General features: G+C 57.3%; 129 protein-coding genes, 5 tRNA genes and 2 pseudogenes (1 of these 136 cut by a window edge). 40 read left to right on the top strand and 96 right to left on the bottom strand.

What is annotated here, in order from left to right:
• The first annotated feature begins 654 nt into the window (after window positions 1-654).
• Complete coding sequence (locus tag ACM6IQ_RS11485) at window positions 655-864, top strand: hypothetical protein (protein WP_414878799.1); 210 nt, start codon at window positions 655-657, stop codon at window positions 862-864.
• A 49-nt stretch (window positions 865-913) separates the two neighbouring features.
• Here ACM6IQ_RS11485 and ACM6IQ_RS11480 read toward each other — a convergent pair whose 3' ends face one another.
• Both ACM6IQ_RS11480 and ACM6IQ_RS11475 read right to left on the bottom strand, forming a co-directional pair.
• The gene (locus ACM6IQ_RS11480; protein WP_414878798.1) at window positions 914-1,915 is read right to left on the bottom strand and encodes a S1 family peptidase; all 1,002 of its coding nucleotides are present in this window, start codon (window positions 1,913-1,915) and stop codon (window positions 914-916) included.
• A 97-nt stretch (window positions 1,916-2,012) separates the two neighbouring features.
• Window positions 2,013-2,150 (bottom strand): annotated as a pseudogene (locus ACM6IQ_RS11475) (lysis protein); the annotation flags it as partial.
• A gap of 130 nt (window positions 2,151-2,280) precedes the next feature.
• Here ACM6IQ_RS11475 and ACM6IQ_RS11470 point away from each other — a divergent pair.
• Window positions 2,281-2,805, top strand: coding sequence for a hypothetical protein (locus ACM6IQ_RS11470; RefSeq protein WP_414878797.1), 525 nt, complete (start codon window positions 2,281-2,283; stop codon window positions 2,803-2,805).
• Window positions 2,806-2,849: 44 nt separating this feature from the next.
• Here the strand turns inward: ACM6IQ_RS11470 and ACM6IQ_RS11465 are convergent, their stop codons facing one another.
• The 10 genes from ACM6IQ_RS11465 to ACM6IQ_RS11420 all read right to left on the bottom strand — a co-directional run bounded on the left by ACM6IQ_RS11465 (window position 2,850) and on the right by ACM6IQ_RS11420 (window position 12,510).
• Entirely contained in the window at window positions 2,850-3,365 is a 516-nt protein-coding gene (locus tag ACM6IQ_RS11465; protein WP_414878796.1) for a DUF2514 family protein, read from the bottom strand.
• Window positions 3,362-3,913 carry a glycoside hydrolase family 19 protein gene (locus ACM6IQ_RS11460; protein ID WP_414878795.1) on the bottom strand — a complete coding sequence of 184 codons (552 nt, stop codon included), beginning with the start codon at window positions 3,911-3,913 and terminating at the stop codon, window positions 3,362-3,364. The genes ACM6IQ_RS11465 and ACM6IQ_RS11460 overlap by 4 nt, the downstream gene beginning before the upstream one ends.
• Before the next feature lie 75 nt (window positions 3,914-3,988).
• On the bottom strand, window positions 3,989-4,678 hold the full coding sequence (locus tag ACM6IQ_RS11455; RefSeq protein ID WP_414878794.1) for a hypothetical protein: 690 nt from the start codon (window positions 4,676-4,678) through the stop codon (window positions 3,989-3,991).
• A 296-nt stretch (window positions 4,679-4,974) separates the two neighbouring features.
• Window positions 4,975-8,064, bottom strand: coding sequence for a phage tail protein (locus tag ACM6IQ_RS11450; protein ID WP_414878793.1), 3,090 nt, complete (start codon window positions 8,062-8,064; stop codon window positions 4,975-4,977).
• Between the two features lie 58 nt (window positions 8,065-8,122).
• Entirely contained in the window at window positions 8,123-8,638 is a 516-nt protein-coding gene (locus tag ACM6IQ_RS11445; protein WP_414878792.1) for a KilA-N domain-containing protein, read from the bottom strand.
• A 368-nt stretch (window positions 8,639-9,006) separates the two neighbouring features.
• Entirely contained in the window at window positions 9,007-9,582 is a 576-nt protein-coding gene (locus ACM6IQ_RS11440) for a tail assembly protein (RefSeq protein WP_414878791.1), read from the bottom strand.
• A gap of 37 nt (window positions 9,583-9,619) precedes the next feature.
• Window positions 9,620-10,054: a hypothetical protein gene (locus ACM6IQ_RS11435; protein WP_414878790.1), complete on the bottom strand. Its 435-nt coding sequence runs from the start codon at window positions 10,052-10,054 to the stop codon at window positions 9,620-9,622.
• Window positions 10,055-10,123: 69 nt separating this feature from the next.
• A complete protein-coding gene (locus ACM6IQ_RS11430) occupies window positions 10,124-10,978 on the bottom strand; it encodes a hypothetical protein (protein ID WP_414878789.1) in 855 nt (284 codons plus the stop codon).
• Between the two features lie 81 nt (window positions 10,979-11,059).
• Entirely contained in the window at window positions 11,060-11,824 is a 765-nt protein-coding gene (locus ACM6IQ_RS11425) for a C40 family peptidase (protein ID WP_414878788.1), read from the bottom strand.
• A gap of 2 nt (window positions 11,825-11,826) precedes the next feature.
• Window positions 11,827-12,510: a phage minor tail protein L gene (locus ACM6IQ_RS11420; RefSeq protein ID WP_414878787.1), complete on the bottom strand. Its 684-nt coding sequence runs from the start codon at window positions 12,508-12,510 to the stop codon at window positions 11,827-11,829.
• Window positions 12,511-12,609: 99 nt separating this feature from the next.
• Here ACM6IQ_RS11420 and ACM6IQ_RS11415 point away from each other — a divergent pair, with 99 nt between their 5' ends.
• Window positions 12,610-12,873: a hypothetical protein gene (locus ACM6IQ_RS11415; RefSeq protein ID WP_414878786.1), complete on the top strand. Its 264-nt coding sequence runs from the start codon at window positions 12,610-12,612 to the stop codon at window positions 12,871-12,873.
• Window positions 12,874-12,880: 7 nt separating this feature from the next.
• On the opposite strand, the gene ACM6IQ_RS11410 is transcribed toward ACM6IQ_RS11415, so the two are convergent.
• From ACM6IQ_RS11410 to ACM6IQ_RS11340, 15 genes are all read right to left on the bottom strand, one after another.
• Window positions 12,881-13,240 (bottom strand): hypothetical protein, encoded by a 360-nt coding sequence (locus tag ACM6IQ_RS11410; RefSeq protein WP_414878785.1) that lies wholly within the window; start codon window positions 13,238-13,240, stop codon window positions 12,881-12,883.
• A complete protein-coding gene (locus ACM6IQ_RS11405; RefSeq protein ID WP_414878784.1) occupies window positions 13,240-15,177 on the bottom strand; it encodes a hypothetical protein in 1,938 nt (645 codons plus the stop codon). Before ACM6IQ_RS11405 ends, ACM6IQ_RS11410 begins: the two co-directional genes overlap by 1 nt.
• Window positions 15,174-15,512 (bottom strand): phage tail protein, encoded by a 339-nt coding sequence (locus tag ACM6IQ_RS11400; protein WP_414878783.1) that lies wholly within the window; start codon window positions 15,510-15,512, stop codon window positions 15,174-15,176. Before ACM6IQ_RS11400 ends, ACM6IQ_RS11405 begins: the two co-directional genes overlap by 4 nt.
• Window positions 15,513-15,556: 44 nt before the next feature.
• Window positions 15,557-18,595 carry a phage tail tape measure protein gene (locus tag ACM6IQ_RS11395; RefSeq protein ID WP_414878782.1) on the bottom strand — a complete coding sequence of 1,013 codons (3,039 nt, stop codon included), beginning with the start codon at window positions 18,593-18,595 and terminating at the stop codon, window positions 15,557-15,559.
• A 27-nt stretch (window positions 18,596-18,622) separates the two neighbouring features.
• Window positions 18,623-18,895, bottom strand: coding sequence for a DUF1799 domain-containing protein (locus tag ACM6IQ_RS11390; RefSeq protein WP_414878781.1), 273 nt, complete (start codon window positions 18,893-18,895; stop codon window positions 18,623-18,625).
• A gap of 47 nt (window positions 18,896-18,942) precedes the next feature.
• Window positions 18,943-19,326: a phage tail assembly chaperone gene (locus ACM6IQ_RS11385; RefSeq protein ID WP_414878780.1), complete on the bottom strand. Its 384-nt coding sequence runs from the start codon at window positions 19,324-19,326 to the stop codon at window positions 18,943-18,945.
• Window positions 19,327-19,335: 9 nt separating this feature from the next.
• Window positions 19,336-19,983: a phage tail protein gene (locus tag ACM6IQ_RS11380; protein WP_414878779.1), complete on the bottom strand. Its 648-nt coding sequence runs from the start codon at window positions 19,981-19,983 to the stop codon at window positions 19,336-19,338.
• Window positions 19,984-20,052: 69 nt separating this feature from the next.
• The gene (locus tag ACM6IQ_RS11375; protein ID WP_414878778.1) at window positions 20,053-20,469 is read right to left on the bottom strand and encodes a phage tail terminator-like protein; all 417 of its coding nucleotides are present in this window, start codon (window positions 20,467-20,469) and stop codon (window positions 20,053-20,055) included.
• On the bottom strand, window positions 20,466-21,062 hold the full coding sequence (locus tag ACM6IQ_RS11370; protein ID WP_414878777.1) for a hypothetical protein: 597 nt from the start codon (window positions 21,060-21,062) through the stop codon (window positions 20,466-20,468). The genes ACM6IQ_RS11375 and ACM6IQ_RS11370 overlap by 4 nt, the downstream gene beginning before the upstream one ends.
• Entirely contained in the window at window positions 21,059-21,427 is a 369-nt protein-coding gene (locus ACM6IQ_RS11365) for a hypothetical protein (RefSeq protein ID WP_414878776.1), read from the bottom strand. The genes ACM6IQ_RS11370 and ACM6IQ_RS11365 overlap by 4 nt, the downstream gene beginning before the upstream one ends.
• Window positions 21,428-21,479: 52 nt before the next feature.
• Complete coding sequence (locus ACM6IQ_RS11360; RefSeq protein ID WP_414878775.1) at window positions 21,480-21,656, bottom strand: hypothetical protein; 177 nt, start codon at window positions 21,654-21,656, stop codon at window positions 21,480-21,482.
• A gap of 34 nt (window positions 21,657-21,690) precedes the next feature.
• Window positions 21,691-22,194 (bottom strand): DnaT-like ssDNA-binding protein, encoded by a 504-nt coding sequence (locus ACM6IQ_RS11355; protein ID WP_414878774.1) that lies wholly within the window; start codon window positions 22,192-22,194, stop codon window positions 21,691-21,693.
• Between the two features lie 62 nt (window positions 22,195-22,256).
• Complete coding sequence (locus ACM6IQ_RS11350) at window positions 22,257-22,829, bottom strand: hypothetical protein (protein ID WP_414878773.1); 573 nt, start codon at window positions 22,827-22,829, stop codon at window positions 22,257-22,259.
• A gap of 49 nt (window positions 22,830-22,878) precedes the next feature.
• On the bottom strand, window positions 22,879-23,826 hold the full coding sequence (locus ACM6IQ_RS11345) for a major capsid protein (protein ID WP_414878772.1): 948 nt from the start codon (window positions 23,824-23,826) through the stop codon (window positions 22,879-22,881).
• 11 nt (window positions 23,827-23,837) lie between these two features.
• Window positions 23,838-24,554 carry a hypothetical protein gene (locus ACM6IQ_RS11340; protein ID WP_414878771.1) on the bottom strand — a complete coding sequence of 239 codons (717 nt, stop codon included), beginning with the start codon at window positions 24,552-24,554 and terminating at the stop codon, window positions 23,838-23,840.
• A 22-nt stretch (window positions 24,555-24,576) separates the two neighbouring features.
• Here ACM6IQ_RS11340 and ACM6IQ_RS11335 point away from each other — a divergent pair, with 22 nt between their 5' ends.
• Window positions 24,577-25,179, top strand: a complete 603-nt coding sequence (locus ACM6IQ_RS11335; RefSeq protein ID WP_414878770.1) for a hypothetical protein — start codon at window positions 24,577-24,579, stop codon at window positions 25,177-25,179.
• On the opposite strand, the gene ACM6IQ_RS11330 is transcribed toward ACM6IQ_RS11335, so the two are convergent.
• Genes ACM6IQ_RS11330 through ACM6IQ_RS11310 form a run of 5 tightly spaced genes read right to left on the bottom strand, consistent with a single transcriptional unit; the run spans window position 25,173 to window position 30,107 of the window.
• A complete protein-coding gene (locus tag ACM6IQ_RS11330) occupies window positions 25,173-26,267 on the bottom strand; it encodes a minor capsid protein (protein WP_414878769.1) in 1,095 nt (364 codons plus the stop codon). The genes ACM6IQ_RS11335 and ACM6IQ_RS11330 overlap by 7 nt on opposite strands.
• Window positions 26,242-27,705 (bottom strand): DUF4055 domain-containing protein, encoded by a 1,464-nt coding sequence (locus ACM6IQ_RS11325; RefSeq protein ID WP_414878768.1) that lies wholly within the window; start codon window positions 27,703-27,705, stop codon window positions 26,242-26,244. The genes ACM6IQ_RS11330 and ACM6IQ_RS11325 overlap by 26 nt, the downstream gene beginning before the upstream one ends.
• Window positions 27,702-29,003 (bottom strand): terminase large subunit domain-containing protein, encoded by a 1,302-nt coding sequence (locus ACM6IQ_RS11320; RefSeq protein ID WP_414878767.1) that lies wholly within the window; start codon window positions 29,001-29,003, stop codon window positions 27,702-27,704. Before ACM6IQ_RS11320 ends, ACM6IQ_RS11325 begins: the two co-directional genes overlap by 4 nt.
• Complete coding sequence (locus ACM6IQ_RS11315) at window positions 28,990-29,451, bottom strand: DUF2280 domain-containing protein (RefSeq protein ID WP_214382215.1); 462 nt, start codon at window positions 29,449-29,451, stop codon at window positions 28,990-28,992. Before ACM6IQ_RS11315 ends, ACM6IQ_RS11320 begins: the two co-directional genes overlap by 14 nt.
• A 32-nt stretch (window positions 29,452-29,483) precedes the next feature.
• Window positions 29,484-30,107 (bottom strand): putative metallopeptidase, encoded by a 624-nt coding sequence (locus tag ACM6IQ_RS11310; RefSeq protein WP_414878766.1) that lies wholly within the window; start codon window positions 30,105-30,107, stop codon window positions 29,484-29,486.
• Between the two features lie 72 nt (window positions 30,108-30,179).
• Between ACM6IQ_RS11310 and ACM6IQ_RS11305 the strand changes: the two genes are divergently transcribed.
• Window positions 30,180-30,380, top strand: a complete 201-nt coding sequence (locus ACM6IQ_RS11305) for a hypothetical protein (RefSeq protein WP_414878765.1) — start codon at window positions 30,180-30,182, stop codon at window positions 30,378-30,380.
• A 31-nt stretch (window positions 30,381-30,411) separates the two neighbouring features.
• On the opposite strand, the gene ACM6IQ_RS11300 is transcribed toward ACM6IQ_RS11305, so the two are convergent.
• The 14 genes from ACM6IQ_RS11300 to ACM6IQ_RS11235 all read right to left on the bottom strand — a co-directional run bounded on the left by ACM6IQ_RS11300 (window position 30,412) and on the right by ACM6IQ_RS11235 (window position 38,039).
• A complete protein-coding gene (locus tag ACM6IQ_RS11300) occupies window positions 30,412-30,666 on the bottom strand; it encodes a hypothetical protein (protein WP_414878764.1) in 255 nt (84 codons plus the stop codon).
• Window positions 30,663-30,854 carry a hypothetical protein gene (locus ACM6IQ_RS11295; RefSeq protein ID WP_414878763.1) on the bottom strand — a complete coding sequence of 64 codons (192 nt, stop codon included), beginning with the start codon at window positions 30,852-30,854 and terminating at the stop codon, window positions 30,663-30,665. The genes ACM6IQ_RS11300 and ACM6IQ_RS11295 overlap by 4 nt, the downstream gene beginning before the upstream one ends.
• A gap of 53 nt (window positions 30,855-30,907) precedes the next feature.
• Complete coding sequence (locus ACM6IQ_RS11290) at window positions 30,908-31,240, bottom strand: phage holin, lambda family (RefSeq protein WP_414878762.1); 333 nt, start codon at window positions 31,238-31,240, stop codon at window positions 30,908-30,910.
• Between the two features lie 447 nt (window positions 31,241-31,687).
• Window positions 31,688-32,227, bottom strand: a complete 540-nt coding sequence (locus tag ACM6IQ_RS11285; protein ID WP_414878761.1) for a hypothetical protein — start codon at window positions 32,225-32,227, stop codon at window positions 31,688-31,690.
• A gap of 164 nt (window positions 32,228-32,391) precedes the next feature.
• A complete protein-coding gene (locus ACM6IQ_RS11280; RefSeq protein ID WP_414878760.1) occupies window positions 32,392-32,937 on the bottom strand; it encodes a hypothetical protein in 546 nt (181 codons plus the stop codon).
• Window positions 32,934-33,509: a recombination protein NinG gene (locus tag ACM6IQ_RS11275; protein ID WP_414878759.1), complete on the bottom strand. Its 576-nt coding sequence runs from the start codon at window positions 33,507-33,509 to the stop codon at window positions 32,934-32,936. Before ACM6IQ_RS11275 ends, ACM6IQ_RS11280 begins: the two co-directional genes overlap by 4 nt.
• Window positions 33,506-33,976, bottom strand: coding sequence for a hypothetical protein (locus ACM6IQ_RS11270; RefSeq protein WP_414878758.1), 471 nt, complete (start codon window positions 33,974-33,976; stop codon window positions 33,506-33,508). Before ACM6IQ_RS11270 ends, ACM6IQ_RS11275 begins: the two co-directional genes overlap by 4 nt.
• The gene (locus ACM6IQ_RS11265; RefSeq protein ID WP_414878757.1) at window positions 33,969-34,310 is read right to left on the bottom strand and encodes a hypothetical protein; all 342 of its coding nucleotides are present in this window, start codon (window positions 34,308-34,310) and stop codon (window positions 33,969-33,971) included. The genes ACM6IQ_RS11270 and ACM6IQ_RS11265 overlap by 8 nt, the downstream gene beginning before the upstream one ends.
• An 88-nt stretch (window positions 34,311-34,398) precedes the next feature.
• A complete protein-coding gene (locus tag ACM6IQ_RS11260; RefSeq protein ID WP_414878756.1) occupies window positions 34,399-35,184 on the bottom strand; it encodes a hypothetical protein in 786 nt (261 codons plus the stop codon).
• Window positions 35,171-36,142, bottom strand: a complete 972-nt coding sequence (locus ACM6IQ_RS11255) for a phage replication protein (RefSeq protein WP_414878755.1) — start codon at window positions 36,140-36,142, stop codon at window positions 35,171-35,173. The genes ACM6IQ_RS11260 and ACM6IQ_RS11255 overlap by 14 nt, the downstream gene beginning before the upstream one ends.
• Before the next feature lies 1 nt (window position 36,143).
• On the bottom strand, window positions 36,144-36,866 hold the full coding sequence (locus ACM6IQ_RS11250; RefSeq protein WP_414878984.1) for a Rha family transcriptional regulator: 723 nt from the start codon (window positions 36,864-36,866) through the stop codon (window positions 36,144-36,146).
• Window positions 36,867-37,017: 151 nt separating this feature from the next.
• The gene (locus tag ACM6IQ_RS11245) at window positions 37,018-37,443 is read right to left on the bottom strand and encodes a phage regulatory CII family protein (protein ID WP_414878754.1); all 426 of its coding nucleotides are present in this window, start codon (window positions 37,441-37,443) and stop codon (window positions 37,018-37,020) included.
• A 167-nt stretch (window positions 37,444-37,610) separates the two neighbouring features.
• Window positions 37,611-37,808: a hypothetical protein gene (locus ACM6IQ_RS11240; protein ID WP_414878753.1), complete on the bottom strand. Its 198-nt coding sequence runs from the start codon at window positions 37,806-37,808 to the stop codon at window positions 37,611-37,613.
• 27 nt (window positions 37,809-37,835) lie between these two features.
• A complete protein-coding gene (locus ACM6IQ_RS11235; protein WP_214382183.1) occupies window positions 37,836-38,039 on the bottom strand; it encodes a hypothetical protein in 204 nt (67 codons plus the stop codon).
• 360 nt (window positions 38,040-38,399) lie between these two features.
• Between ACM6IQ_RS11235 and ACM6IQ_RS11230 the strand changes: the two genes are divergently transcribed.
• The 4 genes from ACM6IQ_RS11230 to ACM6IQ_RS11215 all read left to right on the top strand — a co-directional run bounded on the left by ACM6IQ_RS11230 (window position 38,400) and on the right by ACM6IQ_RS11215 (window position 41,890).
• Window positions 38,400-39,260, top strand: coding sequence for a LexA family transcriptional regulator (locus tag ACM6IQ_RS11230; RefSeq protein ID WP_414878983.1), 861 nt, complete (start codon window positions 38,400-38,402; stop codon window positions 39,258-39,260).
• Between the two features lie 4 nt (window positions 39,261-39,264).
• A complete protein-coding gene (locus ACM6IQ_RS11225) occupies window positions 39,265-39,477 on the top strand; it encodes a hypothetical protein (protein WP_414878752.1) in 213 nt (70 codons plus the stop codon).
• A 743-nt stretch (window positions 39,478-40,220) separates the two neighbouring features.
• The gene (locus ACM6IQ_RS11220; RefSeq protein WP_414878751.1) at window positions 40,221-41,048 is read left to right on the top strand and encodes a HipA family kinase; all 828 of its coding nucleotides are present in this window, start codon (window positions 40,221-40,223) and stop codon (window positions 41,046-41,048) included.
• An 11-nt stretch (window positions 41,049-41,059) separates the two neighbouring features.
• Window positions 41,060-41,890: a DUF3037 domain-containing protein gene (locus tag ACM6IQ_RS11215; protein WP_414878750.1), complete on the top strand. Its 831-nt coding sequence runs from the start codon at window positions 41,060-41,062 to the stop codon at window positions 41,888-41,890.
• Window positions 41,891-42,236: 346 nt separating this feature from the next.
• Here the strand turns inward: ACM6IQ_RS11215 and ACM6IQ_RS11210 are convergent, their stop codons facing one another.
• A complete protein-coding gene (locus tag ACM6IQ_RS11210) occupies window positions 42,237-42,395 on the bottom strand; it encodes a hypothetical protein (RefSeq protein ID WP_414878749.1) in 159 nt (52 codons plus the stop codon).
• 137 nt (window positions 42,396-42,532) lie between these two features.
• Here ACM6IQ_RS11210 and ACM6IQ_RS11205 point away from each other — a divergent pair, with 137 nt between their 5' ends.
• On the top strand, window positions 42,533-42,943 hold the full coding sequence (locus ACM6IQ_RS11205; RefSeq protein WP_414878748.1) for a superinfection immunity protein: 411 nt from the start codon (window positions 42,533-42,535) through the stop codon (window positions 42,941-42,943).
• 48 nt (window positions 42,944-42,991) lie between these two features.
• On the opposite strand, the gene ACM6IQ_RS11200 is transcribed toward ACM6IQ_RS11205, so the two are convergent.
• The gene (locus ACM6IQ_RS11200) at window positions 42,992-43,303 is read right to left on the bottom strand and encodes a DUF1654 domain-containing protein (RefSeq protein ID WP_414878982.1); all 312 of its coding nucleotides are present in this window, start codon (window positions 43,301-43,303) and stop codon (window positions 42,992-42,994) included.
• A 1,161-nt stretch (window positions 43,304-44,464) separates the two neighbouring features.
• On the opposite strand from ACM6IQ_RS11200, the gene ACM6IQ_RS11195 reads away from it, so the two are divergent.
• From ACM6IQ_RS11195 to ACM6IQ_RS11155, 9 genes are all read left to right on the top strand, one after another.
• Complete coding sequence (locus tag ACM6IQ_RS11195) at window positions 44,465-44,713, top strand: hypothetical protein (protein ID WP_414878747.1); 249 nt, start codon at window positions 44,465-44,467, stop codon at window positions 44,711-44,713.
• Entirely contained in the window at window positions 44,710-44,943 is a 234-nt protein-coding gene (locus tag ACM6IQ_RS11190) for a hypothetical protein (protein ID WP_414878746.1), read from the top strand. The genes ACM6IQ_RS11195 and ACM6IQ_RS11190 overlap by 4 nt, the downstream gene beginning before the upstream one ends.
• On the top strand, window positions 44,940-45,134 hold the full coding sequence (locus ACM6IQ_RS11185) for a hypothetical protein (RefSeq protein WP_214382175.1): 195 nt from the start codon (window positions 44,940-44,942) through the stop codon (window positions 45,132-45,134). Before ACM6IQ_RS11190 ends, ACM6IQ_RS11185 begins: the two co-directional genes overlap by 4 nt.
• Before the next feature lie 126 nt (window positions 45,135-45,260).
• A complete protein-coding gene (locus ACM6IQ_RS11180) occupies window positions 45,261-46,451 on the top strand; it encodes a hypothetical protein (protein ID WP_414878745.1) in 1,191 nt (396 codons plus the stop codon).
• A 57-nt stretch (window positions 46,452-46,508) separates the two neighbouring features.
• Window positions 46,509-47,498: a RecT family recombinase gene (locus tag ACM6IQ_RS11175; RefSeq protein WP_414878744.1), complete on the top strand. Its 990-nt coding sequence runs from the start codon at window positions 46,509-46,511 to the stop codon at window positions 47,496-47,498.
• The gene (locus ACM6IQ_RS11170; protein WP_414878743.1) at window positions 47,498-48,160 is read left to right on the top strand and encodes a lambda exonuclease family protein; all 663 of its coding nucleotides are present in this window, start codon (window positions 47,498-47,500) and stop codon (window positions 48,158-48,160) included. The genes ACM6IQ_RS11175 and ACM6IQ_RS11170 overlap by 1 nt, the downstream gene beginning before the upstream one ends.
• 2 nt (window positions 48,161-48,162) lie before the next feature.
• Entirely contained in the window at window positions 48,163-48,405 is a 243-nt protein-coding gene (locus ACM6IQ_RS11165; protein ID WP_414878742.1) for a hypothetical protein, read from the top strand.
• A complete protein-coding gene (locus ACM6IQ_RS11160) occupies window positions 48,402-48,863 on the top strand; it encodes a hypothetical protein (protein ID WP_414878741.1) in 462 nt (153 codons plus the stop codon). The genes ACM6IQ_RS11165 and ACM6IQ_RS11160 overlap by 4 nt, the downstream gene beginning before the upstream one ends.
• Window positions 48,864-48,944: 81 nt before the next feature.
• A complete protein-coding gene (locus ACM6IQ_RS11155) occupies window positions 48,945-49,274 on the top strand; it encodes a hypothetical protein (protein ID WP_414878740.1) in 330 nt (109 codons plus the stop codon).
• A gap of 97 nt (window positions 49,275-49,371) precedes the next feature.
• Here the strand turns inward: ACM6IQ_RS11155 and ACM6IQ_RS11150 are convergent, their stop codons facing one another.
• Both ACM6IQ_RS11150 and ACM6IQ_RS11145 read right to left on the bottom strand, forming a co-directional pair.
• A complete protein-coding gene (locus ACM6IQ_RS11150; RefSeq protein ID WP_414878739.1) occupies window positions 49,372-50,196 on the bottom strand; it encodes a hypothetical protein in 825 nt (274 codons plus the stop codon).
• 164 nt (window positions 50,197-50,360) lie between these two features.
• Complete coding sequence (locus ACM6IQ_RS11145) at window positions 50,361-50,612, bottom strand: hypothetical protein (RefSeq protein ID WP_414878738.1); 252 nt, start codon at window positions 50,610-50,612, stop codon at window positions 50,361-50,363.
• 94 nt (window positions 50,613-50,706) lie between these two features.
• On the opposite strand from ACM6IQ_RS11145, the gene ACM6IQ_RS11140 reads away from it, so the two are divergent.
• Window positions 50,707-51,576: a DNA adenine methylase gene (locus ACM6IQ_RS11140; protein ID WP_414878737.1), complete on the top strand. Its 870-nt coding sequence runs from the start codon at window positions 50,707-50,709 to the stop codon at window positions 51,574-51,576.
• A 45-nt stretch (window positions 51,577-51,621) separates the two neighbouring features.
• Here ACM6IQ_RS11140 and ACM6IQ_RS11135 read toward each other — a convergent pair whose 3' ends face one another.
• Window positions 51,622-51,981 (bottom strand): hypothetical protein, encoded by a 360-nt coding sequence (locus tag ACM6IQ_RS11135; protein WP_414878736.1) that lies wholly within the window; start codon window positions 51,979-51,981, stop codon window positions 51,622-51,624.
• A complete protein-coding gene (locus tag ACM6IQ_RS11130; protein ID WP_414878735.1) occupies window positions 51,978-52,508 on the bottom strand; it encodes a hypothetical protein in 531 nt (176 codons plus the stop codon). The genes ACM6IQ_RS11135 and ACM6IQ_RS11130 overlap by 4 nt, the downstream gene beginning before the upstream one ends.
• A 94-nt stretch (window positions 52,509-52,602) precedes the next feature.
• On the opposite strand from ACM6IQ_RS11130, the gene ACM6IQ_RS11125 reads away from it, so the two are divergent.
• Together ACM6IQ_RS11125 and ACM6IQ_RS11120 are read left to right on the top strand one after the other, a co-directional pair.
• Window positions 52,603-53,115 (top strand): DUF4406 domain-containing protein, encoded by a 513-nt coding sequence (locus ACM6IQ_RS11125; protein WP_414878734.1) that lies wholly within the window; start codon window positions 52,603-52,605, stop codon window positions 53,113-53,115.
• The gene (locus tag ACM6IQ_RS11120) at window positions 53,112-53,783 is read left to right on the top strand and encodes a hypothetical protein (RefSeq protein WP_414878733.1); all 672 of its coding nucleotides are present in this window, start codon (window positions 53,112-53,114) and stop codon (window positions 53,781-53,783) included. The genes ACM6IQ_RS11125 and ACM6IQ_RS11120 overlap by 4 nt, the downstream gene beginning before the upstream one ends.
• 44 nt (window positions 53,784-53,827) lie before the next feature.
• Here the strand turns inward: ACM6IQ_RS11120 and ACM6IQ_RS11115 are convergent, their stop codons facing one another.
• Both ACM6IQ_RS11115 and ACM6IQ_RS11110 read right to left on the bottom strand, forming a co-directional pair.
• Window positions 53,828-54,046: a hypothetical protein gene (locus ACM6IQ_RS11115; protein WP_414878732.1), complete on the bottom strand. Its 219-nt coding sequence runs from the start codon at window positions 54,044-54,046 to the stop codon at window positions 53,828-53,830.
• A 146-nt stretch (window positions 54,047-54,192) separates the two neighbouring features.
• The gene (locus ACM6IQ_RS11110) at window positions 54,193-54,444 is read right to left on the bottom strand and encodes a hypothetical protein (RefSeq protein ID WP_414878731.1); all 252 of its coding nucleotides are present in this window, start codon (window positions 54,442-54,444) and stop codon (window positions 54,193-54,195) included.
• A 92-nt stretch (window positions 54,445-54,536) separates the two neighbouring features.
• On the opposite strand from ACM6IQ_RS11110, the gene ACM6IQ_RS11105 reads away from it, so the two are divergent.
• Entirely contained in the window at window positions 54,537-55,154 is a 618-nt protein-coding gene (locus ACM6IQ_RS11105) for a hypothetical protein (protein WP_414878730.1), read from the top strand.
• A 63-nt stretch (window positions 55,155-55,217) separates the two neighbouring features.
• Here the strand turns inward: ACM6IQ_RS11105 and ACM6IQ_RS11100 are convergent, their stop codons facing one another.
• The gene (locus tag ACM6IQ_RS11100; protein ID WP_414878729.1) at window positions 55,218-55,361 is read right to left on the bottom strand and encodes a hypothetical protein; all 144 of its coding nucleotides are present in this window, start codon (window positions 55,359-55,361) and stop codon (window positions 55,218-55,220) included.
• Between the two features lie 65 nt (window positions 55,362-55,426).
• The gene (locus ACM6IQ_RS11095) at window positions 55,427-55,648 is read right to left on the bottom strand and encodes a hypothetical protein (protein ID WP_414878728.1); all 222 of its coding nucleotides are present in this window, start codon (window positions 55,646-55,648) and stop codon (window positions 55,427-55,429) included.
• Between the two features lie 100 nt (window positions 55,649-55,748).
• On the opposite strand from ACM6IQ_RS11095, the gene ACM6IQ_RS11090 reads away from it, so the two are divergent.
• On the top strand, window positions 55,749-55,961 hold the full coding sequence (locus ACM6IQ_RS11090) for a hypothetical protein (RefSeq protein ID WP_059404374.1): 213 nt from the start codon (window positions 55,749-55,751) through the stop codon (window positions 55,959-55,961).
• Window positions 55,961-57,073, top strand: a complete 1,113-nt coding sequence (locus tag ACM6IQ_RS11085) for a phage integrase Arm DNA-binding domain-containing protein (RefSeq protein WP_414878981.1) — start codon at window positions 55,961-55,963, stop codon at window positions 57,071-57,073. Before ACM6IQ_RS11090 ends, ACM6IQ_RS11085 begins: the two co-directional genes overlap by 1 nt.
• An 89-nt stretch (window positions 57,074-57,162) precedes the next feature.
• Here ACM6IQ_RS11085 and ACM6IQ_RS11080 read toward each other — a convergent pair.
• From ACM6IQ_RS11080 to thrS, 9 genes are all read right to left on the bottom strand, one after another.
• Window positions 57,163-57,239 (bottom strand) — tRNA-Pro (locus ACM6IQ_RS11080).
• 89 nt (window positions 57,240-57,328) lie between these two features.
• Window positions 57,329-57,685, bottom strand: a complete 357-nt coding sequence (locus ACM6IQ_RS11075; protein WP_003179985.1) for a MerR family transcriptional regulator — start codon at window positions 57,683-57,685, stop codon at window positions 57,329-57,331.
• Window positions 57,666-57,968, bottom strand: a complete 303-nt coding sequence (gene ihfA, locus ACM6IQ_RS11070; RefSeq protein ID WP_002553164.1) for an integration host factor subunit alpha — start codon at window positions 57,966-57,968, stop codon at window positions 57,666-57,668. Before ihfA ends, ACM6IQ_RS11075 begins: the two co-directional genes overlap by 20 nt.
• Before the next feature lie 3 nt (window positions 57,969-57,971).
• Window positions 57,972-60,353, bottom strand: a complete 2,382-nt coding sequence (gene pheT / locus ACM6IQ_RS11065) for a phenylalanine--tRNA ligase subunit beta (protein ID WP_414878727.1) — start codon at window positions 60,351-60,353, stop codon at window positions 57,972-57,974.
• Window positions 60,354-60,379: 26 nt separating this feature from the next.
• A complete protein-coding gene (gene pheS / locus ACM6IQ_RS11060; RefSeq protein ID WP_017337673.1) occupies window positions 60,380-61,396 on the bottom strand; it encodes a phenylalanine--tRNA ligase subunit alpha in 1,017 nt (338 codons plus the stop codon).
• Window positions 61,397-61,505: 109 nt separating this feature from the next.
• Window positions 61,506-61,862 carry a 50S ribosomal protein L20 gene (rplT, locus tag ACM6IQ_RS11055; protein ID WP_007905879.1) on the bottom strand — a complete coding sequence of 119 codons (357 nt, stop codon included), beginning with the start codon at window positions 61,860-61,862 and terminating at the stop codon, window positions 61,506-61,508.
• A gap of 28 nt (window positions 61,863-61,890) precedes the next feature.
• Window positions 61,891-62,085 (bottom strand): 50S ribosomal protein L35, encoded by a 195-nt coding sequence (gene rpmI, locus ACM6IQ_RS11050; protein ID WP_002553160.1) that lies wholly within the window; start codon window positions 62,083-62,085, stop codon window positions 61,891-61,893.
• Window positions 62,086-62,145: 60 nt separating this feature from the next.
• Window positions 62,146-62,697 carry a translation initiation factor IF-3 gene (infC, locus tag ACM6IQ_RS11045; protein WP_172435341.1) on the bottom strand — a complete coding sequence of 184 codons (552 nt, stop codon included), beginning with the start codon at window positions 62,695-62,697 and terminating at the stop codon, window positions 62,146-62,148.
• Window positions 62,697-64,619, bottom strand: a complete 1,923-nt coding sequence (gene thrS / locus ACM6IQ_RS11040; RefSeq protein WP_008023971.1) for a threonine--tRNA ligase — start codon at window positions 64,617-64,619, stop codon at window positions 62,697-62,699. Before thrS ends, infC begins: the two co-directional genes overlap by 1 nt.
• Window positions 64,620-64,991: 372 nt before the next feature.
• Here thrS and ACM6IQ_RS11035 point away from each other — a divergent pair, with 372 nt between their 5' ends.
• Window positions 64,992-65,294 (top strand): hypothetical protein, encoded by a 303-nt coding sequence (locus tag ACM6IQ_RS11035; protein ID WP_414878726.1) that lies wholly within the window; start codon window positions 64,992-64,994, stop codon window positions 65,292-65,294.
• Between the two features lie 292 nt (window positions 65,295-65,586).
• A complete protein-coding gene (locus ACM6IQ_RS11030) occupies window positions 65,587-65,799 on the top strand; it encodes a cold-shock protein (protein ID WP_003179963.1) in 213 nt (70 codons plus the stop codon).
• 72 nt (window positions 65,800-65,871) lie between these two features.
• Here ACM6IQ_RS11030 and ACM6IQ_RS11025 read toward each other — a convergent pair whose 3' ends face one another.
• The gene (locus tag ACM6IQ_RS11025) at window positions 65,872-66,192 is read right to left on the bottom strand and encodes an I78 family peptidase inhibitor (protein ID WP_414878725.1); all 321 of its coding nucleotides are present in this window, start codon (window positions 66,190-66,192) and stop codon (window positions 65,872-65,874) included.
• Between the two features lie 165 nt (window positions 66,193-66,357).
• Window positions 66,358-66,663 carry a hypothetical protein gene (locus ACM6IQ_RS11020; protein ID WP_017337670.1) on the bottom strand — a complete coding sequence of 102 codons (306 nt, stop codon included), beginning with the start codon at window positions 66,661-66,663 and terminating at the stop codon, window positions 66,358-66,360.
• 131 nt (window positions 66,664-66,794) lie between these two features.
• Between ACM6IQ_RS11020 and ACM6IQ_RS11015 the strand changes: the two genes are divergently transcribed.
• Window positions 66,795-67,007: a hypothetical protein gene (locus ACM6IQ_RS11015; protein WP_017337669.1), complete on the top strand. Its 213-nt coding sequence runs from the start codon at window positions 66,795-66,797 to the stop codon at window positions 67,005-67,007.
• A gap of 32 nt (window positions 67,008-67,039) precedes the next feature.
• On the opposite strand, the gene ACM6IQ_RS11010 is transcribed toward ACM6IQ_RS11015, so the two are convergent.
• From ACM6IQ_RS11010 to ACM6IQ_RS10975, 8 genes are all read right to left on the bottom strand, one after another.
• A complete protein-coding gene (locus ACM6IQ_RS11010; protein ID WP_017337668.1) occupies window positions 67,040-68,068 on the bottom strand; it encodes a nucleoside hydrolase in 1,029 nt (342 codons plus the stop codon).
• A gap of 43 nt (window positions 68,069-68,111) precedes the next feature.
• On the bottom strand, window positions 68,112-68,516 hold the full coding sequence (gene rbsD / locus ACM6IQ_RS11005; RefSeq protein ID WP_414878724.1) for a D-ribose pyranase: 405 nt from the start codon (window positions 68,514-68,516) through the stop codon (window positions 68,112-68,114).
• On the bottom strand, window positions 68,513-69,430 hold the full coding sequence (gene rbsK / locus ACM6IQ_RS11000; RefSeq protein WP_414878723.1) for a ribokinase: 918 nt from the start codon (window positions 69,428-69,430) through the stop codon (window positions 68,513-68,515). Before rbsK ends, rbsD begins: the two co-directional genes overlap by 4 nt.
• 58 nt (window positions 69,431-69,488) lie before the next feature.
• Window positions 69,489-70,508 (bottom strand): LacI family DNA-binding transcriptional regulator, encoded by a 1,020-nt coding sequence (locus ACM6IQ_RS10995; protein ID WP_017337665.1) that lies wholly within the window; start codon window positions 70,506-70,508, stop codon window positions 69,489-69,491.
• A 3-nt stretch (window positions 70,509-70,511) separates the two neighbouring features.
• Window positions 70,512-71,489, bottom strand: a complete 978-nt coding sequence (locus ACM6IQ_RS10990) for an ABC transporter permease (RefSeq protein ID WP_008028232.1) — start codon at window positions 71,487-71,489, stop codon at window positions 70,512-70,514.
• Window positions 71,486-73,039 (bottom strand): sugar ABC transporter ATP-binding protein, encoded by a 1,554-nt coding sequence (locus ACM6IQ_RS10985; protein WP_017337664.1) that lies wholly within the window; start codon window positions 73,037-73,039, stop codon window positions 71,486-71,488. The genes ACM6IQ_RS10990 and ACM6IQ_RS10985 overlap by 4 nt, the downstream gene beginning before the upstream one ends.
• A 55-nt stretch (window positions 73,040-73,094) precedes the next feature.
• On the bottom strand, window positions 73,095-74,051 hold the full coding sequence (locus ACM6IQ_RS10980; protein WP_017337663.1) for a sugar ABC transporter substrate-binding protein: 957 nt from the start codon (window positions 74,049-74,051) through the stop codon (window positions 73,095-73,097).
• A 184-nt stretch (window positions 74,052-74,235) separates the two neighbouring features.
• The gene (locus tag ACM6IQ_RS10975) at window positions 74,236-74,685 is read right to left on the bottom strand and encodes a hypothetical protein (RefSeq protein ID WP_017337662.1); all 450 of its coding nucleotides are present in this window, start codon (window positions 74,683-74,685) and stop codon (window positions 74,236-74,238) included.
• 351 nt (window positions 74,686-75,036) lie between these two features.
• Here ACM6IQ_RS10975 and ACM6IQ_RS10970 point away from each other — a divergent pair, with 351 nt between their 5' ends.
• From ACM6IQ_RS10970 to ACM6IQ_RS10960, 3 genes are all read left to right on the top strand, one after another.
• A complete protein-coding gene (locus tag ACM6IQ_RS10970) occupies window positions 75,037-76,125 on the top strand; it encodes an asparaginase (RefSeq protein ID WP_017337661.1) in 1,089 nt (362 codons plus the stop codon).
• 176 nt (window positions 76,126-76,301) lie between these two features.
• Entirely contained in the window at window positions 76,302-76,571 is a 270-nt protein-coding gene (locus ACM6IQ_RS10965; protein ID WP_193393007.1) for a DUF1654 domain-containing protein, read from the top strand.
• Between the two features lie 4 nt (window positions 76,572-76,575).
• Window positions 76,576-77,265: an endonuclease gene (locus ACM6IQ_RS10960; RefSeq protein ID WP_017337659.1), complete on the top strand. Its 690-nt coding sequence runs from the start codon at window positions 76,576-76,578 to the stop codon at window positions 77,263-77,265.
• Between the two features lie 93 nt (window positions 77,266-77,358).
• Here ACM6IQ_RS10960 and ACM6IQ_RS10955 read toward each other — a convergent pair whose 3' ends face one another.
• On the bottom strand, window positions 77,359-77,724 hold the full coding sequence (locus tag ACM6IQ_RS10955) for an SPOR domain-containing protein (RefSeq protein ID WP_414878722.1): 366 nt from the start codon (window positions 77,722-77,724) through the stop codon (window positions 77,359-77,361).
• Window positions 77,725-77,974: 250 nt separating this feature from the next.
• On the opposite strand from ACM6IQ_RS10955, the gene csrA reads away from it, so the two are divergent.
• Complete coding sequence (gene csrA / locus ACM6IQ_RS10950; RefSeq protein WP_017337657.1) at window positions 77,975-78,166, top strand: carbon storage regulator CsrA; 192 nt, start codon at window positions 77,975-77,977, stop codon at window positions 78,164-78,166.
• A 177-nt stretch (window positions 78,167-78,343) separates the two neighbouring features.
• On the opposite strand, the gene ACM6IQ_RS10945 is transcribed toward csrA, so the two are convergent.
• Complete coding sequence (locus ACM6IQ_RS10945; protein WP_414878721.1) at window positions 78,344-78,799, bottom strand: DUF2214 family protein; 456 nt, start codon at window positions 78,797-78,799, stop codon at window positions 78,344-78,346.
• A gap of 177 nt (window positions 78,800-78,976) precedes the next feature.
• On the bottom strand, window positions 78,977-79,312 hold the full coding sequence (locus tag ACM6IQ_RS10940) for a hypothetical protein (RefSeq protein ID WP_414878720.1): 336 nt from the start codon (window positions 79,310-79,312) through the stop codon (window positions 78,977-78,979).
• A 514-nt stretch (window positions 79,313-79,826) separates the two neighbouring features.
• Here ACM6IQ_RS10940 and ACM6IQ_RS10935 point away from each other — a divergent pair.
• A pseudogene (locus ACM6IQ_RS10935) lies at window positions 79,827-80,036 on the top strand (hypothetical protein).
• On the opposite strand, the gene ACM6IQ_RS10930 reads toward ACM6IQ_RS10935, so the two are convergent.
• The gene (locus ACM6IQ_RS10930; RefSeq protein ID WP_414878719.1) at window positions 79,999-80,829 is read right to left on the bottom strand and encodes a hypothetical protein; all 831 of its coding nucleotides are present in this window, start codon (window positions 80,827-80,829) and stop codon (window positions 79,999-80,001) included. The pseudogene ACM6IQ_RS10935 and the gene ACM6IQ_RS10930 sit on opposite strands and share 38 nt — an antisense overlap.
• Window positions 80,830-81,147: 318 nt before the next feature.
• On the opposite strand from ACM6IQ_RS10930, the gene ACM6IQ_RS10925 reads away from it, so the two are divergent.
• Window positions 81,148-81,408: a hypothetical protein gene (locus ACM6IQ_RS10925; protein WP_414878718.1), complete on the top strand. Its 261-nt coding sequence runs from the start codon at window positions 81,148-81,150 to the stop codon at window positions 81,406-81,408.
• A gap of 127 nt (window positions 81,409-81,535) precedes the next feature.
• On the opposite strand, the gene ACM6IQ_RS10920 is transcribed toward ACM6IQ_RS10925, so the two are convergent.
• Both ACM6IQ_RS10920 and ACM6IQ_RS10915 read right to left on the bottom strand, forming a co-directional pair.
• Window positions 81,536-83,572 carry an acyltransferase family protein gene (locus tag ACM6IQ_RS10920; RefSeq protein WP_414878717.1) on the bottom strand — a complete coding sequence of 679 codons (2,037 nt, stop codon included), beginning with the start codon at window positions 83,570-83,572 and terminating at the stop codon, window positions 81,536-81,538.
• A gap of 220 nt (window positions 83,573-83,792) precedes the next feature.
• The gene (locus ACM6IQ_RS10915; RefSeq protein ID WP_414878980.1) at window positions 83,793-84,089 is read right to left on the bottom strand and encodes a lysis system i-spanin subunit Rz; all 297 of its coding nucleotides are present in this window, start codon (window positions 84,087-84,089) and stop codon (window positions 83,793-83,795) included.
• Between ACM6IQ_RS10915 and ACM6IQ_RS10910 the strand changes: the two genes are divergently transcribed.
• Entirely contained in the window at window positions 84,006-84,584 is a 579-nt protein-coding gene (locus ACM6IQ_RS10910) for a tyrosine-type recombinase/integrase (protein WP_414878716.1), read from the top strand. The genes ACM6IQ_RS10915 and ACM6IQ_RS10910 overlap by 84 nt on opposite strands.
• A gap of 98 nt (window positions 84,585-84,682) precedes the next feature.
• Here the strand turns inward: ACM6IQ_RS10910 and ACM6IQ_RS10905 are convergent.
• A tRNA-Val gene (locus ACM6IQ_RS10905) sits at window positions 84,683-84,759 on the bottom strand.
• Window positions 84,760-84,942: 183 nt separating this feature from the next.
• Between ACM6IQ_RS10905 and ACM6IQ_RS10900 the strand changes: the two genes are divergently transcribed.
• The gene (locus ACM6IQ_RS10900) at window positions 84,943-86,226 is read left to right on the top strand and encodes an NAD(P)/FAD-dependent oxidoreductase (protein WP_017337654.1); all 1,284 of its coding nucleotides are present in this window, start codon (window positions 84,943-84,945) and stop codon (window positions 86,224-86,226) included.
• A gap of 119 nt (window positions 86,227-86,345) precedes the next feature.
• On the opposite strand, the gene ACM6IQ_RS10895 is transcribed toward ACM6IQ_RS10900, so the two are convergent.
• The 5 genes from ACM6IQ_RS10895 to ACM6IQ_RS10875 form a co-directional block, all read right to left on the bottom strand.
• Window positions 86,346-87,317 carry an XdhC family protein gene (locus ACM6IQ_RS10895; protein WP_414878715.1) on the bottom strand — a complete coding sequence of 324 codons (972 nt, stop codon included), beginning with the start codon at window positions 87,315-87,317 and terminating at the stop codon, window positions 86,346-86,348.
• Window position 87,318: 1 nt separating this feature from the next.
• Window positions 87,319-88,554: a c-type cytochrome gene (locus tag ACM6IQ_RS10890; protein ID WP_414878714.1), complete on the bottom strand. Its 1,236-nt coding sequence runs from the start codon at window positions 88,552-88,554 to the stop codon at window positions 87,319-87,321.
• A gap of 2 nt (window positions 88,555-88,556) precedes the next feature.
• Window positions 88,557-89,096 carry a (2Fe-2S)-binding protein gene (locus ACM6IQ_RS10885; RefSeq protein WP_414878713.1) on the bottom strand — a complete coding sequence of 180 codons (540 nt, stop codon included), beginning with the start codon at window positions 89,094-89,096 and terminating at the stop codon, window positions 88,557-88,559.
• Window positions 89,089-91,920 carry a xanthine dehydrogenase family protein molybdopterin-binding subunit gene (locus ACM6IQ_RS10880; protein ID WP_414878712.1) on the bottom strand — a complete coding sequence of 944 codons (2,832 nt, stop codon included), beginning with the start codon at window positions 91,918-91,920 and terminating at the stop codon, window positions 89,089-89,091. The genes ACM6IQ_RS10885 and ACM6IQ_RS10880 overlap by 8 nt, the downstream gene beginning before the upstream one ends.
• Window positions 91,921-92,104: 184 nt before the next feature.
• Window positions 92,105-93,046: a LysR family transcriptional regulator gene (locus ACM6IQ_RS10875; RefSeq protein WP_414878711.1), complete on the bottom strand. Its 942-nt coding sequence runs from the start codon at window positions 93,044-93,046 to the stop codon at window positions 92,105-92,107.
• Window positions 93,047-93,169: 123 nt separating this feature from the next.
• On the opposite strand from ACM6IQ_RS10875, the gene ACM6IQ_RS10870 reads away from it, so the two are divergent.
• Genes ACM6IQ_RS10870 through aldA form a run of 4 tightly spaced genes read left to right on the top strand, consistent with a single transcriptional unit; the run spans window position 93,170 to window position 97,923 of the window.
• The gene (locus tag ACM6IQ_RS10870) at window positions 93,170-94,465 is read left to right on the top strand and encodes an MFS transporter (RefSeq protein WP_017337648.1); all 1,296 of its coding nucleotides are present in this window, start codon (window positions 93,170-93,172) and stop codon (window positions 94,463-94,465) included.
• A gap of 17 nt (window positions 94,466-94,482) precedes the next feature.
• The gene (rhmD, locus tag ACM6IQ_RS10865) at window positions 94,483-95,667 is read left to right on the top strand and encodes an L-rhamnonate dehydratase (protein ID WP_414878710.1); all 1,185 of its coding nucleotides are present in this window, start codon (window positions 94,483-94,485) and stop codon (window positions 95,665-95,667) included.
• A 14-nt stretch (window positions 95,668-95,681) separates the two neighbouring features.
• A complete protein-coding gene (locus ACM6IQ_RS10860; RefSeq protein WP_414878709.1) occupies window positions 95,682-96,482 on the top strand; it encodes an aldolase/citrate lyase family protein in 801 nt (266 codons plus the stop codon).
• A 16-nt stretch (window positions 96,483-96,498) separates the two neighbouring features.
• Window positions 96,499-97,923 carry an aldehyde dehydrogenase gene (gene aldA, locus ACM6IQ_RS10855; protein ID WP_414878708.1) on the top strand — a complete coding sequence of 475 codons (1,425 nt, stop codon included), beginning with the start codon at window positions 96,499-96,501 and terminating at the stop codon, window positions 97,921-97,923.
• A 118-nt stretch (window positions 97,924-98,041) separates the two neighbouring features.
• Here aldA and ACM6IQ_RS10850 read toward each other — a convergent pair whose 3' ends face one another.
• From ACM6IQ_RS10850 to purF, 9 genes are all read right to left on the bottom strand, one after another.
• On the bottom strand, window positions 98,042-100,459 hold the full coding sequence (locus ACM6IQ_RS10850) for a TonB-dependent siderophore receptor (protein WP_414878707.1): 2,418 nt from the start codon (window positions 100,457-100,459) through the stop codon (window positions 98,042-98,044).
• Window positions 100,460-100,526: 67 nt separating this feature from the next.
• On the bottom strand, window positions 100,527-101,471 hold the full coding sequence (locus tag ACM6IQ_RS10845; RefSeq protein ID WP_414878706.1) for a FecR domain-containing protein: 945 nt from the start codon (window positions 101,469-101,471) through the stop codon (window positions 100,527-100,529).
• A complete protein-coding gene (locus ACM6IQ_RS10840; protein WP_017337643.1) occupies window positions 101,468-101,977 on the bottom strand; it encodes a sigma-70 family RNA polymerase sigma factor in 510 nt (169 codons plus the stop codon). The genes ACM6IQ_RS10845 and ACM6IQ_RS10840 overlap by 4 nt, the downstream gene beginning before the upstream one ends.
• Before the next feature lie 250 nt (window positions 101,978-102,227).
• Window positions 102,228-102,304 (bottom strand) — tRNA-Asp (locus tag ACM6IQ_RS10835).
• Window positions 102,305-102,392: 88 nt separating this feature from the next.
• Window positions 102,393-102,469 (bottom strand) — tRNA-Asp (locus tag ACM6IQ_RS10830).
• Between the two features lie 54 nt (window positions 102,470-102,523).
• Window positions 102,524-102,599, bottom strand: a tRNA-Val gene (locus tag ACM6IQ_RS10825).
• A gap of 115 nt (window positions 102,600-102,714) precedes the next feature.
• Complete coding sequence (locus tag ACM6IQ_RS10820) at window positions 102,715-103,491, bottom strand: SDR family oxidoreductase (protein ID WP_017337642.1); 777 nt, start codon at window positions 103,489-103,491, stop codon at window positions 102,715-102,717.
• Window positions 103,488-104,699 (bottom strand): O-succinylhomoserine sulfhydrylase, encoded by a 1,212-nt coding sequence (locus ACM6IQ_RS10815; protein ID WP_017337641.1) that lies wholly within the window; start codon window positions 104,697-104,699, stop codon window positions 103,488-103,490. Before ACM6IQ_RS10815 ends, ACM6IQ_RS10820 begins: the two co-directional genes overlap by 4 nt.
• 64 nt (window positions 104,700-104,763) lie before the next feature.
• Window positions 104,764-105,611, bottom strand: partial view of an amidophosphoribosyltransferase gene (gene purF / locus ACM6IQ_RS10810; RefSeq protein ID WP_007905939.1) — the 3' portion only. 658 nt of this gene lie beyond the right edge of the window; the window shows 848 of its 1,506 coding nt (coding positions 659-1,506); the start codon falls outside the window, past its right edge; it ends in the stop codon at window positions 104,764-104,766.

Raw genomic sequence — 105,611 nt, 5'->3', positions numbered from 1 at the left:
AGTGATTCGAACACTCGACCCCTAGCACCCCATGCTGGGGACTGTAGCGACCTAAGCAATTGTTCTATAAGGATAACAGCCCCTTTTTAGGGTGGCAAAACATCCGCTTTTTTGTGCTTATGCAAACGGAAAGCCGTGGTCTGTAGCGGTGGTTTTGCGCAAGCTGATTTGCAGTTGTCCGGAATTTTGTCGACGTCCACGCCTCAAATTTGTAGGGCGCACCGTCCTGCACATAGAGGCCATAAACAATGCCACAGTCGAAGCAGAAACCAGCTAAAGCAGAGCAGCCGAAGGTCGAAAACCTGCCGAGCAAAACCGGTAAGGTTTCCGGAAAAAAAAGGGGAAATGCAGATCCCAAGCAGAAATAATTCTGGCGCGACCCCGCCCAAGCCAGGCACGTAGTTGATGGCTTGGGTGCAACAACCCTTGATAGGATGCCACCATGTCAAGGTGACCGGTAGTCAGTTGTACCTATTGATGTAAAAGGGAAATAGGATGATTTTCGATACTCTCAAAACCCGCATATCACCCTATAAGAATCAATAACTTAGCGTTGTATATTCCTACAGTAGTACCCCCATTCTCCGGCGTTCTGCCGAACGAATCCCAATCCTTTTTTGCCTGCTACGCTTTCCTCTTCCACGGAGGAATCTCATGCCAAATTCAGACCTGCTCCCTTCCCTGCTCTTCAAAATCAACGAAAACCAGTTGGCCCTTGAGGCCGCCATCCTTGAACTGTCCAACTGGGTCGAGCAGCAAGGCGCCGCGGAAGTCGCGGACAACGTGCGCGGCGCCCTAGACACCATCGACAAGAACGAAGAGTTCATCAAACTGACGCTTGCGGTGCTCATGACGCCGGAGTGAGCGCTGGGGGCTACTTTTGGCCAAAAATTGCGCTTTCGAGAGTCTCGTCCTAAATCGATACACGGTCGATAACTTCGCCATCGACGTTTTTCCGAATCAGTTCTCCCGCAACGAATTGGGAAAAAAAGGCCTCATAGTGCGCATTAGGTATGGGGGCATGGAACGGCATTTCGCCGTTGCGTGCACTGGCAGTCAACTCTCGAAGAGTTTCCACATGCCAGCACTTGCCTAAAGCCACCTCGGCCAAACGCGTGCTGCCGATCGTACCCGAGTACACACCCAAAAATTTGAAGCATTTCTCGGTTTCATTTGTTAACGCTTGAGTGTCGAGTCCCGCGAACGCATCAAGCGCTCCAATATTTCCTCCAAGCATTTGCTTGAACAAGTCATTGTTCGCGTTGTTTCCTGCTCCGATACGTTTTTCGTCTTGCGCGATCAGAACTGGCGCGCCAGACATCCCAGCTCGTGATAAGGAATCAATGAGCAACACTCGTCCGCCAAGTCGCAAGGCCGGTTCGGTTGCGATGCTGCCTCTCTTCCAAACAGGAAGGAAGTACGGTGCATCGTCACCAAAAGTCTCAATCATGTCTTCGCGACTGAAGGGATAGCCGAGAATAAACACGTCCTTTGCCACCGCCTCGTTTATATGCGTGTCATCTTCAGCCGAATGGATATCAACAAACTCAAAATGGTTTTCGAGAGTTATCGGCAAGCGATAGATCACGATGTCAACGTCCCCGCCTGCGGGATGCTCTTCCCACAACGGTTCCATCGCGGCGTTGTAAAGCGGAAGGGTCAACTCGATCAGACCTCCACTGTTGCTAACCACAGTAACCTTGAGTAAGTGTGGCGGCGTTCTGTTTGATCCCATGACAGACGGAGCAGCAGGATCAAGGCCCGTAACGACGTGCCAGTTTGTAACCAACAATAGTGTTTGGCTTGCCCGAATAAAGAAGCCCGTCGCATAAGAGAGTTGTATCTGCTGACCTGTCTCAGGGTGGATAATGTAGGTCTGTATGTAAGTGGTAGCGCGCGACAGCTGATGAATCACAATACACTCCAGATACAAAATATCGGCCGATGTGTAGATGATAGCGATACCGCTGCAACAATCCTTGTCATTTCGTACCGACCTTGACGCAGCTAACCTATCGATTCAACTCCCTCACATAAGCCTGGCATGCCGCCAACGCAATCAATCCTTGGTCGCCGGCGTCGGTGATGGCGACAATTCGTTGAGCATGCGCTGGGTCAAGTCTGACGCGCGTTCCTCCATGAACCACGCCGCTTATCTCGAACAGTGCAGAGATATCATGCAGGAGCGGTCCGATCTTGTGTCGCCGTCATCTGCTGCCCCGCACGTACTGACCACCAAATTGATATCATCGCCGGATTCGACTAAGTCAGGACCGACTCGTGGCGTCAGACATACAATACATTTTGATAAATTCAGTCCCTGAGTCCCACTGGACTGATGACGTTCCTGCTATAGCATCCGTTTTCATCGCGCTTCTTGCGCTTTTTGTGACCCTATACCAGTCTCATTTGTCACGAAAACACAATCGTCTCTCCGTCAAACCTCATCTCGCAATACATAGCGAAGAAGATGACGACACATTCAAGATCATTATAAAAAATGACGGGCTAGGGCCAGCAACAATAGATATGTTCAACATTTTCGCAAATAGTGTCTTGGTGGATGGGGCTGGTGAAAAGCTCCTCATGACCGCGTTTGAAAACCTCACGCGATGCACGGTCATCGCAATAGAGGCAATCAACACTCCATTCGTATTACCCACCAACCAGCAGATTCAGCTTGTCACATTGAAATTTGACAAGAACCTAAATTCCATTGAGGACTATTTGGAAGAAAATTTGCGCCTAGAAATCAAATACAAATCGATATACGAAGAAACCTTCATCCTAGACAGCGATTCATAGCATTTCAAAAACATCTTCTCTGACGTTCTACCAACCAAAAATCCCTACTTCGAAATACCGTCATACACCTGTTCGCAAGTCACTCCGCGCCCGTGGCTTTGATCAGCATAGACCGCCAGATTTCCCGATCTCTCGTCAGAGCGCTTGAGCAAGTCGGCGAGCACCAGGGCGGCACGGGAAGCTGCCTTGCTTGCGGCGGCAGTGCAGGAATGGCCGCCGGCTTGACTGGCTGCGAGTCGAGCGGCAAGGGCGTCGGCTGCCCCGCGCAGGCTGTCAGCAGAAGCGCGAGCAGCGACAGCATCAGCCGTGGCTTGATCGATCGTGCGTTGACCATCTTGGATCGCCTTGTTGATGGAGAGTTGACGGGCTTGCTCTTTTGCTCGCTCGGCGGCTTCGTTTGCGGCGAGAGCCTTAGCGTCCAATGTGTTTCGGTCATTCCACCGGACTTGCCATTCAGCATCCTTTACCGACAACCCATGGTGATAGATGCCAAATGCCGCACCGAGCACCAGCAGCACCGCGGCTATATAAGGAAGGAGTCGCAGTAGGAGCGGATTCATGGCAGCACCTTCATAGCGGTTTCGTAGAAGGCGAGGCGTTCATCAAAACCATTCAGGCCGCCATTGATGCGGCGAGTGACCGTTTTGAGGTCGCCGATATCGGCCGGCGCGTTCAGGTTGCGGGAATTCCAGTACCACGCCGCCGACTTGCAGGCCCACTCGGCTTGCTCGAGCAGTTCAGGCGTACGCAGTAGGCGGTCATCGCCGAACAGTGCCTTGCTGCAGGCGAGGTAGTTGTCGTGGCCCGTGATTTGAATCAGGCCGCGACCGCGGTACTTCTGGCCGTCGCCGTCCGCATCGGGCGTGTTGCCCAGCCGTTTTGCCAGCGTGCCCGTGTCGTACTTGCTAAGGTACTGGTCGCCGCCGAGCTCGCGCACATAGCGGAACTGGCCAGACTCATGACCCACCTGGGCAATGAACGCCGCCATGCGCAACCGGGTGTTGATCTGGAAGCGCTCCATGGCCAAATTCAGCGCAGACGCAAAAACGCCCGCTTGGCTGCGGGCGTTCGGGAGTATCTGCAGCAACTGCTGCTGAGTAATGGGCATGGTGAACTCCAGGAAAAAAAATACCCGCTCGATGGCGGGTGGCAGTGATCCGGATGATTGAGGTCAAGGCATCATTCAGTAACCGGTGACGTCCAGAATCAGAAAGCTGTAGTTGTAAAACTCATATGAAAGAGTTGGCTGAGTGCCTGGCGTGGATGACGCGTTTATTGTGTCCAGCGTGTATTGCCATGATCCGCCTGAGCATATCCCCCTGCCACCCTCTACCACCACTGTGACAACTGGCTGGCCCTGGCTTACGGTTCTCCTCAGCCAAAAGTAAGGCCGCATCTGGACGGCCACAGCGATAGTCTTTCCGCTCACGCTGCCGCTGATAACATCTCTGCGGCCTAGGGCGCCAGACCTCCTGTCTAAAATTTTCATGTACCTGCGCTCGGAGCTGTAGGCGATGTTTCCGGTGGCCGGATTACGTACCCGCAGCCCTATGATTCCGCCCGCGCCGCTACTGGTTGGTTTGGGCGTGCCAAAAACGTAATAGTTTATGGGCGGGGATATGCCTCCGGACACGATGGCGTAAACCCTGCACACGGTGTCGCTAATCATCACTGACCAGCAGGAATATGCCCCCGCCAGCGCTACGACAGGGAACAGCTCTCCGGATGGCAAAGAGAAATCCGCGTAGCGCCCTTCGGTCCCTCCTGACGTAAGGTAGATGGTCCCCGACGCCACGAGCTCGAAGTTGCTGTAGTTGGAGTCGATTTGCGCCGTACCTAACGCCCCTTTTACCCTGAATCCTGCATTTGCCATTTACTAAACCCCGTAGGTTATCCAGCAGCCGACCGGCAGATTTCCTGTGCCGGTTCCGGGGAATGACCACGACAAGCCTGACAACGAAGTGACGATCAATGGCGCGGGCGTAGGTCTGATCGCGGCCTGCTCAATCACCAGCGGAATAGCCCATCCGGTGCCGCCTGCAAACTCGGGAACGCTGATGCCGCCCGGACCTGTCCCCGTGTAGACGCGGCCAATGATGCGAGTAATCCTATCGGTGATCTCAAGGGTTACGACGCCCGTAACCCTATCCCTGATCCTCAGCCCGACAGTCAACTCAGCACCCCCAATTCCACCACCACAACATTGGTTGTCGTATCGGTGAGGTAAAAGCCCTGGTTGTTGAGCTTCAACCTGTACCCGACGCCAGTGCCGTTAAACTTCAAGGTGCCACTCTTGTCGAGCTGCCAGCCTTTATCGTTTTCCACGTAATCGGCCGATTGAATGACGTTGCCAATCTTCGCGTTCGTGATGGAACCGTCCTCGATAAACGCCGCCTTGATATAAGCGGTGTTGTTCTGGACCACGAACGGGTAGAAGATTTCTGACGCATTTGGATCGACGATCGCAAACCGACTGGCCGCGATCAGCACCTGGCTGGTGATGATCCCCTCGTCGTTCTCCACGCCCACACCGATGCCAGCCAGATAGGGTTTCCCATCCACGGTGAGCTGGGTCTTGATGCTGTACATCGCCGCCAGTTCGGACTGGATCTGCTCGATCAGGACAATCGAGCCATCCCCCGCCTCGATCTTCTCCAGCAGCATCTGGCTGAGCTGGGTTTCGGTGATCTCGCCATTCAGGTAGTCCAGAATCGGACCGGCGTCCGCCGAGGACTGACCAAAAACCGGGCCGAAGAACGCGCCCACGTTGCCGATCCGATCCACTAGGCGCGCCCAGAAGAAGAACGTTTTGCCGGAGGCCAGGCCCATGATTGTCAGGTCGGTCTGCGGATAGGCGTAATCCCCGAACTTGATGGCCTCGGCGATCTGGTTGGTTTCGCTGTACCAGATCTCGGTGCGCTGCAGGTCGGCGGTGCTCAACTCCTGGGGGATACCCCACTTGAGCTTGATGCCGAACACAATCGACTCGGCGGTGAACGATGAAACCACTGGCGGCGGCGTAGTCTTGCCGTTCAGCACCGTCTCCGCGGAAGTCGCGAACACCGATCCGATGTCGAGCGAGTTGATTGCCCGGACCTTGGCCACGTAGCGGCCGGCATAAATCCCGCTCACATCGATCGAGGTTGTGCCGGTGCGGCCCGCAAAGATCCAGTCCCCATCGTTCTTGCGCCAGTAGACCTCGAAGGCAATCGCGCTTGGCGGCCGATCCCATTCGATGGTCATCACGCTGATGGAGCTGCCCTGGTCGACAAAGTGGTCGTTGCTGACGGTGACTGTCGACGGCGGGCGCTGCACGCTCGGCGGAATGACCGTAATCGGTGGTCGCTCAATGCGGGTGCCGTTGTCGATAGAGCCGTATTTACTGGAGTTGTGGCGGACCGCGCTGATCGTGAATTTGATTTCAGAGTCCGAGAAGTCTTCCGCGACGGACATGACGCGAAACTGCTGAACAGCCAGGGTCGGCGAGTCAATCGCCCACATCGAATGGCGCGGCGGCAAGTCGTCGAGGTCTTCGGTCAGCACTACCTGTTGCACTTCAGCGGGGAAGCCCGTGGTGTCAAAGGTGACATTGCCGTTATCCCAGGTAATGCCGGTGCTGTCCCATGTCAGCGGATAGCCAGAAGACTTGATGATGCGCGAGACCGCTTTGCCGTTGGGCATGATCAGCGTGATGGTGTCGCCCGGGTAGGCCGTCACGTCAGCATCAAGAACCAGGGTGTCGAGTGTCGACGAACGCAGGCGGCCACCAATGCGACGGCCTGCCCGGTCATTGTCAGCGATTCGAATGATCTGCCCTGGGCGCGCCAGCGTGCCGTCCAGTCCCACCGAGAAGCCAACACTCTCCGTCTCCAAGCGGTTGGTGAGCAATGCCCACTTGCCGATGCGGTGCGCTTGGGCTTGGGACGTGCAGCCGGTGGCGGTGATTTCAGTCTGCTGGATACCGTAGCGGGTGATCCCTGCCTGGTCGCCGACGTACTCCACCTTCTGCCGGTAGAAGTCGGTCGGATCATTCCAGCTCACCAGGGCGACGGTATAGCGCGTCTTCTTAGCCGAGCCGAAGTAGCCGAACTTCCCGTCGATCACGTTAGCGTTCGAGTAGGTGTAGACCGGGTCTTCAGGAATGTCGGCCACGGCCATGACAGAGCCGGCCGCCCAATAAACCATGCCTCGGAAGGTGGTGGCCAGATCCTGCAGCACCTTCAGCGCATCGGCTCGTACCGATAGATACAGGTTGCAGGTGAATCGCGGTTCAGTGCCGCCCTTCCCATCAGGCACGGGCTGATCGCAATACTGGCCGATCCGATACAACTCCCACTTATCGACCTGGCCGGCGTTCAGCAGATGGCCAAGGCCATAACGGAAGTGGAGCAGCAAGTCGTAGAAGATCCAGGCAGGGTTATCGGTCCAAGCACTCTTGAAGCTGCCGTCCCAAACTCCGGTGTAGACCCGGGTTTCCGGGTCGTAGTTGTTCGGCACCCTGATGATTCGGCCAAACAAGTCAAACGAGCGCGAAGGAATCGACTGAAACTGCGAGGCGTCGAATTGCAGGCCAATAAGGGCTGAACCCGGGTAACGCAGTTTCGCGTCGATGACCTCTGTGATGGCTTCGACGTTGATGGTGTCTGCGATCGCGCCACTGGTGGAGTTCGGAGTCAGACGAACAACACGCACCGTCCAGCTACTGCTGGCCTCGGGAAGGTCAATGCGGTGAGACCTTTCGTACTTCGTTGAGGTTTTGCCAGTGAAGGCTGGAGACAGGATGGGAACGAACGGGCCGCCGTCAGTCGACAAGTCAATCCGATAGGCAACGGTGAAGCCGCCAGTGTCGCCGTTTGAGGTATTGGTCTGAGCCAGGCGCGGGGTGGAAAGCCTGATACGGACTGCCGACAACTGCAGGTTGCTTAGGGACCGTACCCACGGCTGGCTGCTGGTCAGTTCAACACCAATGGCGGTTTCACTTTCAACAGCAGGAAAGCCGGCGATGTGCGTTTGATCTTGGCTACCAGTGCGAGCGTCGAGCGTCACGCCGCTGAAGTTAATGCTGCCGTCAGCATTCGCCAGTGTGGTTTCGTCGAGAAAAACCGAGCGCATGCCACTGGCCAATCCGCGGATCTCTCCTTCACTTACCAAATCCAAAATACGGGCGTAGGCGATGCTTTGAAGGCTATCCGGAGCCTCAACTGAGGGGCGCGGTTTCGACTCCCCACCTTTGCTGCCGGCGATGGCTAGATTGGTCATGGCTTTCCTTCATGCAAAAAAAAGCCCGCTCACGGCGGGCACTTCGAGATCAGGTTTTTCAGGCCGCATCCAACCCCAGTGTCAACTGGAGCTGATCGCGCCAGTACTCGACCTGGTGAACGAGTCCTGGTTTTTTCCATCTGAACTTAGCGAGTTCTTTACCGCTAAGACTGGCGACGGCTTGAGCCTCACCAAGCATCTTGCATGCTCTATCAAACTGCTGTTTTTCGTTCAGCTCACCGCGTAACAAGGCGTCGATGTGCAGGTCGCACCAAACAGAAAACTTCATATCCAGCCAGCGAGCGAAAACAACAGCTAGCTTTGGATGAAGCCATGTCCCGGGAGCTTTACCTCCGCGCGAAGTCCTTACCAGACCAAAGTGATCCTGAGTCACTTTGGTTTCGAGACCTAACGCCTCCGCCATAACAATCATGTATAGCTTCGTCTCATCTTGCTTGAGCCAGTCCACTGGTCGTTTGCTGAAACGCTTGGCGACATCAGTCGCGTTGATCCATCCGTCGCTATTGAAGCGGACAGCCTGGCCTTCGTAGTGAAATGGGATGACGTTGTTCATGGTGAGCTCCTTCCGCCTGAGTAAGATGTGCAAGCAGGGGCGTAGGCGGAGCGAAACCGACCCTTTTCGGTAGCGAACCTAGCCTGCACGGGGTATCCCCAAAGGGGATTCGCGGGCACAAAAAAGCCCCGAGACGCAGGAGGCGTTCGAGGCTTTGGCATTTCGTTGGGCACAAAAAAAGCGCTCAAGGCGCTTGGGATACTTCTGTCACATCATCGGGAAAGATTGTCATTTCTCCCTCCGTTGTGTCTAGCACCTGATTAGACGCGGGTTTCAACAGGCACAAAAAAAGCGCCTTCAGGCGCCCTACTTACTAAAATGTCCACAATGGCTGAAAAGTACGGCCAAAGGGTCACGCAGTCAAGCGATTACATCTGATCTTCGGAATAAATCCCAGCACTGATCACCGCGCTGCCGACGATCATTCGACCGTAGAGAAGCGGAACGCAGCCACCTTGAACGCTCGTGTTCACGGCTCCGTTGAAGCTGTAACTGGGGCGATTGTTTGGACTGTCTTGAGTGCCGAGCCCTTTGGCTTGAGGGCTCAGCATTTGAATAACGCCCCCAGCAACGAGAGCAATCCCAGGCGCCAGTGTCGCACCGTTGGTGAATGGAGAAGCAATGATTAGTGCGATTCCAATGATTGTCTGTAACAGCCCTGCTCGCTTGGAGCCGGCGATTACCGGAACGATACGAAGTACGTCGCGGCCCGTAGGTTTTGCAAGATCATCTTCTGAAAGGTTTTCTTTCCCGTTGAATATGGCGTATCGAAGACCTTTGCTTGAGGTTTCCATCATGTGCCGCTCAAACCCGGGAAATTGCTTGAAGTAGCCCACTACATCTTTAAATCCCGAGCCGGTAGTCATTCGGTGTCGGCGCCCGAATTTTCTGCCCAGAGACCCCGATAATAAAACGGTTTGCATTTTTTCCGCCGTTGCAGCCATTCGTAGTCTCCGAACATAAAAAACCACCAAATGGTGGTTAGTAAGAAGTTGGCGTGATCGTGAATCCGCCAGTTTGATCACCCAGTATTCGAAACCTCTTCACGACTCCAGGAGTTAGAGTTGCATTGACCTCTCTTAGTGCCACTGACGAAATTGCACAAAGCCCATTTCCCTTAGGGTCAGACCCCATTCCCAGAAGACGCTCTCCAGACGGCACATAGAATTTTGCTGTTTCGCCCGGCGATAGTCGTGCGGACAGTTTTCCATCAACAAAAAAACCAAGATGACAGCCCCCGCCCATCATCAGTCCGCTATCGCGAGTAACAACCACTGTCGCGTCATTTTTTGCGCTCTTTTCTTGGTACTGAAGAAGTCTTTCAACTGGAACAGCCTTGGCATTTTCCGACGATAAAGGCGAAGTCGAACACCCTGTGAGCACCGCCAGCGCGAACACGCCAATCAAGATCCGCATGTCATTTCCTCGTTTGGTTTGCCGGGACTGTTGGACTGGGCTTTGTATATACCCTGTAGCTGAGTGGAATTAATTTTTGTAATTACGTAAAAGACGCTCTGTCCATTCGGAATCCAGCAATGCCAATCGTTTCTTGTCCACACCAATCCAGCGTCCAAGGCGTCGGTATTCAGCATGCTTGAGATACCGTACTAAACGCCAAGCACTGAAGAAGCACCATCTGCTTCTCAGCCGATAAAACTCGTGCTTAAGACGCTGCCTATTCAATCCTCCGGTGGACCGCTTTGCATCTGCTGCACTTGCAATATCTGACGGCGGCAAATCTTCAAGACGCGTCGCCTCCGCCCATAGCATATCGATAAGGATTAGCCCTCGCCGGCGAATTCCATCGTGATAGATGAGCCAGTCTTGCATGTGATTACGAAGATCAATATGCAACCTCTCTTGTTGATCGGGACCAACCAGACCATAGTAACTGGAGTTTCCACGCCCATCCAAAAGAGATCGTAGAGGGCTACTATGTCGCAGAAATTCTGTTCCAAAAATTGGGTAAGCGTCGCTAATTCTTATTTGCCCCTGCAGTATTCGAAGCGTCACATCGCTCAATATAGAGCTGATTGTCCGCACCGCATGAAGCGCCCAGATATCTTGCGCGTACACACTGCTTTCGTTAACTGCATTTTTAAAGTTTGTTAACTCTTCTTTTCCAGCAACCTGATAGAACTCACCGGGTTCTCGGCCTAGAAACACTACTGCCGCCCATTGGTTAGCACTCTCACTCCACCGACGACGATAGACCTCAGCTAGATCTAATCGTTGCTGCCGGCGCTGCGCATGCAATACAAACAGCTGTGCCGCTCCCACAATTACCAGCAGGCCTGTTGCCGCTGCTGTTAATACCGCCGACCATTCCGTTTCCGTCATTCACGTTGCTCCATCGAAAGGCTGTGAAAGGGTAATGGGTTAAGGCAGCAGATGCTAGCGAAAGGATATCACCGCCAAGCCTCACAGCGATTTGTGCCTCCAATTGCTGACCGTGACCTCCGCAAAGTAACCGCCGTACACATCGCGCTTGCTGTCCCGGTTGTACAGGTGGTGCAAGATCGAACCGGGCGCTGGGTAGTGCTCCGGCTCGGTCTTCAGCACGCCGTCGGCTAGGTAAATCGCGGCATGGTTCGGCACCGGTGAGCGGATCTGCATCAGCACCAGGTCTCCATGCTGCAGGCTCGAGACTTTCTCGAAGCCGGCCGAGGGCAGATTCTCCAGATAAAGATTTCCGCCCTTGTCCCACCAGCCATCTTCGCGCTCGTAGTCACCTAGATCGATGCCCATCTCGCGCCGGTAGAAGTCCAGGATGATGCTCAGGCAGTCGTGCACACCATGGGCGAACTTCCGGCCAATCAAAGGAGCTTCGTAGCCGACGGGGGCAAAGCTCACCAACTCACCGGCGCGCACCTGGTCGTCGTCACCTTTCCTGACTTCGAGAATGTGCCAGGACAGACCGGATGCTTCGCAGGAAACCCGGTCGGCTTCGCTCGGCGCCGCCGGATAGTCCGGGTGACTGTGCACGACCGCCAGCACCGGGCCGCGGTCCTCTGCCGCTGCATAGTCCTCCGGCGCCAGCCTGAAATGCTCGCTGGGCGTCGAAGCCGTGTTGCGGCAAGGGATATAGATTTCCTCCCGGCCTTCTCGCACCAGCAGCCCGCAACATTCCTTCGGATACTCGGCCAAGGCGTGACGCTCGATCGCAGCGCGATTTGCTTTGTTCATGGTCAGTTCCGAATCAGGCCGGCGGCCGGGAATGAGCCGTACGGCAGAGGGTTGTTTTCGCCGAAGCGCAGCTTGCAACTGGTCAGGCGCCCGCCACATTTGTCCTTGGCTGCGTCCGTGACAACGATGTCGTTTTCATCAGCCACCGGCGGCCCGTTGTAGCCACAGTAAGGACCACGGTATCCGCCGCAGCTAAGCCACCAGCAGACGTTGGCCACGATCTGCCGGCGCGGCAGCTGCACGCCGGCGAAGTCCAGCGCTGTGGCTAGCTCGAACTGGACCGTTTCGTTGTCCTCTGCAGCTTTTCGCTCGACATACCAGATATCTGGCGGCAACTCTTCGTCGGGATCCGCCTCCGGCTGACCATCAAGGTACTTGCCGAGCGTGCGGTGGCGAATCAGCTTCGCCCCCACCAGATCCTCGAAGTACAGGACCAGCGCCGTGATGAAGCCGCCGACGTTGCCCACGGAAAGCGTTGGTGTTGGCTGGGCGCCCTGCCCGGTCATCTCGAAGCCCTCAGCCTTGATTGGCCACGGCGAATACTCCTCGCCCTGCCAGAAGATCAACGACTGCTGCGGGTAGCCGTGGAAGCGGTACAGCTCGGCGCCCAGCATCGTGGCATCGAGCTCAAAAAGCTCCACCCACGCGCCAGGCTTCAGCGTCTGGATATCGGCCGTGATCGGCATCGTGTTTCCTCAAAAAGAATTCGCCAAAGGCGGTTGGCAGATCAGGAGGTTTGACAGTTATGGGATGTGAGCTAAGTTCATCGAAACTCAGGAGATCCTATGAACAACGCCGATGAAGTGCAGCTTTCCAAACAGTTAGTGGATGCTTTCGACGCCCACATAAAACCGTCAAATATTCCGCGGTGGATCAGATGGCGTCATACCGACGGATCGAGTGACATTGTGAGCGTCATGAATTTGAAGCTCACAGCTGTGGGACCTTTCGTCAAAATTGAAAATTCGCAATCGCCATCGGAAGTCTGGTTAATACGAGCAATCTATATCGACTCGATCAGCACAAAAGAATTGAAGCCGAAGCTTTAGCAGAAGTTCAGCTCGGACGAATCGGTCGCTTCGTGAGGTCCGGGTAGTCGGGATTGCCTTCCTTCCAGTTACGCAGCGCAATCCAGTAAGCCTTCCATTCGGCTTCCGTACCAGGTAATGCGTCGGGGTCCTCAAATTGGATTGCAGTCACATTATCCTTGGCGATTGGCAACTCAGAGTCACGCCACACGTCTTCCGCACGGCGAAGCTGGGAAGGGCTCGCTGTCCATCCGGGAAACAGCCAAACTTGGTCGGCGTATTCAGGCGGGTTATCGCCAAGATTAATCAAGCCCACATCATCAGGGGTTGCGCCATCGCCAAACCCGCCAACGTAAATACCTTCAGTTGTAATGTAGTGGGCAGTCATTATGATTTGCTCGCTTTGACTCGGAAGCGCCAGTTGGCAGGAGTGATTACACCGCCCGCGTTAGTCGTGGCGTTCCACAGTTGGATACCGTTACTGATCACTCTAATGTTGATGTTTGTCGCTGTTACGTACGTCTGGAAGCCGTAACCGGTGGCTCCCGACACGGCAAATTGGGTCGGCCCCATAGGTAGTACAGAACCCGCAGCGTAATTACCTTCCGTGATCACACAAATCAGGTCAACAGAGACACGGCTGGGTGCGCTACCAAACCCGTGAGATAGGGTGACAGTCCCGCCGTTGGTCCAACTTTGATCTCCTGACGTGTACGCGTATTCCAAATCGGTTATCCGGCTGGATTGCGCCGTAACAGTTCCCGCCAGCGCCATTACATCAACGCTGCCGATGTTCGTTGCGGTGTTGGCTGCGACGGTGCACCAGATAACCGTTGCGCTGACTGGGCGGGTTTCGGCGCCTACTCGCGGCGTTCCGTTTGTGCCGTCCGTGATGGTGCCGCTACTGGCAACCTGCGGCCCCGTACGAGCCGAAAATCCCGAACTAAAATACCAGCCGGCAACAGTAGGCCCGGTGCCACTCGGCGCGGTTAGGGGGAAAGGGTTACTGCTCGCACTGGTGGCGCCATGCTCATGCCCTTGAGACTGATCTAGCTGGAACAACCCCGGTGTACCCGCCGAGTTCTTGCCGTAGCCCCGAAGGAACGCCGCGGCAGGCGTATTGCCGTCCGCGTGCTTGCCGTTGGTATCGGGCATACGGAACGTGGTTGTGCCATTGCCCTTGGACGGCAGCCCCCGGCTCAAATACGGAGATGCCAGCCACACCGAGTCATCTACCGCGACGGAGGCGTACAACGCCCACAATTCTGGGTAGGTAGCTCGATCAACGATCTGGCCGTTTTCGGGAAGCAACCCGCCGGGAATGCTCGCCTCGGACAGTTTCCAAGCAATGGTTTGACCGATGTACGCGCCGCCGCTGGCGCCGCCTTCAGTCGCGATCATCTTGCCGGTGCACCGCCAGTTGCCGCCGCCCAAGGAAGTGAACTGCAGTACATCGCCTGCCGCCGTTGTGATGTCCGCGCCTTTGGGCAGAATCAACGACGCGGCGTTGTGGGTCAGCGTTACTGCCCCGGCGAACACCAAAGTCCTGACCGCGCCGCTCGCGATGGAATCGAAGCCGGTGATGCCCGTTGTTCCCGTGATCGTGATCGTGTTCGCTGCGGCGGCGCCGATGGCGGGTGTCGCAGAGCTGGCTAGGGAAACGATGTCGGCGTTGTTCAAAGCGCCGGTCAGCTTTCCACCGATCTTGTCGAACTTTCCTGAGATCGTGGATACAGCAGCGCTCACTTGCGCCTGCAATTTGCCAATACCGGAAAGTACGCTGTCGGTAGCAGCCACGGCTTCGTTGAGCGACGTGCTGAGGCCAGTAAGCGTAGTTGCCCGGACACGCGCGGCGGTATGGTAGAGATTGATCGACCCTTCCGGCACCTGGTCGGTAGAGCCTGGGGACGAAGGGATCATCACGTAGGCAGTACCACTCCAGCGATACTGCCGGGTTGGGTTGCTTGGGCTGTCACCGGCGTTGATCGCGATGTAGATCTTTCCCGTCTCGCCTTCTGCCGGGAAGTCGGCCAGGGTCGGAAACTCCAGCACGTCGTCGACGTAGCTCGGCAGTTGAGAAGACGGGACTACCCCCTCCACGAGCTGAGCAACAGTCACCCCCACCGCACTACCGGGAATCGCCTCATCAGCTTTCGCCTGGGCAGCTGCTGCATCTGCGATACCCTGCTCTGCTGCCTCCTGCGCCGCGGCGGTGCGGGTATCAAGCTCGACGAAGTTGGCGTTGATAGCCTGTCCGCCCGACCGCAACGACTGGCCATTACCATCGTTCGACGCTCCGCCAATATTGATTGGGACAATGCTCATGGGTGGAATGCCTGTTCGAAGGTTGCGGTCAGCATGTAGACGTCACCGCCTGCGTGCCGGGGCTGGTATTCGGCGCACTTGAAAAGCGCTGTGTCCCCCAGCGGCTCAGTCCAGTAAAAAGGGGTCGCGCCTCTTTGCCTGTCGAGGAAGGCCGCGATCTCCCTGATCCTGGCCTTTGGACCCGAGAAGGTCAGTGGCCACGACTGTGTTTTGTTGTTGATACCGTCCTCCGCGGTCTGCTCGTAGCCATCGCCAAATTTGGCAGACTTGGTGCGAAAGGTGACCGTGCCGGCGGGCTCCTTGTTGGGCACCCAGGTAAAAGTTTCCGTTGCCATGCTTTTCCCCGGCAAAAAATAACCCCGCCGAAGCAGGGTCTGGATTATCCGCGGCCGTTGATGGCCGCCCATATTTGGCCGCCAGGCCGCAAGTCTCTGGCGATCTGCTCTTGTGCGCCCTGTTTGGCGGCACGCGCATATGCCTGCGCAACTGCTTGGCCGCCGCCATCGTCAGTGGCTCCCCCCTGACCTTCAGGTACGGCGAACGTCTGCTGGATTACCACCTGGTTGCTGCTTGAGCCCTGCTCTCCACTGCCGCCGATTGACATGACGCCCAGCTTGCCATTCGCAGTGCGGGTCAGTGGCATGATGGCCTCGTCCCCCGCCTCACCCATCACCCCTGTCTTGCCGTTGGCCATGCCGAACGCCGTCGGCTTGCTGACGATGGAATTGGTGAAGGCTCCGCCCTCCGCAAACATCTGCACGCCAGATGACCAGGCACCACCTTTAGCTTGAATACTGCTGGGAGTGAAACCTGAAAGGTCTCCCGAGTACCCACCCTGCGTAGACCCCGCCGACGATGCTCCACCACCGAAGTAACTGGTAGCGGCGCCGAACAAACTGCTCAGGAGTGCCGAACTTGCTTGCCGTGTGGCAATCCTCGCCATATCCGCTAAGATCGACTTCGCAAAATCCGCGAACGACAGCTTCCCGGTCATGGCGAAGTTGACGACCGCGTCTTCCATCGAGCTGAAGGCATTGGCAAACAGGCTTTTCGTCTGCCCTGCAACGTCTCTCGCCGATTCCAGGTAGTTCTGCCATGCCGAAGATGCGCCGGCGCTCCAGTCACCCTGAGCCGCCGTCATGTCGTCGTAGTTGGCCTGTACCGTGTCATGCAGATCCTGCTGTGTGGCTTTCAGCGCATCCAGCTTGGCGGTGTACTCCTCGAGGCTCATACCGCGCGAACCATCGCCATACTGGTTGGCCAGTTCAAGGCTTTGCTGGTTGAAGCGATCGTCGATGCCGTTTTGCTGATCCGTCAGCCCGCGCTGTCGATCACCCTGGCCAAGGCCAGAAGCCGCACGCAACCCCTGCTGACGGAGCGTATCGACCTGCTGCTTCAGGGCGCTGGTGTAGGTATTTACGGCCAGGGTCTGCTTACGCAGGCGGCCTTCTTCGTTCGTGGCAATGATCGACAGTTCACTGTCGCTATCCTGCTGCGCCTTGACCATAGCGCTGCGGGCGTCGGCAATCTTCTGGTCGATCTGTATCAGTTGCGCTGCAGTCGTGCCTTTTTTTGTCTTGGCAGCTTCCAGCGCTTCGATTTCTGACTGGTAGCCGTGGGCAACTTCCTCGGCCTGCTGTTGCAACAAACCGACGCGTTGTTCGGTGTAACTCGCTTGCGAAATGACGCCGGCGCGCTGTGAAGCTTCGAGCTCCTTGTCTGCGTTTTTGTAGTAGGCCAAGGTTTCAGCCAATACGTTCTTCGCGCTGTTGAAGCCGGTCAGGTCGACGCTGCCCGCAGCACCCTTTGGATCCTTGAACTTATCGTTGATGTTCGCCAGGTTCTTGTCGATCGCGGACTGATTAAGCCGGGAGTCGTTCGGGTCGACCTTGCGAATATCGTCGAGCTGTTTCTTGTAATCCTTGATGGCCTCGGCGCGTTTCTGCTCATTGGTCAGCGACGACTTGGTGAGCGCGTCGATCTTCGACATCGCTGTAACTGCATCGCGCTGTACCTTGGCCTGCTCACCATCGTATTTGGCGATGTCGGCCGCCGCGGCCTTCTGGTCCTCCAGCATGTTGAGCTGGTTGCTGTACAGCTCAATCATCTCTTTCTGGTTTTGGAAGGCGCCAATATCGCCAGCCTGAGCTGACGCCAAATTGCGCCGGGCCTTCTCGATATCCCCGTCAATATCGGGACGACCGATATTCTTCAGGTTGTCCGCAGCACGTGCTACAGCGTTGTAACCCTTTTCCCAGAAACTCAGGTTTTCGAGAATCTTCGGCGTGCGCTCATTGATTGCATCCGCATATTCCTCGGTCGCGAGCTTCACCGCGCCGGCATGATCGCCCTGCTCTTCTAGCGCCGCGATTTGCGAGTACACCGAGGCTGTCAGGTAGTGGTACTGCTCGTTTAGCGCAGCCGATGCTTTGACCGGCTCATCAGCAATTTTCTCGAACTCAGCAACCGTTTCCTTGATGGCCCTGCCCGTAGCCTCCTGCATGGAGACAGCCGCTTGGGCGATGCCAGAAAAGCTTTCTCCTGCGATCTTGCCATTGCCGGCGAGCAGTGCGAGCACTTCGGCTGCTTGCCCGGTTGCGCCCACAGTTGCGCCGACTTGCCGGGCCATTACGCCTAGCTGCTCCGCGCTCACTCCCGCAGAATTGCCAGTCAGAATCAGGCCCTTGCTGTACGCGTCTTGCTCCTCGCTGCCTTTGTAATAAGCGTATGCCAATGCGCCCACAGCAGCGGTTGCTAGGGCGATTGGACCGAGGACGGCAAGCAAGCTTGCGGCGGAAGCGCCAGCTCCGGCCCCCAACTGTGCGACCGCGCGAACACCGCTCCCCCAGTCCCCTGACGACAGAGCGTTGCCCAACTGAACGACATTTTCCTGCGCCTGGCGGCTGCCGAGCTTCAGCCTGTCGAAGCCTGTGGCTGTTTTTTCGAGAGCTGCGTAATTGCCGTTCAGCTTACCCAGTGCCGAGTTGTACTGGTCCTGACTAATGCGGCCGGCATCGAGGTGCTTGCCCAGCTGCTCGACCTGGCCATCTAACTTCGCCATGGCTGCGCGGGCGGGATCAATCGCGCCGAGCAGGCTGTTCAGCGCCTTCTGTTCGTCCAGGGTGGACTTGGCCAGCGCCACGTGTTGCTTGTCGAGCTGCGCGGTGATTTTGGTAAATTCGGCTTCGCCATAGGCGCCGGTCTTTGTGAGCTTCGTCAGACTCTCGCGCTGTTTGGCCAGTTCCTGTGTAGTGGTCGCGCCTTTCGAAAGCGACTTTTCCAGCGCTTCCATCTCTTTCATCAGGCCGACGGCGGATTGCTCGGCGCGATCACCAGCCTTGGTTAGCTTGTCGAGATCGGTCGCAGCGTTGGCGGCATCAGCCGAATCGACCTTGATGCCGAGTTCTGCAATGTTCATCGACTCACCTTGAATAAGTGCCCGCCATCACGGGCTGTTGTCGCGTGCTTCGGCCATGACCGCGATGGCTTCCGATTCCATTACGCGGATGTCCTGGAACACGCGCGGGCGATCCTTGACAGGAACGCCGACGAGTTTCATCACATCTGGCAGTACGCCGTAATCGAGGCCGGTCGCGCCGCATGCGCCCGTGCGCCACTGAGTCCACATCGAATCCATGACGAGGAACGACTTCCAGTTGTCCGGCCAGACTTCGAAAGTTTCGTCGTAGTCCTCGGGCGAGAATCCGAACATCGCCATTTGCTCGGCAGAACTATCGGCCTCATAAAGGGCACGGGCAGCGGCAGTCAGTTTCCCAAGCGGGCCTTGCCGAATGCTTCGCTGTACGCCTTCACGACAGCGTCCGACACACCGATGCAGCTCTTCACCAGAGCTGTTATTGAGTCATCGTTGAGCTTGTCGCCAAAGCCCCACGACACCACTAGATCCTTGATTTGGTCGACGCCCTGCTCTACCTCTACCGCGGTAATTTCCGAGAGGGTCGGCTCAGTACCCTTGAAGCGTTCGTCGATGGCCGTTGCTTTTTCCTTCCAAGAGTCGAACAGTTCGGCCAGCGCGGTGCGGTCGCGGTACTTGAACGTGAATGGCACCATTGCCGGTTTACCGCCGACCTGCGGAATAGCCACATCGGCGGTGAACGTCGGCTTTGGCGCGATGGAAAACTTTGCCATGGGAACCCCTTAGGTGTTGTAGCGGGTTGGGCGGGAGGCGAACGACAAGGTGATGGTCCGCGTCATGATGTTGTTGCGGCTCAGTGTCGGAGTCGCAGTGATCGACACGTACGCGTAGTAGTAAATGCTCGCGCCACCCGGCAGGTTTGCGCGCACCAGGCGCGGCTCTTTGTCTTCGTCGGCCGCCTCAACGATCGCGACATACGCCTGAGCCGGATCATCAGCGACTGGCAGCGTCATGCTACTGGCCGACTTGTTGGTAGGCAGTTGACGGTCGTCGTCGTCTTCAAGGAAGCCGTAAGTGAGGAACTGCTGCTCGCCGCCGTTGGCTGTGGGCTCAGTGATCTGTGCGATCTGCGTCCAACCAGAAGCCGCACGCACCTTGCCCGCACCGGAGCCAGCCGGGTAGTTCTTGACGCTGGTGGTGTCCACGCCTTCAGCCGCGAACTCGCCGGCTTCCGAATCGATGACGCGGGCCGGGCGGCCGTTCAGTTTTGCCCAGGCAGAGTCGATGACAATTACATCGCCACCACTGAGACCGTGCGCTGCAGCAGTGAGGACCGCTGGCTTTGCGTTGCTGATAGCGGTGAAAGGTTTTGCAAGGCTCAGCGTTGCCGCGATCTCGAACGTGGTGCCGTTGGGAATCCTGACGCTCATGGTTTTTCCTCTTTGTAGAATGACAAAACCCGCTCTATGGCGGGTTCTGGGTTTGCCCAACGGGCTAATTCAGTTGGTGTCGGCGCGGTACAGGAACGACACGGGCACCGTGAACGTGGTGTCATCTGGGATACCGGGCCCAGGGTCGACCGGACTCATCGTCACCACGGTCAGCGCGCCCTTCGTGTTGCGCTCGTACAGCGGGAACAGAGCGGCGATCCGGTCAGCCAGCGCGCCGGCCGCGCCGCGGTACTTGCCGGAAGGCGTCACGATGCTGACCTGAAACACGCCGGTGTACAGCTTGTGGTCACCGCCGAGAGTGTTGCTTGCGGTGTCGGCCGGCAGCGTGAACGCCTTCAGGTAGGTTTCGCCATCGACCGGCTTGTAGACCTCGTTCTCGACGACAACCTTTAACGGGGTCGGCAAGGCCTTTGCCCAGGTGATCAGCTTGGCCTCGTAGATCGAGGCGATAATGTTGTGGCTCATACCTGGTTGCTCCTGATGGCCTCCTGCACTATCTGCTGGAAGCGGGCCACGGTGATGCGGACCATGCCGCCGGGGGCCTGGGTCGAATGTCCGAACTCAAGCGGAATCGCGTATGGCAAATTGTTGATTAGGTAGGCGGTCTGCCCGGCAGTGAAGTCGCTCACTGCCGAAACCAGCGCGGCAATCGTCTCGTGGCCACCCGGATCAACCTCGTCAAAGGTGACTTTCTCGACGACATCAATCGATAGGTGCCAGTTCGCCCGGAACCGCCCGCCGACGTAGCCTTCGGGCGCGACAATGTCCATGCCGTCATTCAGCTTGCGCCTGGGCTTGAGCCTCCCCGCGTTTGTCAGGTTGGCCGGATCGCTACGCAATTCGCTGTTGTGATCGTCCACGGCTTTGTTGTACTGGCTGGCCACTGCGTTCTGCGCCCAGATCTCGGGATTCCCCACCGGTGACATGCGGATCACGCTGCTGCCAACCTCGATAATGATCTCGCGCAGACTAGCGTCGATGGCTTCCGTGGCCTGGGCCGCAAACTCGGCAAGGCTCAGTGCGAAGCTGCCGGACTGGCCGGAACCGGCGCGGCTCATGACCTCACCTGCAGCTCATAAAAAATCGGAGTGCCGGCCGGGTTGATCTCTTTCAGCGGCGGGACGATGGACCAGGTACGACCCTGGACGATGACCTTGTTCAGCAGCTGCGGCGCCCACGCCAAACCCTGCGCGGCGATCTTGAGCTTCTTGTCGCCCTGTTTGATGAGGCTGTTGTTCTGGAATTCTTGGCCGGTGAAGTCGAGCAGGATGCCCTGGGCGGTTTGATCGGTGACGGTGTCGGGCGGCGCGGTAGCGGTGTCCGGATCGTACTCGCCGACAGTAAATGCCCGGATGGTCACGGGCTGGCCGAATTCTGTGATCATCTCCAGAGCCATCACGGCCATTTCGTCGTAAAAGGCCATGGTGGCTCCAGATGTGAAAAGCCCAGCACGATGGCTGGGCCTTTGATTACTCTTACAGAAGCTCTTGAGCCTTTTTTTCGTAAGCTATTAATGCATAGTCGGCGATATCAATCGCCTTACTCACCACGCCAGTCGGAGATCCAGTGGCGTCTGCTGCAGTTCCTGAGAGAGCTGATACCAAAGCCTCCCTCCAAACGTCCAGCCGATGTTTTTCTAAGCTTTCATTCATTGGGATTATCCTAGGCAGAGCTTAAAAGCTAGCACTACGCTCTCACCGCAAACAAGCCCCGCTTCTGTAGGTAGTCAGCGAACTGCGTAGCGCTCGGCCGATCCGGCGCCGCCGGCAACAGTCGGCCGCTGGTGTTGGAGATCGTCGCGTACTCGCGAGTCACTGCGCCTTCGACACGCTCCAGAGTCACAGCACCTTTGCGCTTGTCGATCGGGTCGATGTCATCGGCGTGGATCTCGGCGGCCAAAGCCATCTGGCCGTACTGGATGCGCGCCGGCAGGTAGTTGTCGGGCTTGATCTGCTGATCGAGTTCAACCCCGCGGCGCGGCCAGGCTAGGGCCTGATCGCTGTCCGTCTTGCGACCCTTCCAGGTCATTCCATCCATCGCCAAGGCGGCCCGGCGCAGCAACGCTTCCTGCGCAGGCACTTCTGCGGGAATGACCACGCCGAACTTCACGGCGTACATGACCAAGTCCGCGGCGCTCGCGTAGCTTTCGGCGTCAGGCTTGCCGGTGCCGTCCTCAATGATGAGTGTCATGGATCAACTCGCTGGAATGAGCTTTGAATGATTGGGTGTCAGTGTTGATGACACCCGCAGTATTACGCCTTGGGCAGATCAGCGACGAGCTTTTCCAAAGATTCTTTCGAGGCGTTGGCCCGGTACGTTACACCGGCCGCTTCGAGCTTGGCCTTCAGGGCTTCGACTTCTTGCACTTCGCCAGCCTTCAGCGATTCGATCTCGTCACGCAGTTTTTCGTTTTCGCTGGCGAGAGAATCGCGACGGGAAGCGAGCTCATCTACTTTGACGTGGATGTGATCCAGGGCGTGATAGAGACGGGTCGCCAGTTCGCCGCATTCTGGCTTCTCAATCTCACCTGCATCAAGACCATCAATGACGGCGCGGACCATGTCGCTCTCAACGCGCAGCTTGCCGATCAGCGCTTCCAGTTCAGCCTCGTTATCGCCGGAACTAACAACCAGCAACTGGCGCGACTCCGCTTCTATCGCCAAAACTTCGACGCCGACATTCTCGTAGGCGTCAACCACGTTCGGCCACTCGCCAATCACAAGCACGCTCGTCACGCCGGCTTCTGGCCGTTCGAAGTGCTCCGGGTTGCGGTAGCGCTTTTGCGGATCAAAATCCGTCTTCTGCGCGGAATAGATGAGTTCCATGAGTATCTCCAAGGCGACCACTGAAGGCCGCCCGTTACGAGTGAGCCGATTAAGGCGCGGACAGATCGATCAGGACGCCGGCCGTGACCTTGTCGCTGGTTGCATACTTGGTCCAGTTGGCACCGGCACCGATTGCAGCTAGGTTCGGGTTCACGCCGCCCGTGGAGTCCTTCCAGCTGTAACCCAGCAGGTCCAGGTTAAAGGTGCCCTCGGCGCGGAAGCCCATCGCCAAGTTTTCTTGGTTGTCGATGTTGTACGAACGGAAGCCCGGAGCCTGGGACTCGGTGATTTTGATCGCGCCCGCCTGCAGGCCGAAGATGGTTTCCGCAGGGATGGTGTCCGATACCAGAACCGGCTTGCCCATGGTGCCCGGCTGACCACCGTAGATGACCACGCCAGCTTCTTCGTACACCTTCTCGGTGATGGCTTGATCGACCATGTCGAAGTAGGTGGCCGAGTCCATGGTCCAGAGCGCAATGCGACCGAAACGGTCACCAAATTTGCGCATGCCCTTGGTCAGCGCCTTCTTGCCGTCTGTGGCAAAGCTGGCTGTAGCAACCATGTTGGTGTTCGCGCCAATGGCAGCCTTCAGCGCAGCCATGGCGTACTGGATGTAGCCTTCCAGCACTGCGTCGGCGTAGTCGACACCAACCAGTTCGGAGAATTCTTCTGGCGAGCGCGCGCGGCGCTTGAAGGCTTCTTCGGTTGTTTCGTAAGGACCGTACTTGAACGGCACCTTCACACCGACCATTTCGCCGGAACCAATTTTCTGGCCGGTAACAGCTGCGACCGAGTTGACATCACGGTGAGCAATCGCGCCGCCGAGCTTGTAGAAAGCACGCTTGCGCAGATCGCCCTCGATCAGTTCGTTGTCCAGAATCAGCGCGCCGTTCGAAGAAGCGTTGAACACATCGATCACATCCTGGATACGCTCCAGGTAGGCGGTTTGGGCAAGGTCGTTGTAAACGATCATGTCTGAGTTGACGGTAGTCGCCATGGGTTACTCCATTATTTGGGCAATTTCAGGTAAGCGTCCTGGCCGTTAGCAGTGATGAACTCACGCTTGGCCACAGACGTCATTTCAGAGCGTTTCAGAGCGGCCCCACCGCCATTTCCAGCACCACCGGCCCCGCCGCCAGATGCTTTGCTACCCGCGATCAATGGCGCGAACGCCGTGTTGTTTGCAAATTCTGCTTTCAGCTCGTCCAGCGTGGATGCGGAGAGCTTGCCCTGCTTGTCGAGCACGACCACAACAGGCTTCCCGTCACGCTGCTCGACACTCAGACGGCGCTCAATGTGGGGCAACAAGGCTTCTGCGCTGCCTGGGATTGCCAGGGCGGATGCGATATCAGTAGCGGTACGACCCACAGTCAGGTCCCGGATCTGAGTGCTCAGCGTTCCACGCTCCTGCTCCAGCATGCCGTTCAGCTCAGCTTCACGGCGGTTGTATTTTTCGGACCAGGATCGTTCGAGCTCTTCGACGTTGCCCGATTTACGGGCAGCATCTTCACGCTCAAGGCGTGCAGTTTCCTCAGCCTCTTCACGCTTACGCTTTTCGGTTTTCTTTTCGTCCAGCAAGGTTTGAACCTGAGCCTTCAGGCCAGACACATCTTCTTGCTGTGGCAGACCTTCAATGCCGAGCACGAACTTGCCGTCCCTCTCGGTGTAAAGAGCGCGCACGGCTTCGTCGACACCATCAAGGCTGTCCAGTTGGAATTTCAGCATTTGTTGTCTCCCAGAGACGTTGGTGCAGGCCCTGCCTGCAGAAAGAAAAAGCTGTAAAGTCCGCCAACTCAAGGCAGATCAAGGACAGGCTCAAGTGAGCAATCAAAACTCAACGGAAAATTCAGATTCGAATGCAGCGAAGACAAGATCGTTTCCGCTAAATGCGATTGCTACAGCTGCTATTGCCGCACTCACCGGCATTGTCGGTGCTGGAATTGGCGCTTATGCGACATTGGCCTCATCCGAAAAAGTACGAATAGAAAGTTGCATAAAACGGATTGACGACCGGGAGCAGAAAACCCGTGAAAAGGCTGAGGCGTTGCTGGGAAACATAGGCCGCTTCATCGGTGTGACAGCAGGAGTAGGCGACGACTACAAGATGGCCGAGCCAGGTCAGAAAATAATTCAATCCGCATTCGAGTTAACCGCATACGGCCCACCCGAACTCAACCTAATTTCGATCCATTTGGCCGTAGTGATCCATCAAGGCCTGACTGCGAAAACACCAGAACAAAAAATGGAGGCAATTAAATCTGCCGGAACAGCACTCAATGGCTGGTCGCCAAATTACTCAAAACTTATGGTCGCATTCGAGAAAAGCAGGGTGGACTGCTTGACTCAGTAAATCTTCAAACCCGCCCGCTCGAACGCAAGAGGCTCAAGCGCCTTCATCTGCACCAGGGTCAGCGGTTTGAAATTGCGATCAAGCTGTAGCTCGGAGAACCGCTCAATGCTCAGGCCGCCTTCGCGAAACAGCTTGGCGCGGACCGGACCGATGGCCCTGTCCTGAAACGCAGCCGGCTGCTGCTTGAGCCAGTCGTAATAGCTGAGGTCTGCCCTGACCTGCTGGGGCCCACCGTCGCCGATGGATGCCCGCGTGGCGTCCTTGGCGAACAGAGCGCTGAAGCGGGTAACAGCAACAATCGTCGATCGGCAGTTGATGTGGATCGGCGGCCGAGGCCCTTCGGTCAGCTTGAAGCGCTGCTTGTCGAGCGATCGGCATTGGCTGGTGGTCTTCGTATCCAGCGTGCTGACCCACTCCACCGCCTGCACAACGTCGGAGTTTTCCTTCAGCGTCTCCATGCGCGCTTGGGTGGCGACGTGCTGAACTGCTGTCCGCACCACGGCGCCGGCGTTCCGGTTGGTCGTGGCCAGAATCCCGTCGTTGTACTGAAGCGCCTTGGTCCCGCGAATGTTCTTGATGATCTGGAAGTTGGTTTGGCCTTCGAAGAAGCCCTGCCGGATCGCGCCTGTGAGGCGTTGTCGCTCGGTGGCGGTGAAGCCATCAATGAAGGCCTTGAGCAGCTTGCCGCCGTCCGCACCGCGCACGCTGAGCGGGTTGGAGAGGATAGCCGCCCGAATCGCAGCAGCACCTGGAACCGCGGCATCGAACGAGACGCCCACCGGAGCCGCCCGGGTCAGGCTGGTCGCCTCGAATTCAGCCTCGTAGTTCGCAATGTCGATCAGATCGAGGTTCAGCTTTTCGCTGTAGCGGTCGAAGATTCCCAGCAGCAGGCTATCGACTTCGCTCAGCAGCCGTTCCAGCCTGGCGACGGTGTAATCCGTCAGGTCGGCACGGGTCAGTCGCTCACGAATCGAGCGGTCAATCTCCTTGAAGAAAGGCCCGAACTTGGCGACCTCCCCCGACTTCAGCTGCTCGAGGAAAACGGCGTGCCGAATCGTGGCGTCAAGGATCGCTTGGTTTGCCGCCATTCGGTTTCACCTCGTCGTCATCGTCCAGGTCGAGCGCTGGAGACTCAGTCTCTAACTCGTCGCGGATCTGGTCGTCGGTCTTCTCGGGATCAATCACCCCGCGATCGCGCAGGTACTGCCAGAAGTCAGACGACGGCAGCTTGCCGCCCTGCACCGCGTTGAACAAACCGGTGAGGATCGTTGCGTCCAGGGTGATCTGGCTGAAGTCCTGGTTGAGCTTGTAGAGCGTTTCGCCGGTGGCGTTCACGAACTCAGCCATCCAGACCAGGCACTGGCTGTAGGCCTCGCTGACGTTGCTCACCACCAGTGACAGAACGCTGTGTTCGGCGGCGCTGTCGTTGTCAGCCTGGGTCGCGGTCTTCACCGCACTGCCCCGTTCGATCAACCGGGCGCCGAGCGACACCATGTCCTCTTTCTTGCTGTCCATGGCCTCTTTGGCGACCGTGTTGGGCTGAGCCTGCCACACGCCGCACGCGCCATTGACCGGAAGCAGCCACGGTGCACGGGAGCCGAGGAAGATGCCTTGGGCTTCCATGTGGTCGCGCCACTGTGTATCGAGCCCCGCCATCCACGGCTGAGGCTGGCCCACCAGGTAGGCTGCTTCTTCGTAGTCCGCGCTGTTGCGGTAATGGCCGATGTTTACCTCGGCCATGTCGTACAGCGGTGAGTCGTCGATGCTGGTGTCGTTGTTCTCACTACCCAGGAACTGAAACGGGATCACGCGCCACGGTTGGCCGAGGCCATTCAGCGGCGTAAAGGGCGGAACGGTCATCGCTGTCTTGCTTGAACCCTCTTCCCACACCTCCTGCGTGTAGACGCCGGCGTCATCCAGGCGTAGCACCCGGTATTGAACAACCTGCTCGCTGCCGAAGCCGTCGTCAGTATCGACATCGACGGTCTCACGCAGTACCACCAGGCTCAGCAGATGTTGGCCGCCGACTTGGCGAGTCTTCCAGTTAATAATGGACTCGGCCGGGTAACTGGCGACGCTCGCTCGGGCGCGACCGGACAGTTCGTCGGCCTTGCTAACGGTGCCCGCTTCAACAGCCGCGTAATCCACCAGCAGCCCATGACGCCCGACTTCGAGCAGATGCCCGATCACCGACTGCGACTGCTGGTAAACGCTCACGCCCTGTCCATCGATATCCTTCGACACGTAGCCGAGTGCACCGGGAACAGTCAGCGTCGGCCAAGTACGGAATACCGCACCGACCAAGCTGTGTTTCGTGCGGCCAGTGGCGTTGTAGAACACCGCGCGTTTTTTGTACGCGTCGTAGCGATCCTTGTTGTCCTGACTGGTGTCCGAGGCATTCGGCCGGGGAAGGTACTTGTCGCCGGCCGCCTTGATGGTTTCCGAGCCCTTGCAGACGTCGCGGACCAATTTCCAGCGGTACTGCGCTGCCTTGTAATCGTCCCGAGTAAAAGTGACGTCCGTCATCGGGCGACTCCCATTTTCATTGAGGTGACCGGTTTAATGATCGGGTACTCGCGATGGATGAAGTAACCGCCGCCGTCGTTGGCGTGGTCGTTGCCTTGGCTCTTGTCCGGTTCGCCGTTGGGCGCCCAGATCTGCTGCTCAAGGCCGTCGGCGTAAGTCGGGCAAGTGAACGGATTGACCAGGTATCGCCGCTCACCCTGTGCATTGCAGAACATGGCGTTCATGGCGTTGATCCGGTCCTTCACTGGCGGGTTGGCGGCCGGCGCGATGACTTCGAATCCTGCCTGCTTGAGCAAGGCGAGGTCGGTTTCGCTGGCATTGACCGACTTGCGCGAATTACCGGAGGCGTCCGGGTAAATCCGGATTGCACAGGTTTTCGTGTAGTCGTTGCCGTTGTGCTCCCAGTAGCGTTCCTTGATGCGGCGGATCATGTCTGGCGTGTCGTAACCATCCATCAATTCATCAACCGCGCGAGGCAGACCCTGCTCACGTTTGACGTGAGTGACTGCCGCCATCTTGCCGACGTTGAAGTCCATGCCGATGAACAGCGGCTCGCCCGGCTGCACAGTGTCGAAGCACTGATTCAGCTTGCGGTCGTACGCGTGATAGATCGATCCAGACGTCAGGTTGACGAACTGGCCGTTGAGGTAAGCGAGGATCAGCTGGGGCGGATACGACTCCATGAGCGACTGGATGTAGTCGTCAGGCAGGTTCAGTTCGTTGTCGAACGTGCTGGCCTGCACCAGGCCGTACATCTCATTCAGCTTTGGCTTGTCGCGCAGCTGCTTCACGAACTGCAGGAAGACGAACTTGAAGCCTTCCGGCGTCGTGGTTACGTCAACTCCGTTCTTCAGCCCGGGCAGGTTGTAACGCATCCGGGCAATGATCTTGCGCCAGGCCTGCTGCGCCTTGATCGACGTCAGCACGTCCAGCTCATCCACCAGGGCGTGGCCGATCTTGAAGCCGACGATCGTCTGCGGCTTCTCCATCGACCGGCAAATCACTGTGCCGCGATACTGCCGGCCGCTGTAAATGTGAACCTCATGGTTCGCCTGGTTGATCTTGGTCTTCAGCCCCCAGTCGTAGGCCACTTCATCCATCGTCGGATAGAAGATGTCCCGGATCTGGGGGTAAGTCGGTGCGAAGTAACCAGCGTTGACGCCGGGCCACTCCATGAAGTGCTTGCTCAGCGCCGAGCATCCGACCCAGGTCTTTCCTGAGCCGAACCCTGCGACGAATGCGCGGAATTTGTGGGGCAACGTGAGGAAGTGAGCCTGCGGAACGTTAAGGCTCGGCATTCGGCTTCCTCGCATCCACCACGTCTACTTGAATGCGGGTGGGGATTGCCGGCTCATCGTCCGGCTCATCTTTGCGGTGCCGGTTGACGTAGATGTCACCGACTTCCTTGGCGGCCTGCTCCAGCAACTGGGCAGTCAGCGCCATGTTCTTCATGTTCTCGGCCTTCTCAGCCATACGGCCAAGTGCCCGCAGTCGATACGCTCGGTTGGCGATCGGGATGTCGACGGTCTCTTCGCGGAATCGCTTACGGGCAGCATGAAACAGCTCGACCCACTTAGAGCCAAGGCCCTGCCCTGCAAACTTCGTAGGGTCGTGAGACTCGCACTGCTGCCGGCTCATCTCGATCCCGAATTCCTTCTTGACCGATTCGACCACCTGAGATGGCGTATCAAAGCAGGCTAGAGCCTGAACGATGAAGGCTTTGACCTCGCTTCGTAGCACTGCCATATGGTTGTCATCCGTCAAAACCTGTCATGGGTTCAGGCCGACTTGAGCAGACAGGTTCCGCAGGCCCTCGATATATTCAGCTTCCCTACCTCGGCAGGACTGTTTGCAGCATCAACAAGAGCCTGAACGTCAGGGCTCGCACCGTAGCGGCGAACCACACCAACGAACTCTTCGACATCGTGGCCGCGCATCTCAAGCTTGGGCGCCCCGTCCTTCGTGAAGGCAGGCTGACCGTACTTATCGTTGGCGTGGGCAATGTGATAAAGCTCGTGTTCGACCAGAGCGCAGAAGTCAGCGTCGGAGCACTGTGCGCAGTAATCGGCAGCCAGGGTGATGATGTAGGCAGGCACGTCGCCGAACCAATCCATCATCTGCTGCTCCATCCGCGCCTTCTGCCAACCGCCCGCTCGGAACGCTACCTGCTCAGCCTGGCCGACGACTGTGCGACCCTTCTTCGTGAATGCAGCAGACGCCCACATCACACGGATGTCAGCGTCGATCAGGTGAGCATGGTCTTCGTTGTGGATGCTGCCGGTGTTGGCGAGGATCTCGGTTTGGAGCCACTCCCACACTTCGGGAGCAGGGACAAGGCGGATACCGAAGCTGGACAGGTCTGACAATTCAAGTAATGACGCAGGCGGGTACGGCCTGTCCATGGGGCACCTTGAGCTTGAAATAGTGGCGCGTTGCCGGTATTGGTAAGGATCAATTAATGCAAGGAAGTAGTTATGTCTGAAACATTCGCCCCAATTATTGCCAACAACTCAGCCTTGAAAAGCGAAGCAAAGCGCGCTGCGGCGGTTGCTGCGGCACTAGATTTGATCCATGCATATGCAGGGAGCGGCAATCAGAAGTTCAGCCTGAGTGCTCACATGAAGATGCTCTCGACTTACGCCGACCAGATCCAGGCAGCACTGAAAGTTAAGTGATCCACCCGTGCCGCACTCACCTGCGGCACACCTACTGCTCTCCGCCATCGAGCAGCACATCGATCAGCTTCTGCTCACCCAGACGCATAGCACCCAAGCACTGAAGATCATCACACTTCGGCCCCAACCCGAACACCGTGACCTCACCTCTTGGTCCGATCAAGGTTAAGGCGCCAACAGTACAATCCGGATGCACACCGGCATCGAGATCATCAGCAATCTTGCGTAGGGTCTTGGCGGCGTCTCGCCAGTCCTCCCGCTTGAACTCTAGAACCTTGACGGTCATGCGGTCACCATGATCGTGGTCTGCATCTGGGCGTGCCCGTGCAGGAGTGATACGACCAAGCCTTGAGGGAGTCCGTCAGCCTTGGCAGCGTCAACCGCTTTGGCGATCGCGCTATCCAGTTCAGTGATCGCCAAGTTGATGGCGGGACTCAGCGGCAATGCGTGGTGCAGGCGAGTGACATTGGTCATGCCCTTCTCCAGTGTCGCGACACGATTTGATGACTCGCGAAACGTGTCGCGGATTACTCAGGCTTGCGGCTTGGCAGCTTGAAGTCAGTCACTCGGTCAGCGATGGCGCGGATCTTTTCCACACCCAGGAAGCCAACCCAGCCACCGGCAAAGGTGGCCATGCTCTGGGGTAGACCGAAGAAATCCAGACCACTGATGATCGTCAGGGTCAGGCCTCCGCAGATCGCACCCTCCACCAGCATCTGGCGTCGAGTGCCACCACCGTATGTGATTCGAAGCACAGCCATGGCACAGGACAGTCCAGCGGCGAAGAGGATCGGCGAATGCTGGCTCAACCACGCAAGCGCAATCGCCCAGGTATCTGGTTTGTCTGGCATGTTTGGCATCTCGGTTCCTCCCCGTCAGGGAGTTAGGAATACGGCAGGCCGTGACCTGAAGATTTGAATCAGCTCCCGCAACACTCCCAGCTCGGAGCAATGGGCGTGGTGGAACTGAAAACGAAAAAGCCCCAGCAGATGCTGAGGCTCGAAATAGGTGTGAGGGTCTTTCCCCTCCTGTCCGCCGAAGACCTTCACTGTGTCGACGCCCCTTTGCATCGATCTCACAGTCCAGTCTCGCGCCACCCCGGAGCATGTAGGCCCAGGGTTCGCGGGCTGCCGGTGTTTTGTCGTAGCACTGCACTTGCCGGCTTATCAGTGTCCAGGCCTTCCGTAAGGCTGCCCTGGCTGCGGTGGATTTAAAATCAATTCCAGAGGAAGTCCCACCTTAGAGCGGTGGGAGTGGCTGGCCGATAAACAAAAAGCCCAGCTGGTTTAGGGCTGGGCTATGGACGATCAAGCTACAGTTTTTGCCGGGAAGTGCCTTCGCAAAAACTCGGCAAATGTTTCAGCACCATGGTCGAAATCGATCATCCGAATCACGGTAGCTCCGCGCTCAACAGCCTTGTCCATCAAGACCTTGTTACCAAGCCTTGGCTCGGCGGTTAGAACCGCGAACACAATGGCATGAGAGAGCAACTGCTGATCGGTAAAGTTCTTAGGATTGCCCGAGGGCCTTTCCTTACCCAGCTGATCCTTGGTCGACTCGATGAATTCGATTTGTGAGAGGTCGGCCAGAATTCCCCTGCCGAAACCATAAGAATTTGAGCCGAAACCAAAATAGCCCACTTCGGGTATTTCTCCGCTCCTCGATATCCGATCTGTGAATGCCTTTTTGCCAGGCTCTTCCGGTCGCTCAGGGATATCGTTGAGTTCTTTTAATACGTCACCCGTCACAAACAATTTGAATTCGTCGGGATCAATATCTTTCGGCTCGATGCCGTGCTTGAAAAGCGCATCGAACGCGCAGCTATCAACGAAAATCGACCTAGCCATTCAGACCACTCCCTGACCCATCATAGAAACTACTTGGCGGGCGATCATAGTCTAAAAGTTAGCACCCATAAAAAAGCCCGATGCAGCGCCGGGCTTTTTGGATCACTCCTACACACGCAGGAAAGACATGATGGGTGGATAATGGCTCACTGGCTCAATGCCAGTCAAGCGACTTCTGACATCACCAGGCCTTCATGCTCAAGAATGTGCTGAGCCTCGATCAAAGCCAAGTCGACACTACCCTCCAACGCCTTGCGGATGTCACGCCGCCACCTCTCTTGAGTCTTGATTGGGTGAGGCTCGTTGGACCAGTTGTCCATCTCATACCACCCGGCCGGCAACACATTCGTCGAACGCTTCCCATCCACACCAGGGAGCTTCGGCAATGCCCAGGTGACCACGGCGCAGTGCAGGAACCGTTCCGGCGCCGGCGAACGCATCACCTTTGTCAGCTCGGTGATAGCGGCGTGCTTCCGCTCAGTATGGGTGGAGTACTTCGCGACCAGTGCCCGCCAGTGCGCGGCAGACAACGACTTGTGCAGCCGGCCAAATACCCAGCAGTCCGTCAGGAACGCAGCCTCCTTGCCGACGATCTCCCCCTTCTGCTTGGCGCACTGCACCTTCGGCTCGAAGTCGCAGCCGCCTGCGGTATTGATGGTTTCGGCGGCGAGCGCCCGAACAACTGCGGATACAACGTTGCGATAGGTCATGCTGCTCTCCCCTTCAGCTCTCTTGTCTTTGCCCGGTATTCGGCCTTGATGGCCTTGATCTCTTCAATGGTGTAACGCTTCGGGTCGTGTGGCCCCTCAAGCCATTCCACCTTGTCGGCGCCGATGCGCCTCACCAACTCGATGCGGTAATTCACAACGTTGCCGGACTGGTGGTTGTTGCACGGTGCGCATTGGCGCCAGACATTCAGCGGTTCGAAGCGAAGCTCTGGGTTACCGCCGACGGTGCGGTAATGCCCCGCGTGCCATTGTCCGTTGTGGTGCCGGCCGCAACTCACACACGGCAGTCCGGCGTCACGATGGCGGACCCATGTGTTGAAGGCAGTCTGAGCCTCGCTCATATGCTTGGCGCGGGGCTTGACCTTCTCCTTGGCAGCGCGTAATTCCTTGCGACCGATCTCGGCCAGCGACTTGCGCGCCCTCTCCCGGTTCACGTCCTTGATGGCCAGGCCGCACTTGGGACTGCACACAGCCTGACCCAGGCGCTGCGGCGGAAAGCTGATGCCGCATGCCGGGTTCTTGCACTTCTTCGGTCGTGGCGGTTTGGCGATCATGCAGCCTCCTTGCTGAGCAGATCGGTAAACACCACACCCTGCGCAGTGAAGAACGCAACCATGCGGTCGGTGTAAGCGATGCCCTGGGCGCGGTTGAACAGACTGGTCACCGGGAACCCGTCAGGGCCGAACAACTTGTGCTCGCCCATCAGGGCCAGCTTCTCCTCGTAGGGCAGATGGCGCATGACCCGATACCAGGCTGCCTGAAAACCTGAGTCTTCATTCAGCAGGATCTGCACGCCGAAGTGCAGCTTGCAATAACGGCGGGCGTCCGCCGCGTCGCCGATCTGGGTCATCTCAGCGATGCGCTTGTACATGGCGAACCACAGAGCGTTCTGATCGAGCGTGCGGTCCTTGCCCGGGCGCAGGGAGACCACGACGAACTTCTTGTCGCGGTACATGGTGGTCAGGCTGGTGATGGCCTCAGTGAGTTTGGCCTGGCAGTTGACGCTGATCTTGTCAGTCATTGCCGGCCTCTTTTCTCAGCGCGGCAAACTCAGGCGCAGCGCACACCATTGCCCTCCATTGAGCAGAAGGGCACTTCGGCACGCATACTTGGGCAAAACGAACCATCTCTGCCGTCGGCTCCTTTGGCACCAGTGCCCAGCCGGCGGGAATGGGCTTCGCGGCTTTGCGCAGCGCCTCGTTCTCAGCGATCAACTCCAGTGTCACCTCCTCGACGGTCTTCTTACCCAGAAACTCGCCAAGTGCTTCTGAGCTTCTTTGCCACGACTCACAATTCAGGCTCCAGGCGGCGACCTCTGACCAGAGAAGCTTTTTCAATTCGCTGTAATCGCTCATGACGTCACCGCCAATGTGATCAGGACGCAGAACACGCCAATGCCGTAACCGGCAAAGGTCCAGACCAGTGTCATTGCTGATTTAGGGATCATTGCGCAGCCCTCTTGATTTGAAGTTCTTCGGCCTGCTTGATGAGCAAGGCTCGGCGATCAGCCAATTCATTAGCCGCTTCGATGCGCATCTCTGTCTGCCTTTCAGCCGTGGCGTTGCGCATTTCCAGCATCGAATTCTTCACAGCTTCAAGTTTGTCCCGGACCCTTGTTGATGGCCTGGTAACCTCGCCGGTGATCAAGCCCGCCAACGCGCGGCCGTCCTCTGTAACCGGAACCACACTCAGGTCTGCCAGATACAGCCGCCCCCGCTCTTGGGGAATACGCTGCAACTGCACAGCCTTCGTGATGGCTTCCACACGGCGGTTGGCATCGAAGCCAACAGAGACGTGCCAATTCACCGGCTTGACGTCGTCACGCGCCTGGCTCACGAACCGCTCGTATGCGCTGATGAACGCCATGCGCGCGCCGATCTTGTCGCCGGCGTCGAGAACGGGCTTCGCGGCGGCCAGCGCCAGTTGGATTTCATCGGTCAGCACCACGGTTTCGAATTCGTCGTTCGTGGTCATGGCGATCGCCCAGGCCTCGTCCCGACCTGGGCGGCCATCTTCTGCCTGGATGCGCTGCAGGACTGCCGCCAATGTCAGCTTGCCGGTCAGCTCCCGGCGGCAAGCCTGCAGTGCTTTGCGGATGTCGGCCTGGGCAAATACGGCAAGATCTTGAGCCATCAATTCGGCAGCCGCGGCGCTGATGGTCTGGCCCAGTGTTTCAGCGGTTGCGCAAATGGCGCCGGCCAGTTGTGCGCGGTCTTCAGAGGAAAGCATTGCGCGGCCCTCCCTCACGAATGTTGCGCGCAGCGTCCTGTGCGGCGTTGATATTGGCCTGGGTGTCTTCCAGTTGGCGGGCGGTACGGCCGTTGATCTGGGTTTGGGTCACCCATTGGGTGTGGTAGCTCTCGGCGTTGGCCAGAAGCTCGCTGACGCTGTGGCACTTGCGGATCAGTTGGGCGTCATTGATTCCGAGGTAGTACGCGGCCACGCTGTGGGCGACGTCGATACCCAAGCGGCCGATCAACGAACCGATCTGCCCTCCCACCTTCGCGTTCCACACCGGCCAGGCCTTGTACCGTTTGCGGTAGGACATGGCGTAGTTGGCCCAGGTCTTGAACGTCTTGCAGGTCTGGTCCTTGGGGCCCGGCATATCGGCTGGGATCTCAACCCGGGGCGCTTCAGTGCGATCAACAACCAGCACCAAACCGCCGGACCGGTTCGGCTTGTCCGAGCCGTCCTGCAAATCCTGATTACTGGTTACCTGATTGGTACCCTGATTATTGGTACCCTGATTTGTCGGAGATTTATCCGACCCTGCATCGGATTTTTTTCCGACCTTGCTCGGAGATTTATCCGAGGTAGATCGGATTTTTTTCCGACCATCGAGCGCATCAGAGGTCGGATATTTTTCCGACCCATCCAACTTGCGATTCCACTCTTTCGCTTTCTCGGTGAGACGGATCAACGTGATGCTGGAAGTGCTGGAAAGCTCGATTAAACCGGCATCCCTCAGGGCTTTAAGAAGTCGGTAAGCGGTGTCCGGTTTGTCAGTGAGCAGCGGCAGCTCTTCGACGATCTTGCTCTTGCTCAGCGCGAAGTAGATCCCGGTGTCCGTCTTGATTGGGTTGGCCCAACTCGGGCTCTCGTAGACGAAGGCGAACAGCAGGGCCTGCTGAGAATTCAGCCCCCACTCCAGCGCCTTCACCTGGTTGATCGTGACGGTGTATTGCATGTCAGGCCTTCCCGACCAGTTTGGCCAGTTCGAGGAAGCGATCGACGTACCAGTGGGGCTGCGTCTCGCGGGGTGATTGAGGATTGGTCAAATTCTTGCCAAAACGAAGGCCCTGCTCAGTCACTGACCAGAAGTCGACCATCTCCTGCTTGGAGTTTTTGCGCTGGAGTTGCTTGAGGAAGCCCTTTGCAGCCAGAGCGCGGTTGAATGCCGCCGGAGCGATGCGGATGCCGCTGTCTTTCAGCAAGGCCGTGGCAGACTTGGTGGGCATCGAAGAGCCGCCGGCGGCATCAGGTGCAGAGTCGACGGCGTAGCCTGGGAGAAACTTCGGATCGAGCCCGTTGTTCTGGGCGATCTTCGTGAGCATGGCCATCTGACAAGATGGCGCGGGCTTCAGCAGTCGCGTGAAGCACTCCATAATGGCGATCTCGCCGACGACCTTGGTGCCATTGAGCAGAACCTGCTCGCGGGCGCCCTGCTGCTGTTCCAGCTCGCGCCACCGGCGAATCACCTTCATGCGCAGCGGAGCGCTGTAGCCGGTGAGCAGGCAGTCGGTGTGCTCGCGATCGAGCATGTACTCGCCCTGCTCGCGGTTCTGGCCATCCAGATAGATGTGCTCAAAGCTGAGTACATCTAAATTAAGTTCTTTTAGCATCGCCGTGATGTCGCGCTTCACGTTGGCGTGCCGCTTACCGGTGACGTTTGCGATCTCACGGGAAGACATCGTGGTACGCGACACGTTTTCGGAATTAACAAAACGTGTCGCGACCTGTCTGGTATTGTCCTGCTGTGTCTGTGCGTGCATAATCTTCTCCACTTGCTTTACCGCTATAGAAAAAGCCGACCTCGACCGTCGGCTTTTTTGTGTCTGAAATTCAGGCGGTCTTCACCGACTGCTTAAAAACTTCGAGGCTGACGATCACCTCCTCCGCCTCCTTAAGCAGAACCGACTTCTCGCGGGAGCAAACACGGCCATCGGCCTGGGCGTCGAACGCAAGACGGGTCACGTCTGCCAGATCGGCGTGCAGTCGAAGCAGCGCGGTGTTCAAGTTGATGCCTTCCGGCTTTTCCTTCGGCACCAGGTCAAAACCGAAGGACTCGGCCCATGCTTTCAACGGACGGAAGTCCTGGGTGAACTTCATGATCCGGTGCAGCTCTTCCACGTTCATGCGGTGAGTGTCGTAATCAGGGTTGGCTTTCTGCGAAAGCAGAGTTCTGGACTTGAAGTCGGCGCCCTCGGCAATTTTCCGGGTGCCGTGGTCATCGACCACTTCGTAAATCGCCTTCATCAACTCCTGCATGTCACACCTCTGAAATTGTTACGTGGCTGGATGCCATCAGTTCCGCGATCCTTGACTCATCAACTGATCAGGGATGAACCCATGACCCTTTCTGCTTCCAGTCCCGAATTAGGGACCGGTGGTGTCACCACCCAAACCGCCTTGCAGTCCTCAATAAAGGACCCGTATTACCGCTTCAAAGGGAGCCGAAACACATTGCCCGGCGGCGAGCGGTTGACCTTCTGGGCTTGCTCAAGGGAATCAAGAACTCGCTTGAGCGTTTCCCTGACGAGCTCTTCGCCCGTGATGCCTGCGTTGTTCGCCACTCGCTCAAGTACGTCCATCTGTTGCTGGTCCAGCAGTACTGCCGGTTCTAGAAAATTCATTGCCCGTCCTCTGGTGAGCGGGATTGGCTAGGCCCGTTTTATTTCGATCCATTCGGGCAGCTCACCCGTTTGCTCGATCACTTCGATCACAGCTTTGAGAATCACTCGGCTAAGGGCGCTGTGTTGTGTGCCGACGCTGTGCGCGTATTCCCGGAGCCGAATGAACTCTTCGTCATTCAGCAAAACCTTCACTTGGCGTGCGTGGCGGTGTTCTTTTTTTCCGTAGGCCATGGGGTTCACTTCCGCTTTCGGGGTGACAGGGCTTGGGTTATGCGGCGACTTTCTTTGGGTGGGCTTCTGCGAGAAGCCAAGACGCTTCGAATGGTTTGCCTTTGGCCTCGGCCAAAGCTGCAATCCGCTCCGCGTAATGCGTCTCGCCGGTGTACTCAGTGCGCGGAAGGCAGTCAGCTGCAAGCCACTTGTAAACAGCCCGCGGGGACTTGCCACAAGCCAGTGCAACGACTGGAACGCCGCCAGCGTCTTCTATCGATTTCTTGAGCGGCCGCATAAGGCCTCCGGGTCATTTATGAACTTACAGTACATATTATGTCGGAACTGAAAGTACATGCAAGGGCATGCGATGCTGAACCTATGGTTCATATAGAAGATATTCGCGCTGCTTTTGTTACCCGGCTTAAAAAAGCCTTATCCGCCCACGGTATAGATCAGTGGGGCGCTGGCGCTCGTCTGGCCGAAATTGCCAAGGTCACACCTAAAGCATCTAGCAAATGGCTAAACGGTGAGTCCTTGCCGGGCCCCGCCAAGATGAGCGCTATCGCTGATGCGCTAGGCGTGAAAATCGAATGGCTCCAGCATGGCGCCGGTAATGAGCCAAGTTTTTCAAAACATGCTGACGTGGAGCCTGCCGCGGGCGAAACCGCTTCAAATTCGGCAGCCGACATCGTTCGGCAGATGCTTTCCAAGCAGGGGAAAGGCCTCTCAGCCGAGGCGCGGAGCCGACTGCTAGCTGCTGCCGAAGAGCCAAGCAACGTCATCACCGTAGATTTCTCTCGACCAGGCCAGGTCGGTGATGAGGTGTGGATAGCCCACTACGACGTGCGCGCTGCGATGGGCGGCGGGCAGATCCCTCACGAATACCCAGAAATGCTTCAGGACATAAGGGTCAGCCCCAAACACCTGCGCGAGATGGGCGTTACGTTCAAAGAGCACTTCCATCTCAAGATGATCACTGGGTGGGGTCAGTCGATGGCTCCGACTATTAAGGATCGCGACCCCCTCCTCGTCGATATCACGATCAGGGAGTTCACCGGGGATGGTATCTACCTCTTCTCCCACGACGAAATGCTGTATGTGAAGCGCCTGCAGAAGAAAGGCAAGGAACGCTTCAAGATGATTTCGGACAACAAGCACCACGACCCTGAGGACATCCGTGTGGATGACACTCACATACTGGCCCGGGTGCTTTACGTGTGGAACGGGCAACCGGTTTGAAGCCATGCCCACCTCCACGAAGAATCAGCCGGAAAGCAAAGTCGCAGCAACTGCTGCAGACATTGAGAAATCGATCCAGGCTCTGAACAAAATGGCTGAACGCCTGTGGGGAGATGGACGAGAGGCCGAGGCGAAAGCCCTCCTCGATGCCTTGGATTCTCTAAACCGGGCGCTAGACCGGATCAGGATTGGAGAGAGCCGCAGGGTTCTTCATTGAAACGTACACGCCCCAGCTGAAGGCTGGGTATATAAATAGCGAGGCAGATGGCTGATGGGATTGCTCGAATTTTTATCCGACCTTTTCGGTGGTCTCGCTAATCTCCAGCCTTACGAAAAACCTCGCAGGGCTTTCACGCGAGGATTTGTCGCATTCTGTGTGATGGTGGCTGTGCTTGAGCTGATGACGCTGAACCATTTCTACAGTGCTCGCTAGAAAGGCATGGCCGGGTTTAAGAGTTAACGCCGCTAACTGTGCTCCGGAGAACCATTAGAGTTACGGCGGATCACCCGGCGCACGGGATTCCCAGCCGATCTGGAACGAGGGTTGACGGCATGGCGCACTCACTTCAATACCAGATAACCGAATCCGTTCGCGTCGTTGAAATCGAGGTTGGGAAGCTGCTCGATTTGGCAGCGATGCTGAAAGACGCTAGGAATGATGTCTTGGCGACAGCTGTCTCGAACCAGGCGAATAAGCTGCTAGAGGCTGCGGTCGCTCTGAGAATCGCGATGGCAGGCTGAATGATTACGCTGATGAGGCGGGATCGGCTGACTGCTTACGCCGGCAAGGTAAAGGCATGACGGATTGCGTAGGTGAAAGCTTTAACTGCTCGTGAACCTTCGTCTTTTTTCTGAAGGGTTTTCCGAGCGCATCGATAGGGCTGGCTCGTTGATGCCAGTCTCAACTAGACTGCAAGCAATTCCACCTTAATAGCATTCATCATATTTTTGGACGGACCCATGACCGATGAGATTCTCCCTGGCAGTGACAGCGATCCAACCCAAGAGCCGGGAAAGCGGCTGCCAGTAGAGGCTCGGTATCAAAAGACATTAATTCCTGTGGATGCGATTACGACGTTCACAAGTGCTCTGGGCACTGCTGACCTCAAGACTATCGTCGAAGGTCGTGACGGAAAACACTACGCGGTAAAAACGACCAGCGATGGCGCTGGCAAAATCCCTGCGTCAGAGCTCTTTTGCTATGAACTCGCTTACCGCGTGGTAATCCCCACTCCGTCCTATTCCTTAATCAAATTGCCAACTGGAGAGTTGGCTTTCGGATCCGCGTGGGAGGGAGGCGTAATAAATGGCAATAGCCAAATTGACTACCCTACTTTCATCGACAACGTTTTACGCGGAAACGTAAAGGTTACCAACCTGCAAAGCTTTTTTAGCAGATTGTATGCCTTCGATTTATTTGTAAACAATGTCGATCGCCACTGGAACAACTACTTATGGCGCACCAGTTTTGGCGATTCTCTTATCGCACTGGCTTTTGACTTTAGCAAAGCTTGCTTTGAAGTTGGACACTCTGGTTTTGAGGCTACCCATCCCAGCACTAAGACACAGCTAATATTCTCCATGCTTAACGTTTCAAAGAACTATATTCGCGCAGAAGCGGTAGCTTGCCTTGAAGAGATTCGAGTTATAAGTAGTGAGGACGTTTCGACTATTCTAGAGAACTTTCCATCGTCTTGGATGTCAAAACATGATCGAAAGTCATATATTGACTGGTGGAGCTCGCAAGCGCGACACGACAGAATCGACTCTTTAATGAAATTATTGTAGGAGGTAATAAAGTGATTACCTTTAAATATTCAATAGTTAAGTACATGCCTGACCCTAAGCGGGGCGAGGTAGTGAATGTTGGCTTGGTCGTCTTTACAGAGCAAAAGGTCGATGTTCGTGTACTGAACGCTTCCGCGAAAGTTCGGGTAATTGATGGCACCTCAAGCGTAGCTGATTTGGACTCCCTTAAAAAAGGTCTTGAGTCGATTGCAGCCTGGGCGACCAATTCAGAACAGGCGATTAGTTTTCTAAAGACGTTTGATTCTTCTAATTCATTTATGGGCGAAATCTCCTATTTTATAATTGATGACATTAATCAATATGAAAAAAGAGTTTCAAACTTATTCAATGAACTAGTGAAACCGTATGCATCTAAAGAAAAAACTGTTAGAAGCTCAAGAATCCACACCTATGTAAAAAACATATTCGAAGGAATGGATATGCTAGGAAAAGACTACGACGACCTAAGCAGGCACAAGGTGGTTCACAATTACCCCCTTAGTGACAAGTCAGGCTTTACGGCTGACTTTCTTTTAAAAAATGGTAAATTTCATATTACAGAAGCCATTGATTTTAACTTAAATGATCCAAGCGCAAAGTTTAAAGAAACAACAATGAAAGTAATGACTTTCATGGAGGGAAGAAAGTTTCTTGGCGATGACTCAGCTAGATACTTTGTGTACTCCGCAAGTGCATCAAGAGAAAAAGATGTGCTTCCGCACATCAACCTAGCCGAAGAATATAGCGACAGAATTTTCAACTTAGAGTCAAAGGCTGAACATACGGAATACTTTAATTTGATGTCTTCGTTGGTAGGCCGAGACCTTCTCAGCATCCATTGAATGCGGCATTACCGTGTAAAGCACGAGATCAGCACCGGGCTTTTCGTATCCGCCTGTCACGCCTTCGTCACACCTACCAAGCACAGTGCAGTCAGCCAAAGGGATTTGGCCCGTCTTCAGAGAGCCCGGCCAAGTGCCGGGCTTTTTCGTTTCGGCCTTTCACAAGTTTTTCACGGGCTGCAGCCTATGGTGATTTCAGCTCCTAATGAAACCTTTAGCCCGCGCTCCCCCTCGCGGGCTTTTCTTTGTCTGTAATTCGGTATGAGTGACGATTTACGTCCCATCTTCCAGCCCTTCATTGGCGTGTGCATAAAAGGCGTTCGCCTCCCTCATCATCTCCCGTCATTCACCGCCATTCACCGCCGTCTATCACACCGGTGCGATTTAGTTCGTCCACCATAATCACCAAGGCTTGAAGCTGCTCCTCGACGTCCATGCGGATCTCCGGAGCCTCCCGCAGCTTGCGCCAACCAACCACGGATTTGTCTTTCTGGTCTTCATTCATTGCTGCTCACCTGGCTGACTGTGAATCTGTAGAGATGCGCCAGGTACGGGTGTTCAACGAAAGCGACGTTCGACGCTGTTCCATGGTGGCCGTGCGCCACGAATGGTAGAGTGCCATCCCCACATGGAGTGCTCGTGATGAAGATTCTTGGATTGGCCCTTCTTGCCTTGGTGTGCTTAGTCAGTTACCTAATCGGAAGTGGAACCAATAATATTGCACTGATAGCCAGCATCGTGTTTTTTCCAAGCGCGATTGCGCTGTATTTTTATCCGACCATCTGTGCTGCCGGCGAGCACCCAAAGATCACCCCGATATTCGCACTCAATCTGCTGGCGGGTTGGACCCTTTTGGGCTGGGTTGGGGCTTTCATCTGGGCACTGAACAAGCCAGTCCGACAACCGCTGCACTCCGTTGAAACGACAACGTACGCCGAGGATGTCGCTGCCTCTAAAGCAAACAAAGAATGCCCGTACTGCGCTGAGACCATCAAAGCTGCTGCCAAGAAGTGTAGATTCTGCCAATCTGAACTTGGCGAGCAGCCAGCCTAGCTTTTCCCAAATTTAGAAGCCCGCCGAGTGCGGGCTTTTTTACGCCTGTCAGAAAGGCGCCGGTTCCTCTACCGGTTCAAACACTTCTACCGGCCGATCCTCCGCCGCACTCGCCTCCCACTTCAGCGTCACCGACTCATCGTCGTTGAGCGTCATGTCTATGCCCTCCGTCTCGTTTAACAGCCCAATCACCTCCTCCCATTCCCGATCTCCGTCCGCGTCCAGGCGATGGATCGTTACCCAGCGCTGAATCTGCGCTACAGGGTGATTGATCATCTCAGAAACCCGCAGGCCGAGCCTTTGAATCCCGGTCATCTCATGCCGCCCTTCCGGCTTTTCTTGTTTTTTCGCCTTCGCCATTTCGCCCCCAAGTGCTGTATATGCATCCAGTATCGAGCGACTATATCGAAGCAATCCACCCCGGTAAATCACTAAACCGCTTCCCGGAAATTTTTCCCGGTTTGTGTACTGACGAGAAAAATATGTACTTTTGGTACTTGACTCAATGTGAACTGATGGTTCATATTTCATCCATCGCAACCCAGTCCCCACATCGGGACCGCAGCGAAGGGCCTCAACAGACCCGCCGCTCTTTAACAGTCTGGAATCTTCGCGGATCGATCCCCGGCAACGGGAAGCCCTTGTGGCATCGCTGGCAACAGCGAACAGCGCGAAACACAAATTTCGATCTCCATGCCAGCTCTGGAACTGGCCGTCCTCCCCTCATGGGAGGACGCCAAACCATGCAAGACAGCCGGCGAATAACACCGAACACGAAATGTGTGACGCCGGCCAGGTGGGGAAACCGCGGCGACGCGTATGGGGCGGATAGCAACACGGAATTTTTCACTGATGCACCCAGCTGCAGTCCGGTCGGGTGCATTGGGAAAACAACCGGAGGCAGAAAGATGGCCTGCAAGATTTGCGATTCAGGTAACACAGTCTCACTGGGAATGCGTACCCCGCACATTTACTGCCGGTCGTGCAGCGCCCACGAATATGAGGGGCAGGTGATCGACAAGAACGCCTGGAACTCATGGATCAATGGCGACACAGAACGACCAATAGGAGATTCGCATGCTCCACATAATCTTGATCGGCGCAGCGCTCAGCCATGCGCGGCCAGAACCGCAATCTGAAAGCGGCCTGCTAACCGATCCATTGCGCCTACATCGTGAACGCTGGCGATGTACCAACGGGGTCGCAGCGTTCTGGCGCTGACCTCCCCGCCCATAAACCCCGTGTGGCGCAGCAAGCCTGAAGGCTGCGCCCAACACTCATACAGGCAGCGGACAGTAGGTCGTCGATGTCACCGCGCATCGGCCGGGTTTCCGGTAGGCCACCCCATCGCGCCAGGACAACTTGATGCTGCAAACCCAGGCCGTCGCCAGCAGCGGGCCTGGGCACCCTGCCCCCGACACCACCCGCATGCACTCCCCTCCGCGCCCAACGGCAACCAGCGGAACGGATGAGTGCAGCCGAGTTTTGTTGGATCAGCACCGCCACTCTGGAGGCGACACGATGGCAACCAGTTATGCAGACAGTGCGCAGGCCCGAGAGTGGGACAGGCGCTATGACGCTTGGGGGCGGGAGAAGAAATCTCAGCCTGATGAATTCCACGACTACGAAGCTGCCGAGCAGATTCGCACCCAGGCGCTGGCTGATCGTGCTGCTCGTGCAATTGAAGAGCGTAAAAGCCTGAAGCGCCGCATTGGCCTGGCAATGGCGCAGATGGAATTGGTTTGTCCGCCAAAAGGAGGCGCAGCGTGAACGTTGAAGAGCGCGATCACCAGACAGCGGTCACCTGGATCGAAGGCGAGATCAACAACATGATCCGCGACCTCGGCAAGCCCAACGCCAGTTCAGCGGCGACATCAGTCATCACGTTGGCCTACCTACTGGGCGTCATCGACGACGCAGAACACCGCCACTACCGGGCTCGCATCGACCAGATATACGCCTCCTACAACAACTCAATCAAGCAGGGAGCCGCAGCATGACCACCCCGCCAGTTAAATCGCTGATCGACGATCAGCTCGATGAGATCGAATCGAAGCTGATCATGCTTGGTTTCGGCCTTCCGTTTAATGAAGTGATTGGCCAGCCCCGTGAACGCGCCGTCGCCAGCCTGCCGCAGCGCTTGGCGGCCACCATGAAGGGTGGGCGAATCGCGGTGAGGGTCAGGCCATGACCTCCTACCAGCGCGCCAAGCGTTACTGGTTTTGGCGCGGCTCGGGCTTCGCCCTGCTCTTCTTCACTGTCTGGATGCTGGCAAGCGCCTACTCCGGCCAGATCACTCAATAACTCTCAACCCTCAATGCTGCGCACCGCGCGGCAAGGAACTGTCATGTCCGCAAATACCAAACAAGCTTTCGCGCAAGACTCGCTGGAAATGAGCGACACCGACGACGCGAAAAAAACTGTAGTACCTGCCGTTGCCGTCACCGACATCGTCGAATACCGGCCGCACGAGGAGCAAATCGTTCGGTTGGAAACCACCTACGCGAAGTTGGTCGTTGACTGCTCGACCAGCGAGGGATTGGCGAATGCGAAGGAAGTTCGCGTCGATATCCGCGATGTGCGCTACGCCTTGGCGAACACCACGAAGACTGCGCTCGTGCCTTATCAGCAGGTGGTTAAAGACGCCCAAGCTCGTGTCAACCAGGTGAAAGAATTCGGCGAGGTGCTGAAGGATCGAGTTTTGGCGATCGAAGCGCCGGTTGACGAAGCAATCAAGGCCGAAGAAAAGCGCGTAGCTGATGCCAAGGCCGAACGCGAACGAGTCGAAGCTGAACGTGTAGAAGTCATCCGGACGAAGATTACCCGCTTCAGTTCTGTCGCTGCAGCATACGCCAGCCGCAGCGCTGCTGATGTCGCACTCGTTCTGCAAAGCGTCAAGGAGTCGGTGATCCTGCCCGGCGAATATGCCGAGTTCGAAGCTGAAGGCACCATCGCTCGAGACAACGCTATTGAGCAGCTGGAAACGCTGCACAAGTCGGCCGTCGAACGTGAAGAGGCTGCCGCCAAGCTTCTGGCCCAACAGAAAGAACTCGATGAGTTGCGCGAAAAGCAACGCATCGCCGACGCCGAAGCCGAGGAGTTGCGCAAACAACGCGCCGAAGAAGACCGTCTGCGTTTGAAGAAGCAGCAGGACGATCTGGACCAGCAGCGCCGCGACATGGAAGCACAGCAACGCCAACAGCGTGAGCAGCAGGAAGAACAACAGCGCCAGCAGCGCGAACGTGACGCTCAGTATCAGCGTGACCAGGAAGAACTGGCTCGCCTGCGTGCCCAAGCTGCCGCACCGGCCCCGGTCATTGCCGCGGCCGCGCGACTGATCGAAGAGCAGGCCGACGTCACCCCCGTCAGCACCAGCGGGATCGCCGCCGACCTCGACGATGTGACCGTCGATGCACCACCGGTTGAAGACATCGTCGAGGTTGTAGCCCTGGGCTTCGACGTGGATCTCGAAACTGCCCGCGCCTGGCTTCGCGCCATCCGCTTCTAACCATCCTTTCCATCTGAAGGCCGGCCGACCCACTCCATGTCGGCCACGGAGAGCGCAATGACCGACTCAGACACCCAAGCACCAACGGGCCTCACCACTTACCACGATCCATCGCACAACGCGGCCGCGCTCATCCTCGACCCAGGCACCATGAAGTCAATGAGCGACCTCGCGCTGATGATGTCGAAAGGCGTGACAACCGTCCCAAAGCATTTGAAGGGAAACCAAGCTGACTGCATGGCTGTTGTGCTGCAAGCGATGCAGTGGCAGATGAACCCATTTGCCGTTGCGCAGAAGACGTTCATCGTCAACGGCGGTGCGTTGAGCTATGAGGCGCAACTCGTCAACGCAGTGATCACCGCCAAGGCGCCAGTCAAGGGTCGCTTGAACTTCGAGTGGTTCGGTGCGTGGGAAAACGTCATCGGCAAGATGCGCGAAGTTACCAGCAGGACCAAAAAGGACGAGGACACTGGCGAGTTCAAAAAGTACCGCGTGCCGGCTTGGAGCTTTGACGACGAAAAAGGTCTCGGGATCAAGGTCTGGGCAACTTTCAAAGGTGAAGACGAGCCACGCGTTCTGGAGCTTCTGCTCACCCAGGTCCGCACACGGAACTCTACGCTTTGGGCGGAAGATCCAAAGCAGCAGATCGCCTATTTGGTGACAAAAAAGTGGGCGAGACTCTTCTGCCCTGACGTCATCCTCGGCGTCTACACGCCAGACGAGTTCGAAGACTCATACGGTGGCGAAATCGACATCACCCCTGTGAAGCAGGCTGCGAACACTGCTGCCGCCTCTAGCGTTTCGTTCGGCCCGAAATCCCCGTCACCGGAAATCGACGGTGTATTCGCCGATCTTTTGGCCGTCGCGAAACAGCAGGACATCGAAGCCTATGCGGCAGCTTGGGCCGGTCTCAAGCCGAAGCAGCGCGCAGCGATCGGCCTGGAGTGCCATGAAGCGCTCAAGGCCATGGCGGCAACTGTTGATGGCGACTTCACCGAAATCACTGGCAACCACGAAGGCCTGTCTCAGGCCGAGGAAGCGGCGTAGTGAGAACGGAACTTCAGGGCACTGAAAAGTGGCATGCGGACCGATCTGGCCGAGTGACAGCCAGCCGGTTTAAAGATGTGATCGCCTGGGGGAAGCCTGACAAAAATGGGAAGCGCGAGCCGATGGGGGCTCGCACCTCATACATGCGCGAGCTTTGCTTCGAGCGACTGGCGAAGAAGTCCAAGCACAACGTCAGCAGCGCATCCCTGAAATGGGGTCACACAGAGGAGCAGAAGGCTCAGGACGCCTACGAGATGTTGACGGGCAACATCGTCGTGCCGTCAGAGTTCATCGTCCACCCGAAGTACGACTGGCTCGGTTGCTCACCAGACGGCCTTATCAACGATGACGGAGGCACCGAGTCGAAGTGCCCATTCAATGAAGCGATTCACGTCAGGACATGGCTCGAAGGAATGCCTGAGGAACACATGCCTCAGGTTCAGGGCTGCATGTTCGTTACGGGCCGGAAATGGTGGGACTTCCTGTCGTTCGATTCTCGACAAGATGAAGAGTGTCAGCTCTACATCGAGACGATTTACCGCGACGAAGATTACATCGCCAACCTGCACAGAGAGTTGGTCCAGTTCAACCTGGAATTGAATCGCATGGTTGATGAGGTAGCGGACAAAGCCAGGGCGCAGGCCCACCGTTTAGGAGCTTGAGCATGATCAGCAACCACACCAATCTAGTCGAACAGCACCGGCCACAAGCTGAAGCGATATCGGACAAGATTGCGCAGTACCTCGCCGCCGGCGGGCGAATCGATGAACTCAAAAGCCCGCCACGCAAACCTCTGCCACCTCCCCGCTCGGAAAAAATAGACCCTGAAACGGTCCTCAGGCGGCGCCCAAAACCGATATCGGCTGCTGACCGCAAGGCGCTGCGCAAAATGGCGGACTCACTATGAGCAAGCGGAAGCCTAACAACGGATTCGCCCGCGCCGAACGCAGCTGTCGAGCGCTGCTCCGGACCAATCACGTCGCGGTCGTCAACATCGACCCGAGCGGCGTGCAGATCATGGCCAACTGGAAAAGCTGCCGGCAGATTCGGAGCCTGGCGATCGCCAATGCCTTGTTCGACTTCGCCTACCAATGGACGATCTACCTCAGCGCCATGTGTCGAGACGACCGCGGCGTTGAGTACGTCAAGTCGGTGGAGATATCGCCCGATGGGATCTACAAGGTCGAGCGCCTCACGGATGCTATCGAGCATTACTACCTGGAGCTGCGAAACAGCTGCAACCCGAACCATCTGGTTGCGTCGGGCTGGATCGCCGTTCCCGCGGAGGTATCGCTTGATGAGGCGCAGGCCGCAAAGCTGTTCTATGCCGCCGGCGCCTGGCATCAGGTAAAGGTCGCCGCATGAGACGAATCAGCAACCAGGTGCGCCAGCGCCGACGACAGACATGGCTGGATATACCGGCCCACGGAATTGAAGAGGCAGGCCATGGCCAAGAGCAATGCAGATCGCTCAGCGAAAGCCGCGGCGAAGAGGAAGGAGCGCGGCGAAGAGGAAATAAGGTTGCACTGCCTGCCGGGGACTCGCCAAGCCTTGGCTGAGCTAATGGCCTGGAGCGGCATAGAGGAACAGGGTGAGGCGATCACGCTGATGATTCATCACTTACATGCGCTAGGTCGTGAGCGGGCGGTGCTGTTCCTGACTCCGCCACGCCACAAATACGAGGTCTCACAATCTGTGGCGTTAGAATTCAACCGCAAAAGCATGTTGATGGTTCAGCAAGATCCGGGCGATGAGTTTGTAGCGCCGGGTCAGTAGCCTTGCCGGATATGCTACCTCTGAAGGCTACCATACACCTTGGGTGCACTCTAAATTGCTCCTGACCTCACGAGTAATAGGTGGCTTTGCACTTGCATTATAGTTTTATGAACTGATTTATATACGACTTTACTCGATCATCAGGGTCGAACGCACGAATGCTAAACATAGCGCCGCCAGCTGAAGAATGGTCGAAAACCACTTCGCTATAGCCAGGATCCAGGGACTTAACGATTGATATGAAGGAGTTTCTATTTGTAGTGGATGCTTCAGCCAATCCTCGAGCGGCTGAATAGGCTAGCACGTCTGCTAGATCTAAAAACAATGGCTTTAAACCATGAACTGGCTTGGGAAGAAATCTTTCATTGTTGTGTTCAACTGGAAAAAAACTCCGAAGGCTATCCACTTGTCGATTTCGGTTTAAATAAAGAATTTTAGTTTTATCACCATCAACATAAGACTCAACGCGTGAGTGCGGAAAAATATGAGTTAATGGCCCAATCGCCGCTTGGAAACAAAGGTGCATTTTCGTCTTCAGATTACCAAGATCCAAAGTGAGCGGCTTTGTGAGCTCCTCGGACTCAAAAAGAAGGGTAGCTGGTGCCTTCCTAGTATCCAAATAGCCAACCCATCCGCGAGCGCCAGCCAAGAAAGATTGGATCATTATCTCATCGAAAAACTTTAGTACTTTTTCGTCCGTGAATTCTGAGAATTGCGTCTTCGATCGCGCGTACTTATTAAAAAGCTCTCGACAATGAATTTTGGCGCCCTCATCTAACCCGTATATTTTTTTAACTTTACTTACGGACGCTTCAACAAGCTCATGATTTTTCTGCGGAATTATTATAAATGCATATGTAACAATTTCATTGAAATGACTTTCATCTCCATACAGTGCAACATCTTTTTTTTCCTGAGTCATTCTCTTCTCCGTATGTGTCCCTGTTTGACTTCCCATTCTTACCCCCTGAGCTAGTACCCTCTCCAAATACAAATTGCCACCATGCCGCATCCGGAACGGAGGGCGGCACCTACTTCGCGTGGACTCCCAACACGGCCGAGTAGTTTGAGCGCGCAGTCGGATGATCAATCAGAACGCCCTGCCTTCATAAAGGCTGACAGCCAAACGGACAGGGCACCGAGCAAGAGGGGTGGCCAGACAATCAACGCAGCATCTTCAACACTGAAGATGCCATCCATAAACCTTTCAAACGTAAACCTTTGGTTAATGGCAAGCCTGATCATGCCCCACGTCATGAGGCCAATAAAGATCGCTATCAGGCACAAGCCCAGACGGCGCAGCGATCGTTCAATAAGAAATTTCTGAGCACTATTCATAAGCTTCCTGCTACCGAATCAAAGTCGAACACAAATACCCCACTTCAACGAATCACGCCAGCCAGCGAGGCAGGCGTCTGCCTGGAAATCACTTATGACCATCACCGCACCGGTCATCCGTTACCACGGTGCCAAGTTCCGGCTTGCGCCGTGGGTACTGCAACATTTCCCACCACACACGTGCTACGTCGAGTCATTCGGCGGCTCAGCCGGCGTGCTGATGAAAAAGCCTCGATCGTATGTTGAGGTGTACACCGACCTGGACGGCGACATCGTGAACCTGTTCCGCGTTCTGCAGGATCCGGTTTCGCGATCGGTGCTCACCGAGCGCCTAGTGTTTACACCCTACTCCCGCGAAGAGTTCGAATTGTCCTGGGCGCCGAGCACCGAGCCGATTGAGCGGGCACGACGGACGATCATCAGAGCCCAGATGGGCTTCGGGTCAGCCGGTGCAACGAAGGGCGTCACCGGTTTTCGCATCGATACGAAGAGGCAGTACGGCACGGCGCAGTCACTTTGGGCCACGTATCCGGAGCAACTCGCCGAAGTTGGCCAGCGCTTGAGCGGTGTGCTCATCGAGAACAGACCGGGGATAGAGGTGATCAAAGCACATGATGGGGTGCAGACACTGCACTACGTTGACCCGCCCTACGTGCATGACACCAGGTACAAAGGGGCATCGAACGGCCGCTACTACAAGCACGAAATGAACGACGCTGCGCATCGCGATCTTCTCGGCATTCTACTCGAGCTGGAAGGTATGGTCGTGCTGTCTGGATACCCGAGCGACCTATATGCGGAGCTGTTGCCGGGCTGGAGGAGCTACAGCACCTCGGCGCGCATATCTGCCGCACGAGGCACCGCAAGTCGAATCGAATGCATCTGGCTAAATCCTGCCTGCTTCGTTCGTATCAGCCAAATCAGTCTGGATTTATGTGAACGCACCTGCCCCCCTCAAACGTAAACCCGCGTGCCTACCTGGATACGCCCTGCCAACTAATATGAAATATTATCTGAAATAGTCTAAAAGCTTGTCTACGCCCGCTACTTTCCTCTTAACATCGGAAAATAGTTCATATATTTCAGGAATATCAGTCACAGTCCAGAGAACTCTATCTCGATCATCCAAAACCGCAAAGTTCACATAATCAACCCAATAAAAATCATCTTCATCTCTATAATTCTTCGAGCGAACTTCGTACATACAAAACCTGGTTCCGCGAAATTCAGTCTCCACAAACAAAGAGTATATATCGTCAGTACCGAGAGTCATAGATCGAGGAGCATCGCCTATCTTCCAAGCGACACGACCTGTAACAGTTTCCTCTATCAACCTAACAATCATATTTACTATTCTTGGATCATTCATACCCTTTCCACCTCATTATCCTGGTGTTTGGCTTTAAGCAAAGTTACAAAATTATGAAGTTCGCGTTGTATTTTCCAACCTTCGACTTCAGTTATATCCCGCCTGAAAACATACCAAATGCTTGTCCTAGAGATAGAAGACGCCAAACTATCAGCAGACCTTTTCTCAATACCATCTAATTTTTGGCTAACGTTTTCAAGATGTCCGCGAATTTGATGAAGAAGGTCGATAACGTCATTTTCCCTTCCATTCCAATCCTTCAGCCCTTCCCTAACGTGTTTGAGAAGTATGACTAAATCGTCATGAGTCTCAGGAATCCTGTGTTTCTTTTTAAGACGATCACCAAACATCCCGACATAACAAAATGTTCCAAAAGCGAACAATGTACCGATCAAAGTAAAAACAATGCCGTACTTATTGGCTTCGCTCCAAAAGCTATCACTCGTCCAAATTCCGATCGACCACAATATCGCAAACAAAACAGCAAAAAGGCCAGCCCCGCAGTAAAAAGCTATTTTGTATCCCATTATCTGCTCCCACTCCATAACGGGATGATACCACTCGTTTCGTAGTTCCTCACGTCACTCTACCGCCCGGGCATGACCCGGCATAGGACGCCCCATGCCCACAGAAAACCGCAAGCCTGATCTTCGCTCGATCGTCACCGAATCGCTGATGGGCATGATTGCCGCGGTGACTCAGATGGTTCCGCCGGCGAACGAACCACCACCGCCTTTCATTCAAGGCCCGATTGACCGGGCAGTTGACCGGATCAGCGCAGTAGTTGCGCCTGGTGTGACGCTCGCAGCCACCCGCACCAGGCGCGTGTACGTCGCCGGGCCCATGACCGGGATTGAGGACTTCAACTATCCAGCCTTCAACGCCATGGCCGACCAATTGCGCGCCCGGGGTTACGAAGTCGAGAACCCGGCAGACCACGGCATCGTCGCAGGCGCCCAGTGGGCAGACTACATGGCCTACGACCTGACCCGCCTGGGCCTGTGCGGCGTGATCGCCCTGCTGCCCGGATGGGAAAGATCGGAGGGCGCGAAACTCGAAGTTCAAATCGCCCACCGCCTCGGCATGACGGTTGTGAATGCCAATGATCTGGTATCAATGGAGATTGCAGGATGAACAATCAATGGAAATTGGTGCCGACTGAGGCGACCCGAGAAATCCTTGTTGCCATGCTCAAGGCCAACGGGCACGTCAACGCATACCGGGACGCAATCGCCGCCGCTGTACCGCCGCAAGATTTAAAGCCTTTCATGTACGGAATCATGCAGCCAGATGGGAAGCCGCACTACAGCGAGCTTTGCGTATCTGACGAGGCGCATCACCTCGACGATGAAGTCGATTCAATGAACGATGGCGAAGAGCTGGGCTACCGGGTTGTCGGGCTCTACGCCCAGCCGGATGCAGGCAAGGTCCAGCGCCTTAGGGCCGAGCGTGACGCCCTGCAGCTTCGCTTGAACGAAGCGGATCAGCGGATTGATGAGCTGACGCATGGCCATGGTGAGCATGTGGCGCTTATGTCCGTGGAGCGCAGCTACGACGTTCGAGCTCAGCAGATCCTTGCCTTCAACACGTCCAAGCAGGGTGGCGGTGATCTGGATGATGCGCTGGGTGCGGCATACAAAGCAGCACTTCGTTACATCCCTCACCCAGGCGAGCAGCCCGCGCCGGGATCGGTAGTGCGGCCCGTTGATCCTGAGCGCGAGCGCCTAATTGAGATCATCGAGCGTTACCCAAACAGCGATCCCCTCGAATACGACGCAGCCGTTCGCAAACTCCAGCAGTAACTCCCTCCCCCTTCAAAGTCAGCTTCACTCGCTGAATTAGACATTCAGATAGCAGGCGGAAGGACGTTGGTACCGGCGATGAGCGGCGCATTCATAAAGGCATCCCAGCATTTATAGGCTTCGTGCTGCCTCTTGTTTGCAGCATCCCACTCGGGACCTGAAACACACCTTGATGAAACCAGCGTCATCATTCCCAAGGTGGCAGCGTCAAGCTCTAACAGAAGCTGGTGCGACTCAAATCTGAAGTCGTCGATAGAAGCCATTGCCTTTCTCCTGGGCGGAACTCACCGCCATTGAGAAACAGCCGCTCCTCGAACGGTCGAGTACGGTCACCTCAGATAATTCATACCGTCTGACCACCGGTCAGCTTTATCCCTCCCTTCAAAGTCAGCCGCTATAGCGATGGCTGTTATTGGCATGGCACAGGTTCAAGGGTCTTATCAATCACCCACATATCCTTGCCATTGTACGAACCGTTGCTCACCCAATTTTCGGTCACCTTGGAACAGTTGCCATTTTTCGCCACTACGTATGTGCGCGGAAAACCTTGTGGCTTTTCCCCAACGCGCAACTGGGAGGTGTCAGTAGAAAACACTTTTGACTCATGAGAAGCACATGCCGCCAAGGCTGCCGCTGCCATCACCAAGATAACTTTTTTCATAAATTGCCCGATCAAGCCGGCAAAGCGCCGAGCCACTATATTGCCACCAAACTCGATTTTTAACCGCCCGATTACCGGGTAAGGACGAACAAATGCCTGAAATAAAGGAACGGCCGATCTTGTTCTCGGCCCCGATGGTGCGCGCCATTCTGGAAGGCCGAAAGACGGTCACGCGGCGCGCAGTGAATCCACAACCTGTGCTTACCGATGGCACTGGCTTTTTGTGGAAAGGTCATCTGTTCGGTAGCGGCTCAGACTCACGCGAGACATCTCGCAACTTCTCCCGCCATTGCTGCCCCTACGGCAAGTCCGGCGAACGGCTGTGGGTGCGCGAAACTTGGGCACGCGCGGGGAATGGGGACCCCGGTTATCTGACCTACCGAGCAACATACCCAGCGTGCCTGCCGCCAGGGTTGGAAAACGTTCCGCCGGCGAGCTACATCCGCTGGAATCCCAGCATCCATATGTTCCGGCGGGACAGTCGTATCCTGCTGGAGATCACCGACGTGCGCGTCGAGCGGTTGCAGGACATCAGCAACGAGCAGGCCGAAGCCGAAGGTGTCGACTTCCTGCGAGCGGCGCCAGACCTCGACGAGACATTGACCGCGGCGCAACTGTTCGACTGCCTCTGGACGTCAATCAAAGGCGCCGAAAGCTGGGACGCCAACCCCTGGGTCTGGGTCGTCGAGTTCAAGCGGGTCACGCCATGATCATCCCAGTCTATGCCTCGCCTACATGGCCTGGCTCATCTATTCGGGGCCACGGCGATAACCTCAGGTCTGTTTCTTCCCTGCTGCCAATCCGCACACCATCAACACCAACCCCGGAATCCACAATCCGGGCGCTGTAACCACAAAACCACAGATGGCCAACGGTATCCCTGTCAGAAACAACGGATTTCGAAACGCCTTTTCCATAGCAAATCCTCCTTGATAATTGCTTTCATTAAACCATAACAGTCTGCCGGTGAACGGCGATCCCTTCACGAGAGTCCGTTGAACCAGCCCAGCACGCGCAATACCCTCGCAAACGTTTTTTCATTGGCAAAAGACACCAGCAGCAATAAGCCACTCCCCATAACGGTGAAAAGCACACCACCAACGGCCTCGAAGACAATCAGAAATATTCCCAATGCCATGAATGCGGCGCCAAGCGCCCCAAGCCACCTTCGGCTCCGCTTCTGCTCGGGATACCTGTTGAACATTCAGTTTTCCCCATCAATTAGCGCATCGATCAACAGTAGATCAGGCGCCCCCACAAACTATCAATCACCTTCTGCCGCCACGCGCGGCATGGAGCACCCAATGAAACGAGAGCTGATCAAAATCAGTGAGTTCCAGCGCCGGCGCTGGGGCGAGAACGGCACCCCGCAGTGCCCGCAAGCTATCCGCAACCACATCCGAAACGGCGCGGTGCCCGGGGAGCAGATAGGGAAACTCTGGTACGTTGACTGGACCGCATTCACCCGCTCGGACGGTAACGACCTGGTGGCAATGGTATTGAAAGGAGCTGCATGATGGTCCCTCGGCCGCGGAACAAGGCGAATAAGAACCTCCCGCAGAACCTGTACTTCGATGCGCGGCGCTCGACATACCGCTATCGGCGGCCAACAGATGGGAAGTGGTTTCAGTTCGGCGCCGATCGCATCAAGGCAATCGACGCCGCGAAGCAGTTAAATTTGGAGTTCATGCGCGGCGCTGACCTGGTCGGCGCTGTGATGAACCAACCCACCGATTCGTTTGCCGGTTTCCTCGACACCTACGAACGCGACGTTCTACCGCCGCGCGAATTGGCCAAGGGCACCCTCGGCTTATACGCGGTGCACTTCAGGCGCTTCCGCAAGCAGTTCGAAGGCAAGGCCGTTGACCAAATCACGATTCGCATGGTCGCCGAAATGCTGGACGCACTCACGCCTCGTACGGCGAACCAGTGCCGCGCGCTGCTGACAGACATATTTAACCACGCCGCGGCGAAAGGGCTCTGCCCGGACAACCCGGCGGCCAGCACCATCAACCGCATCGAGAAGAAACAGCGCAAGCGCCATACCGTCGAGGGACTGAAAGCCATCCGGGAGAAATCACCGGCCTGGCTGCAGAACGCCATCGACTTGGCCCTGATCACCGCGCAACGCCGAACCGACATCCTCGATATGCGCTTCGATGGGGTTCGGGAGGGATTCCTGTACGTCGTGCAGAAGAAGACGGCCAAGGCCAGTGACGCGGCATGGATTCGCTTCCGCGTTACGACGGAGTTGCAGGCGGTGATCAGCCGGTGCCGCGACGATGTGGTCTCGCCATACCTAGTGCACCGCAAGCCCGATCGCCTGAAACAGAAACAGGCACAAACCAAGGACCACTGGACGAAGATTGAAGAGAGGTATTTGACTCGAGCATTCAAGGACGCCCGGGAGGCGGCGGAATGCTACAAGGGATGGAAGGAGGAAGAGATGCCGGGCTTCCACGAAGTGCGAGCGCTGTCGCTGCATCTCTACAAGAAAGCCGGTAAGGATGGGCAGAAAATTGCTGGCCATGCGAGCGAGGGCATGACCAAAAACTACCAGCGGGACCATGAGGAAATCATTTGGTCAGAGGCGATTCCGGACCTGAATATCAGCGAAATCACCGGGTAGTTTTGCGCCAGTTTTGCGCGGGTTTTGCGCAGGCACAAAAAAGCCGATCCATCTGATCGGCTTAAGTGACTGATTTTACTCAGTAAATATGGTCGGGACGGAGTGATTCGAACACTCGACCCCTAGCACCCCATGCTAGTGCGCTACCGGACTGCGCTACGCCCCGACTAGGCGTGAAACCCGTTCTTCATCTCGAAGAACGGTCAAGAATATATCGCAAGCTTTTGAAAACTGGAAGTATTCAAACGCATGAATTTATTTCTTGAGCACCACCAGCACATCTTCCAGTTCGGCAATCATCTGCCGAATCATCTGCTTGTATTGAGTGGTGTCGTCTTTGGCTTCATCGCCGGACAAACGCAAGCGCGCGCCGCCGATGGTGAACCCTTGATCGTAAAGAAGCGCGCGGATCTGCCGGATCATCAGCACGTCCTGTCGCTGATAATACCGGCGGTTTCCGCGTCGTTTGACGGGGTTGAGTTGAGGAAACTCCTGCTCCCAATAGCGCAGCACATGCGGTTTTACCGCACACAGCTCGCTGACTTCACCAATGGTGAAGTAGCGTTTGCCTGGGATGACGGGTAGCTCGTCGTTATGACTTGGTTCCAGCATAAGCCTCAACTCGGGCCTTCAACTTCTGCCCTGGACGAAAGGTGACCACACGGCGAGCCGTGATCGGGATTTCTTCACCCGTTTTCGGATTGCGGCCGGGCCGCTGGCGTTTGTCCCGAAGGTCGAAATTGCCGAAACCGGACAATTTGACTTGTTCGTTGTCTTCAAGAGCGTGCCTGATTTCTTCAAAAAACAGTTCGACCAATTCCTTGGCCTCCCGTTTGTTCAGGCCCAGCTCTTCATACAGACGTTCCGCCATTTCAGCTTTCGTCAGAGCCCCCATACGTCACTTCCTTAACGTGGCGTTCAACCTTTGTTCGAGCGAGGTGAGGATGTTTTGCGTCGCGGTATTCACCTCATCGTCATTAAGAGTGCGCGATGGATGCTGCCAGGTCAAGCCGACTGCAAGGCTTTTTCTATCAGGATCAATGCCTTTACCCTGATATACGTCAAATAGCCTGAGGTCCGTCAGCCATTCCCCTGCATTTTCACGGATTACGTCCAGTACAGCGCTAGCCGCGACGCCTTTTTCGGCAATCAACGCGAGATCACGACGCACTTCAGGAAAGCGCGATAACTCCTGGAATTTAGGCATTTTGCCCAACGCCACTTCAGCCAGAACCAGCTCGAAAACGAAGACCGGACGATCGAGACCGAGGGCTTTCGACAATTCAGGGTGAATCGCACCCACGAAACCTACCAGCCGACCTTCGCGTTCGATGCGCGCGGTTTGACCCGGGTGCAGCGCTGGGTGCTTGCCCGGCACAAACGTGAACGAGTCCAGCGCACCGGCGAAGCCCAGCACCGCTTCCACGTCAGCCTTGACGTCGAAGAAATCCACGACATCGCGACCTTGCGCCCAGCCTTCCGGCAGACGGCTGCCGCACACCACGCCAGCCAGCATCGGCTCTTGCTTCAAACCTTCCAGCTGACCGACGAAACGCAGGCCGCTTTCGAACAGACGGACGCGATCCTGTTGACGATTCAGGTTGTGCTGAAGCGCCTTGACCAGACCTGGCCACAGGGACGAGCGCATGGCCGCCATGTCGTTGGAAATCGGGTTGGCCAGCAGCAGCGGCTCGACACCCGGATTAAACAACTCGAATTGTTTCGGATCGATGAAGCTGTAGGTGATCGCTTCCTGATAACCACGGGCTACCAGCAGACGACGCAGCTCAGGCAGGTCGCTACGCGCTTCAGCCTTGGCTTGCGGCGCCAGACGGGCTTGCGGGTAACGAACCGGCAGACGGTTGTAGCCGTACAGACGGGCCAGCTCTTCGATCAGGTCAACTTCGAGGCTGATATCGAAGCGATGGCTTGGCACTTCAACGCGCCACTGCCCTGCCCCGTCCGCCGAAACGGTGAGGCCCAAGCCGTTGAGCAAACGCTCGACTTCGGCCGGTTCCATTTCCATACCCAGCATCTGGGTGATGCGCTGGGCACGCAGGGTGACCGGCGCGATCTTCGGCAGATGCTGTTCGTTGACGGTTTCGATGATCGGACCGGCTTCGCCCCCGGTGATTTCCAGCAGCAGGCCAGTGGCGCGCTCCATGGCTTCACGGGCCAGTTGCCAGTCCACGCCACGCTCGTAGCGGTGCGAAGCGTCGGTGTGCAGGCCATAGGAACGGGCCTTGCCAGCGACAGCGATCTGATCGAAGAACGCGCTTTCGAGGAAGATGTCGCGAGTGGTCGCGGTGTTGACGCCGCTGTGCTCGCCACCCATGACGCCGGCGATAGCCAATGCACGGGTGTGGTCGGCGATCACCAGCGTATCGCTACGCAGGCTGACTTCCTGACCGTCGAGCAATACCAGCTTCTCGCCTTCTTCGGCCATGCGCACACGGATGCCGCCATTGATTTCGGCGAGGTCGAACGCGTGCAGCGGTTGACCCAACTCCAGCATCACGTAATTGGTGATGTCGACGGCAGCGTCGATGCTGCGCACATCGCCACGACGCAGACGCTCGACCATCCACAGAGGCGTAGGTTTGGACAGGTCTACGTTACGGATCACACGCCCCAGGTAACGCGGGCAAGCGGCTGGCGCGAGCACTTCAACCGAACGCACTTCGTCGTGCACGGCTGGAACGGTGGCGATGACCGGGCGGGTGACTTCAGCGGCGTACAGCGCGCCAACTTCACGGGCCAGACCCGCCAGGGACAGGCAATCGCCGCGGTTCGGGGTCAGGTCGACCTCGATGCTGGCGTCGTCCAGGCTCAGGTATTCACGGATGTCCTGGCCCACCGGCGCATCGGCCGGCAATTCCATCAGGCCATCATTGCCTTCGCCGATTTGCAGCTCGGCTTGCGAGCACAGCATGCCGTTGGACTCAACGCCACGCAGCTTGGCTTTCTTGATTTTGAAGTCGCCCGGCAGTTCGGCACCGATCATGGCGAACGGGATCTTCAGGCCCGGGCGCACGTTTGGCGCACCGCACACAACCTGGAAAGTCTCCGAGCCATTGCTGACCTGGCAAACACGCAACTTGTCAGCGTCCGGGTGCTGCTCGGTGCTCAACACCTCGCCCACCACTACGCCAACGAATTCACCGGCGGCCGGCGTAACGCTATCGACCTCAAGACCGGCCATCGACAGACGAGCAACCAGCTCGTCGCGACTTACCTGCGGGCTTACCCAGCCACGCAGCCATTGTTCACTGAATTTCATCCTGCTCTCCTAAGAATTCGTTACGACTAGCGAAATTGCGCGAGGAACCGCAAGTCGTTGTCGAAGAACAGACGCAAGTCGTTCACGCCGTAACGCAGCATGGCCAGACGTTCAACGCCCATGCCGAAGGCAAAGCCCGAAAACTCTTCCGGGTCGATCCCGGACATGCGCAGCACGTTCGGGTGAACCATGCCGCAGCCCATGACTTCCAGCCAGCCAGTCTGCTTGCAGACACGGCAGCCTTTGCCGCTGCACATCACGCATTCCATGTCGACTTCAGCGGATGGCTCGGTGAACGGGAAGTACGAAGGACGGAAGCGCACGGCCAGTTCTTTTTCGAAGAACACACGCAGGAACTCTTCGATGGTGCCTTTCAGGTCAGCGAAGTTGATATCGCGATCGACCAGCAGGCCTTCGACCTGGTGAAACATCGGCGAGTGAGTGATATCGGAGTCGCTGCGATACACACGGCCTGGACAGACGATGCGGATCGGCGGCCGTTTCGATTCCATGGTGCGGACCTGTACCGGCGAGGTATGGGTGCGCAGCAACATGTTGGCATTGAAATAGAAGGTGTCATGCATCGACCGGGCCGGGTGATGGCCTGGGATGTTGAGCGCTTCGAAGTTGTGGTAATCGTCTTCGACCTCAGGGCCTTCGGCGATGCCGTAGCCAATATGGGTGAAGAACTGTTCGATACGTTCCAGAGTACGAGTAACCGGATGCAGGCCACCCGAGGTCTGGCCACGGCCAGGCAGGGTCACGTCAATGGACTCGGCAGACAGTTTGGCGGCCAGGTCGGCCTCTTCAAACAGTGCCTTGCGGGCATTGAGAACCTCTGTGACACGCTCCTTGGCAACGTTGATCAGCGCGCCGACTTGCGGACGCTCTTCTGCCGGCAAATTCCCCAGGGTCTTCATCACCTGAGTCAATTCACCCTTTTTGCCAAGGTAGTGAACCCGGATTTGCTCCAGGGCATTGATATCTTCAGCGCTTTGCACAGCCTCTAGTGCTTGAGAGACGAGCGCATCCAGGTTTTCCATGTACAGACTCCAGATACAAAATAGGGGAAGAGCTTGAAGGCTCTTCCCCTATTTATGACGTTTAACACCTGGCCCCACAGAGGTGAGGCCGGGTGACTGTCGGGGGTACTTAAGCCAAGGTGGCTTTAGCTTTCTCGACAATCGCAGCAAACGCCGCTTTTTCGTTCACTGCCAGATCAGCCAGAACCTTACGGTCGATCTCGATGGACGCTTTTTTCAGGCCGGCGATGAAACGGCTGTAGGACAGACCGTTGATACGTGCACCAGCGTTGATACGAGCGATCCACAGAGCGCGGAACTGACGTTTTTTCTGACGACGGTCACGGTAGGCGTATTGGCCTGCCTTGATTACCGCTTGCTTGGCAACACGGAATACGCGCGAGCGAGCGCCGTAGTAGCCTTTAGCAAGTTTCAGAATTTTTTTGTGACGTTTACGGGCAATGACGCCACGCTTTACACGAGCCATGAGTTACTTCCTCTATTCTTGACTAAAATTAACGAAGGCGCAGCATGCGCTCGACTTTTGCCACGTCAGACGGATGCAGCAAGCTGCTACCGCGCAGTTGACGCTTACGCTTGGTCGACATTTTAGTCAGGATGTGGCTCTTGAAAGCGTGCTTGTGCTTGATACCGTTAGCAGTTTTCAGAAACCGCTTAGCAGCACCACTTTTCGTTTTCATTTTTGGCATGTTCGGATACTCCGCATTCAGTTGATAAACATAATCAGAAGGCCTGCCGTGCCCTGATGATTACTTCTTCTTTTTCGGGGCGATGACCATGATCAGCTGGCGTCCTTCCATCTTAGGATGCTGTTCGACCGAACCGTACTCGAGCAAGTCACCTTCAACTCGCTTGAGGAGTTCCATCCCCAGCTCCTGGTGGGCCATCTCACGGCCGCGGAATCGCAAGGATACCTTGGCCCTGTCCCCATCACTCAGGAAACGTACCAGGTTGCGCAGTTTTACCTGGTAATCCCCTTCCTCCGTCCCTGGACGAAACTTGATTTCTTTAACCTGAATCTGCTTCTGGTTTTTCTTGGCCGCGGCAATCTGCTTCTTCTTCTCGAAGATCGATTTGCCGTAGTCCATCAGTTTGCAAACAGGGGGTACTGCATCGGCGGAAATTTCCACCAAATCCAGTTTGGCCTCTTCAGCCTTAAGAAGCGCGTCTTCAATTGACACAATCCCAAGCTGTTCACCTTCAGCCCCAATTAACCGAACCTCGCGTGCCGAGATATTCTCGTTGATCGGGGCTTTCGGTGCAGCTCGTTTATCTTGTCTCATTTCACGCTTAATAATAATTACTCCGAATCTGGGCGACCACGCCGGGAAACCGCTTGCGCGAGAAACTCAGCGAACTGGGCGACGGGCATCGAGCCCAGGTCAGCACCTTCACGAGTACGCACAGCGACAGTCTGCATCTCGACCTCCCGATCTCCGATAACCAAGAGATAGGGAACCTTGAGCAAAGTATGCTCGCGGATTTTAAAGCCGATCTTTTCATTTCTCAAGTCAGACTTGGCACGAAATCCGCTTTCGTTGAGAGTTTTTTCAACCTCGGCGGCAAAATCGGCCTGTTTGTCAGTGATGTTCATGATCACTGCCTGGGTCGGAGCCAGCCACGCAGGGAATGCACCCTCGTAGTGCTCGATCAGGATGCCGACGAAACGTTCGAAGGATCCGAGGATCGCCCGGTGCAACATCACCGGGTGCTTGCGACTGTTGTCTTCGGAGACGTATTCGGCTCCCAGACGGACAGGCAGGTTAAAATCGAGCTGCAGGGTACCACACTGCCAGACACGACCGAGGCAATCTTTCAGCGAGAACTCGATCTTCGGACCGTAGAACGCACCTTCGCCCGGCTGCAGATCATACGGCAAGCCAGCGCTGTCAAGGGCTGCAGCCAGTGCAGCTTCGGCGCGATCCCACAGCTCGTCGGAACCGACACGTTTTTCCGGACGAGTGGACAGCTTCATCTCGACATCTTTGAAGCCGAAGTCGGCGTAGACATCCATGGTCAGCTTGATGAACGCGGCGGATTCGGCCTGCATCTGTTCTTCGGTGCAGAAGATGTGCGCGTCATCCTGAGTGAACGCCCGCACACGCATGATGCCGTGCAGCGCACCCGATGGCTCGTTACGGTGGCAGGCACCGAATTCGGCCAGGCGCATCGGCAACTCGCGGTAGCTTTTCAGGCCCTGATTGAACACTTGCACGTGACAAGGGCAGTTCATCGGCTTGATGGCGTAGTCGCGGTTTTCCGACTGGGTGGTGAACATGTTGTCGGCGTAGTTGGCCCAGTGCCCGGATTTCTCCCACAGGCTGCGGTCAACGACTTGCGGAGTCTTGATCTCCAGGTAGCCGTTGTCGCGCTGAACCTTGCGCATGTACTGCTCGAGCACCTGGTACAACGTCCAGCCGTTCGGGTGCCAGAACACCATGCCCGGCGACTCTTCCTGGGTGTGGAACAGGCCCAGGCGCTTGCCGATCTTGCGGTGATCGCGCTTTTCAGCTTCTTCGATGCGCTGGATGTAAGCCGCCAGCTGCTTCTTGTCAGCCCACGCGGTGCCGTAGACGCGCTGCAATTGCTCGTTCTTGGCATCGCCGCGCCAGTAGGCGCCGGACAACTTGGTCAGTTTGAAGGATTTCAGGAAACGCGTGTTCGGCACGTGCGGACCGCGGCACATGTCGACGTATTCTTCGTGATAGTACAGGCCCATGGCCTGTTCGTTCGGCATGTCCTCGACCAGGCGCAGCTTGTAGTCTTCGCCGCGGGCCTTGAACACTTCGATCACTTCGGCGCGCGGAGTGACTTTCTTGATCACGTCGTAATCTTTTTCGATCAGTTGCTGCATGCGCTGTTCGATGGCGGCCAGGTCGTCCGGAGTGAAGGGACGTTCGAAGGCGATGTCGTAATAGAAGCCTTCGTCGATGACCGGGCCGATGACCATTTTGGCCGTCGGGTACAGCTGCTTGACCGCGTGGCCAACCAAGTGGGCGCAAGAGTGGCGAATGATCTCCAGCCCCTCTTCATCCTTTGGCGTAATGATTTGCAGCGTCGCGTCGGCGCTAATGATGTCACTGGCGTCGACCAGCTTGCCATCGACCTTGCCGGCCACGGTGGCCTTGGCCAGACCTGCACCAATGGATGCGGCGACCTCGGCTACGGAAACCGGGTGATCGAATGAACGTTGACTGCCGTCGGGAAGAGTAATAGTTGGCATGGCGCCTCCTCTCCTAGTGGTGACCCCTACCAAAGGTCACGTGGGTTGGGATGAGCCAGTACAAGATCCGGTCCAGGCCATTCAATGACGAACGCCTGCCTTACAGCGGCAGGAGCCTTGCGGCCAACCGGAAAACCGAACCAGAGTGACTGGGATTCAAATCAGGGTTATTCGAACATCTGCCGCCACCGGGACTGAAGGTCATCCGGAGCCTGCAAACGCCCGAGCGAGGCATGCTAGCACAGATGAACGGTCGTCGCGGTGCCGGCTTTTCTGCAAGGGCAAATCAGCTGTTTTTATGCCAGAGTGCTGAACTGAACCCGGTTTTACCCCTCAGATAACAAGACATTGACCCACAAGGAGCATCCCAGCATGCGTCTGAATCGTTTGTTCGCAGTAGTCGCCCCTATCGTCCTGCTGCTGCCACTGACCGCTCATGCCGATTGGCCGAAGGGCGAGCGCGAGAAATACATGGCTCAATGCACCCAGGCAGCGACTCCGCAGATCGGTGCAGCCGCGGCAAAATCCCACTGCGCTTGTGGCGCCGATGCGATCAAGTCGTACCCGGCCAGTGACATTCAGGCATTGATGGACAACAAGGCCAGCGACGCACTGAAACAAAAAGCGCTGACCAAAATCGCGGCGTGCAAAGCCGATCCCAACGCAAAAAAATAAGCCTCAGAGGAGTCTTAGAAGGCCTCAACAGCCGATGAAAAGCCCCTGAAAAGCTGTTTTTCGTACAATTTATGCAGGTTTTACAGCTTTTTTTATCGTCTTTACTTTCGGCTGAAAGCCTTTTAAATCGGGGCTTTCAGCCACATCAAGCAACAAAGCAAGCGTGACTGTAGGGCAAACAGCACGTCCGGGGGGCTCCCAAAGCGAACATTTCGACTATGATACCCCGGTGTGCCCAGTTGGCCTGAGCAGCACAGTACTACTGAAAATATATGTTTCTTGGAGATACACCATGTCTAATCGCCAAACCGGCACCGTTAAATGGTTCAACGATGAAAAAGGCTTCGGCTTCATCACTCCTCAAGGTGGCGGTGACGACCTGTTCGTACACTTCAAAGCTATCGAAAGCGACGGTTTCAAAAGCCTGAAAGAAGGCCAGACCGTTTCCTTCGTGGCTGAGAAAGGCCAAAAGGGTATGCAAGCTGCTCAAGTTCGCCCAGAGTAATTTCCAGGCGCACTAAAAAAACCCCGTCCATGTGACGGGGTTTTTTATGGGTGAAGCAAAAGCCTGACGCTGTCAGCCGCAGTTGATGCGCGTGATCACCAGCTTGTCATCGGTGTTCAGGTTCAGGCGATCGGAACGGTACTCCAGGGTCACCATATCGTTAGGCTTGAGGATACGGGCATTCTGTGCACCGGCGCGGATGCGCGCCTGCTCGAGCAGTTCGGGCGAAGCCTTTTTGCCAATGGTGAATTCGGCAGCCTTTGCTTCGCAACGGCTGTGACCGGTATCAGTCGTCGTGACAGGGTCTGTTGCCGATTCGGTGGACGTACTACTGCAACCGGCCAGCAGGCTAGCGGCCAACAAAGTACCCAATGACGCGAGCTTCCAAGGCATGAAGCCTCCTTTTTTCAATAGTTAAGCTGAGATCGTGCGACCGCCAATCTGGCGTTTGGTTTCACAGGCAGCGCTTTCACCCTGCCCTCGATCCGGACAATCGGCGAGTTTGCCTGAGCATTCCCGGTCGTTCACCCCGCAATCGTGACTTTATATGACCTGCGCTCAATAAATGTCGATGTAATCGAACGGTGGCGTTGGCCAGTTGCCTTTCAACGCATTGAAAATCTGCATGACCCAGACTTCGTCACTGGCCGCGACCAATCCCACATACCCGGAGCCTTTGGCCCACGTCTCCAGACGAAACAGGAGACCGTCGATGTCGGTGCCGCCCACGACGCCCGATGAAATGTAAGCGATGCCGCCCTTGGTCACCCGCAATTGGGCGTGCTCATCATCACTGGCAGAGGCTAGCAGCTGGCGCACGGCCTCAAGCGTCAAGCCGTCAGGAGAGTTCAAATCGATCTGCACAGCACGGTCCTTGATAAATCTTCAAAGACCAAGTGTCGCATAGCCCTCCCCTCATGCCTAAGTCGGAGTGCCAAACGTCCGGCAAAATGGTTAACTCACACTCAGACTTTCCCGAATTCACGAGCCCCATCATGACCACCGTAAGCATCGACGCCGACATCAAAGCCAAATGGCCGCAAGGTCATAGTTCATACAGCCCGGGCAGCCCGGAAGAGTTGGCAATCATTGGTATCGATCTATTGGTCAAGGAGCTGGGGACTGAAGCGGCGCAATCCTTCATCGCGCAGGTGTTCGAGAAGTACCCGACCGACTACAAAGGCGCCGAATACAACGAAAGGGAGTGAAACCCGCAGGCGGGCACCTGCGGGTGTGAAACTTACTTCAGACGCGCCAGACGCTGGGTCAGCAGGTCGAAGAAACCCTGAGCGTCGCCGCTTTCAACCCAGAAAGCGTTCTTCGGCGCTTTCAGGCCGTCATACCAGTCGACGATGGTTTGACCGAATGTCGGGCCCTCGTCGCTATCAACCACCACATTGACCGAACGGCCAGTGAACAACTCGGGCTTGAGCAGGTAGGCAATGACCGTAGCGTCATGTACCGGGCCTCCCGGAAGACCGTAGTGCTCCATGTCGCCTTTGACGTATTCGTTGAGAATATCGCCCACCAGCTTGCTGGCGTTGTTGTTCAGCGCGGCGATCTGCTTCAGGCGCGCCTCGCTGGTGAGGATCTTGTGGGTCACGTCCAGGGGCAGATACGTCAGCTTGACGCCACTTTTCAGCACCACTTCCGCCGCTTGCGGGTCAGCGAACAGGTTGAATTCCGCCACCGGGGTGATGTTGCCGCCATTGAAGTGCGCACCACCCATGATCACCACTTCCTTGATGCCCTGAACGATTTCAGGTTCCTGGATCAGCGCCAGGGCCAGGTTGGTCTGTGGACCGAGCATGGCGATGGTGATGCTGTGGGGCTTGGCAGTTTTCAAGGTATCGATCAGGTAATTGACCGCATTGCCCTTGGCCAGGCCTTTCTTCGGTTCATGCACGGTCACACCCGACAGGCCTTCCTTGCCATGAATGTTCTCGGCATAGATGGGCGTGCGCATCAGCGGCTTCGGCGCACCGGCATACACCGGAACGTCTTCGCGCCCTGCCCACTCGCGGGCCAGCCGCGCATTACGCGAGGTCTTGTCCAGGCGAACGTTACCGGCGACGGTGGTCAGCGCGCGGATGTTCAACTCTTCCGGTGATGCCAGGGCAAACAGCAAGGCCACCACGTCATCGGCACCCGGGTCGGTGTCGATGATCAAGTCGATCTTTTCCGCCGCCTGGGCGCTTGTTGCGGTTATCAAGGACAAAAGCAGCAAACTCCGGAGCAGGTGGCGCAGTTTCTGAGCATAGCGGTGCATGGCGCACTCCTTGTGCGTGGGAAAACAGAGAGACAATGGCGAATCAGAACGTGACCCCGGCCACCAGCACGATGTTGCAGTACGGCTGACATTCGCCTGTACGAACAATCGCCCGCGCCTGTCGGCTCAAGACCTTGAATTGGTCATGACTGAGCAACTCACGCTGACCCAGCGCACCTTCGGCATTCAGTTCGTCCAGCGCGAACAGCGCCGACGGTTGCTTGTCCAGGATCTCCTGGGCCAACACGTGGCTTTCGACCTGCATTTCGCTGAGCACGACTTTCAACGTGCTGATGAAATCAGGAATGCCGTGGGTCAGGGCCAGATCGATCAGCTCGACGCCCGGCGGCACCGGCAGACCGGCATCGCCAATCACGACCTTGTCGCCGTGGCCCAGGGAAGCGATCAGTCGCGACAACGCGACGTTGAGCAATGGTGTTTTCTTCATGGTGTTTTAAAGCCCTGTACATCGGACAAATCGGGAATCGAGGGCTGCGCGCCGGCACGGGTCACCGACAGCGCGGCGGCCACCTGGCCGAAACGAATCGCGTCGCCCTCGTTTTTGCCGGCCGCCAACGCGGCGGCGAAACCACCGACAAAGGTGTCGCCTGCCGCCGTGGTATCCACAGCTTTTACCTTTGGCGCCGGAAAGTGTTCGAAGCTTTTGCCATTGGCAAACAGCGAGCCTTGGGCCCCCAGGGTAATGATGACCTTGCCCGCCCCCATGGCAATCAACCGGGTCGCAGCGGTTTCAGCGGTTGCCAGGGAGTCCACCGGCAAACCGCTCAGTGCCGAGGCTTCGCTCTCATTTGGAATCAGGTAATCGATGGCGGCATACCAGTCTGCCGGCAGTGGACGACTGGCTGGCGCCGGGTTGAGAATCACGGTTTTTCCTAGCTCACGACCGCGCTTGAGCGCATGTCCGACCGTGGCATCCGGCACTTCCAGCTGACAAATGATCACATCTGCCACCTGCAATACCGCGTCAAAGCGATCGATCACTTCTGGCGTCAGCGCGCCATTGGCACCGGCGACGATAACGATCGCGTTCTGGCTGTTGTCATCCACCACGATCAACGCCACGCCGCTGGCACCGTCGACGGTGCTGACCGCCTGGCAATCGATACGGTCGGCCAACAACGCCCCGCGCAGTTCCTCGCCGTAGGCATCGCTGCCCACGCAACCGACCATCGATACCTGCGCCCCCAGTCGCGCTGCCGCAACCGCCTGATTGGCACCCTTGCCGCCGGAGACTGTGGCAAACGACTCTCCGATCAGCGTTTCACCGCCGCGGGGCAACCGCGACGCGCGGGTCACCAAGTCCATGTTCAGACTGCCTATCACCACTACTTTTGCTGGCATACATCACTACTCATAAATGCTGTTTCAACGGCGCTTTTGATTTAACGGCTTTCCATATTCAACGGAAGTGGTCAAACACACCGGCCAGCGGCGCGGTCGATTCCCGCAGGACGATACTGGGCGTCACGATCCGTTGATCGGTGGCCATGTCCGGTGTGGCGATCCTGCGCAAAAGCACGCCGGCCGCCATCTCGCCGAGTTGCAGGATCGACTGGCCCACGGTGGTCAACGCCGGATAGACATAACGGCTCATCTGGATATCGTCGAAACCGATTACCGACAGCTCGCTCGGCACACGAATATTTCGCTCGGCGGCGGCTCGCAGCACGCCGATGCCGATCATGTCGTTGCCGGCAAAAATCGCGCTGGGCGGGTTCTTCTCCAACAGGATGGCGGCGGCGCTGTAACCGCCGGTGCTGGTGAAATCGCTTTCCAGCATGCGTTCGTCAGGCACTTCGACGCCCGCCTCTTTCAAGGCGCGGCAAAAACCTGCAAGACGCATCTGCGCCACGCTGGTACTGGCAGGCCCGCCAATGGTGGCGATGTCCCGATGCCCCAGTTCCAGAAGGTGTCGGGTCGCCAGATAAGCGCCGTACTCATGATCGATGCGCACCAGATCGGCATTCACCCCTTCCAGCCCGCGGTCGACGATGACCATCGGCGTGCGCACGCCTGCCAGACCTTCTGCCAGCCCCGCGTCGCCACCGGCCGATGCCACGATCAGCCCGTCGATGCGCTTTTCCAGTAGCACGCGCAGGTAGCTGCGCTGCTTTTCCGGGTTGTCGTCGGAGTTGCAGAGGATCACGCAATAGCCATTACGCTCGCAGTAATCCTCGATGCCGCGAGCCAGTTCGGCAAAGTACGGGTTGAGACTGTTGGGCACCAGCAGACCGATGGTCGCCGTGGTCTTGGCCTTCAATGAGCGGGCCACGGCGCTGGGCACGTAGTCGAGAGTTTTGATCGCGGCCTCGACCTTGATCCGCACCTCCTCACTGACCGGCCGGGTCTTGTTCACCACGTGGGACACCGTGGTGTAGGAAATCCCCGCGAGCGCTGCCACATCCTTGATTGTTGCCATGACTCAGGTCCGCCGGCTTGCGCGCTGACTGCGATAGGTATCAAGCACCACCGCCACCACGATGACCGCGCCGGTGATGATGCGTTTGGTCGGTTCGGTTGCGCCGATCTGCGCCAGGCCGGCCGCCAGTACGGAAATGATCAGGACCCCGAAAAAGGTGCTGATGACCGAACCGCGGCCGCCCATCAGGCTGGTTCCGCCGATCACCACGGCGGCAATCACTTGCAGCTCCAGGCCCGACCCGGCATTCGGGTCCGCCGCTTCCAGGCGCGAAATCTGGAACAGCGCGGCGATACCCGCCAGCAGTCCCATCAGGCTGAACACCAGGATCTTGTAGGGCTTTGGATTGATCCCTGCCAGACGTACCGCTTCTTCATTGGTGCCGATGCCGATCAGGTAACGACCGAACACCGTGCGGGTCAACACCGCCTGCGCAATGAAGATGATCAGCAAGGCAATGATGAACGATGGCGAGATACCGAAGGCGATCGGGTTGGACAGCCAGGCAAAGGCATCACCGATGTAGGCCGTGCGCGAACCGGTCATCTGATACGCCACGCCGCGCGCCATTTCCAGCACGCCGAGGGACACGATGAACGACGGAATACGCCAGGCTACGGTGATCGAACCGGTGATGGTCCCGGCCAACGCAGCCGCCGCCATGCCGAGTAGCGCCGCCGGCAGTACGCTCCAGCCCCAGCCGAGAATCGCCACGCTGACCGTCGACGCTGCAAGCGCCAGCACCGAGCCCACCGACAGGTCGATGCCGCCGATGATCAACACGAATGTCATGCCGACCGCGAGCACCATCAAGTCCGGAATCTGGTTGGCGAGTGTGCTGAAGGTGTCGTAAGACAGGAAATGGCTGCTCAGGACAGAGAACAGCGCGACCATCGCCAGCAAGGCACCGGCCAGGCCCAGATAGGTGCCGAGGCCGTAAAAATTGCCACTACGTTTACCGGCGGACGTTGCAGTTTTCATTGAGGGTCCCTAGGCGCTGCTTCATTGAGCAACGCATCATGTTTTTGGTAACCGGCGAAAGCGGCGGCAAGCAAGTCATCCTGGGTCCAGCTATCGCGTTCGAACGTCTCGATCAGGCGCCCCGCCGACAGCACGCCGATGCGGTCGCAGATCAGCATCAGTTCGCGCAGGTCGCTGGACACCACCACCAGCGCCTTGCCCTGACGGGTCAGTTCGCCGAGCAGTGCATAGATGTCGAATTTGGCGCCGACGTCGATGCCACGAGTCGGCTCGTCGAACAGCAACACCGAACAATCGCGCTCCAGCCAACGGCCGATCACGACTTTCTGCTGGTTGCCGCCGGACAGCTCCGAGACCAATTGCGTCGGGCTGGAACTGCGGATGCGCATGGCGTCGATCTGACGCTGGGCCAGGGACATCTCGTCACCGGTGTTGACGAAACCACCACTGGAAATCTCTGGCATGTTGCCCAGGGCAATATTCGCGCTGATCGATTGCGTCAGCAGCAAGCCCTCGCCCTTGCGGTCTTCAGTGATCAGGGCAATGCCATGATCAACTGCATCAACCGGTGAACGAATACTCACGACCCGTGCGGGCGATCCCAGTGCGACCGTGCCGCTGTCCGCCGGGTCGGCGCCGAAGATCAGGCGCAGCAACTCGGTACGCCCTGCCCCGATCAAACCGGAAATCCCGAAAATCTCGCCAGCGCGCACTTCGAACGACACGTCGCGCACCTTGTCCGAGCGAGTCAGCCCCTTGACCGTCAACGCCGGAGCGCCAATCTTGCGTGGGCCCATGTCGATGTGTTCACCGAGCTCACGGCCGACCATCAGGGTTACCAGTTGCTCGCTGTTGTAATTGGCCATCGGTTCGACGCAGACCAGATTGCCGTCGCGCAACACCGCAATGCGCTGTGCGACACGGGCCAGTTCTTCGAGGCGGTGCGAGATATAGATGATCGACACGCCGCGCGCCTGCAGACGGGTGATCTGCTCGAACAGCATCTCGACTTCACGGGCCGTCAGCATTGCGGTCGGTTCATCGAGGATCAGCACATGACAATCGCCGATCAGGTTCCGGGCGATTTCGACCATTTGCTGGTGACCGATGCCCAGTTCGCCGACCAGGGTGTCCGGGTCGATCGCGTCGAGCCCAACCTGGGCCATGGCCTCGATCGCGGCCTTGCGCAGTTGCTTGCGACTGATCCAGCCCGCATTGCTGGGCAGGTTGTCGAGAAACAGGTTTTCCGCCACCGACAGGGTCGGCAGCAGATTGAGTTCTTGCATGACCATGCGAATGCCCAGGTCTTCAGCCTGGGTGCGGCTGCCGGGGCGGTAATCCTGACCCTGGAATTGCATCTGGCCGGTGGTCGGCGTGACCAGCCCGCCGATGATCTTCGACAGCGTGCTTTTGCCGGCGCCGTTCTCGCCGGTCAGCGCCAGCACCTCACCACGCATCAACGTCAGGTCGATGCCGGCAAGGACTGGCTGCGCATAGGTCTTACCGATACCGCTGACCGAGAGGACAGCGTTCGGAGCGGAAACTGACATAAGAATCTCCATGTGCTCGCCCGGACGGGCGAGCACCGTTGTATCGCCGGAAGGACTACTTGGTAACCAGCTCTACCGGCGTTTCGATCACACCGTTAGTGCCGCTGTCGACCTTCTCGCCCTTGATGATTTTCAGCGCCGTCTCGATACCGAACACGGCTTGGCGGGCGGCAAACTGGTCAGCGGTAGCCAGGACACGGCCATCCTTGAGCATCGGCTTGATGGCATTGATGTTGTCGTAACCGACCACTTGCACCTTGCCGGCCTTGCCCGCGGCACGGACTGCAGACACGGCGCCTACGGCCATGCTGTCGTTACCGGCCAGCAGAGCCTTGATGTTCGGGTATTCGCTGAGCATGGACGAGGCAACCTGGTTGCCCTTGTTGATTTCCCAGTCGCCGGATTGCAGGGATACGACCTTGATCTGCGCCGCTTCCATCGCATCCTTGAAGCCAGCAGTACGGGCCTGGGCATTGGTGGTGGTGGACACGCCTTCGATGATGCCGACTTCGTCACCGGCCTTCAGCTGCTTGGCCAGGTATTCGCCCACCAGCCGCGCGCCTTTGCGGTTGTCCGGACCTACAAACGGGACGGTGATGTTCTTGCTTTTGACGACGGCTGGATCCAGCTGGTTATCGATGTTGATCACGGTGATGCCGGCATCCACCGCTTTCTTGATCACTGGCACCATGGCTTTGGAATCAGCCGGCGCGATGACCAGCGCATTGACCTTGGAGACGATCATCTGCTCGACGATGCGGATCTGGTTGGCCGTGTCCGTTTCGTCCTTGATGCCGTTGGAGATCAGTTCGAAATCGCCGGAGTGGTCTTTCTGGTAGGCCTTGGCGCCGTCTTCCATGGTCAGGAAGAATTCGTTGGCCAGGGATTTCATGACCAGCGCGACTTTGGGTTTTTCAGGGGATTCGGCCAAAGCCGAGGAGACAGGCAACGCGGCGGATGCGGCAGCCAGCATAGCGACAGCGAGAAGACGTCCAGCGAATGGCAGCTTCATGGGTTCACTCCGATCTTATGATTATTCTGAGCAACGCTTGCGCTGGCATAAGCTTCACTGCATTCGCCGAGGAACAAGCCATCGGCGGAGCCGCGCAAACGTTTGCGTAGACCGAACTATGCGAACCCTGTGGTCATTTGTCAACGACCGAAAAAACGTTTTGTACTTCGGCGGGTGTCTCTTTTTATGCCGTGGTGCTGACAATACCACCCGCGCTGGAACCCTTGGCCAGTTCCTTGACCAGATTGCCGGTTACTTCCAATAGCGCGCCGTTGGTGTCGGCGACCTGTCCCTGAATCGACATGACCACTGCAGCCTTGGCTTCCGGTGTCGGGTAAGTCGCAGCCTGGGCTGCCGCCAATTGCTGCTGTTGCTCGCGCAGTTGCTGCTGCAGCTCCTGCATGCGTTTGAGCAACATCTTTACTGCGATGCTTTGGTCGCTGCCGCTTTCTGCTTTGGCTTCGGCCGGGGTGCCGCCACCGGTGCGAACCTTGGTTTTGTCAGCCGATTCCTCGTTACCCAACGCCGGCGCCGACGCTTCGGAAGTCGATTCGCTCAAAGCGTTGATCGTCGCCGTGGACTTGCCACCAATGGTGATCGCGCCTGCATTGGGAAAGCCAACCGAAAATGACATGTGAACTCCTGGAGAAAAAGATCCTTTGAAGGGCATCGACCTGTGCACGGGTTTCTTTAGCACTGATTGGCAACTGGCATGACAAGTTGTTTAAAAGTGACCGTAGCCCTTTTCGGAGAGCCGAACGTAAATGCCAAACATATTCGGAAACCCGGACAACAAGCTGTTTAAGGCCCCCCTGACAAAAACCACATAATTGATACAAATCATTAGGTTAAAGGCATTTTTTCAATTCTGGATGTGACTGGTACAGATCCTGCTCCCTCTCCCCCACCCCAGGCGCTCAGATCAACCTGGGGCGCATCTAGATGAACCTGCATCAGCACCGTCTCACAACTAGAGAGAAAAATAATGACATCTGCTTTCAAGACTTTCGTTCCGGGCGCTTTGGCCCTCCTGCTGCTCCTTCCGACCGCCCTTCAAGCGAAAGAAGTCGAAACCAAACAGAAACTGGCGAACGTGGTGATCCTCGCCACCGGCGGCACCATTGCCGGCGCAGGCGCCAGCGCCGCCAACAGCGCGACGTATCAAGCGGCGAAAGTCGGCATCGAACAATTGATCGCCGGCGTTCCGGAACTGAGCCAGCTGGCTAACGTTCGCGGTGAACAGGTCATGCAGATTGCGTCAGAAAGCATCACCAACGACAACCTGCTGCAACTGGGCCGCCGTGTGGCCGAACTGGCCGACAGCAAAGACGTCGATGGCATCGTCATCACCCACGGCACCGACACCCTGGAAGAGACCGCCTACTTCCTGAACCTGGTCGAAAAAACCGACAAGCCGATCATCGTCGTGGGCTCCATGCGCCCGGGCACCGCGATGTCCGCCGACGGCATGCTGAACCTGTACAACGCCGTCGCTGTAGCCAGCAGTAAAGACGCTCGTGGCAAAGGCGTGCTGGTGACCATGAACGATGAAATCCAGTCAGGTCGTGACGTCAGCAAGATGATCAACATCAAGACCGAGGCGTTTAAAAGTGCCTGGGGTCCACTCGGCATGGTGGTCGAAGGCAAATCCTACTGGTTCCGCCTGCCAGCCAAGCGCCACACCATGGATTCGGAATTCGACATCAAGAACATCAAGAGTCTGCCTGACGTCGAAATCGCCTATTCCTACGGCAACGTGAGTGACACTGCCTACAAAGCGCTGGCTCAGTCCGGCGCCAAAGCCATCATCCACGCCGGCACCGGTAATGGATCGGTGTCTTCGCGGGTCGTTCCAACCTTGCAGGCCCTGCGCAAGGACGGCGTGCAGATCATTCGGTCCTCCCACGTCAACGCTGGCGGTTTCGTACTGCGTAACGCTGAACAACCTGACGACAAGTACGACTGGGTCGTTGCGCATGACTTGAATCCACAGAAAGCACGCATCCTGGCCATGGTCGCACTGACCAAGACCAATGACAGCAAAGAGCTGCAGCGGATGTTCTGGGAATACTGATTCACCCTCGCCCGACCGGTCCCGGTCGGGCACCTGTTGCCACTCGCCATCCCCGGCGAGTGGTTTCTTATCCGATAAAAAAATTCGCCTCTTCCTACACCAAACGGAAAAAACCGCTGTCAGAGGATTTTCTTGAATTTTAAGCAGTTGCGAAATTGCCTACAGTTAAATACTGTATGCACGTACAGCTTAATAAGGATAATTCCGTGGCCACCACCTCTGCCTCTCCTGACGCCTATGAACGCATGGGCATGCGCGTCCAGAAAATCATCAATTCCCCCACCGCTCAAAAAGCCAAAGCTGCGCTGATCTTTCGTCTTCCGGACGAGCCCGTGGATGAGTGGGAACAGTTGCTCGAAGAAATCGACGAGAACGACAACGTCACCCTCGCCTATCGCGACGATGGCGGTGTGCAGATTTTCTGGGTTGTGCCGAAGGAAGATTGAGTCAATGAGTGTCCGTTGTTTTGCTTTGCTGTTTCTGCTCTTCGCGATGGGTGCCCAGGCTGACGCTCCGCGCACCTTCAGCGAAGCCAAGAAAGTCGCCTGGAAGTTGTATGCGCCGCAATCCACCGAGTTCTACTGCGGGTGCAAGTACACCGGCAACAAGGTGAACCTCTCCGCCTGTGGTTATGTGCCGCGCAAAAATGCCAAGCGTGCTGCTCGCATCGAATGGGAGCACATCGTCCCTGCCTGGCAGATCGGCCACCAGCGTCAGTGCTGGCAGGAAGGCGGACGCAAGAACTGCACGCGCTACGACCCGACCTATCAGAAAGCCGAGGCCGACTTGCACAATCTGGTGCCGAGCATCGGCGAAGTAAACGGCGATCGCAGCAACTTCAGTTTTGGCTGGCTGCCTGAGCAATCCGGGCAATATGGCTCGTGCCTGACCCAGGTTGATTTCAAGGCAAAGAAGGTCATGCCTCGCCCTTCCATTCGCGGCATGATCGCCCGGACTTACTTCTACATGAGCAAGCAGTACGGCTTGCGCCTGTCAAAACAGGATCGGCAACTGTACGAGGCCTGGAACAAAACCTATCCGGTGCAAGCCTGGGAACGGCAACGCAATCAAAGTGTGGCGTGCGTGATGGGACGTGGTAACGAGTTTGTCGGGCCGGTTGACTTGAAAGCGTGCGGTTGAACGCTGACTGAACGCAAAAAAGGCCTTGGGTTGAATGCCCAAGGCCTTTTTTGTTTTTAACCGCCCTCGCTTTACCAGGGTGGTCAATCGCCGTTACTGAGTCACCGGACGCTCGATGACCAGCAATTCGATGTTCTGTTTTTTCGCCCGGGTCAGCGCCGCGCGAACCTCCGCCTGCTTGGCTTCAGCTTCGGCTTTCGAATTGTATGGGCCCATCAGGATGCGGGTCTTGCCATTTTCCTTGACCACGCTGGCAACAAAACTGTGCTCGATCAGCCAGCCGCTAAGATCGCTGACCGCCTGGGTTATTTCACCTCGTACTTCCAGATCCCACTGGGGTGCGGCGGCCACCACTGGGGCGGCAGTCGCCGCTGGCTGCGGTTTTTGCGCCTCTACGCTCTTGCCTTCACCACATCCCGCCAATGCCAGTACTGCGATTACCAAGGCCATTTTGCGCACAACGCTTCCCTCTGAATGCTGAAAGCAGGGATTTTAACATTCATGAATACTTCCCGAGTGCCGCAAAATGGGCTCAAAACAACGAGAATGATGGATGCGGCCTCTGTATAGTTACGCCTTGGGAATTAATGCAGCATCTGCGCGTCAGAAAGAGGCACCCAAACCGTGAGACTTCGCACTAATCTATACATACCACCGACCTCTGCACTGTCCGAATCAGGTGCCCTATAAAGCAATCAAGGAGAAGACCATGCTGATACTCACCCGCAAAGTCGGTGAAAGCATAAACATTGGCGATGACATTACGATCACCATTCTGGGCGTAAGCGGCCAGCAAGTCAGAATCGGCATCAACGCCCCGAAAGACGTTGCGGTGCACCGCGAAGAAATTTATCAGCGCATTCAGGCCGGCCTGACCGCCCCGGACAAGCCACAACCCTGAATCCTGCTGCAGTCAGTAGCCAGCCCGTTCGCCCCGGAACCACGGCTGGCTAAGATTCAAGCGTCGCTATCACCACCGCAGCCACCCGGAACGTGAAGCCGATACTAGCGGCATGTCTCACGTCATGGCTGTCGGACGTTTCGGATAAATCCCGGGGAAGTGCGCAACCGCACTCGACTAACCAAACGTCACACCCCGCGCCATCCCGGTAGCCGCCACGACCATCAACAGAACCAGCAGCGCTTCGATGTGACTGATCCGTGCAAACAGCGCTGCACGGCCGGTATTGATGGCCGCCCCCCTCGCCTGTGCAATCCGCCATTTGATCAGCGTCACCATCGGCGCAACTTCAAGCAGCAGAATGAGGACGAAAAGCGTCATCTTGAGGTGGAACAGCGGCTGGTGAAGATAGTAGTCCGCGCCCTTTTCGTACCCGGCAAAGGCGCGCATCCCACCGGTGACCAACAGGAGGACTGCAGAAATCCCCCACAGGTTATCCGCGATCAATACGCTGCGCGCTTCCCCCACGCCTGTAGCCAGGCGCCGAAAGGCCGTACCGCGAGACAGGACTGCCCAGAAACCCAGGGCAAACGCCAAGAGATGGATCGCAGCAAGAAACCAGTGCACAAGCATCGATATACTCCCTCAGGCCAACGTTCGGATTGGCCTGAAGTAGTAGCCCAAAAAACATCGCATTGCCCGCTTCAAGCATCTGCGACAGAGGCTACCTGCGCTATCCGGCACGTCATGGAGTGCCAGCCCGGCAGTGAATGATGACGGATGAGTCCACCCGCTTCGCGACCTGAATTCTTAATAACGGAAAAGCAATCGCGGTAGCTTAAAGAGCTCGCTGGTACGAACTATCCGCTTGAAAGTAGCTGACTTGCGACGCTGGGTGACAATCATTCGGCCAATTTCGAAGCCAAACTCGGCTGCATCTTCACGGGATACAAAAAGCATCGAAGGCGCTTCACTGGCCCCTCTGACTTCTTTTCCGTCGAACCAAATCGAAATTTTTGTCGTGTGATGCGTTTGCAGATTTTCTGGTTCGTCTGGATTTGTTTTGATGGGGCCGACTGTAGCAACAAGGATCTCGTAACCTGAGTAAGTCTCTTGCTTCGTAACGATTGAAGTCCCTGTTGTCATTACTGCCGTCCATTGCCTGTAAAAGATTGGGCGCTACGATACCCGTAAATCTCAGCAATGCCAAATTGCCATCACCTCAGAATCGCATCCGGTTGCGCAGGATGATATCTCGGCGATTGCCTTGAGGTGATGAACTGCAGATGGGCGCTGATCGGCGTTTTGAGCGGGGGGTGTTGCAAACGTTCTGCATGAAATTCGAAGCAACAAAAAAGAGCCCACCTTTCGGTGAGCCCTTCTAGACCGCCCAGCAGAGCGGATTTTGTTTGGTAGGCGCGATTGGACTCGAACCAACGACCCCCACCATGTCAAGGTGACAGGGAGTCGTTTGCAACCTATTGATATAAAAGGGAAATGGGGTGTTTTTTTGATACCATCAAAACCTGCAGATCACCCTATAAGAATCAATAACTTAGCGTTGTATATTCCTACAGTAGTACCCCTTCTCCGGCGTCCTGCCGAACGAATCCCAATCCTTTTTTGACTGCTACGCTTTCCTCTTCCACGGAGGAACACCATGCCAAATTCAGACCTGCTCCCTTCCCTGCTCTACAAGATCAACGAAAACCAATTGGCCCTTGAGGCCGCAATCCTTGAACTGTCCAACTAGGTCGAGCAGCAAGGCGCCGCCAAAGTCGCGGACAACGTGCGCGGTGTTCTGGACACTATCGACAAGAATGAAGAGTTCATCAAGCTGACGCTTGCGGTGCTGATGACCCCGGATTAACACCAAACTTACGTCGCGCACGCAGTTTCCGAGGCCAAAAAAACCACATTGAAAATACAGATAACGCTATTAGGCCGGTAGCCACTGCATTCGAAGCATAGGCAAGTTGCCGTCTCAGAAATCGTAATTCGTCAAAATATTCGTCTGAAAGATATGGAGCTCCGCCTGAGGATTCGGTAACTATCTTGGCCACTAACTTTGCATTCGAAGGAATAACGCTGTACTTATATCTTTCTTGGATTGAATCAAAGCCTAGGTCTGATGGATAAGGGCCGATGCCGTAATCAGGATCGGTAAAATACGTTTTTCCATCGATCACCACCTGAGTGACGACATGGCCACCCAGCCCATATGTGCTGGAATCGATTCCATTTGCACGGAGAATTCTAGTGACCGCTGCTGCGCGCTCACTGCAATAGCCGCATCTCAGCGTGCTGAATCTGAATAGCCCTAGCTCATATGCAGCGTCATAACCGAATAGCTTCGCAGCTTCATTGCCAACAGTTCCTATCCAAGAAAGCGAGTTGTCTTCCGGGAGACAATGATACGTCGCAGAATGAACTGTACGGGTCACACGAGATACATAAGCCAATACCGGCTCAGCCCTTCCTATAACCCAAACTCGTGGCGGTATATCTTCCAGGGTGGGACCAGCTATATGGTCGTATCCAGGTAAATCCATCCCCCTTGCTGTGGGCTGCATATCATGAGCGAAATGCTCAACTGCCACACAAAGAGGAATGCTAATCAACAGTATTTTTGCGATGCACACAAAGCCTTTTTTGAACATCATTCGGGCCTCCGGCCCAGTACCGAAAATAAAAATAGCGAACAATTATACTCGCTAAGACGGCATATGACTTCAATTATGATCGATAAGCTGAGCGTTGGTTATTCCTATGACAGCACCATTTTCCGGGGAAATCTCGAACGAACAACGCTTCAAATGCTACCGCTCGTCGCACCCACCCTCGCCGAATCGTGGCGTCTCGACTCCTGTATATAAAAACAGTATCGATAAGGCTTCAACATAGATACATACGAAACCGAAGACACCAGCGATTGGCTGGGCAATCCATCACCGCTGGAAACCTGCAGGCACTTCCTGCGCATGTACGAAAACGATTTCGAAGACCTGACGCGTCAACTGGCTAGAGCTCGTGAAAACGTTCAAGGTCTGGTTCAGATGAATGACGATATGTCCGCCAGCAATGCACGTCTGATTAGCGAGCGGAGAGCATCCAAAGCCGAAGCGGTGCGACTTCATGAGGATAACTCAGATCTATCCAGCAAAGTTCGTAGCTTGCGGCTGATTGCAGATCAACGAGACTATCTGTTTAGCGAGAACCAGGCTGCTCAGGGAGATGAGTGAGCTGCAATAGCTGCTCTGTTCGCAACCGCATGAACTACGCTACCGACTCGTCAGGAGGCAGGTCGCTTGACGAGTCGGCCCGAGCAACGACGCCCCGAACTGGGCGCGCTACGCACAAGACTGGGGGCTATCTCTGAATTGTCTGGTCGAGAAATTCCACTTTCTCACGCACGAACGAAGGACGGAGGTGAGAAACGTCTTTGTAGATCGGGTTGCCATTCTCATCCAGGGACTCGCATCGATCGCTGCAAAGGTGATCCATAGGGTCAATCACGATTGCGCCAGACTCAAGCCCGACCCTTTTCAAATCACCACGGATTTTCCCGTACTTTTTGTCGAGATCAGTTTTGCTTATGCCGCCGGAACGTAATTTGAAGACGTCCGGGAAAGCCAAGACATCGCGCTGTGCTATGTACTTTGGATCAACTTCTCTCCCGATGGGGATGTTAGTAACCAAATACACCTTCTTGCCACTACCAACCATTTCCTTGATAAATCCAGAAAGGCTGGCGAGCGCTTGCTCGTAGGCGTCATCACCCAGGTGGATGACTTTCGCTAAGCCAAACCCGCTTGTGAGATAACCATTCCACTGAGCCCCAATTACCACGCGGTCAATTTCAGGCTTACCCTTAGCTAGTGCTACAACATCGCGCATCATGTCGCGACAATGCGCGTGCCCATTGTCGTATTTCAAGCCAGTGACTGGCAGGCAACCGCCTCCAGTCTTGAATATGGCAGTCCCCACTGAATTCGGTGATGCATTGATAAGCGCTTCAACTCGCGGGTAGTACTGCTCAATATTTGAGTCGCCAACAAAAAGGGTTGTTTTCGCAATACTGGATTGTTGGAGGCCGTAATTGATGGATCCGAAGCTCGCTGGAGATAGTCGCCCAGGATAATCCCACTCGCCTGCCGCTTTGGTCACTTTTGAAAACTGCTCCAATCGCTCGGGGAAACCATTTTTGGAATAGGAGTAGTAACCCACAACTCCCAGCACAAAAGACAAAATTACCAGGGCTGTAACTTTCATCACCCCGCCACGTCCTGTCCTGATCGGCTTCTCGATATAGAGATAGGTCAACCAAGCGAGGACACCACTCACCATGACCAGGGCGAAGCGAGTAAATGCTGATACTTCTCCAGCAGAAACTATCTGGGCAAACGACAGCAAAGGCCAGTGCCACAGGTAAAGCGGATAACTGATAAGGCCAATGAAAACCATGAAACGATTGGAGAGGATCGCTCTATTTACCAGGGTGCTTGGGCCGCCGAAGATTACAAGGAACGCCCCCAGGACAGGGCCTACACCCCACCATCCAGGGAACGAGTACCCCCTTTCGATCACGTAGAGCGAAACCCCAATAAGTGCGAGCCCAGCAGCTGAGATGAGGCTGCAGAGAATTTCCTGTCTACGGCTGGGAGTCGGTGGCCTAGAGAAAAACAATCTGCAATATACAACTTTTGCAATTGCCTCTACGACGACACCTTTCTTATACAAATCAATGTAAGCAAGTACAGATCCGGCCAACAACTCCCAGAACCTGATTTGAGGTAGATAATACGCTATAGAGGGATTCACCCTAATCTCTTGAATATTTATTACAAACGAAGCCACCAAGCCGACAATTATAAGCGCAAGTAAATTCAGGCCAAGGCGCCAAGCACATACAAGCAATAGAGGGAATAGCAAGTAGAACTGCTCTTCGATTGCAAGTGACCACATATGGTTCAGCGGCTTAAGATCAGATGCTACGTCAAAGTATCCTGACTCTCCGGCTAGAGCATAATTCTGTAGGTACACCACGCTAGCGGCCAAATGCTTACCTAATTGCCTAAATTCATCAGGCAACAGTAAAAACCACCCAGCCACTAACACAAAGAGCAACACCACGATTAAAGCTGGGAATATCCTTTTGACACGATGCGAATAAAAACTGCCGAAACTGAACCGATTCTCATCAAGGCCTTTGAATATTATTCCAGAGATAAGATATCCGGAAATGACGAAGAAAATATCGACCCCGACGAAACCGCCTTTGACAACGTTTGGGAAAGCATGAAAAAGAACGACTGACAAAATTGCCAGCGCGCGCATTCCATCAATATCTGGACGGTAGCTACTAACTTTATCAACTCTCAGCTTATTGATTTCTTTGTATTCCATCTTTGCTGCACGCCTTCACACTTATCATCCGTGACCAGCGCAACATTAAAGGATAATTTAGAAACCCATCAACGCTACTTGCGGATCAAATTGATAATATAATTAATAATAAACTGCCAAAAAGCGGGCCATATTAATCTGTGAGCCTTCTGCTTACAAGGTCGATACACTCTCGACGCGATCACGGTATGGGTGCGAGGCACACGTCCTCGACGTAGCCCTAAAGCACCCTCAGTGCCACGTGGTCTGAGACAATCCCGGCGCGGATATCGAAAACAGTCGACCCAGAAGCCGCAGAGAGCTCGACGGTTCCTGCATCGCACAAGCTAGTGGCGCCGGCGGAACTGGGGACGTCCCCACTACAGGCACGACAACTTCCCGCGATGCGCATCCGGCGAGCAGAATCGTCAGCAGCGCGGCGCAGCTTCTCATTTTGGGCGAGACCATCGGTCTTCTCCTTTTGATGTTTCTGGTCGAGGGCGGCGAGTGCCTGCTCCGCCGCCTGCTGCTTTTCCAGTGCTTTGCGCGCCTGCGCTGCACCAGCATTGGCAACAGCGGCCTCGTTGGTAGCGATGAGCTGTCCGTAGCTGTTGACAACCCTATCCATTTGAAGGTCACCATGGGTGCAGCGCTGCGGGAGGTGGTCGGCGAGTGCCTGCGATCGCCGCTGGTGTCGCCTTACCTGATCCACTACAAACCGAAAGCCCGGCGCCGGGAACAGATCGACGCGAAGGATCACTGGACGTCGGTGACACCGGACTACCTGACCAAGGAGTTCAGCAAGGCGAGGGACGCCGCGCACGCTTACAACCATGTGCCGGACGGTGAACGCCCCACGTTTCACGAGATCCGCGCTTTAGGGGCATGGCTGTACGAGCAGCAGAACTTCCCGCAGGAGTACATCCAGGCGCTGATGGGGCATACGGACGAGAAGATGACAAAGCACTATCAGGAGGGGCACGACGAAAAGAAGATCGAGTACTTAGAGGTGGGCGCCGAATTGGCGTTCTGAGGTGGGAGTTTTGCAAAATTTTTGCAAATCGCAGGCAACAAAAAAGGGCCCACCTTTCGGTGAGCCCTTCTAGACCGCCCAGCAGAGCGGATTTTGTTTGGTAGGCGCGATTGGACTCGAACCAACGACCCCCACCATGTCAAGGTGGTGCTCTAACCAACTGAGCTACGTGCCTGCTGTGAGGCGGCATTCTACGGAATTCCGGAGGGGTGTCAACACCTTTTTTCGAGCTAACCCTATGAATATGCAAAATATTTAATTTTGCGTCTGCGAAGAAGATTTTGTGGTGGCTGGCGGTCGATTTTTAACTCGGGTAGGATCGGGGCACTCGTAAAATATATTAAACAGAGGCTGCAGGATGGCGAACACCCCCTACCCAGAGTCCTATTACGCCGCATCGGCCAATTCGGTTCCGCCACGCTCGGCCTTGCAGGGTGATGTAGAGACTGATGTCTGTGTGATCGGTGCCGGTTACACCGGTCTGTCCTCTGCCCTGTTTCTGCTGGAGCACGGTTTCAAGGTCACGGTGCTGGAAGCCGCCAAGGTGGGTTTTGGCGCGTCGGGCCGCAACGGTGGCCAGATCGTTAACAGCTACAGCCGCGACATCGATGTGATCGAACGCACCGTTGGCCCCAAGCAGGCACAGTTGTTGGGGCAGATGGCGTTCGAGGGCGGGCGGATCATTCGTGAGCGGGTCGCCAAATACAACATCCAGTGTGACCTGAAGGACGGTGGTGTGTTCGCCGCGATCACCGCCAAGCAGATGGGCCATCTGGAATCGCAGAAGCGCCTGTGGGAGCGTTTCGGTCACACGCAGCTCGAGCTGCTGGATCAGAAACGCATTCGTGAAGTGGTGAACTGCGAGCAATACATCGGCGGCATGCTCGACATGAGTGGCGGGCACATTCATCCGCTGAACCTGGCGCTCGGCGAAGCGGCGGCGGTCGAGTCATTGGGCGGCACTATTTATGAGCAATCGCCGGCAGTGCGCATCGAGCGCGGCGCGAACCCGGTGGTGCATACGCCTCAGGGTAAGGTCCGGGCCAGGTTCATCATCGTCGCGGGCAATGCTTATCTCGGCAATCTGGTGCCGGAGCTTGCCGCCAAGTCGATGCCTTGCGGCACTCAGGTCATCACTACCGAACCGTTGAGTGATGAATTGGCGAAAAGCCTGCTGCCACAGGATTATTGCGTCGAAGACTGCAATTACCTGCTCGACTACTATCGCCTGAGCGGTGACAAGCGCCTGATTTTCGGCGGCGGCGTGGTGTACGGCGCGCGGGACCCGGCGAACATCGAGGCGATCATCCGGCCGAAGATGCTCAAGGCGTTCCCTCAGCTCAAAGATGTGAAGATCGACTACGCGTGGACCGGCAATTTCCTGCTGACCCTGTCGCGTCTTCCGCAGGTCGGGCGCCTGGGCGATAACATCTACTATTCCCAGGGTTGCAGCGGTCACGGTGTGACGTACACGCATCTGGCGGGCAAGGTGCTGGCTGAAGCGTTGCGCGGTCAGGCTGAGCGTTTTGATGCGTTTGCTGGCTTGCCGCACTATCCGTTCCCCGGTGGACAACTGCTGCGCACGCCGTTTGCGGCGCTGGGGGCTTGGTATTACGGGTTGCGGGACAAGTTCGGGTACTGACCGACACGGTAAAACCATTGTGGGAGCGAACCTGCTCGCGAAGGCGGCCAGACAGTCAACATGAATGTTGAATGTGCCGGCCTCTTCGCGAGCAGGCTTGCTCCCACATTGATTTGGGGTCAGAGCCGATCTCGTGGGATGCCGCTGCGGATCCGAATGATGTCGGCGAGTACGGCGAGGGCAATTTCCGCAGGGGTCTTGCTGCCCAGGTTCAGTCCGATCGGCGCATGAATCCGCGCCAACTCCGCATCTCCCAAACCACCAATCCTGCGCAACCGCTCGAAACGTTTCTGCGACGTCTGCATCGATCCCATCACGCCGATGTAAAAGGCCTCGGTGCGGACCGCTTCCATCATCGCCAAATCGTCGATGCGTGGATCGTGGGTCAGCGCAACCACCGCCGTGTCGCGGTGACAGCCACCGTCGGCGATGAACACCGAGGGCAACTGACGGCGGACCTCGACATTTTCCAGCACCACGCCTTCCAGCACTTCGTCGCGGGGATCGCACAGGATCACCTCGAAACCCAGGCCCACCGCCAACTCCGCACACGCTTGGGCGACGCTGGAGTATCCCGCGAGCAACAAGCGCTGAGCTGCACCGATCCGCAGTCGAACCCGGTCGATCTCGCGCTCGACGCGCACGCCCTGCTCGCGATCGGCGAACACGCTGCGCGCGCCGCTGGCAAGATCGACTTCGCGGATCAACCGACGCTGCCCCAACAACGCCGACTCCAGTTCCCGCAAATGCGCCTGAACCTCGCAATCAGGGTTCAGCCTCTCCACCAGTACATCGAGCACGCCGCCGCAGGGCAGGCTCACCCGGGAACGCGGATCATCGCCCTCGCCATAACGCACGACGCTGACGGCTTGATCAAATACGCCCTCGGCGACGCGCTCAAGGAAATCTTCCTCGACGCAGCCGCCGGACAGCGAGCCGATCCATTGTCCCTGAGCATTCACCGCCAGCAGCGATCCAGGCGCGCGGGGCGCTGAACCATAGGTGGCCAGCACGGTGCACAACCAGAAGCGCTGGCCGGCCGTCGACCAGTCCAGCGCCCGGCGCACCACTTGCAGATCGAGATGCTGCATGTCAGTGCGCCTTGTGCTCGAGCGGCGGTGCATCAGCCCGCAGCGCCTGCACATCCCCCACCGCCAGGTCTTCCGACTGACCTCCCCAGCCCTGACGCAGGTAGTTCAACAGATCGGTGAGTTGCTCGTGGCTGAGCTTCTCCGCGAAACCGGGCATCGGTTGCATGTGTTCGAACCCGGCAAACTTCTGCTCACCGATGCCATCGTCGATCACCCGCACCAGGTTGCGTGGATCTTCCAGACGCAGCGTGGTGTTGCCGCGCATGGCGACCGCGATGTGCGGCTTGCCTTCGCCGTTGACCGCGTGGCAACCGGCGCAAACATTGAGGTAATCCTGTCGACCGCGCTGGGCACTGGCGCTCAGTTTCTCGAACGGCACTTCGTTCAGCACTTTTGCCGTCGGTGGCTGATCGCCGAGCAAGAAGGTCGCCATGGCCGCCAGGTCCGGTTCATTGAGGCCCTGGGTGCTGTTGTGGAACACCGGGAACATCTCGTTGAACATCGTGCCCTGGGCGCTCATGCCGTGCTTGAGGAACGAGCTCAGGTCCTGATGATTCCAGCCACGTGCAGCCAGATCGTCGGCCAGCAGGCTCGGCGCCAGATAGCCGTTGAGCAGGCCGCCGGTCATGCGTTTGTCTTGCTGCATCGCACCGGGCAAACCGCGCGGCGTGTGGCATTCGCCGCAGTGGCCAAGCACGTCGACCATGTATTGGCCGCGCTTGAAGGCTTCGCTTTTGCCCTCGGTCGACGACAGTTTCACGTCCTTGCCATAGAGCAGGTTCCAGCCCATCAAACCCAGGCGCACATTAAACGGGAAGCTCAGGCTGGTGACCGGCGCTGCGCGCTCAATCGGCTCGACCGTTTTCAGGTAAGCGTGAATCGCGTCGGAGTCTTCACGCGGCATCAAGTGATACGAGGTGTAGGGCATCGCCGGGTACAGGTTCGCGCCATCGCGACGCTTGCCTTCGGTGAGCGCGGCGAAGAATTCATCATCGCTGTAGAGGCCGATACCGTGCTCTTTGCTTGGCGTGATGTTGGTGCCGTAGATCGTGCCGAACGGCGAGACGATCGGCAGGCCACCCGCATACGGCGCGCCACCCGGTGCGGTGTGACACGCCATGCAGTCAGCGGCGCGAGCGAGATAGGCACCGCGGACAACCTGATCATCCGCCTGCGCCAGCAACACCGGCGCAGCCAGGCCAACCGCCAATGCGAGACGGGAAAATAGAGGCTTCATGCTTAACCCTCCTTGACCAGGCCGAGATCGGTCAGCACGTTGCGCGTCGCACTGTAGTAGCGCACGTAGCCGGTGCAGCGACAGACGTGGTGACCGAGGCTGTCCTCGATCACTTGTTCCAGCTGGCTTTTGACGATCGGCTGACGTTGCAGCTTCTCCACCAACACGGTCGCGGCATTCACGAAACCCGGCGCGCAGTAGCTGCACTGGAAGGCGAATTCATCGACGAAGCGCTGCTGGATCGGGTTCAGTTCGGTGACCTTGCCCTGTTCGTCACGGGTCGCGTGGCCTTCGATGGTCCGTACTTTCTTGCCTTCGAAGTAGTGCGCGCCCGTGATGCAGGTGCGCACTTCTTCGCTGGTGCCGTCGGGGTGGTCGACGATCACCACACAGGCGTGGCAAATGCCCTGGCCGCAGCCGAGGCGTGAGCCGGTGAGGTTTCTGTATTCGTGCAGGTAGTCGATCATCGGCAGGTCATCAGGGATGGCCACCGGGCCGACGGATTGACCGTTGAGGGTCAGTTGAAGCGGACGGTCAGCCATTGAGGGCCTCCTTGATGCGGGCAGAAGTGATGGGCAGGTCGCGGACCCGTTTGCCGATGGCATGGGCCACGGCGTTACCGATGGCACCGACCACCGGGATCATCACCACTTCGGCGATGCCCTTCGATGGATCACTCGGCGACAGCGGCGGCAGGATTTCCGCCGTCTGCTTCCAGACCGCAACGTGGCGCGCCATCGGTAAGCGGTAACGGTTGAAGTTCCAGTCACCCTCCCCCGGCCCGCCTTCGTACAGCGGCATTTCTTCCATCAACGCGTGGCCGATGCCCATGGCGATCCCGCCTTCGACCTGGCCCTTGACCAGCTCCTCCACCAGTACCCGACCACACTCGACCCACGAGTGATGGTTGAGCACCTGCACTTCGGCCGAACCCTTGTTCACTTTCAATTCCACCAGCGTCGCCACCGGGCTGTAGTAAGTCACCGCCGCGTTGTTCAACTGAATGTCCGGGTAATGCACGTTCTGGCGATCGAGCAGATGGAAACCGGCGCTGTTCATCTGCGCTTTTTTCACGTTCGGTGCGCCATCGCCGTACTTCACCGCCAGGCCGTCAAGCGGCAGACGCTCACGCACGCCGTCGATGCTGAACTCGGCCTCGGCCCAGCTCCAGCGGTTGAAACCGTGCACGGTTGCGCCGGTCACCAACCCTTTTTCGTGAGCGTGTTTCGCCAATTGCTCGAAGCTCAGTGGCTGCATGCCGTTGGCCGTGAGTTTGCCGTCGACCCAATGCGCGTCTTCACGACGAACCACATATGGATTGGCCTGGCCGCCGTAAGGGCCCTGCCCCCAGATCTGCAACGCTGCCGGCCACAAACCGTGGTTGAACAGCACGCGCGCTGCTTCACGGGTGGCGTGGCTGAAGTAGTACGCGGAGTTGGTCGCCGACGAGGCCGAAGCGAGTTTGCCGACCCAGCGCGGGTTGCGCAGAAAGTTGTCCTGCTCGGCCTGACTCATGATGTACGGGTTGCCGCCGGTGATCAGTTGCAACTCTTTCCATTCGGTCTCGCCGGTCTTCACTTCGTGCGCCGGGTTGCCGAGGAAATCGGCCACGACCAGTGCTTGCGAAGTGGACATGCCGGTACCGATTTCAATGCCGATGTGGCGCAGATGGATGCGGCCTTCAGCGGTGAATTCGACGCTGGCCATCGGTGCTTCGGAGCCGGTGCCGAAGTCTTTCTGGCAGATGGCAAAACCGACGCCATACCAGTTATCCGGGTCTGCGGATTCGCGCTGCCGTTTGATTGCGTCGCGGTTTTTCCAGACCTCGTGAACGGAGGCCTTGTCGAGAATTTCATGCAGACGCAAGGCACCCGCCGGCACCGCGCCCTGGGTGTTTTTCATGCCCGAGACCATGGCGTTTTTCTTGCGCAGGTCGATGGCGTCGATGCCGAGGCGACCGGCAATTTCATCCACCATCATTTCGGTGGAGGCCATGCTTTGCAGCGTGCCGTAGCCACGCATCGAGCCCGCTTCAACGGCACGCGAGTGATAAGCCGTGACCTGCAAATCGTTCTGCGGCATGTAGTAGATCGACTGCGCCGCCGTGGCGCCAACCGCCGCCACCGATGGGCTGTAGTTGATCCGCCCGCCACCATCGACGCTCATCTCGGCGCGGAAAATCTTGAAGCTGTGGTCGGTCTTGTCCACCGCCAGCTGGTAGCGAATGTCGAACGGGTGACGCTTGATGCCGCTCTGGAATTGCTCGTAGCGATCATTGGCCAGACGCACCGGCACACCGGCGCCGTACAACGCCGCAAGGGCCGCGTAGTAGACGAAAATGTTGTGGTCTTTGGAGCCATAGCCGACGGTGTAGCCCGGATGCATGTGCAGGTTGGCCAGGCCGAAACGCGACGGCGCGATCATCTTCGCGGTCTCGGTCGCGGTTTCCAGCGGGCACTGGGTGGCGACGACAAAATGCAGGGTCTTGGTCGCCGGGTCGTACCAGCCGTTGCCGTTGTCCGGCTCCATTGCGGCCGGTTCGATCGACGGGGTTTTGTAGCGCTCGTCGAACACCAGCCAGTTGTCTGGCGGCGTATCGATCTGCTGCTTCATGCGCTCGGCGTAAAACAGACCGCGCTCGGTCAGGTTGCCGTGCAGGTCCGGCTGGGAATTCCATACCGGGCGACGGTTTTTCAGCATCGGAAACAGGATCGAATCCTTGAGACTGGCGAATTCGTCTTCGTCCGCCGAAGTGGCGCCGCCGACGCGTACGTAGCGGAAACTGCCGTAGGGATCGCCTTCGTAGAACGGCACCTGGGCACCGTAACGAATCGCTTTGTCATTGAATTTGAGTTGCGCCTTGGCCTGACGGAAGCGCTCGAAGTCGTTCCAGATCAGGATCGCCACCGGGTGGCCGATGAACATCGGCACCTTGCCTTCGGGCAGCAGCGGATCGGGTGCGTGCTCTTCCGGGAAAGCGATGCCGTCCTTGTCCAGGTCCGCGGCGGTGACGATGCGATCGGGCTGCAAGTCGGCACCAAGCCACGACAGGTCGTAGCCCGCATAGATGCGGTCGGCCTTGATGGTTTTCAGCAACATGGCGTGGCCCTGCTGCTGCGGCCAGCCCGGCATGTCCTTGGCGCGGATGTCGCGGGCAAAGACTTTGCTGCCGCAGACCTTGGACAAGGCATCGTTACGCGAGCGCGCCTTGCCGTTGTTGCCGAGCCATTGCTCGGACGGCACGGTCACGCTGTTTTCCATCAAGGCTGCCAGCGCCGGACTGCCGAGCGGTGTCAGCGTCACGCTCACACCCGCCACCAGCCCGCCCTGAAGGAACGAGCGCCGGGATATTTCACGGTTGGACATGGATCATCCTCTGGGCGGTTATGGGCCCGCCCTTCTGGTTATGTTCTGGAAATCTCGAGTCTTGCAGAAGCCCTTTTTGACGTTGCAAAGGGCTGTGTTGACAGTGCAAAGCTGACCGAAAGGTTAACTTTATAGATTTATGCGCCTATAGAAAACAACTGGTTACAAAAATCTGACCGAGGAATCAAAAAACCGCTGCTTTGCGGCGAAGCAAATCGATGAACAAACCCAACTCCCGACTGATGTGTTCACCCTTGCGCAACAGCAATCCGAACGGCGCCAATTGCACGTCCAGCTCTACCGGCAGCGCCACCACCAGACCCATTTTCAGGTAGTCGCGCAATGCGGTTTCCGACAACACCATGATGGCGTCGGTCAGCTGGATCAGCTGCTGCATGGAATACACCGAGCTGCATTCGATGATGTCGGCAGGTGTCGGCAAGGCCAGGCGCTGCAAGGCCTGGTCAAGCCCAATGCGCGCCGGACTGGTTTCCGGTTGCAGGATCCACGGCCAGCCGCTGACCAGTTCCGACAGCTCGAGTTTTTTGCGCCTGGCCAGTGGATGACCGGCATGCACCACCACCAGCAATCGTTCGTTGCCCAGTTGCTCGAACGCGTAGTGCTCGCTGTCAGTGGCCGCATTGCGTCGAGCGATGGCGAGGTCGATGCGACCCTGCTCCAGCAGTTGAATCACCTGGTCGCTGGTGTCGCCCATGATGCGGATTCGCAGTTGCGGATTCAGCGACTTGATCTCGGCAATCGAATCCATCACCAGGTCCGGTGCCGCGCCCATGATGGTGCCGATGGAGAGGTAGCCGTAGCCGCCCTGCTGCCGTGCGATCAGGTCTTCGGCGCAGCGATCGAGGCCGCTGATGGCTGACTCCGCGAAGCGGATCAACTCGGCGCCCAGTGCCGTCGGCCGCATCCCGCGCGGCAGGCGCTCGAACAGGTCGCAACCGAACATGTCTTCAATCTCATGCAGCATGCGGGTGGCGGCCGGTTGCGACATGTTCAGGTTTTGCGAGGCGCGGTGCAGGTTCAGACTGCTACTCAGCGCCACCAGCATGTGCAGATGCTTGTAGCGCAGACGGTTGAGCAGGCTGCGGGAAACGGTGGGTGTCGTCATGGCGGGCCTTTTATCGATACCCTGAGGGTATCAGTTGTTAGCTAGATTCGATTTGTAACGCATCGATCCGCAGCCGTACAGTCTTTCCCATAAGAACAAATGCCCTACCAAAGGAAAACTGCGATGAAGACTCTACCTGCGCCTCTGCTCGCCAAAATTTCCTGGCGGCTGCTCCCGTTTCTCCTGCTGATGTACATCATGGCTTTTCTCGACCGCGCCAACGTCGGGTTCGCCAAGCAAGCCTTTCAAGCCGACACCAACATCAGTGACGCCGCGTTCGCCTTCGGCGCCGGGGTGTTCTTCGTCGGGTACGCGCTGCTCGAAGTGCCGAGCAACCTGATCCTGCACCGCGTCGGCGCCCGTCTGTGGATGTGCCGGATCATGGTCACCTGGGGCCTGGTCTCCGCCGCGATGGTCTTCGCCCACACCGAAACCAGCTTCTACGTTCTGCGCTTCTTGCTGGGCGTGGCCGAAGCCGGTTTCTTCCCCGGCGTCATCCTTTACCTCACCTACTGGTTCCCCAGCGCCGCGCGCGGCAAAGCCATGGGCTTCTTCTACTTCGGTGCACCCCTGGCGTTCATCTTCGGCAGCCCGTTGTCCGGCCTGTTACTGGAGATGGACGGGTTTGCCGGTGTCCACGGCTGGCAATGGCTGTTCGCAGTTGAAGGCCTGATGGCCACGGCGGTAGGTGTCTGGGCCTATTGGTACCTGGACAATCGCCCGGCCGATGCAAAGTGGCTGACCGTTGAAGAACGCCAGCAAGTGCAAGGCATCCTCGATCAAGAAGACAGCCACAAACAGAACCACGGCCGCAGCCTGCTCAACGTCCTGTGCCAGCCGTCGGTGCTGTACCTGTGCCTGATTTATCTGCTGATTCAGGCCAGTGTCTACGGCGTGGTGTTCTATCTGCCCACCCAGGTCGGCGGACTGCTGGGCACCAAGGTCGGACTGATGGTCGGACTGGTCACGGCGATTCCGTGGATCTGCGCGATAGTCGCGGCGTACCTGATCCCCGGCTACAGCGACCGCACCGGCGAACGTCGACGCACCGCTTGCCTGACTTTGCTGATGTCGGCAGCCGGGATCGCCTGCTCGGTGACCTTCGCCAGCCCGTTCCTCGGCATCGTCGCCCTGTGCTTCGCCGCTTCCGGGTTCATCGCCGTGCAACCGGTGTTCTGGACCTTCCCTTCCAGTTACCTCGCCGGCAGCGCTGCGGCGGCCGGGATCGCCCTGATCAACTCGTTCGGCGCCCTCGGCGGCTTCATCGCCCCGGTGCTGAAGAACTGGGCCGAAGGCGCCTTCCATTCACCGGCCGCCGGTCTGTACGTGTTGGCCGGCACCACTGTCATTGCCGCGTTGCTGGTCCTGGGCATCCGTTCACCCGTGCAGAAGCCTTCCAGCAAACCGGCCACCGTTTAAACCTGAGGAGTCACACCATGGGCATTCCAACCATCAAACACGTCCGCGCCTTCACATTGAGAGGCGGCGGCGCGGACTATCACGATCAGGCGGACGGCCACTGGATCGACGATCACATTGCCACGCCGATGAGCAAGTACCCCGAATACCGCCAGAGCCGCCGCACATTCGGCATCAACGTGCTTGGCACGCTGGTGGTGGAGATCGAGGCCAGCGACGGCACCGTCGGTTTCGCGGTGACCACGGGCGGCGAGCCCGCTGCCTACATCGTCGAAAAACATCTGGCACGTTTTCTCGAAGGTGCACGGGTCACCGACATCGAAAAAATCTGGGACCAGATGTACCAGTCGACCCTGTATTACGGGCGCAAAGGCATCGTCATCAATACGATTTCCGGCGTCGACCTGGCGTTGTGGGACTTGCTCGGCAAGATCCGCCAGGAGCCGGTGCATCAGTTGCTCGGTGGCGCGGTCCGCGACGAATTGCAGTTCTACGCCACCGGCGCCCGTCCGGACCTGGCGCAGAAAATGGGGTTCATCGGCGGCAAGATGCCGTTGCACCACGGCCCGGCCGAGGGCGAGGAAGGCCTGCGCAAGAACCTCGAAGAACTGGCGACCATGCGCGAACGGGTCGGCCCGGACTTCTGGCTGATGCTCGATTGCTGGATGAGCCTGGACCTCAACTACGCCACCAAACTCGCAGTCGGCGCCCACGACTATGGCTTGAAGTGGATCGAAGAAGCCCTGCCGCCGGACGACTATTGGGGTTACGCCGCCCTGCGCAACAACGTGCCCAAGGGCATGCTGGTGACCACCGGTGAACATGAAGCGACCCGCTGGGGTTTCCGCATGCTGCTGGAGATGGGCTGCTGCGACATCATCCAGCCGGATGTCGGCTGGTGTGGCGGGATCACTGAACTGGTGAAAATTTCCGCCCTGGCCGACGCCCACAACGCGCTGGTCATTCCTCACGGCTCGTCGGTTTACAGCTATCACTTCGTCGCCACTCGGCATAACAGTCCGTTCGCCGAGTTCCTGATGATGGCGCCCAAGGCTGACGAAGTGGTACCGATGTTCCACCCGCAATTGCTCGGCGAACCGGTGCCGGTAAACGGCCGCATGCGCCTGTCCGCACTCGACCAGCCCGGCTTTGGCGTAACGCTCAACCCGGAATGCCAACTGCATCGGCCGTACAACCGCTGAGTAAGGACCCCGTCATGAACATGCCTCACAACGCTTTCAAGGCCGCCCTGAAAAACCCGGCAACCCAATATGGAATCTGGGCCGGTTTCGCCACGGGCTACGCCGCCGAGATCGTCGCCACCACCGGTTACGACTGGATGCTGATCGACGGCGAACACGCGCCGAACACCGTGCCCGGCGTGCTGGCGCAACTGCAGGCGGTGGCGCCCTACGCCACCGCGCCGGTGGTGCGTGCGGTGACGGGCGACGCCAACCTGATCAAGCAACTGCTGGATATCGGCGCGCAGACGCTGATGATTCCGATGGTCGAAACCGCTGAGCAGGCAGCGGCACTGGTCCGCGCCATGCGTTATCCGCCGCACGGTATTCGCGGCGTCGGCGGCGGTTTGACCCGCGCTACACGCTGGGATGGCGTACCGGATTACCTGAACACCGCGCATGAGCAGCTGTGCCTGATCGTTCAGGTGGAATCGCGCACGGGTGTTGAAAACGTCGAAGCGATTGCCGCCGTCGAAGGCGTCGATGCGGTGTTTATCGGCCCGGCGGATCTGTCCATCGGGCTTGGTCACGCCGGCAATCCCGGTCACCCGGAAGTCCAGGAACGGATTCAACACGCGGTGAACGCCACGCTGGCGGCCGGCAAGGCCTGCGGCATTCTTGCGCCGAACGAAGAGGACGCGCGCCGCTATCAGAGCTGGGGTTGTCAGTTCATTGCGGTGGCCATCGATATCAGCCTGCTGCGTCAGAGCGCCATGGCCACCCTGGCGCGTTATCGCACACCGGCCACCACTCAAGCGCCATCGCGTACCTACTGATCAAGGAGTCGTCTCCATGCCTGTCTACGAAAACTTCATCAACGGCCGGTTTGTGGCCAGCGCTGCTCATCTCGACGTGATCAACCCGGCCACCGGCGCGGTGCTGTCGAAAGTCCCGGCCTCGACTGCCGAAGACGTAGACCGCGCCCTCGCCGCCGCCCGCGCCGCGCAAAAAGACTGGTCGCGCAAACCGGCGATTGAGCGCGCCGGGCATCTGCGTCGCATCGCCGCCAAGCTGCGGGAAAACGTCGCGCACCTGGCGCGCACCATCACGCTGGAACAGGGCAAAATCAGCGCCCTGGCGGAAGTCGAAGTCAACTTCACCGCCGATTACCTCGACTACATGGCCGAATGGGCAAGACGCATCGAAGGCGAAATCATCACCAGCGACCGCCAGAACGAAAACATCTTTCTGTTCCGTAAGCCGCTAGGCGTAGTCGCCGGGATTCTGCCGTGGAATTTTCCGTTCTTCCTGATCGCCCGCAAAATGGCGCCGGCACTGCTGACCGGCAACACCATCGTGATCAAGCCCAGCGAAGAAACCCCGAACAACTGCTTCGAATTCTCCCGACTGGTGGCGGAAACCGACCTGCCGCCCGGCGTGTTCAATGTGGTCTGCGGCGACGGTCGAGTCGGCGCGGCGCTCAGCGCGCACAAGGGCGTGGACATGATCAGCTTCACCGGCAGCGTGGATACCGGCTCGCGAATCATGGCCGCCGCCGCGCCGAACATCACCAAACTCAATCTGGAACTGGGCGGCAAGGCGCCGGCGATTGTGTTGGCGGATGCCGATCTGGATCTGGCGGTGAAGGCCATCCGCGATTCGCGGATTATCAACAGCGGTCAGGTGTGCAACTGCGCCGAGCGGGTGTATGTCGAGCGCAAGGTCGCGGACCAGTTTATCGAGCGTATCGCGGCAGCCATGAGCGCTACCCGCTTCGGCGACCCGATCGCCCAGCCGGATGTGGAAATGGGGCCGCTGATCAACCGTCAGGGCCTGGACAGCGTCAACCGTAAAGTCCGCACGGCGTTGAGCCAGGGTGCGAGTTTGATCAGCGGTGGGCAGATTGCCGATCTGCCGAACGGTTTCCACTTCCAGCCCACCGTGCTCGCCGGTTGCAACGCTACGATGGACATCATGCGCGAAGAGATTTTCGGCCCGGTGCTGCCGATTCAGATCATCGATGACCTCGACGAAGCCATCGCCCTGGCCAACGACTGCGAATACGGCCTGACGTCGTCGATCTACACCCGCGACCTGAGCAAAACCATGCACGCGATGCGCGAGCTGGATTTTGGCGAAACCTACGTGAATCGGGAGAATTTCGAAGCCATGCAGGGCTTCCATGCCGGGGTGCGTAAATCCGGGATTGGCGGTGCGGATGGCAAGCACGGGTTGTATGAGTACACCCATACGCATGCGGTGTATTTGCAAGGCTGAAACTGGCAATGAACCTGTGGCGAGGGAGCTCGCTCCCGTCCGGGTGCGAAGCACCCACAGAGGGGACGGCTACGCAGTCCAGCGGGAGCAAGCTCCCTCGCCACAATTTGCTGACTGCTTAAAAGTCCACAGTCGCCGAAAGGAGGTAGGTTCGCGGCGTCGACAGCGTCAATCCAGGCTCACTGTCATCCGAAGCCCCGGCCGAACTCCAGTAGCGCTTGTCCGCCACGTTCTCGACATTGGCCCGCAGGGTGATGTTCTTGTCCTCGACCTTGAACGCATAACGTGCGCCCACGTCGAAACGCTCCCACGAATCGATTTCCTTGTTGTTGGACTGGTCCAGGAACTGCGAGCTGGAATAGATGCCGCGGCTGGTCAGGGTCAAGCCCTGTACGGTCGGCACGTCCCACTCGGCGCCGAGGTTGACGTTGTATTTGGGCGTTGCCGGCGCGCGGTTGCCGTCGAAGGTGCCATTGGTGGTATTGGTCAACTCACTGTCGATGTACATGACACCACCGAGCAAGCGGAAACCTTTGAGCGGCTCACCGAAAACACTCAGCTCCACACCGTCGTTCTGACGTTTGCCATTCGGGCCAAAGACGCGCGTCGTGGCGTTGGTTTCATAGGCCGGCTGCTTGATCCGGAACACCGCAGCGGTCACCGCGAACTGACCCGCATCATACTTGGCGCCGACCTCGACCTGGCGACTGACGAACGGCGGGAAGATCTCGTCCTCGTTGATCGAGGTCGACGGGGCGATCTTGCCCTGGCTCAGGCCTTCCATGTAGTTGGCATACAGCGACAGCTTATCGGTCGCCTTGAACAGGATACCGCCCGACGGCGAGACCTTTTCCTCATCGTAGGCGGTGTCACCTTTGACATCAGCCGTCCAGTCGTCGACCTTCACACGCTGCCATCGAGCGCCGAGGGTCAGCAGCAGCCGGTCATCGAAGAAACCCAGGGTGTCGGACAACGCCACACCGGTAGAGCGATTCTCGGTGTAGACCTTCGAATCGAGTCGAGTGGGCGTGACCGGCGTGCGCGTTTCCACGGGGTTGTAGAGGTTGCTGTTGGCATTGGCATACCGGGCGCCGCCATTTTCGAAGTCCATGTAGAAATAGCTGGCCGCCAGGTTGACCTCATGGCTCACCGGGCCGGTGTGGAACCAGTTGCGCACCCCGGCGGTAGCCGTGCGGACACTTTCGTCTCGGGTGAAGTCACGGGGCTGAACGGTGAAGTCGCCCTTGTTGTTGGTGACTGAAACGGCGTGACGGAGGAAGTCATGATTGCTTTCACGCGCGCCTACGCCGCCGTACAACATGACGTTATCGCTGACATCGAATTCGCCGTTCACCGTGCCGAACGTATCGTTGGTACTCGCCTTGCTCCAGGGTTGCGCATAGTTGTGACGTACGTCGCTGGCGTGCGGAACCTGTGCGTTGGCGCCGACTTGCACGCGCTCTTGCGGTGCGTCGGTATCACGCTCGGTGCGCCCCAGGTCGGTCGAGAGTCGCAGGCGTTCACCGCGAAAATCCAGGCCCAGTACGGCCATCTCGCGGTCGACATTCTGGTGATCCCATTCGGTGTCGCCGGACTGCTTCACGCCGTTGAAACGAATCCCGAACTTGTTGTCTTCACCAAAGCGCCTGCCAATATCCACGGCACCGCCGGTCTGGCTGTCGGACGCGTAGTTGCCGGTGAACGAAGTGATCGGCTTGTCCGTCGCGCGCTTGGGCACCACGTTGATCCCGCCACCCACGGCGCCTCGCGGCGAGATGCCGTTGATGAGCTGGCTCGGGCCTTTGAGAATGTCGACGCGGTCGGCCATTTCCATGTCGATCGTGTAGGTCGGCAGAACGCCGTAGAGACCGTTATAGGCGACATCACTGTTGAACAGGCTGAACCCGCGAATGGTGAACTGCTCATAGCGCCCACCGGCCGGGTTGGTGGCGCGAACCGAAGGATCGCTGGCGATCAGTTCGCCCAAGGTACGCGCCTGCACATTCTTGACCACCTCACTGGTGTAAGTGGTCATGCTGAACGGCGTTTCCATGAAGTCTTTCGAGCCCAGCAAGCCCTGGGAACCGCGGCGCGCGACCTGGCCACCGGCATACACCTCGCCGTCCGCCCCGCCTGTGGCGCCAAGAATCGAGGTGGGGGCCAGCTGCAGGCTGCTGCCTTCTGGGGCCGGGGTCAGGATGTAAGCCTGTTCGCCCACCGGCTGCAGTTGCAGACCGGAACCTTGCAACAATCGCGCAAAGCCCTCCTCCACGGCATATTCGCCGGAAAGACCGGTGCTGTTGCGACCGCTCACCAACGCAGGGTCTACCGAGAGATTGACGCCAGCCAACCCGGCGAAACGGGTCAGCGCATCGCTCAGGCTGCCGGCAGGTACCTGATAACTGCGCCGGGCACTGTCGTCGGCCCAACTGGAGGTGATGAACAACGGACTGGCACTCAGGCCCAACAACAGGCTCAGGTGCAACAACGGACGCAGGCGCAAAGAAGCCGGGCGTGGATGGCAGGTTGCGGACATTGAAATGGCTCTCTTGATTCGTTCACATGCCTTGAATGACAAGCGAGTCGAAAAAAGGGGACAGGCTTCACACACTATTTTTGCGCGGCAGCAACGTGACCCAGTAGCGGGTTCGGGAATGCACCTCTAGCGGCAGGCTGGCCGCAAGCAGCGCGAGGACGCGATCAGTGTCGTCCAGCCGGAAACTGCCGGTGACGCGCAGTGTTTCCAGCTCCGGCTCCCAGCGCAGAACGCCCGGACGGTAAGTGCCGAGTTCGCGGAGGAAATCCCCCAGCGGCTGGTTCCTGGCCATCAGCACACCTTCGCGCCAACCGGGAGCCAGCGCATCGAATGGCGTGATCGCTCCGACACCCACCGCTTGCAGGGTGACCTGCTGGCCGCCGCGCACTGCCAGCGCCGGCCCTTGCAAGGGCTGCAACTGCACAGACCCGTTGAACACCGACACTCGACAGCCTTGCGCGTGCTGGCGAACGCAGACTTCGCTTTGACTGACGATGACATTGCCGAACTTCGTCTGGATCGTCAGCGGCGCAGTCCCCGGCACCTTCAGCGACAGTTCGCCCTCGATCAGTTTCACACGGCGGCTCTGCAAATCCACATCGACGACACTGGCGGTGTTGAGTTGCAAGGAGCTGCCATCGGCGAGCTGCACTTTTTTACGCTCGCCAGTGGCCGTGTGCAGATCGGCACGCCAGACATCCAGAGGCAATTGTCGGCTGATCAGCCAGGCCGTCGGCACCAACGCCACGGCGCCCAATGCGCGCTTGAGCACCACGCGCCGCCCCGGATCAGGACGATCCAGACTGCTCAGCGCCAGCCCTGAAGGCAGGTCGGCGAAACGCTGACGCAAGGCATGCGCCTTCTGCCAGGCGTGCTCGTGAGTGGCGCAGGTCTCACGCCAACGTTGCAAATTCGCCCGGTCCTGCTCATTGGCGCCGCCCGATTCCAACAACGCAAGCCACTGCGCCGCAGCACGGACAGCCTGACGGGCATCGGACGCTTGACTGTTCACAGGTCCACCAACAGGCAATGCTCGTAGGCTTGCGCCATGTAGCGTTTGATCGTGCGCTCGGACACCTCCAGGCGCTCGGCGATTTGCTGGTAGTTCAAACCTTCGAGCTGACTCCAGAGAAACGCCCGTCGCACTGCCCTCGGCAGTCCGTCGAGCAGTTCATCCAGCGCTTGCAGGGTTTCCAGCAGCAACCAGCGCTGCTCGGGTGATGGCGCACACTCTTCGGGCATCGACGCCAACGCGGCCAGATAGGCCTGCTCCAGACTGCGACGCTGGTAGAAATTGCTCAGTAGGCGTTTGCCCACCGTCAGCAGATAGGCACGGGGTTCTTGCAGGTCGGCGATCCGCTGGGAGCTGGCCAGCAAACGCAGGAACGTATCCTGGCTCAGGTCCGCCGCATCACAGCCGTTGCCCATGCGTCTTCTCAACCAGCTTTCAAGCCAGCCCCGGTGATCGCGGTACAGGTCGTGAAGGGTTTGCTCCTTCGGCATCACTGCATCACTCATCTCAAGAAGCCCTGTGCCAAGGAGTTATCGTAAATGAGAGTGATTCTAATTAATATCGAAGCCGGGAACCAAGTCCTTTATGCACCGCACGGGCAGAAAGTTGGCTCTGGAAAGGCTGGAGTGGCATAAAAAGCCAAATTTCAGACACAAAAAACCCCGGTCTTTCGACCAGGGTCTTTGCTATCGACTCGAAGTAAACCAAAGGCTTTCTTCGTAGCTCCAAGGCGTTCAGTGGGCCTTGAGGCAGATATGGCGCAGCGGACGGGACTCGAACCCGCGACCCCCGGCGTGACAGGCCGGTATTCTAACCGACTGAACTACCGCTGCGTATCGCTTTGGACTTGCGTCCTAACTCGTCTGATCGAAAGCTTCGAGCCTTTCAATCTCGAGTCAGGCAAACCTGACCCGGAAAATATGGCGCAGCGGACGGGACTCGAACCCGCGACCCCCGGCGTGACAGGCCGGTATTCTAACCGACTGAACTACCGCTGCGCGTCGGTGGAGGCTTTTCAGCTTCCATCTTGCTTTCGCAAGACTCTCAAGAAGTGGTGGGTGATGACGGGATCGAACCGCCGACATTCTGCTTGTAAGGCAGACGCTCTCCCAGCTGAGCTAATCACCCTTTGCTTCTCTGAGGCCGCGAAATTTACGCACCTAACGAAGCTAAGTCAATAGCCCGCTTGAAGTTTTTCTGAAAAAGACAAAATCGTGTCATTCGCGCCAACGCCGCTGCCCTGTCACTCGCTGTAAATCATCTTCTTGGTCATGCCGCCATCGACCACAAATTCCTGGCCCGTGACGAAACCCGCATTCTTCGACAGCAGCCAGGCAACCATCGCCGCCACGTCCTCGACCGTCCCTACCCTGCCCGCCGGATGCTGCGCGTGGTCAGCTTCGGTGAGGGGTTCGGCACGCCGCACCGCAGGGTCCCGCGCATCGATCCAGCCAGGACTGACGGCATTGACGCGAATTTCCGGACCCAGGCTGATCGCCAACGCATGAGTCAGGGCCAACAGCCCGCCCTTGCTCGCCGCGTAAGCCTCTGTGTCGGGTTCCGACTGCCCGGCACGGGTCGAGGCCAGGTTGACGATCGCACCGCTGTGAGCGCGCAGGTACGGCGCACAGTGCTTGGCCAACAGCATCGGCCCGCTGAGATTCACCGCCAGTACCCGATTCCAGTAAGCCAGATCGAGGCTTTCCAGGGTGATGTTGTGCGGATCGGCCACTGCCGCATTGCACACCAGCGCATCCAGACGCCCGAACTGCCCCAGCACCTCGGCAACACCCAGCGCGACCTGCCCCTCGTTCGAGACGTCCATGGCGATGAACCAGGCGTTATCACCCAGAACCTTCGCCACTTTCGAACCACGCACCCGGTCCAGGTCCGTCAACACCACCTGCCAGCCTTCGCTGATCAGCCAGGCCGCAATCCCCAGACCAATGCCTCGTGCGGCACCGGTTACCAGTGCAACGCGGCCATTGGAACCGGTCGTCGGGATGGACAACTCGATCACAAGGCAGCCAACCCGCGCGCCAGATCGGCCTGCAGGTCGGCCACGTCTTCCAGACCGACCGCAATTCGGATCAGGCTGTCACGAATGCCCGCCGCTTCACGCTCCTGCGGCGCCAGACGGCCGTGGGAGGTGGTGCTCGGGTGGGTGATGGTGGTCTTGCTGTCACCGAGGTTGGCGGTGATCGAAATCAACCGGGTCGCATCGATAAAGCGCCAGGCGCCCTCTTTGCCACCTTTGACCTCGAAACTCACCACGGCACCGAAACCTTTCTGCTGACGCTGAGCCAACGCGTGCTGCGGGTGGCTTTTCAGGCCAGCGTAATGGACTTTCTCGACACCGTCCTGCTGCTCCAGCCATTCGGCCAGTTGCTGGGCATTGGCGCAGTGCGCCTTCATGCGCAGGCTCAGCGTTTCCAGGCCCTTGAGGAAAATCCAGGCATTGAACGGGCTCAAGGTTGGCCCGGCAGTGCGCAGAAAACCGACGACCTCTTTCATCTGCTCGCTACGACCGGCCACGACGCCGCCCATGCAACGACCCTGGCCGTCGATGAACTTGGTCGCCGAGTGCACGACGATGTCCGCGCCCATCTTCAGAGGCTGCTGCAACGCAGGCGTGCAGAAGCAGTTGTCCACTACCAGCATCGCGCCTTTGGCGTGAGCGATTTTCGACAACTCGGCGATATCCACCAGCTCCGCCAGCGGGTTGGACGGCGATTCGACGAACAGTAATTTGGTATTGGCCTTGATTGCCGCATCCCAGCCGGACAGGTCCGCCAGAGGCACGTAATCGACTTCGATGCCGAAGCGCTTGAAGTACTTCTCGAACAGGCTGATGGTCGAACCGAACACGCTGCGCGACACCAGCACATGATCGCCAGCACTGCACAGGCTCATCACCACCGCCATGATCGCGGCCATGCCGGTGGCGGTCGCCACGGCCTGCTCAGCGCTTTCCAGCGCGGCAATGCGCTCTTCGAACGCGCGAACGGTCGGGTTGGTGTAACGCGAGTAAACGTTGCCCGGCACTTCCCCGGCGAAGCGCGCGGCCGCGTCGGCGGCGGTACGGAAGACGTAGCTGGAAGTGAAGAACATCGGATCACCGTGTTCGCCTTCCGGCGTGCGGTGCTGACCGGCGCGTACGGCCAGGGTATCGAACGCTACGCCTTCGAGGTCGCTGTCCAGCCGACCGGCATCCCAATCCTGACTCATGCTGTCACTCCTTGCCTTGCTCTTCTAGTAGATACAAAACCGGCCCCTCAGGGCCGGTAGTTACTCAGTTGTTGTACAGATCGATGATCGCGCTGACTGCCTGCGTCTTGACCTTGGAGGCATCGTTACGTGCCTGCTCGATCTTGTTCAGGTAAGCCTCGTCGACGTCGCCGGTCACGTACTGGCCGTCGAACACCGCACAATCGAACTTCTCGATCTTGATCTTGCCGCCACCCACCGCTTCGATCAAGTCAGGCAAATCCTGATAGATCAGCCAGTCTGCGCCGATCAGATCCGCAACGTCCTGAGTCGAACGGTTATGCGCGATCAGCTCGTGAGCGCTCGGCATGTCGATGCCGTAGACGTTCGGGTAGCGAACGGCCGGCGCCGCGGAGCAGAAGTAGACGTTCTTGGCGCCGGCTTCGCGGGCCATCTGGATGATCTGCTTGCAAGTCGTGCCGCGAACGATCGAGTCGTCCACCAGCATCACGTTCTTGCCGCGGAACTCCAGCTCGATGGCGTTGAGCTTCTGGCGTACCGACTTTTTCCGTGCGGCCTGGCCCGGCATGATGAAAGTACGGCCGATGTAGCGGTTCTTCACGAAGCCTTCGCGGAACTTGACGCCCAGGTGGTTCGCCAGCTCCAGCGCTGCGGTGCGGCTGGTGTCCGGAATCGGGATGACCACGTCGATGTCGTGATCCGGACGCTCGCGCAGGATCTTCTCGGCGAGCTTCTCACCCATGCGCAGACGGGCTTTATAGACCGACACGCCGTCAATGATCGAGTCCGGGCGCGCCAGGTAGACGTGCTCGAAGATGCACGGGGTCAGAGACGGGTTGGTCGCGCACTGACGGGTGTGCAGCTTGCCGTCTTCAGTGATGTAGACCGCTTCGCCTGGTGCCAGGTCGCGAA

Source organism: Pseudomonas sp. IT-P100, assembly GCF_949767185.1.
GTDB classification, from domain to species: domain Bacteria; phylum Pseudomonadota; class Gammaproteobacteria; order Pseudomonadales; family Pseudomonadaceae; genus Aquipseudomonas; species Aquipseudomonas fluorescens_B.
This window is presented reverse-complemented; position numbering and strand designations above follow the sequence as displayed.

Excerpts from the sequence above, each read along its gene's own strand:
- ACM6IQ_RS11270 (WP_414878758.1), bottom strand. The coding sequence starts at position 33,976 with ATGACTGACAAGATCAGCGTCAACTGCCAGGCCAAACTCACTGAGGCC.
- rbsD (WP_414878724.1), bottom strand. The coding sequence starts at position 68,516 with ATGAAGAAAACACCATTGCTCAACGTCGCGTTGTCGCGACTGATCGCT.
- ACM6IQ_RS11485 (WP_414878799.1), top strand. The coding sequence starts at position 655 with ATGCCAAATTCAGACCTGCTCCCTTCCCTGCTCTTCAAAATCAACGAA.
- ACM6IQ_RS11015 (WP_017337669.1), top strand. The coding sequence starts at position 66,795 with ATGACCACCGTAAGCATCGACGCCGACATCAAAGCCAAATGGCCGCAA.
- ACM6IQ_RS11225 (WP_414878752.1), top strand. The coding sequence starts at position 39,265 with ATGCCCACCTCCACGAAGAATCAGCCGGAAAGCAAAGTCGCAGCAACT.
- ACM6IQ_RS11340 (WP_414878771.1), bottom strand. The coding sequence starts at position 24,554 with ATGCTGAAATTCCAACTGGACAGCCTTGATGGTGTCGACGAAGCCGTG.
- ACM6IQ_RS10965 (WP_193393007.1), top strand. The coding sequence starts at position 76,302 with ATGCACGTACAGCTTAATAAGGATAATTCCGTGGCCACCACCTCTGCC.
- aldA (WP_414878708.1), top strand. The coding sequence starts at position 96,499 with ATGCCTGTCTACGAAAACTTCATCAACGGCCGGTTTGTGGCCAGCGCT.
- rhmD (WP_414878710.1), top strand. The coding sequence starts at position 94,483 with ATGGGCATTCCAACCATCAAACACGTCCGCGCCTTCACATTGAGAGGC.
- ACM6IQ_RS11345 (WP_414878772.1), bottom strand. The coding sequence starts at position 23,826 with ATGGCGACTACCGTCAACTCAGACATGATCGTTTACAACGACCTTGCC.
- ACM6IQ_RS11175 (WP_414878744.1), top strand. The coding sequence starts at position 46,509 with ATGACCGACTCAGACACCCAAGCACCAACGGGCCTCACCACTTACCAC.
- ACM6IQ_RS11460 (WP_414878795.1), bottom strand. The coding sequence starts at position 3,913 with ATGCCCATTACTCAGCAGCAGTTGCTGCAGATACTCCCGAACGCCCGC.
- ACM6IQ_RS11235 (WP_214382183.1), bottom strand. The coding sequence starts at position 38,039 with ATGGCCTACGGAAAAAAAGAACACCGCCACGCACGCCAAGTGAAGGTT.
- ACM6IQ_RS11100 (WP_414878729.1), bottom strand. The coding sequence starts at position 55,361 with ATGGAAAAGGCGTTTCGAAATCCGTTGTTTCTGACAGGGATACCGTTG.
- ACM6IQ_RS10960 (WP_017337659.1), top strand. The coding sequence starts at position 76,576 with ATGAGTGTCCGTTGTTTTGCTTTGCTGTTTCTGCTCTTCGCGATGGGT.
- ACM6IQ_RS11280 (WP_414878760.1), bottom strand. The coding sequence starts at position 32,937 with ATGACCTATCGCAACGTTGTATCCGCAGTTGTTCGGGCGCTCGCCGCC.
- csrA (WP_017337657.1), top strand. The coding sequence starts at position 77,975 with ATGCTGATACTCACCCGCAAAGTCGGTGAAAGCATAAACATTGGCGAT.
- ACM6IQ_RS11440 (WP_414878791.1), bottom strand. The coding sequence starts at position 9,582 with ATGGCTGCAACGGCGGAAAAAATGCAAACCGTTTTATTATCGGGGTCT.
- ACM6IQ_RS10975 (WP_017337662.1), bottom strand. The coding sequence starts at position 74,685 with ATGTCATTTTCGGTTGGCTTTCCCAATGCAGGCGCGATCACCATTGGT.
- ACM6IQ_RS11265 (WP_414878757.1), bottom strand. The coding sequence starts at position 34,310 with ATGAGCGATTACAGCGAATTGAAAAAGCTTCTCTGGTCAGAGGTCGCC.
- ACM6IQ_RS10900 (WP_017337654.1), top strand. The coding sequence starts at position 84,943 with ATGGCGAACACCCCCTACCCAGAGTCCTATTACGCCGCATCGGCCAAT.
- ACM6IQ_RS11010 (WP_017337668.1), bottom strand. The coding sequence starts at position 68,068 with ATGCACCGCTATGCTCAGAAACTGCGCCACCTGCTCCGGAGTTTGCTG.
- ACM6IQ_RS11370 (WP_414878777.1), bottom strand. The coding sequence starts at position 21,062 with ATGAGCCGCGCCGGTTCCGGCCAGTCCGGCAGCTTCGCACTGAGCCTT.
- ACM6IQ_RS11365 (WP_414878776.1), bottom strand. The coding sequence starts at position 21,427 with ATGGCCTTTTACGACGAAATGGCCGTGATGGCTCTGGAGATGATCACA.
- ACM6IQ_RS11025 (WP_414878725.1), bottom strand. The coding sequence starts at position 66,192 with ATGCCTTGGAAGCTCGCGTCATTGGGTACTTTGTTGGCCGCTAGCCTG.
- ACM6IQ_RS11395 (WP_414878782.1), bottom strand. The coding sequence starts at position 18,595 with ATGAACATTGCAGAACTCGGCATCAAGGTCGATTCGGCTGATGCCGCC.
- ACM6IQ_RS10850 (WP_414878707.1), bottom strand. The coding sequence starts at position 100,459 with ATGTCCGCAACCTGCCATCCACGCCCGGCTTCTTTGCGCCTGCGTCCG.
- ACM6IQ_RS10930 (WP_414878719.1), bottom strand. The coding sequence starts at position 80,829 with ATGATGTTCAAAAAAGGCTTTGTGTGCATCGCAAAAATACTGTTGATT.
- rpmI (WP_002553160.1), bottom strand. The coding sequence starts at position 62,085 with ATGCCAAAAATGAAAACGAAAAGTGGTGCTGCTAAGCGGTTTCTGAAA.
- ACM6IQ_RS11250 (WP_414878984.1), bottom strand. The coding sequence starts at position 36,866 with ATGTCTTCCCGTGAGATCGCAAACGTCACCGGTAAGCGGCACGCCAAC.
- ACM6IQ_RS10990 (WP_008028232.1), bottom strand. The coding sequence starts at position 71,489 with ATGAAAACTGCAACGTCCGCCGGTAAACGTAGTGGCAATTTTTACGGC.
- ACM6IQ_RS11305 (WP_414878765.1), top strand. The coding sequence starts at position 30,180 with ATGTCTGAAACATTCGCCCCAATTATTGCCAACAACTCAGCCTTGAAA.
- ACM6IQ_RS11360 (WP_414878775.1), bottom strand. The coding sequence starts at position 21,656 with ATGAATGAAAGCTTAGAAAAACATCGGCTGGACGTTTGGAGGGAGGCT.
- ACM6IQ_RS10840 (WP_017337643.1), bottom strand. The coding sequence starts at position 101,977 with ATGAGTGATGCAGTGATGCCGAAGGAGCAAACCCTTCACGACCTGTAC.
- ACM6IQ_RS10945 (WP_414878721.1), bottom strand. The coding sequence starts at position 78,799 with ATGCTTGTGCACTGGTTTCTTGCTGCGATCCATCTCTTGGCGTTTGCC.
- ACM6IQ_RS11130 (WP_414878735.1), bottom strand. The coding sequence starts at position 52,508 with ATGGGATACAAAATAGCTTTTTACTGCGGGGCTGGCCTTTTTGCTGTT.
- ACM6IQ_RS10970 (WP_017337661.1), top strand. The coding sequence starts at position 75,037 with ATGACATCTGCTTTCAAGACTTTCGTTCCGGGCGCTTTGGCCCTCCTG.
- ACM6IQ_RS11110 (WP_414878731.1), bottom strand. The coding sequence starts at position 54,444 with ATGAAAAAAGTTATCTTGGTGATGGCAGCGGCAGCCTTGGCGGCATGT.
- ACM6IQ_RS10885 (WP_414878713.1), bottom strand. The coding sequence starts at position 89,096 with ATGGCTGACCGTCCGCTTCAACTGACCCTCAACGGTCAATCCGTCGGC.
- ACM6IQ_RS11315 (WP_214382215.1), bottom strand. The coding sequence starts at position 29,451 with ATGGCAGTGCTACGAAGCGAGGTCAAAGCCTTCATCGTTCAGGCTCTA.
- ACM6IQ_RS11425 (WP_414878788.1), bottom strand. The coding sequence starts at position 11,824 with ATGAACAAAGCAAATCGCGCTGCGATCGAGCGTCACGCCTTGGCCGAG.
- ACM6IQ_RS11185 (WP_214382175.1), top strand. The coding sequence starts at position 44,940 with ATGACCACCCCGCCAGTTAAATCGCTGATCGACGATCAGCTCGATGAG.
- ACM6IQ_RS10940 (WP_414878720.1), bottom strand. The coding sequence starts at position 79,312 with ATGACAACAGGGACTTCAATCGTTACGAAGCAAGAGACTTACTCAGGT.
- ACM6IQ_RS11180 (WP_414878745.1), top strand. The coding sequence starts at position 45,261 with ATGCTGCGCACCGCGCGGCAAGGAACTGTCATGTCCGCAAATACCAAA.
- rbsK (WP_414878723.1), bottom strand. The coding sequence starts at position 69,430 with ATGCCAGCAAAAGTAGTGGTGATAGGCAGTCTGAACATGGACTTGGTG.
- ACM6IQ_RS11260 (WP_414878756.1), bottom strand. The coding sequence starts at position 35,184 with ATGCTTTCCTCTGAAGACCGCGCACAACTGGCCGGCGCCATTTGCGCA.
- ACM6IQ_RS11285 (WP_414878761.1), bottom strand. The coding sequence starts at position 32,227 with ATGGCTAGGTCGATTTTCGTTGATAGCTGCGCGTTCGATGCGCTTTTC.
- ACM6IQ_RS10860 (WP_414878709.1), top strand. The coding sequence starts at position 95,682 with ATGAACATGCCTCACAACGCTTTCAAGGCCGCCCTGAAAAACCCGGCA.
- ACM6IQ_RS11155 (WP_414878740.1), top strand. The coding sequence starts at position 48,945 with ATGGCCAAGAGCAATGCAGATCGCTCAGCGAAAGCCGCGGCGAAGAGG.
- ACM6IQ_RS11410 (WP_414878785.1), bottom strand. The coding sequence starts at position 13,240 with ATGACTGCCCACTACATTACAACTGAAGGTATTTACGTTGGCGGGTTT.
- ACM6IQ_RS11255 (WP_414878755.1), bottom strand. The coding sequence starts at position 36,142 with ATGCAATACACCGTCACGATCAACCAGGTGAAGGCGCTGGAGTGGGGG.
- ACM6IQ_RS10870 (WP_017337648.1), top strand. The coding sequence starts at position 93,170 with ATGAAGACTCTACCTGCGCCTCTGCTCGCCAAAATTTCCTGGCGGCTG.
- ACM6IQ_RS11205 (WP_414878748.1), top strand. The coding sequence starts at position 42,533 with ATGAAGATTCTTGGATTGGCCCTTCTTGCCTTGGTGTGCTTAGTCAGT.
- ACM6IQ_RS11165 (WP_414878742.1), top strand. The coding sequence starts at position 48,163 with ATGATCAGCAACCACACCAATCTAGTCGAACAGCACCGGCCACAAGCT.
- ACM6IQ_RS11120 (WP_414878733.1), top strand. The coding sequence starts at position 53,112 with ATGAACAATCAATGGAAATTGGTGCCGACTGAGGCGACCCGAGAAATC.
- ACM6IQ_RS11450 (WP_414878793.1), bottom strand. The coding sequence starts at position 8,064 with ATGACCAATCTAGCCATCGCCGGCAGCAAAGGTGGGGAGTCGAAACCG.
- ACM6IQ_RS11310 (WP_414878766.1), bottom strand. The coding sequence starts at position 30,107 with ATGGACAGGCCGTACCCGCCTGCGTCATTACTTGAATTGTCAGACCTG.
- ACM6IQ_RS11415 (WP_414878786.1), top strand. The coding sequence starts at position 12,610 with ATGAACAACGCCGATGAAGTGCAGCTTTCCAAACAGTTAGTGGATGCT.
- ACM6IQ_RS11125 (WP_414878734.1), top strand. The coding sequence starts at position 52,603 with ATGCCCACAGAAAACCGCAAGCCTGATCTTCGCTCGATCGTCACCGAA.
- thrS (WP_008023971.1), bottom strand. The coding sequence starts at position 64,619 with ATGCCAACTATTACTCTTCCCGACGGCAGTCAACGTTCATTCGATCAC.
- ACM6IQ_RS10890 (WP_414878714.1), bottom strand. The coding sequence starts at position 88,554 with ATGAAGCCTCTATTTTCCCGTCTCGCATTGGCGGTTGGCCTGGCTGCG.
- ACM6IQ_RS11230 (WP_414878983.1), top strand. The coding sequence starts at position 38,400 with ATGGTTCATATAGAAGATATTCGCGCTGCTTTTGTTACCCGGCTTAAA.
- ACM6IQ_RS11240 (WP_414878753.1), bottom strand. The coding sequence starts at position 37,808 with ATGAATTTTCTAGAACCGGCAGTACTGCTGGACCAGCAACAGATGGAC.
- ACM6IQ_RS11290 (WP_414878762.1), bottom strand. The coding sequence starts at position 31,240 with ATGCCAAACATGCCAGACAAACCAGATACCTGGGCGATTGCGCTTGCG.
- pheS (WP_017337673.1), bottom strand. The coding sequence starts at position 61,396 with ATGGAAAACCTGGATGCGCTCGTCTCTCAAGCACTAGAGGCTGTGCAA.
- ACM6IQ_RS11245 (WP_414878754.1), bottom strand. The coding sequence starts at position 37,443 with ATGCAGGAGTTGATGAAGGCGATTTACGAAGTGGTCGATGACCACGGC.
- ACM6IQ_RS11405 (WP_414878784.1), bottom strand. The coding sequence starts at position 15,177 with ATGAGCATTGTCCCAATCAATATTGGCGGAGCGTCGAACGATGGTAAT.
- ACM6IQ_RS11355 (WP_414878774.1), bottom strand. The coding sequence starts at position 22,194 with ATGACACTCATCATTGAGGACGGCACCGGCAAGCCTGACGCCGAAAGC.
- ACM6IQ_RS11090 (WP_059404374.1), top strand. The coding sequence starts at position 55,749 with ATGAAACGAGAGCTGATCAAAATCAGTGAGTTCCAGCGCCGGCGCTGG.
- ACM6IQ_RS11075 (WP_003179985.1), bottom strand. The coding sequence starts at position 57,685 with ATGCTGGAACCAAGTCATAACGACGAGCTACCCGTCATCCCAGGCAAA.
- ACM6IQ_RS10875 (WP_414878711.1), bottom strand. The coding sequence starts at position 93,046 with ATGACGACACCCACCGTTTCCCGCAGCCTGCTCAACCGTCTGCGCTAC.
- ACM6IQ_RS11325 (WP_414878768.1), bottom strand. The coding sequence starts at position 27,705 with ATGACGGACGTCACTTTTACTCGGGACGATTACAAGGCAGCGCAGTAC.
- ACM6IQ_RS11455 (WP_414878794.1), bottom strand. The coding sequence starts at position 4,678 with ATGGCAAATGCAGGATTCAGGGTAAAAGGGGCGTTAGGTACGGCGCAA.
- ACM6IQ_RS11085 (WP_414878981.1), top strand. The coding sequence starts at position 55,961 with ATGGTCCCTCGGCCGCGGAACAAGGCGAATAAGAACCTCCCGCAGAAC.
- ACM6IQ_RS11210 (WP_414878749.1), bottom strand. The coding sequence starts at position 42,395 with ATGAATGAAGACCAGAAAGACAAATCCGTGGTTGGTTGGCGCAAGCTG.
- ACM6IQ_RS11375 (WP_414878778.1), bottom strand. The coding sequence starts at position 20,469 with ATGAGCCACAACATTATCGCCTCGATCTACGAGGCCAAGCTGATCACC.
- ACM6IQ_RS11220 (WP_414878751.1), top strand. The coding sequence starts at position 40,221 with ATGACCGATGAGATTCTCCCTGGCAGTGACAGCGATCCAACCCAAGAG.
- ACM6IQ_RS11330 (WP_414878769.1), bottom strand. The coding sequence starts at position 26,267 with ATGGCGGCAAACCAAGCGATCCTTGACGCCACGATTCGGCACGCCGTT.
- ACM6IQ_RS11390 (WP_414878781.1), bottom strand. The coding sequence starts at position 18,895 with ATGGCGATGTTCGGATTCTCGCCCGAGGACTACGACGAAACTTTCGAA.
- ACM6IQ_RS11385 (WP_414878780.1), bottom strand. The coding sequence starts at position 19,326 with ATGGCAAAGTTTTCCATCGCGCCAAAGCCGACGTTCACCGCCGATGTG.
- ACM6IQ_RS11200 (WP_414878982.1), bottom strand. The coding sequence starts at position 43,303 with ATGGCGAAGGCGAAAAAACAAGAAAAGCCGGAAGGGCGGCATGAGATG.
- ihfA (WP_002553164.1), bottom strand. The coding sequence starts at position 57,968 with ATGGGGGCTCTGACGAAAGCTGAAATGGCGGAACGTCTGTATGAAGAG.
- ACM6IQ_RS11195 (WP_414878747.1), top strand. The coding sequence starts at position 44,465 with ATGGCAACCAGTTATGCAGACAGTGCGCAGGCCCGAGAGTGGGACAGG.
- ACM6IQ_RS11140 (WP_414878737.1), top strand. The coding sequence starts at position 50,707 with ATGACCATCACCGCACCGGTCATCCGTTACCACGGTGCCAAGTTCCGG.
- ACM6IQ_RS10980 (WP_017337663.1), bottom strand. The coding sequence starts at position 74,051 with ATGAAGCTGCCATTCGCTGGACGTCTTCTCGCTGTCGCTATGCTGGCT.
- ACM6IQ_RS11105 (WP_414878730.1), top strand. The coding sequence starts at position 54,537 with ATGCCTGAAATAAAGGAACGGCCGATCTTGTTCTCGGCCCCGATGGTG.
- ACM6IQ_RS11135 (WP_414878736.1), bottom strand. The coding sequence starts at position 51,981 with ATGAATGATCCAAGAATAGTAAATATGATTGTTAGGTTGATAGAGGAA.
- ACM6IQ_RS11035 (WP_414878726.1), top strand. The coding sequence starts at position 64,992 with ATGCGTCTGAATCGTTTGTTCGCAGTAGTCGCCCCTATCGTCCTGCTG.
- ACM6IQ_RS11400 (WP_414878783.1), bottom strand. The coding sequence starts at position 15,512 with ATGGCAACGGAAACTTTTACCTGGGTGCCCAACAAGGAGCCCGCCGGC.
- ACM6IQ_RS11300 (WP_414878764.1), bottom strand. The coding sequence starts at position 30,666 with ATGACCGTCAAGGTTCTAGAGTTCAAGCGGGAGGACTGGCGAGACGCC.
- ACM6IQ_RS11275 (WP_414878759.1), bottom strand. The coding sequence starts at position 33,509 with ATGATCGCCAAACCGCCACGACCGAAGAAGTGCAAGAACCCGGCATGC.
- pheT (WP_414878727.1), bottom strand. The coding sequence starts at position 60,353 with ATGAAATTCAGTGAACAATGGCTGCGTGGCTGGGTAAGCCCGCAGGTA.
- ACM6IQ_RS10815 (WP_017337641.1), bottom strand. The coding sequence starts at position 104,699 with ATGAGTCAGGATTGGGATGCCGGTCGGCTGGACAGCGACCTCGAAGGC.
- ACM6IQ_RS11445 (WP_414878792.1), bottom strand. The coding sequence starts at position 8,638 with ATGAACAACGTCATCCCATTTCACTACGAAGGCCAGGCTGTCCGCTTC.
- ACM6IQ_RS10880 (WP_414878712.1), bottom strand. The coding sequence starts at position 91,920 with ATGTCCAACCGTGAAATATCCCGGCGCTCGTTCCTTCAGGGCGGGCTG.
- rplT (WP_007905879.1), bottom strand. The coding sequence starts at position 61,862 with ATGGCTCGTGTAAAGCGTGGCGTCATTGCCCGTAAACGTCACAAAAAA.
- ACM6IQ_RS10920 (WP_414878717.1), bottom strand. The coding sequence starts at position 83,572 with ATGGAATACAAAGAAATCAATAAGCTGAGAGTTGATAAAGTTAGTAGC.
- ACM6IQ_RS11150 (WP_414878739.1), bottom strand. The coding sequence starts at position 50,196 with ATGACTCAGGAAAAAAAAGATGTTGCACTGTATGGAGATGAAAGTCAT.
- ACM6IQ_RS11095 (WP_414878728.1), bottom strand. The coding sequence starts at position 55,648 with ATGTTCAACAGGTATCCCGAGCAGAAGCGGAGCCGAAGGTGGCTTGGG.
- ACM6IQ_RS11320 (WP_414878767.1), bottom strand. The coding sequence starts at position 29,003 with ATGCCGAGCCTTAACGTTCCGCAGGCTCACTTCCTCACGTTGCCCCAC.
- ACM6IQ_RS11435 (WP_414878790.1), bottom strand. The coding sequence starts at position 10,054 with ATGCGGATCTTGATTGGCGTGTTCGCGCTGGCGGTGCTCACAGGGTGT.
- ACM6IQ_RS10995 (WP_017337665.1), bottom strand. The coding sequence starts at position 70,508 with ATGGCAACAATCAAGGATGTGGCAGCGCTCGCGGGGATTTCCTACACC.
- ACM6IQ_RS11160 (WP_414878741.1), top strand. The coding sequence starts at position 48,402 with ATGAGCAAGCGGAAGCCTAACAACGGATTCGCCCGCGCCGAACGCAGC.
- ACM6IQ_RS11350 (WP_414878773.1), bottom strand. The coding sequence starts at position 22,829 with ATGGAACTCATCTATTCCGCGCAGAAGACGGATTTTGATCCGCAAAAG.
- ACM6IQ_RS10985 (WP_017337664.1), bottom strand. The coding sequence starts at position 73,039 with ATGTCAGTTTCCGCTCCGAACGCTGTCCTCTCGGTCAGCGGTATCGGT.
- ACM6IQ_RS11295 (WP_414878763.1), bottom strand. The coding sequence starts at position 30,854 with ATGACCAATGTCACTCGCCTGCACCACGCATTGCCGCTGAGTCCCGCC.
- ACM6IQ_RS10895 (WP_414878715.1), bottom strand. The coding sequence starts at position 87,317 with ATGCAGCATCTCGATCTGCAAGTGGTGCGCCGGGCGCTGGACTGGTCG.
- ACM6IQ_RS11115 (WP_414878732.1), bottom strand. The coding sequence starts at position 54,046 with ATGGCTTCTATCGACGACTTCAGATTTGAGTCGCACCAGCTTCTGTTA.
- ACM6IQ_RS11030 (WP_003179963.1), top strand. The coding sequence starts at position 65,587 with ATGTCTAATCGCCAAACCGGCACCGTTAAATGGTTCAACGATGAAAAA.
- ACM6IQ_RS10925 (WP_414878718.1), top strand. The coding sequence starts at position 81,148 with ATGTACGAAAACGATTTCGAAGACCTGACGCGTCAACTGGCTAGAGCT.
- ACM6IQ_RS11380 (WP_414878779.1), bottom strand. The coding sequence starts at position 19,983 with ATGAGCGTCAGGATTCCCAACGGCACCACGTTCGAGATCGCGGCAACG.
- ACM6IQ_RS11430 (WP_414878789.1), bottom strand. The coding sequence starts at position 10,978 with ATGACGGAAACGGAATGGTCGGCGGTATTAACAGCAGCGGCAACAGGC.
- ACM6IQ_RS11465 (WP_414878796.1), bottom strand. The coding sequence starts at position 3,365 with ATGAATCCGCTCCTACTGCGACTCCTTCCTTATATAGCCGCGGTGCTG.
- ACM6IQ_RS11145 (WP_414878738.1), bottom strand. The coding sequence starts at position 50,612 with ATGAATAGTGCTCAGAAATTTCTTATTGAACGATCGCTGCGCCGTCTG.
- ACM6IQ_RS11420 (WP_414878787.1), bottom strand. The coding sequence starts at position 12,510 with ATGCCGATCACGGCCGATATCCAGACGCTGAAGCCTGGCGCGTGGGTG.